Genomic DNA, 115,343 nt, shown 5'->3' on the forward strand with positions numbered 1-115,343 from the left:
GGTGCAGCGGCACGGCTTGGTTCTTGGCCAAGTCCCACACCATCATGCCGCCCAGCCGCTGGATCTGCTCGGGCTTCAAGGACTGCACCTGCCCGGAATAGCTCTTCGAGAAATCCGGGAACTGGTAGTCCTTCACGACATCCCGCGGATCCAGGTACTGCAGCGTGTCCGTGCGGACCAGGATCGGCATGTCCGTGTAAGCCTTGATGAAGTCGGTATCACCCATGTTCTCGTCGAGAAGGATCTTCGACGCGCCGAGGAAATTGGCGGCATCGGTCTCCGGCCGGATAGGAATCCAGTAATCCGCCCGAGAAGCCGTCGGGTTGTATTCCGGCGTGATCACGACGATCCGGGCGCCCCGCTCGATCGACTCGAGCTTCCAGTGGGCCTCCGGCATCTTGTTCTCGACGAAGTTCTTGCCCCAGCTCGTGTTCAACTTGCTGAAGCGCATGTCCACCAGGTCCATGTCGCAGTTCTGGGTGCCGTTCCACCACGGCTGCGACGGGTCCTGGTCGCCGTGCCAGGTGTAGTTCGTCCAGTACCGGCCGCCCTGCGCCTGCTCCGGCCCCACTTTCCGGATCCAGCTGTCCAAGAGCGGCAGCACCCCGCCGTTGAACCGCGTGTTCATCATCTTCCCGACGATGCCGAGCACCGGCATGCCCGCGCGATGCTTGAAGCAGCGCGTCCCCGCGCCCTTCATCATCTCGATCATCTCCGGCGGATACCCCTGCTCGCGCAACCGCCGCGCGCCCGCCTCGCCGCTGTACTTGGTCGCAATCAACACGACCGCCTTCGCGACGTAGGTGAACGCCGTGTCCCACGACACCCGGATCATGTCGTCCAGGTACCGGCTGTCGAATTTGTACTTCCGCTTCGCCTCCGGGGTGAGCTCGGGTGACCCCGCGTCCATCCACTCCTTCCACCCCCGGCGCATCAACGGGCCCTTCAACCGATACGGCCCGTACACCCGGCGATGGAACGTATACCCCTTCAAGCACATCCGCGGGTTGTGCCCGAACGTCCCGCGGTTCCCGTACAGGTCCTCGTACGTCTGGTGATCGTAGTTCTGCTCCACGCGCATGACGACGCCGTTGCGCACGAACGCGCGGACGCGGCAGCCGTGCGTGTCGTTCGGGGAGCAGCACCAGGTGAACGAGGAGTCGTACCGATACTGATCGTGATAGACCCGCTCCCAGGAGCGGTCCGGGTAGTCGCCGAGGGGATTGCCCACCTCGATGACCGGCTGCAGCGCCGTCAGCGCCAGCGCCTTGTCGGCGATGGCGGCCGCCGCCACGGTCCCGGCTGAGACCTTCAAAAATTGTCGCCTTGATAAGAACATTGCGTGCACCTCCTGAAAGGACCAAGGTTCCTCTCTCGTAACATCGACCATCCCACGACAGCCCTTTTCACCTCCTTTCGTTGGCGGTGAGACGGAAGACGAGAGAACGGACGGAGAAGACAAACAAGCTACGTGCCGGAATCGGCCTGATGAGGGAAATTGGCTAGGATGGCAAAAGTCTGCGAGGAGTCAATCAGTTACAGGCAATTGACTGAGGGAAGGAGCTCCAGGAGATGCCGCTACGATCATCCGTGGTCAGAGAAAGCTGATACCGAAGTCTATAATGAATCAGAACGCTATGAGAACACGCGATCTTTTGGTTGTCATCTTCTTCTAACAAGAGGATGCTCGGAGCTAAGTGGCTGTCTTTAAACGAAAAAAATCCTATTTTCTTCTTTCGATTGTCTGTCTTTCCTGACACTAGTTAGCATCCTTTAGATAACGTCTCATGATCTCGTGAAAATACGAGCGCGGAAGGCCACTCTCATTCGCGGCATGGGTGATATTGCCCTGATGATTGGCGAGCTTGGCCCGCAGATAGCGCCGATTGAAATCCTCGAGCACCTTCTCCTTCGCTTTCGCATAGGGAAGATGCAGATAGTCTTCCGCCATAGCTCCCGGGTCGGCAGGCTGAAGGAGCCCCAAAATCTCTTGGCGGCCGAGCCGGTCTCCTTTCGCCAGCATCACCGCACGCTCGATGACGTTGCGCAATTCCCGAACATTGCCCGGCCACGTATAGGCGATCAAGTCGGTGACCGCGGCCGCATGCAGATCTTCGACGTGCTTGCCGAACTCCTTCGCATACCGCTGGATGAAATGCCGCGCAAGGAGTGGAATATCTTCCTTCCGCTCGCGCAACGGAGGCACTTGGATCACCATGACGTTGAGGCGGAAAAAGAGATCCTTTCGGAACTCGTTGCGCTTGACCTTCTCCGCCAGATTCTGATTGGTCGCCGCCACGAATCGGACGTTCACCTTTTTCTGTTGGGTGCTGCCGACGGCGCGGACCTCCCCCTCCTCCAGCACCCGCAACAGCTTCGCCTGCTGGCTCAGCGGGAGATCGCCGACCTCGTCGAGGAAGACCGTGCCTCCACTCCCCACTTCGATGAGTCCTCGCTTGTCGGCCACCGCGCCGGTGAATGCGCCCCGTACGTGGCCGAACAATTCACTCTCGACCATTCCGTCCGAAAAGGTCGTGCAATCGACGACCTGGAAGGGACCGTCCCGCTCGGGACTCCGCTCGTGGATCGCCCGGGCGATCAACTCTTTGCCGGTTCCCGTTTCGCCGACGATCAACGCCGTCGCCGAAACCTGAGCAACCGCGTCGATCATCGCCAACACGGGCTGGATGGCCGGGCTCGTACCGACCAAGTCTTTGACGGGCAGCGCGAACGAGGAGCGTTCGGGAGGCCGGTATTGACGGAGGATTTCCGCCATCCGCATCGCCCGATGGATCCGCGTCGTGAGGTCGAGCGTCTGAAAGGGTTTCAGCACGTAGTCGAACGCCCCATGGCGCATCGCTTCGACGGCGACATCGACGGCATTGACCCAGCTCATCACGACGACCGGGATCCGTCGGTTCAGCTGTTGGACCCGTTGGAGGAACTCGATCCCGCTCATGCCCGGCAGGCGGACATCGGTGATGACGAGGTCGATCGCGCGCTCTTCGAGGATCTTCAGCCCGCCCTCGGCGCGAGCCGCGAACACCAGGTCGACGCTCTCGTCTTCGCTCCTCGGCAACTCGGACTCGACCGCCCGTAGGAACATTTCGACGTCCCCGGCGTTGTCTTCAATGACGAGGATTGTAAAGACCTTGTCTTTGGTCATCTTCATGGTTGCCACCGCCATCGACTGGCTCTCCTTGACGTTCCGATCCAGGGGCGACGGTCTCCCGTAAGAGTACCGGCAGCCGGACGTAGAAGGTGCTGCCTTCGTCCGGTTTCGATTCGACCGTCACACTGCCGCCGTAATGCTCGACGACGGTCTTGACGATCGACAGACCCAAGCCGGCGCCGGGCGCGTCCACCGTCCCAACCCGATGAAACGGCTCGAAGATCGCTTCGGCCATCCCTGGCTCTATGCCGATCCCGTTGTCCCGGACATAGAGCAGTCCGCCCTGCTCGCCGATCTCGATCCGCGGCGACGATTGATCCCCCATGTATTTCACGGCGTTGTCGATCAGATTGCCGAGCACCTGCTTCAGATGGATGCGGCGGCACGCGAAGTGCGGGAGGTCTTTGGCGACGGACACGACGATCCCCCTGGCCTTCAGCCGACCGGCGTGCAGCTCCAATACCTCCTGCACGACCGACCCCACATCGACGCTTTCCACCACGCGGCGCTCCCGTACTAGCCGGGCCACATCGAGCGTACGTTCGGCAAGATCGGACAAATCCTTCCCTTCCTTTTGGATCCAGTCCAGATATCGGCGCGCCCGTTCGTCGAGCCGCGCTCCATAGTCTTTCACGATCCACGAGGCGAACTCGGCGACGCGCCCGGCTGGAGCCTTCACTTCATGGGTGAGGTCCGCCACCTTGCGTTCGAGCGCCTCAAGCTTGTGCTTGAGATCATGCGACTCCGCCTCCACGGTTTCCAGCAGGCGGGCGTTCTCGATGGCGACCGCCGCATAGGAGCAAAAGTGCTCGGTGAGCTTGACATCTTGGTCGGTGAACACGCGGACCGCGCTCGTCTGCAGCAAAACGAGGACGCCGATCAACTCGCGCGGCCCCGAGACCGGCACCGCCATATAGCTCTTGGCGGCGAACTCGTCGCGAAATCGGATCTGTTTGTCGGCGTGCTCGGACAGGTCGTTGACGAAGATCGGGGCGCGGGTTTCGAACACCCGGGTCGTGAGCGGCGTCTCCTCAAACAACAAGACCTGCTTGCGAATCGCATCGAAGATCTTCCCTGACGCCGCCTCGACCACCCAGCAATCGAGGACCGGATGCCGGACCAGGAGCACGGCGAGGTCCGCCTTCAACAGGTCGGCAGCACGATCGGCGATCCGCCGGAGCACCTGCTCCAATCCCCCGGCCTCCAGCATCGTGATCTCCTGCCCCGTCAGTCGAAGGGCCTCCAAGTGATGGAGGTGTTGGTGGATCCGCCCCGCCATCCACTCGAACGTGGCGGCGAGCCGCCCCAGCTCGTCATGGGATCGCACGGGAATCGACGTGGGGAGCACGCCGACGGCCATCTGCTCGGCCCCGTGGGCCAATGCGCGCAAAGGATCTCTGACGACGCGCCGCAGCACCCACACCGCAAAGAGCCAGAGGACCCCGGCAAAGATGAGAAAAGAGAACTGCAGTCGGTAGAGAACCTGCACGCGGTCCGCGGCTCGACGATCGATCGCTTCCACCAGGTCGGACCATGAGGAGACGAACGAGGCGACCCGCACATCGTATCCCCGCCGGGCCGCTTGGAACTCCTCGGGAGTCGCCTGGAGCACACGGGTCAGCGCCGGCTTGACGTCCTGCCCCCACTGTTGCTGGACGACGTCGATTTTCGTCGTGATGTCCGGATCGCTGACGCGAAACCATCCCAACTCCCGCTGGCTCTCGCTCAGGCTCGTCAAGACGTACTCGATCTGCCGCATCTCCTCTTCGACGGACGATCGGAGATGCGGCGTGAGACTGGTCCGATCGCCGAGGAGGAAGGCCAACTTGTAGATGCGCATGCGCTGGCTGCCGCCGGCGTTGATGGCCGCGCCGGCGCCGATCAACTGTTGCGCAAGGTAGCCGTTGACGGTCAGCAAGACGATGAAGACGAGGGCGAGCAGCATGAACACCGCGCCGATCTTCATTGTCACCGAGAACGCGGGCCACCGGACGGTCATCCGTGCGCTCCTATCCTGCTCCGCAACCGACGTCGACATGGACCGGTGACGGCGGCGGGAGACCGGTCGACATCAGGCGGCCGGCTCCTGCGCCCGGACCCGCTGCAGGTCGATGACGACCTCGTCTTTTTTCCGCCCGGACACATATTCCCACCACGTCGTCGGGTGCTTGATGATCGCAGTTGGAGGGTCGAAGACGAGGTCGAACGCCTTCGGAGCCGTCGGTGAGATCGGATAACGGCGGTCATAGACCATCCCGTAAGCCGGAATGCCGTAGATCACCCGATAGTTCCCGAGCATGAAGTGGAGCCGCCCGCCTTGGACGTACGCACCGCCGGACGTGATCTCCCGCTTGATCGACGTTTCTGGATAGCTGATATAGAAGGTGGCCCGTTCGTCCGGACGAGCCGTTTCGAGCGCCTCGGCGAGACGCGGCGCGAGCCACGCGATCTCTTCGTCTCGGAAGACCGGCTCCAAGACGGCGGGGCCGAAAAACCACCGCTGGATCGCGTTGCGATGTTCGCGGGCCGAAAACCCCTTCAGCACCGTGATCATGTCCTGCACGCTGATCGCGGCCGGGTGATCATGGAGCGTCTGAGGGATTTCGTGAAAGGCCTGGGGATCCGGCTCCAACCGCACGAAATCGGTCGGCGTCTCGTACACCGTGCGGGCGGGAATGTGAGGAACGGCGCAGCCGAACAACAGCGATGAGTGCAGAATGACGAGTGATGAGTAGAGCAGCGTCGTGACGACCAACCGGGACGTGCGGTTCATGCCTCAGCACCCGCCATGCCACCTATCATTCATCGTTACTCTTGAACCGTCACCGTCATTTCGACCCGCTCGAGGGGATTGTCCCGGCCGTCCCGCTTGACGTTCACGATCTTGTCCGCCACGTCCATCCCGCTGGTCACTTCACCGAACACGGTGTACTTCCAATCGAGAAAAAACGAGTCGGCGACGCAGATAAAAAACTGCGAGCCGGCGCTGTTCGGATCGTTCGCGCGCGCCATGGACAGCGCCCCCCGCTTGTGCGGCCGACTGTTGAATTCGGCCGCCACGTGATGGCCGGGGCCACCCAGTCCATGCAGGGCTCGATCGGGCTTCTTGCTGTTGGGATCGCCGCCCTGGATCATGAAGCCGGGAATCACCCGGTGAAACGTGCATCCGTCGTAGAACTTCTCCTTGGCAAGCTTCAAAAAGTTTTCCACGTGCTTCGGGGCGACGTCCGGAAACAAACGGACGGTGATATCGCCGAGCGGTTCGCCCTTGATCTTGACGTGGATCGTGGCCTGCGGTTCCATGGCTGCCATTATCGCTCCCTTCCAAAAGGTGACTGCTGTATGCCGGCCAGTCCGTCGCTGATCCCCACCCAGCTCGTCCCGTCGTCATCGCTCCGGAAGGCCCCCGCGCTCGTCCCCGCGTAGAGGGTCCCCCCTTCTCCGATGACCAGCGACTGAACGGACAGCTCAGTGAGCCCTTTGTTCAACCCGATCCACTGACCGCCCTGGTTGACGGTCTTAAAGACCCCGCGGCCGGTCGCGACGTACAGCCCCCGTTCGCTCGCGATGATGCTCCGGATCGAATCGTTGGGGAGCGCGCGGCTGATGGGGCGCCAGCTCACCCCCCCGTCGCCGCTTTGAAAGACTCCACCGTCGAACGTCCCGGCGTACAGGTTCTTGTCGCGGTCGAACGTCAAGACACGGATGAAGTTTTCGCGCAGCCCTTCGTGATCGATCAAGCCGTGCGTCATACGTTGCCAGTCCTGAGTATTCGGCTTCCGGCGCAACAGACCTTTACCGGAGGTTCCGACGAAGATGGTCTGGTCCGGCGCCAACGCGACGGTATGCACCAGCACGTCCTCCAGGCCTTGATTCACGGCCTTCCATTCGGACTCCCCCTCCGTCAGCCGATACAGACCGTCCCCGGTGCCTGCGTACACGACCCCGGGCCGGACCAGCAGGGCCTTGACCTCCAGTCGCTTGAGCCCGGCATTGATCGTCTGCCAGGTCTTCCCGCCGTCCTTCGTCCGGTAGATGCCGCCGCGGAACGTTCCTACATAGACCGTGCCATCGGGCGCGGACGCCAGGCAAAGAATAAACGGATCGGTCAGGCCGGCATTGGCTCCCGTCCATGAGCCACCGCGGTCCTCGCTCTTGAAAACCCCCATTCCGAACGATCCTGCATAGACGGTCTGGGATCCCACTGTCGTCAATGCTTGAATGCTGGGCACCATCAAGGGGCCCGGGAGCCCATGCGGAGCGCTGTCCCCGGCCCGAGGAGCCCCGGACCATGCCGGCACGGCGAGAGCAAGCCCCAGGGCAATGAGCCATCCGGCGACACTCCATCGCCCCCCCATGAGCTGCGCGCGCCCCCCCATCAGCTGCGCGCATCGTTCGAAAGACATCATCGGCACACCTTGGTTCTGTCAGCCCTTGGCGACCAGCCTTCAGCGCACCCGATGCCCGGCGGTCCCCATGGGCGTGATCCCTTCGAGGTCCATGTCCTGCTGCCCGGCCGGGGTGCGGCGGCCGAACAGCCTGGCACCCCAAATCCCGATCTCATAGAGAACCATCAGCGGAATCGCCATTAAGAGCATCGTGAACAAGGTCGCGTCAGGAGTGACGACGGCGGAGAGGATCAAGGCCACCATCACGGCATGCTTGCGATAGCGGGCCAGCACGGACGCCGAGACCACGCCGATGCGCGACAGGAGCGTCAGGACCAACGGGAGCTCGAACGCCAGGCCGAAGATCAACAAAAACTTGACGTTGAAATCGATGTAGGTGCCGACCGCGAGTTGAGGCGTCAGCTCACGATCCATGCCGAAACCGACGAAAAACTGGATGACCAACGGGACGATGACGAGATTCCCGAACACGAGGCCGAGCACGAAGAGCCCCACCGCCAGACCGAAGAGCGGAACGGCCCAGCGCTGCTCTTTCGGGAGCAGCGCGGGCTCGATGAACTTCCAACACTGATACAGGATGACCGGGAGGCTCAGCACCACCCCGGCCAGGACCGAGACCTTGATCGAGGCGAACAAAGCCTCGGTCGGGCCGTAGAAGATCAGATCGTCCTTGAACGGCCGCTTGAGCCAAGCGACCAGATCAGGGGCGTACGCGAATGCGAGGACGATGGACGCCAGCACCGTCACGCCGATGATGATGAGCCGGCGCTTGACGGTAGAGAGGTGGCGTGCCAGAGGGGGTAGAATTCCGGGCATGACGCGATGCTGGTCAGCGCGAGGCTGAGTGCATGTGCTCTTCACCATATTGGCGGATGAGCTCCGCCATTCTGTCCTTCTTCGCCAGCTTTTCCTTTTGAATCTGCTTCTTCAAGATTTCTTCCTGGGGCGTGAGCACGTGCCGCTTTTGGAGCTCTGCCAATTCCATGTCCAATCGGTGATGGGATTCCTCGAGCTGCCGAAATTCGAGACTGGAGGCGCGCAGCAATTCGGCGATCCGATCGGCTGTCATCATAGGTCCCCTCCCAGATGAGTGACGGTCAGTGTCCGACCGCCACGATGGTGGTGCTTGTTCCCCTTCATGTCCTGTCACGCGCTCATCGGCTTTCGATGGGTGCCAGCTCCATCAGCACCGCATCTTCGACGGGGTTGCTGTAGTACCGGGGTCGCGCCCCGGTCCGGCGAAACCCGGCTTGTTCGTACAGGTTCTGCGCGGCTCGATTCGACGCCCGCACCTCGAGCAACGCCCGGTGCACGCCGGCCGTGCGGCCCATTTCCAGCGCCTCGGACAGCAGCCGGCGAGCAATCCCTTGTCTCCTGGCGGCCGGAGTGACCGCGAGATTCATCATTCGCAACTCATCGAACACGATCCAGAAACAAATGTACCCCTGAAGCTCCCCGGTCGAGCCCGCGTCTCCACCTGGCGGCTTCCGGGCGGCGAGAAACCGCGCGAACGGATTCCGCACGAGCTCAGCCTCGAACATGCGACGGGACCACGGCGCGGTGAAGGAGGCGACTTCGATCCGGAGCAGCTCGTCGAGATCCTCGATGCGCGCCGCGTCGATGACCACGGACTCCGTCGGCTCTCGGGTTATCGCCATGCTCAGGTGCCTGCTAACGCCTTCCGCCGTTCCAGGACGAGTTCCGCTTCCGCCCGTTGAACGTACCGAGGGGCGCTCACCCGCTCCAGGGGCTCGCCACTCGCCAGCTTGCGCAGAGCCGCGTACCCCACACTCACTGCGGACGCCACCCGTGCCGCAGCCCGCGGCTCCCGGATCTCTCGGCTTGAGCCGAGGAGGGCCGTGAGCTCCTCCCGGTTGGCTTCCCATCCTTCCCCGTACACGATCGCGGATTCCGGCGACTCCGGCCAAGAGGCCGCCGCCTGCTCGAGTGATCCGACCCGCTCGGGCCCGACGGATTGGAGGCGGTCCCTCTCCCAGCGAAAGAAGGCCCAGTACACTTCTCGTGCTCTCGCACGGAGCATCGGACAGAGGAGGCTGGACTCACTTCGCAGATTCCAGGCCATCGCTTCCAACGTCGGGACCCCGACGATCGGTAGGCCGGTCACCATCCTGAACCCCATCATAGTCGCCAGTCCGACGCGCAGTCCAGTGAAAGATCCGGGGCCAAGGGACGCAGCCAGCGCATCGAGGTCTGTCAGTCGCCATCCGACGCGTGCCAGGAGTCGGTCGACCCCGGATACCAGGTATCGCGCGTGCTGGCCGCCGGCATCGCGGTCGTCGGCGGCAACGACCGTCTCGCCATCAAAGAGGGCCACGCTCTGTCGGGACGTCGCCGTTTCGACCGCGAGAAGCTTCACATCAGCCTCGAGGCTCACTCCACTGCGCGATCTGGAGCTCTTCGGCGGTCACCGGCGCATTCGGGATGAGCTCGTGAAACATCAATTGAATCCGGCTTTGCCCTTGCCCGTCTCGGGCATGGATCCGAAATGGGCGGAGGGGCTGCTCATGAACCCCGGTCCGATCGGGCGCCTCTCCTTCGTGAGGGGCGAGATCGACGGCCCGGAAGTCATCGAACTGCACCGTGGCTTCGAGCTCCCCCGTCGGCGCCAGCCGATCGTCCCGCACGACTTGCAGCAACCGGCGGTCGAACCAAATCTGCCGATAGGGCCCTGACGTCAGCGACGCCCCAGGTGCATAGACGTCCAAGCGGTAACGGTCTCCTTCGTCGCTGAGGACGATCCGATCGTCCTTCGGGACGGCCGGCGTTCCAATGACTCCGGTCATTGCCAAGACGCTGAGCTGAAACGGCCGCGCCACCCGCTCGACCCGATGCAACTCGGAGAGAGATCCGGATAAGACCTGGCCGTTGACCAGCCGGACGCGATAGCGATCGGCGCCCAATGCGACTTCGAACAGCTTCATCCCCAAACGATTGAACCCCTGTAGCCGAAGGGCGTCCGGGCGCTGATAATAGACCGCTCCTTCCACTTGCTGGGTCGCCGGAATGCCGGGGCCTTGGATGTGGGCGCGAAACAGGCCCTTCAAGGATCGGATCGCGGCCGCACGTTCCTCGAGGAGCGCCAGGAGTTGATCGGCTGTAGCCTCCTGGAGCGGACGATCGAGGCGGACATCCGGCCGAGAGAGCCACCCGCTGCAACCGTCGAGGCCGGTGACGGCCAGGACGCCGACGAGGAGCACGCGACCGATGGTGCCATTAGCCCAGCATCGCATCGAGCGCCTCAGCGACTTCATGGACGCCGACGAGCTGGACGGGCTCCCGCACGTCGAGTTTGGCGAGATTGCGAGCCGGGAGGATGCACCGCTCGAACCCCATTTTCGCCGCTTCCCGTACCCGCAACTCCGCTTGATTGATGGCCCGCACTTCCCCACCCAGGCCCAGCTCGCCAAGGACGATCGTGCCGTGATCGATGGGCCGCTCACGCAAGCTCGACGTCACGGCGGTGACGATCCCTAGGTCGATCGCGGGCTCGTCGATCTGCATGCCACCCACGACGTTGACATACACGTCCTGCCCGGAGAGATGAAGCCCGAGGCGCTTCTCCATCACGGCCAGGAGCAGGGCGACACGATTGATCTCCACCCCGGTCGCCATCCGCTTCGGCATGGCATAGCCGGTCGGTGACACGAGCGCCTGAAGCTCGACGAGAATCGGACGCGTCCCTTCCAGGCTCGAGACGACCACCGACCCCGTGCTCGTCGCCGGCCGCTCGGCGAGGAACAATTCCGAGGGATTCGTGACTTCTTCGAGGCCGCCCTCCTTCATCTCGAAGACGCCGATTTCGTTCGTCGACCCGAACCGATTCTTGACCGCCCGCAGAATCCGGTAGCTATGGCCCTTGTCGCCTTCGAAGTACAGCACGGTGTCCACGATGTGCTCCAGGAGCCGCGGGCCGGCGATGGCCCCTTCTTTCGTGACATGCCCGATGATGAAAATCGGCATCCCGCTGCGCTTGGCGACGCCCATCAACTGCGCGGCCACTTCTTGAACCTGGCTGATGCTGCCGGGGGCCGAGGTGATCTGGTCGGTGTAGACGGTCTGGATCGAGTCGACGACGGCGGCGGCCGGTTGCAGATCCTGGACGGTTTTGACGATTTCCTCGAGGGATGTTTCGGCCAGAATGTACAGTCCGGGGCTGCGCACGCCGAGCCGTTCGCCCCGCATCTTGATTTGCTGCGGGGATTCCTCTCCGGACACGTAGAGGACGGGTTCGTCCGAGACGGCCAGTCGGGGAAGCGCTTGAAGGAGCAGGGTGGTCTTGCCGATCCCCGGGTCCCCACCGATCAGGATAACCGAGCCCGAGACGACGCCTCCACCCAAAACCCGATCGAATTCGCCGATGCCCGTGAGCCGGCGATGCTCGCCCACCACTTCGATGGCGCCGATGGGGGTGGCCTGCATGACCCCGAGCTTGAGGACGGACGAGCGGCCGCGGCCGGGAAGGGGCAGGCGCTCCTCTTTCATACTGTTCCAGCCCCCGCAGTCCGGGCAACGGCCAACCCAGCGCGGAGACTGATGCCCGCACGCCTGACAGAGGAAACTTGTCTTGGCCCGCATCGGCCGGAGCCTTTCGTTGGTACGGGTATCTTAAAGGAATGTGCTGGAAATTACAAAAGGAAGTGACCGGCTGGCATCGCGACGAGGCGGGTTCTCACGCGCTCAACGGCGAGTCCTTCTCCGGCCCGAACAGGAGGGGCGGGCTTAGAGCTTCTTCTTTCTGACGTCGTTCCAGCTCTCGGCGACCTGGGCTTTTCTTGGCAAGCGAACGCCCTCGGGCCTGGGTACGATCACGACCTCCATACGCTGCTCGACGAGGACCTCGGCAAAATCGAGGGTCCGTCCGATGCCGGCCTTGAGGTTGTCCCACCCTTCCTTTCGAAGGTCCTCGATCTTCTCGGCCAAGGACTCTTTGCTGGAACTCAGCACAACGGTGACGCCTGGAGGGAACTGGTGCTGCGCCAACCAATCGCGCACGGCGTGCGAGCCGGCCGGCAACAAGGCCGACCCGCGGGCCAGGTACACCGCGTTGAAATAATACGCGGTGAGGCGCTTCAGCTCTTCGGCGGCCTGGGGGATGGGCCGCGGCACCGCGACGGCCGCCGGGCCGGGCAAGGTCGGGAACGGCAGGGGGGTCCGGTCGGCCTCTTCGACCAGGGCAGCGAACTCGACCAGCAGGATCGGACGGCGCCGCTCCCAGGAAAACAACGTGGCGCGGCCTTCGGCGGGTTCGACGCGCGGGCTCTCACCAAGTCGTGCCGTGATCGACAGGTTTCCGCGCATCCGTGGGGTGAATTCCAAGACGGCCCGGCCATCCCCGCCGGTCAGGGCCGACCCCGCGGATTTCCCCCCGACAAAGAATTCGAGCCGTTCTCCACCCAAGCCGGGCTGCAGCAGAATGCCGTCACGGAGCAATCGAGCTTCCAGACGGACGGTCTGACCGGGCCACGTGAGCGCATCCTCGACGATCAGCTTCGCCGGGACCTTCGCCGCGGCCGACAGGGAACTCGTCGTCCCGATCAGGACGAGGAGGAGCGCCCAGGCTGGGAGGCACCGAGCGGGACGCGGCATGGTGCTAGGTCCGCCCACGCTCGACCCCGGTCAAGACGGACTCAAGGATGTCTACCGCCGTGTCGGCATCACGCTTCGTAATGGTCAACGGGGGAACCAAGCGGATGACATTCTGCCCACAGCCGAGCAGGAGCAATCCGCGTTGGAAACAACGCTGCACGATCTGATCGCGCTCCTCGACGGCCATCTCTTTCGTCTCGGGGTCACGGACGCATTCGAGGCCGATCATGAGACCTTGTCCGCGGACGTCGCCGATGAGCCGGTGCCGTGATTGCATCTCGCGAAGTCGCTTCAGCAGATGGTCTCCGATCGCCGCCGCATTTGCCATCAGGCGTTTTTCGAGCAGGTCAATCGTCACGAGCGCCGCTTCACATGCCACCGGATTTCCTCCGAACGTGTTGGCATGCGAGCCCGCCTGCCAATTCATCACGTCGGCCGACGCCATCGTCGCCCCCATCGGCAGACCCGAGGCGATGCCTTTCCCCACAGCCAGGATGTCCGGCGACACACCCGCGTGCTCCGCGGCGAACATCCGGCCGGTCCGTCCCATGCCCGTCTGCACCTCATCGAGGATCAGCAGGACCCCGGCCTCTTTCGAGAGCTTCGCAAGCCGGGGCAGGAACTCGGGCGGCGGCACGATGATGCCGCCCTCGCCTTGGATGGGCTCCACGATGATGGCCGCCACGTCCTCGGGTGGGACGGTGCTCTTGAAATACACGTCCCGGATGACGTCCACGCAATGGATGTCGCACGAGGGATAGCGCAGTCCGTACGGACACCGATAACAGTTCGCATACGGGACGTGCGTGACGCCCGGCACCAGCGGGGCAAAGTGTCGGCGCTGGACGGCCTTGCTCCCGGTGAGCGACAGCGCCCCCATGGTCCGGCCGTGGAAGGCGCCGTGGAACGCGATCATGAGAGGGCGACGCGTCCGATAGCGAGCGAGCTTGAACGCGGCCTCGATCGCTTCGGCACCGGAATTACTGAAGAAGGTCCGGACCGGCCGCTTGATCGGCGCAAGCTGCGCCAGGCGCTCCGCGAGGCGTACTTGCGAGGCGTAATAGAAATCCGTCCCGGACATATGAATGAAGCGTCCGACTTGCCGTCGGATGGCCCGAACGACCAAGGGGTGGGCGTGGCCCGTGGAGACGACGGCGATCCCCGCGGTGAAATCCAGGTAGCGGTTTCCATCCACATCCTGCACCATCGCACCCTGCGCCCGCTCGACCACCAACGGATAGATGCGCGTCAGCGACGTGGAGAGGCTTTGTTCGTCCCGGCGAAGCCATTGCTTGGCGCGTGGCCCGGGCGGCGGGACGATCATGGCGGGCAAGGCCGACTTCGGCCGAGTCGGACGTTTGGACCGGGGGCTACGCTTCACGCCCTGACCTCCAACAAGATGCTTCAGTGAAGAGGAATGACGAAGACGTCGCGGGAGCGGCGACGCAACGAGCCGGACGTGCGCCGGTCGAGACGAGGATCAGGACACCGCCGGCGAGGGAGCTTTCACGGCGTCCAGGACCTCTTTGACATGGCCATCCACCTTGACCTTTCGAAACGCGGCCTTGATCGTGCCGGTCTTGTCGATCACGAAGGTGCTGCGCTCGATGCCCCAGAACTTCTTCCCGTACATGTTCTTTTGCTTGTAGACGCCATAGGCCTTCGAGACGGCGGCATCCTCGTCGCTCAACAGGGTGAACGGCAAGCGGTACTTCTCGATGAACCTCTGGTGAGCTTGCGCCCCGTCCAAGCTGACGCCGAGGACCACCGCCCCGGCTCTTGTCAGGACCGCTTCAGCGTCACGAAATCCGCACGCCTCCTTGGTACAACCCGGCGTATCGTCCTTGGGGTAAAAATAGAGCACCACGGTCTGTCCCCGCAGGGACTTCAACGCGACCGGCTTGCCGTGCTGATCGGGAAGGGAAAAGTCCGGGGCCTTGTCGCCCACGTCCGGTTGCCTCGCCATCTCCGTCCTCTTTAAGCGGACTTAATAGCGGCGCATGCCGCCGAACCCCGGCCGCTGGTTCGCCGCATTGGGATCCTTCGGGGCCTTGGGAATATTCGTATCGGGGGAGCCGTATTGACGTAACGCCGGCGAATCCCAAATCACCTTGTCGCCCGGGGCCAAATTCGCCGCCTCGATGAAGTGCTGTTGCGCCTGCTCGGCGTTCCCAGTCGCATACAGCGTCAGACCGAGATTGTAGTGGGCTTCGGCGGACGACGGCGCCGCAGCCACGACCTGCTGAAACTGGGCCTTGGCTTGCTCCAGTTGGCCTTGCTGATACGCCTGGATCGCTTGCGCGTTGATGACCGCGATCTCCTGCGGGACGGTCGATCGGAGCGGCAGCGGCACTCGGGGTTTCGGTTTGGAGGCGCAGCCGAAGGCCGCGAGCGACACGATCATAACGGAGATCAGCAGGACGGTCTTCATGGCGAGTTCAGGGCTTCTTCCTCCGTTGAAGCTCCTCTTCCCAGGTCTTGCGGTACAGGACGTCCCACTCGGCGCTTCCCTCGACCACCGGCCTCGAATAGGACGCCAGCCGTGCGCGCACCACCCGGTCCAAGGCTTCCTCCTCTGCGACCTCGGCCGCCAGGATTCGCTTGACTTCACGGAGCGCCTGCGTCTCGTCGCCGATGAGCCGGGCATGCGGGCTCCGTTTCAAACAGCCCAGAATCACGTGGGACAGATGGCTGAGCTTGTCTTCGCTGAGCAGCATCGCACCACGCGCGGAACGGTGAACGTGGAGACGGATACCGACATGGCCTCTGGTTCACGTTCGGTCCGCGTTTCAGGGGTTACAGAATCAGTCCTCGCTCCCGGACGAGCTTGCTCTTGATCATCGTGAACATTTTCTGATAGTCGACCCCGCCGCGCTCGATCTGGGCGTCGTACTGCTTCATCAAGGCACGCACTTCGGCGTTCAGCCGATCCTCGACGGAGAGTTCCTCGGTAATCGCGGCCTCGAGCGCCTGGACCAAGCCGGTCCGGTCGCGAACGTCCAGGTGCCCTTTTTCCGCGAGCCCTGCAGCCAAGGACTCGCTCAATCGATGCACGCGCCCTTTTGACAGCTTCATGGCAATCCGTCAGGCCTGTTCGATCCTGATACGCGTCGCGTCCATGACGCGCTTGAGTTGCGCCGCATCCCCGAGGATCCGACCAACGACGTTGACACGGTCCGCCGGCACCGGTTCAGGCCCCGTGCTCATCGGGGTGCGGCCAAAAAAGATGGCAAGCACCTGTCCCACTCCCCAGAACGCGATATCGCCGATCTTCACCTGCGTGGTCGCCGTCTCCCGGTAGTCCTTGACACCGGGAAGCTTGAAATAGAACTCTTCTCCCCACACGTTGACGGGGGCGTCCACCGGCAGGGCGGCCAAGATCTCGTCCGCCGTTTTGTTCGACTTGAGTTCCGCTTCCAGGGTGACGCCGCCGATGGAGAGCTTGATCTTGCGAGGACCGGGTGCCGTCATGGAATAAATTCAACAATTCAACGCAATCGAGCGGAATGTATCTTGTTTCAGACTTGAAAGCAAGACTACAATCGCGCCGCTGCCGTATGATTCGATCCACATTCGTCCTCTTGAAAGGCATCGGGGACACCACCGAGCGCCGGCTTTGGGAGTCGGGCGTGTCCGACTGGCAGGCTTTCCTCGCCGCCGATACCTTGCCCGCCATCAGCCGTCCTCGGAAAATGCTTTATGACGAGGCTCTCGCGGCGGCACACCGGCATCTCGAGCAAGGGGATGCCCGGTATTTTGCCGCCTGCTTGAAGGCCAAGGACCATTGGCGGTTGTATGAGGAGTTCCGGCCGCGCGCCGTGTACCTCGATATCGAGACGACCGGGGGCCCGCATTGGGCCGGAGAGGTCACCGTGGTCGGCTTGTACGGCGAGGGCCGCTTGACCTCGCTGGTCCGAGGCGAGTCGCTGACCGCCGAGCGCTTGGCGGCCGAATTGTCCCGGTACGATCTCCTCGTGACGTTTTTCGGACGCATCTTCGATGTCCCTTATCTCCTGGCGAAGTTTCCGACACTACGGATCGACCTCCCCCACATGGACCTGTGCTTCGCGGCAAAGCGATTGGGGCTGCGCGGCGGCCTCAAGCAGATCGAGCCGCTGGCCGGCATCGAGCGCCCCAGGCACCTCCAAGGTCTCGACGGTTGGGATGCCGTACGGCTGTGGATGCGATGGCGCCACGGTGCATCCTCGGCGCTGGAACTGCTCCTGCAGTACAACGAGGCCGACGTGCGGAACCTCGAGGCGCTGGCTGACTTCCTCTATTGCCGCCTGGCCGACGCCTGCCGCCGCGGCCCCCGGGCCGATTCTTGCCACTATGGCACGCGTTGACCCTGACCTTTCCCCGCCCGCCCGGTGGCAGGGAATCGGCCTGAGCGACCCTGGTCGTGTCCGCCCCTCGAACCAAGACGCCTTTGCCGTTTGCAACGACCTCAGCGTGTGGGCGATCGCCGACGGGATGGGAGGACGACCAGGCGGCCGGGAGGCGAGTCTGATCGCGGTGAATACGGCCGTCCAGGAGCTCAGGAAGTCGGCGGTGTTGAGCGGTGACTCGGCTTACGTGGACTCCGTGCGCACACTGCTCGGTGAGGTCGCGACACGGTCCAATCAGGCGGTGCGAGACGAAGCGGTCCGATGCCCGGCATTGATGGGGATGGGGACGACGCTCGTCATCTTGGTCGTCCTGCCTAGTCCGTCCCCCACCGCTCTTGTCGCTCACGTCGGAGACAGCCGGGCATACCTGTTCCGGGATGCGACGTTGCGCCGGATCACGCGCGACCATTCGTTCGTTGAAGAGGCGATTCACAGCGGGGTACTGAGCGAGGAGGAAGCAGAAGACCACCCCTTGCGTCACGTGCTCACGCGCGCGGTGGGGACGGAACCGGAGGTCGAACCGGACATCAGCATCCTGCCGCTTGAGGACGGCGACATCCTGCTGCTCTGCACCGATGGGCTCACGAAGATGGTGACCGAGGACGTGATCGCCGCGGTGCTGAAGCGGCCAACCCTCTCGGCTCGGGCACGCTGCCGGGCGCTGATCGACGAGGCGAATCGCCGGGGCGGAGAAGACAATACGACGGTCATCCTCGTCAGCAATCAGAAAGGAATTGACAAATAGCGTCCGAGACGTTAGCTTCCCGGTCGGCTTAGCCGGAGACGATCCCGCTGCCCCACTCGAATGGCGAATGTTCATCGCAGAGCACACCCGTTCGTCCCGATTGTCTTGATCGCCGTCACCCTGCTTCTCCCTTTCACATTCACCACTGCGGACGGGCCCGAGCCGTCGGACCCGCGCACTTCTTTGCAGGGCGACTGGGATGTCCAGGAGGAAGACAAGACGTACCGAGCGACCCTCGATGCTCAGGGCAACGGCACCTACACCTGGCAGGGGGGACAGATCACCACCCTGGAGTTTCACGACCGGCACTGGCGCGGCACGTGGCGCCAGTCGGGAAACGACCGCGAAGGGGGATTCGATCTGCTGTTGTCCGAGGACGGAACCGAGGCCCGCGGCGTCTGGTGGTACACTCGGGTCGGGGACCGCAAGAATATTCCGCCGCGCCAGTGGGGAGGGAGCTACACCTGGACACGCGTACCGCCCGGAATGCCAACGCCCGCAATAGGCCCCTAGCCCTGTCGGCCTTGATCCGGTGTCGTCCTGCTGCGGATTCCTACATCCTTGTTCCGTGGTAATTGCTTGCAACCGCCGGCCTTCATTTACGACACTGAGCCCATGAGGCCAAATCTTCCAGGAGGAATCCGCATGCGACGCCTTGCGCTAGTCTTCGTTCTCGTGGCTCTCGGTGGACCGGCCTATGCCGGCGGCGCTCACGACCATCACACCGTCCCCACACTGGACGGCCAAACCACGACTCGGGTCACCATCGAGGGCAATACGGTCACGCTGACCTTCGGTCCGATCGATCTGCCGTCCTCCCACGACGGAGAGCTGGCCGCCAGCATGCCCAAGCACATCTTCGAGTTACCGAGAGACATGTACCTGGTCGGCTACCGATCGGCGGTGTTCACCAAGGACGGAAAGCCGCTCCCCAAGAACTATCTGCATCACATCCTGATGCTGAACAACGACAAGGAAAGCGTCTCCTGCCCGGGCGAACCGCTGTTCTTTGCCGGCGCCGGCCTCGAAATGACCGAAGCGCGCTTTCCCGAGGGCTATGGCGTCAAGCTAGAGAAGGGCAAGAAGCTGATGTCGGTCGTCGCCTTCTACCACAAGGCGCCCCCGACGAAGGACGTCATGGCGACGTTTACGATGGAAATGGCGCCGGAAGGGTCTCCCGTCAAAGAGATGGAAGTCTATCAAGTCGGTGTCAACATCGTCTGCTACAGCAAGTTCGGCGAACGAGGGAAAGATCAAACCGATGAGGGCATTGAGATCAAGCCCGGCGTCCATGTGCTCTCCGCACCACTCAAGTTTCGGATGGACGGGTGCGTGAAATTCGCCTACCCCCATGGGCACGATCAGCTCCTGCTCATCACTCTGGACGACAAAACGTCTCAGCGTACCCTCCTACGCACCGTTCCCGATGTCGAGCAGGATGGTCGGTTCATCGCCTTTCAGCCACATCAAGTCTACCGGGATGGGCAAGGCTTTTCCGTGCGAGCCGATCACGACTATGAAATGACCATGGTTTATCACCACCCGTTGCACGATCAGGAGGTGCAGCACGGCATGGGGAACTATTTGCTGTACATGACTCCCGGGGCTTGTCAGGCAGACCACCGAACCGCGTCAAACTGACGGCGGCCCTCCCGACGTCTGATCATCGACCTCAGCGCGACCGGGCGGCCGGGCCAGGCGACTGTTCGCCTGGTGTGACAGGTTGCTTTGCCGGGACCGTAGGCCCTAAGTCTAATTGACTGCTTGCCGACCGTATGGCAGCTTACCTCGCGACTTTGCAAGCAATGCGGACCGAACGACTCGAGGGACCCCTCTTCCGGGAGCACGCGCGTTTTCCTGACCTGATGCCACGGCTTGCTCACGACGGTCACGCCGATGTCGATACTGGAATGTCCGTACATCACTCACGCCGCCGACTACGCCCCCGTTCTTCACTCCGTCCCTCCGTCCTGCCAGCCTCCTCGTCCTAGCGGGCCCGCACTCGTTTCCCTGTACCTCCCCGCCGTCCGGGGACCGTTGCCCACCCTCCGGTCCGGACCCTCCCATGCCGCCTGACGCCGTCACCATCCTGCTGGCGAGTACGCAAGCTGAAGATATCATGCGGGTCACGAAGAGCTTGCGCGCGTTCTACCCCGGCTGCCGCGTGGAAGCCGTGTACAGCCGGGAGGAAGCCCTCGAATGGGCTTCGAAGCAGGACTGGCACCTGCTCCTGCTCGACGAAATTCTGCTCGGCGAGAGCGCCGAAAGTCTCTTGACCGAGATCCGCCGCCGAGCCCCGCGCGCCGCGATCATCGTGATGGCGGAACGGGACGCAGCCGGGGCCCTCCAGCTCATGCACATGGGCGCCGATTATTGCTTATTCAAGAGCACCCCGACCTTTTTTGCCGAACTCCCCCTGGTGGCGCGTGAAGTGCTCGAGAAACGGGATTTACGCGCCCGGCTCGATCTCTCCCAGCACCGTTATCTCCGGCTCATCGACAACTTGGGTGATGCGGTCTACGAACTCGATGCCGAGGGCCGCTTTCTCTATGTCAGCCCCCATATCGAAGCCCTCCTGCATTTTCAACCGCAGGAACTGATCGGCCGACACTATTCACTGCTCGTTCCGTCCGATCAACTCGAGACCGCGCAGTGGCGTTTCAACGAGCGGCGATCGGATCTCCGCGCGACGCGGCGATTCCGTCTGCGCTTACGTCCCAAGGAACCGACCCGCCCCCCGGTCGAGGTCGAGATCAGTGCCGGAGCGCTCTATGATCCGCAACGACGTTTCTGGGGAACGATCGGCGTGATCCGGCCGATCGGGGGAGGCCGCCAAGTCGAAGCCCTTCAACGCATGGCCAGCTTGGCCGATCCTTTGGCGCGGATTCTCGGGACCGCGGAGCAACTTCTTCAGACCGTCCGCGCGCTCCGTCAGGAGACGGCTTTGAGCGCTCAGGCCGCGCCTGAGAAGCCCTCGGCTCCGGTTCGGACCGCCAGCGCGGCAGAGCCCGCGGCGGGAGAGCTCGATCAGGAGACCGAACGCTTCACCGAGCGTCGCCAGGCCCCTCGATACGATATCGAAATGGAAGCGCGCGCCAGTGTGAACGGGACGACGTGGGAAGGTACGGCGTTGAACATGAGCCGGGGCGGCATCTATCTCGCCTTACGCGGGCGAGTCGACGCCCACCCCGGGCAACCGGTCCGTCTGGCCTTCGTCAGCGAGGTGGGCGTACTCGAAATCCCGGCCGTCGTCGTGGGCCTACGGGAACCGCACGAGGACACCCGGCGCCAGGCCCTGACCCCGCTCATGGGCCTGGCGATCCGGTTTTCCGCCATGGGCGAGGTCGAGGCAAAAATTCTCCAGTCTCTGCTCGAAGGCCTCCGTACCCGAGCCGTCGCCGTGAAGGTTTCGGCGCTGCTTGCCAAGCTGCCGTCTTCGGACGTCGGCGCGGCACCGGGACAGCCGCCGGGGCCATCGGTACTCGACGAAGGGCGCTCCATCGAACGCCGCCAGTCTCCACGCGTCGCGCTTGCCGTTCCGGTCCACGTCGAAGGACCGCAGGCCGGCGAGCGCCACGAAGGCTCGCTTCTCAACCTGAGCGCGACGGGCGCCGGGCTGCGCCTCCAGCCGTTCGGCGGATCGACGGGCCAACGCATCGCGCTTCGTTTCACCGCTCCGCCCGTGGATCCGGGTCGCGCGTCACAGGACTATCAGCTATCCGGAGAAGTCGTCTGGGTGCGTTCTCCCTCGCGTGGGGAAACCGAGCCCGCCGCGATGCCGCGCATGGTGGACGCCGGCGTACGGTTCGTTCAGAATGCGGGGAGCCGAAAGCCGCTTCATGATCTGCTTGCCCGCTATCTGACCGCCGACCGTCTCGAACCGCCGCTTGAACGGATCGGCATTCATACCGAGCAACTCGAATGCCGGAATGAGCGCGGGCAACGCCTGGCCCTCGCCTACGATCATCCCCACACCGCCTTGCCCCCGGGCGCTCCCTTGCTCATCGTCTCGCCGGGGTTCGGCGAGACCCGGCGGGACTACATCAGACTCGGCTACTACTTCGCGGGCAACGGATTTCACGTCCTTCGGTACGATCACAGCCACCACATCGGCGAAAGCGATGGCGGGATGGTGGAAACGACGCTGACCCGGATGGCGCGGGACCTCCGCTCGGTCACGGAATATGCCGCCCGGCAATGGCCCGCGAGCCCTGTGGTGGTCTTCGGCACCAACCTCTCGGCCCGGGTCGCGATGAAAGCGATCTCCGGTCTGTCGCATGTGAAGCTGCTCGCGCTCGTGGCCCCGATCGTGGATCTTCAAGACACACTGGCCACGGTCCACCAGGAGGACCTGATTTCCGGATCGCTCCAGGGAGCCAAGCGGGGAATCAGTAACATTCTCGGTTACAACATCGATGCCGATGCCTGGCTGCAGGACGCGACGAGAGAGGGCTACGGAGATCTGCCCTCGACGTTGGCCGATGCCGCCCGACTCCGGGTTCCGGTCCTGCTGGTCTCCAGCCAGCATGATCGCTGGGTTCGTCGCAGTGCGCTTGCCGAGATCAAGAAGGCGCTGGGCGACTACGGCCTGGAGTGGCACGTCGTCCCGGAACCGCTCCCTCGGCTCTCCGATCGGTCCGACACGGTCCGTCCGATTCTCAGACGGCTCGTCGCCCGGTGCCGGGCATGGTTCTATCCGCTCTCGGCGGAAACGGTCGTCGATCCCGATGAGGAGGAGGTCATACGGGAGTCTCAAATCGAACAGGAACGAACGCGACTTCAACAGCACCGGAGCCGAGCGACGCAAGAGGCCTTCTGGCGAGATTATCTGGACCGCTCGCATGAGCTCGTGAATTTTTCCGACTATTGGCATCTCTTGGATCATATGCAGCGACTGCTCGGTCCCGCCGAGCGGGAGACGCGCGTGCTGGATGCCGGCTGCGGCAACGGCGACTTTGCCATGTTCATGCTCATCACGCATGCGCTCCAAGCCGAGCCGGCTCCACCCGTCGCCATCCACTATGTCGGGCTTGATCTTGTGCCGAACGGTCTGGTGCAGGCACGGGCGAATCTCCTCCGCGTGGCGGCGGAGCTGCGAGGGAAATTCGCGGTCACCGTTCGCCCCCAGGCGGTCATGCAGGCCGGCCTGACCTGCGCCGATCTGGAGGCCCCGCTTCCGTTCCACGACGCGCGGTTCGATCGGGTCGTATGCAGCTTGGTCCTAGGCTACTTGCGTGACCCCCTCTTTACCCTGCGCGAGCTGCTGCGCGTATTGTCGCCGGGCGGAAAGCTGCTGGTCACTAATTTCAAGCCGGAGGCCGATCTCTCACAGCTCTACCGCAACTTCCTCTCGTTGGGTGGACGGCCGAGCGACCTCCAGAAGGCGAAACAGTTGCTCGAGGCCTCGGGGAAACTGACGGAATGGGCCCGTGAGGGGGCATGCCGCTTGTTCGACCGACAAGAACTGGCGATGTTGTTGCTGTCCGCCGGCGCCTCTCAACCGCGGATCTATTCCACTTTTGCCAATCAAGCGTACGTGGCTGTGGCGGAAAAGCGCTCACCCTGACCGTTCTTTCACCCGCGGTCGCTCCTTGCTCCTGTCTCACGAAGCCCTGATTTCTACAGCGGAATTCATTTCCTCGAGCAGGCTCCATTTTAGCGTTCGGCGGCTATACTTAACGGGGGCCGCGTATGACCACCTCGCGGTACTCGTTCAGATCCATGGCATCCCTCTCCATCACAGGCAGATCCTTCGTCACCAAAGGTGTGGCGTATTCGCTGCTCTTCGTCTTGATCCTCGTTCCGATCTCATTGGCGATCACGATCTCTCAACGCGCCACCTTTGCATCCACGCCGCCCTTGGTCGCGGGGATCGTCACGCTCTTCGCCGGTCTGTGGGCGTTCCAGCGGCCCCCGCACAGCCCCAAGCTCACGATATTCGCCTTGCTCTGCGGGGCGCTCGCAGTCGAATCCATCGGCGCCTTCATGACCGTCTCCTCGAGACAGACGGCGGAGGCCTCGTTCTGGGCATCGCTCTCCTTGGCCGGCATCACCGCCGTGCCGGCGCTCTTGTATCATCTCTGCGTCTTGGCCGGACCCGAGAACTCCGGAACGCGGACGGTGTGGACCCCCTATACGGTCGGTGTTGCTGTCCTGGTTCTGTTGCCGACCGGCGGCCTGATCGACGGCGCCACCCGCTTCTTCTGGGGCTACCACCCGCAGGCAGGACCGCTTCATCCATTACTCGTCGTCTATTTCTTGGTCACGATCACGCTCGGCCTCCGGCGGCTGTATATGGCATCGAGGCCGTCGGCCGACACTTCGGAGGCCCGCCGCCTCGGCTACCTCTTCTGCGCGCTCCTGTTCGTCGGCCTGTCGGGAATCGACTTCCTCGCGACCTACGGCGTCGCCGTCTACCCCTGCGGCTACCTGCTCGCCATGATCGCCGCCGTCGCCGGCTCGTACGTGTTGTCGCATCCGACCTTGCGCAACCTCACCCCCACCCTGGGAAAGCCGAATGTCCTCGCCTATGCCGAAGCCTTTTCGCTGCTCATCCTGTTCTCCCTGGCGATCCTGTCGATCGTTCGTTACTTCACCGGCATCGTCTCGTATCAGTTGGCGGGACTGCTCCTGGGAACGAGCACCTTGTTCGCCGGCTTGCTGGCCGGGATCCAACAGCACATGGAAACCGTGGTCGGTCACGCGCTCTTCAAGGAAAAGGAGAACGCCTACGACACGCTGACCGCGTTCAGCCGGGCGATGGTCTCGATTCTCGACCTGCCCACGCTGACGCAGACGATCCTGAGCACGCTCAGCCGCGTCCTCCGCCTGAAAACCGTTTCACTGTTTCTGCTGGACCATGAGAAGAACGCCTTTCTGCTCTCCGCCTTCCTCGGTCCCGGTCTGGAGGAATTGCACGCCTTGAAACTCTCCGCCGCCGATGAGCTGCCGCATTACCTTCGCTGCAGCCACGCACTCCTCGTCAAAGCGGAGCTGCGCCACCATGCACACGACACCGCCGGCCGCGCGCTCGTGCCGATCCTGGCCGCCATGCATGCAGAAGTCTGCCTCCCGCTGATCAACAAAGATCGGTTGATCGGGTTCATTAATCTCGGCGAGCGCCTGGACGCTCCGGACTATGCCTCGCATGAGCTCCACCTGCTCACCAGCCTGGCGCAACACGCAGCGGTGGCGCTGGACAACGCCATGTTGTACACGGATCTGAAACGTTCCCAGGTCTTGATGCGGCGGACTGATCGGCTGCGGTCGCTGGAAACGATCGCCGGCGGGTTTGCACATGAGATCCGCAACCCTCTCACGTCGATCAAGACGTTCATCCAGCTTGCCCCCACACGACGGGAAGACGCCGAATTCATCCTGCATTTCAGCGAGGTGGTCATCGAGGACGTCTATCGAATCGAGCGGCTGATCCACGAGATCCTCGATTACGCCCGGTATCGCGAACCGAAGTTCGTTCCGGAGGACATCAACGAGGTCGTCGCCTCCTGCTTGTACTTCATCGAAGTCAAAGCGGGCAGCAAGTTGATCACGATCGAGAAGCACCTGGAGCCGGATCTCCCGCCGGTGCTCCTCGACCGGCAACAGATCAAGCAAGTGCTGTTGAATTTGTTCTTGAACGCGATGGACGCGATGGACGACGCGGGCGGCCGACTGACGGTCAAGACCCACCGGATGAACAAACCGGATGGATCGTGGGTCCAAATCGAGGTCGCCGACACCGGTGCCGGCATCGCGCCGAGCAACCTCGAGCATATCTTTGATCCCTTCTACACGACGAAGCACGAAAGCGGGGAGCACGAGGGCACCGGTTTGGGCTTGACGATCGTGCATGAAATCGTGCAAGAGCATCATGGCTCCGTCGACGTCACCAGTACCGTCGGCCGCGGCACGACCTTCTTCGTCAATTTGAGGACCGACCCGCTCGGCTTCGCCGCGCCTCAACACGGGGAACACAACACACATGAAAAAACGAGTCTTGCTCATTGACGACGAGGTCAGCATCCGCACCTCGATCAAGATGGTGTTGGAACCGACCTACGAAGTAGTGTCCGCCGGCGACGGGGAAGAGGGGATCCGGATGTTCCGATCCCACGAGCCCGACCTGGTCCTCCTCGACATCATGCTGCCCGGCATGGACGGGCTGGGTGTCCTCAAGACGATCAGAGACCATGACGCACGGCTGCCCGTGGTCATGCTGACCGCCACGAAGACGGTGAAGACGGCCGTGGATGCGATGAAAATGGGGGCGGCGGACTACATCACCAAACCGTTCGACGTGGACGAACTCCGGCTGATCGTCGCGCGCACGCTCGAGACCGGCGAGTTGGAGCGGGAGGTCCGGGTCCTACGGGCGCAGGTCGCCCACCGGTACGGCTTCGATAACCTCATCGGAAAGAGTCCGGCGATGCGGGAGATCTATGCCAAGATCGCGCAAGTCGCCGACACGCGCACGACCGTCCTGATCACGGGGGAAAGCGGCACCGGGAAGGAACTGGTCGCGCGGGCCCTCCACTTCAACAGTGCGCGTAAGGACAAGCCGTTCATCGCGATCAATTGCGCCGCCCTACCCGAAACCCTCATCGAAAGCGAGCTCTTCGGGCATGAGAAAGGCGCGTTTACGGATGCGCAAAGCAGGCGGATGGGACAGTTCGAGTTGGCCCACGAAGGCAGTCTCTTCCTCGATGAGATCGGGGATCTCAGCCTCCCCACTCAGGCCAAACTGCTGCGTGTCCTGCAGGAACGGGAGTTCACCCGTATCGGCGGCACCCAGGCGCTCAAAGTCGACGTCCGCATCATGGCGGCGACCAACAAGAACCTGGAAGAGCTGCTGCGGCGGAAGGCGTTCCGCGAAGACCTCTACTATCGGATCAACGTCGTGTCCCTCTACCTGCCCCCGCTTCGCGAACGCCGTGAGGATATCCCTGCGCTGGCGAAGCACTTCCTCGCCCAGCGCCTGCAAGAGGAGAAACGCCCCCTTCAGGAGTTCGCCAAAGAAACGCTGGAAGTGCTGGCCAAGTACCATTGGCCGGGGAACGTCCGAGAACTGGAGAACGTCGTGGAGCAAGCGATCGTCTGGTCCGGCGGCCAGACGATCGCGCCGGAACACCTCCCCAGCACCCTACGCACCGACATTCATTCCGATATCCTCCGCAGCGAAACGCTGTCCGGACGGCTTTCGCTGGAAAAAGCCGTCATGGAGTTCGAGCGCGAGATCATTCTCGATGCCTTGCGGAAGACGGATTACGTCCAAACCCACGCCTCCGCGCTCCTCGGGATCAGCCGCCGCATGCTGAAATACCGGATGGACATGCTCGGCATCCGCCGTGATGACGGCTCACCTGCGGACGCGAGTGTTTCCGGCGAGCGGCAGGACTTGGTTCATTAGACACGTACTTTCGCCTACTTGCGTCCTCGTCCCATCGGCCGGGCCGAGCCGCAGCCCCAGCACGCCGCGCACCTAACATTTCGTTTTCTTGACAGAAATCCAGGGCGGACGTATATCTTCTCCGTACGGGATACGTAATTCCAGCCACGATGTTCGCCGACCCACACAAACCGACCATTCTGATCGTCGAGGACGAGATCGGGCCGCGCAATGCCCTTCAGGTCATCCTCCGTCCCTTTTACAATCTGCAGAGCGTGGAAAACGGCCAGGAGGCGCTCTCCGTGCTCCGGGACGAAAAAATCGATCTGATCACGCTCGACATGAAGCTCCCGGATCAGCACGGCCTCGACCTGCTCCAACGGGTCAAATCGGCTCACCAGGATGTGGAAGTAATCGTCATCACGGGATACGGAAGCTTGCAATCCGCGATGGATTCGATTCGGTACGGCGCCGCAGCCTATTTGCTCAAGCCCTTCAACGTCACGGAGCTGCTGGCGATCATCAGTCAGACGCTGAACAAGAAGCAACGGCTCGAGAGCCTTCGGCAGTTTTTGAGGAGCAATGAGGGGCTTTGGGGATCGGAAGAAGAAGCGGCGCGAAGTTGGAAGGTCCTGGCGCAGCAGTACCAAGACATTCGGTCGCGGGTGAAGGGCGATACCTCATGGACCGAATGCAGCGACCCGGCTCCGCTTCTCTCGGAGCTGCTCGAAGCCTATGATGCCGATCTCTTCAATCACTCGCATCGGACCAGCTTCTACGCCGCCCTGCTCGGCAAACAACTCAAGCTGACGGAGGGGGAGCGCAAGGCGCTTGCGCTGGGAGCCCTTCTCCACGATGTGGGCTCGCTGGCGTTCGGCAAGCCCTTGAACGAGCTGTATCAGAGCCAACGGGGACGGCAACAACTCCGTCAGCATCCGGAAATCGGCGCCCGCATGGTCCTTCCGCTCGGGCTCGCCGCCGAAGTCGGTCAGATCATCCTCTACCATCACGAGCGCTACGACGGCACCGGCTACCCTTACGGATTGCAAGGGGAAGGCATCCCCCTCCTCGCCCGGATCGTGTCGATCGCTCAGGCCTTCGATCACTTGACGGCCGACCACCCGTCACGCCAAGCGGTTCCGGTCGAGGACGCGTTGGCCCGAATCACGCGTCTGGCAGGCAGCCGATTCGACCCGAAGCTGACCGACCTCCTGAAGCGGGTCGCACACGAATGCGCGACCTCCCTTCCCGCACTAGCGGCTTCCGCGCGGCATTCCACTCATTCGGATCTCTGACCGCCGACCTTCCGACGCGCCGAACGCCGCGCTACAGCGCCAGCTCCTGCAGCCGGCTCACCACGAGCCTCGCCAGGTTTCGATACAATTTTGCAGCCACTCTCGGTGCTCCGGTCATCAGCCGATCCAGGGCTTTACTGTTCAGAACGAGCACACGGGCATCCGACCGTGCAGTGACTGAAGCGTAGCGGATGTGTTCCGTGAGAAAGCGAATTTCGCCGAAGGTGTCACCCGCTCGCAGGAGCTTCCACACACCGACGGGACCGAATGGTCCGTCAATCGTACCGCTGACTTCAAAGATCCCCGACAGGATGACGAACAGCTCTCGGCCCGGATCGTTGACGCACAACACGACATCGCCCTCGCGGCAGGACACGACATGGCCCGCGGAGATCACGAGCTTCATCTCCTCCTCGTTCAATCGGTCCAGGATATCGACGGTCCCGTCGGGCCGGTCGAGCGCGAGGAGACGGCATTTGAAGAGGTCCCAGAACTCCTCGGCATCGCACACCGCCGGCTGGACCTCCGTGGCCACGTCCTGAAAGCGCTCCAGCAGCAACTCGGTGCCTTCCGTTGAACGGGGATAGTCCTGCGCGACCACCGCAAACGGCGAGCCGATTTTCTCGAGATACTCACAGTCGTCCAGCACGAGGACCATGGGAACCACATAGGTATACTTGGGATGGTTGAAGCCAGGTCGATAGATTCGATAGCCGAGACGCGAGTAGAGCGGGAGCAGGCGAGGATGGCAATCGATGAAATCGAACCGGACCTTCCGGTCGCGCGCATGGGCAAACATGGCGCACGTGAGTTGCTTCAACACATGACTTCCGCGCAGCTTGGGGTGCAGTGCCAGGCGGGAACTCATACTGACTCGATCGGGAAAGTCCGGCATGAACCGGGGCAGCTCGAATTCCCGCTCGCACTCGAACGGCCCGTCGCGCCGGAAGGTCAGCCGCGCGCAGGCCAGCAGGGCCTCGTCCTGTTCGACGTAGAAGTGGCTGGCGCGGGCGTCCCATTCGTCGGCGAACCGCCTCCGCGCGCAGTCTGCTTCAACATGCCGTTGCTGGCCCTTCATCTCCTCGATGTAAATATCGTAGCGCAGCCGGTAGATGCGCTCCCGCTCCGCCTCGCTCGTCGCAAGCCGTACTGTCCCCCGCATAGTCCTCCGTGACGTGTGTCCCAATGGCAAGCCCCGTCCTGATCGCCTGGCATGCCGCTCTGTTTGACAGCCGAACAAGAAGAACCCGCGTCGTCGGCACTCCCGCCTGCCCTAAAGCGCTTGCATCCCAAGGGCTTCGCAAAACCGGTGCTGGGATCGCGCCTGTTTCCGCTGCCAAGCCCACCTGACACCGTGGGGGCCGGTCTCTCGTAACTCTTTGGTTATCCATCGCTTGTCGTGATGGCATAGCGCCTGCTTTTTCCCACGGTCAAGGATGCGCGCATCACCGTAGAGAATATCCCACAAGGAGGTTCAACAATGTTCACATCGTCGATCAGAGCCGGATTGACGGCGGTCGCCCTCGGGGCGATCCTCGCCGCTTCACCGGCTCTTGCCACCGTGACTTATACGGTCAACCCTGGGGCGATCGGGGCACCACAGCCCTCCTTCCAGGCAGCCGTGGTTGACTTCAGCTATGAGGCGATCGTCAATCAGGTCGCCCCGGCCGGAGTTTGTACCGTAGCCGTTCCGTGTCAATTCACGGAGACGGGACAGGGCTCCTTCAGCAATTTCAAGCTGGCGGACTTCGTGACGCCGGTCATCAACAGCGGCCTGAACCAGAGCCCAGGCTATACCCTGACGGGACAGTTCAGCGGGTCCGGTACCGCAGTCCCGTTCGGCGACGGGATCAGGGCGACGTTCAACACCTTCGATCTGAAGATGTTCGCGGACAGTGGGGCCGGCCCGCAGCTCGTCGGACAATCGACGGGGCTGATCTCCGGCCAAGCCAACGTCTTCGGTCCATCGCTGGCCAAGGGTGACTTTCACGTGGTCGTCGCGTTCGAGCCGGTCGGCGGATTCTTGAGCGGCCCGTTCATCCTGGGCCTCAATACCGCCGATTTCGCAGGGAACAATACGAACATCACGGGATTCAGCCTGGGCAGCTTTACCAACGGCCGTATTCAGGGCTCCGGCAACCTCACGTTCAACGTGATTCCCGAGCCCTCGTCCTTGCTGCTGCTCGGCTCTGGGCTTGCCGGCCTCGGGTGGTTTGGTCGGCGGCTCCGTCGCTGATTCCCCTCACCGTCTCATTGAAAGCCCTTCCTTCAGCGTCGCTGGAGGGAGGGCTTTTCTTCGTGTGGGCACGGGGTGACGAAGGCATCCACCGGTAGCCGCACCGATCGCCCCCGAACGGGGAGACCACGGCCGAGACGGAACAGCATGCCGCCCACGCCATCCGTGATCAGCCTGGACAACTCCGACCGCAGCTCGGCCAGAAGAGGGGCGTGCTCGGGGAGAAAGCGCGTGAGACCTTCGAGCCGGTACCGGTGATCGAGGTAGAGGCACACCGGCATGGGGTGCGTGTGCCACCCTGCCTCCTCCGCTGCGATCCACAGCCGCTGCACCTGCTCACCCACGCGAATCCAGTCCGCGGGCGTCTTTCCAGGGCCGGCTACCAAGACGAGCGCGCCGCACGCGCGCGCCAGCCAGTGGGACTGCTTGGCCAGCGCGGTGATCAGCCCCCAACGCGACCACCGCTTGACCCGCGGCCATGGCCTGAGCGATCGCAACAGGGGTCTCGCCAACGGCCCCAATCCCAGTCGGTCCACCTCCAAGCCGGTTCGCAGTCGGTCCGCTTCCTCAGGGGTCCACCGGATCGTGGCGAACAGCTCTTCGTGGATCACCGGATGAGAGTAGCGGATGCGGTCGGCCAATTCGATCACCCGAGCCCAGCCGGCAATGGCAGGCCGGGTCGTGATGAGCTCGACCGATGTACCAGGGACCGGGTCGCCCAGCAACGCTCTGAGCACGCCCGGCGGCACCGGACGCGGCACAAAAGGATGACGGTTGACCGTCCGACGGAACAAGGCCGACAGCCGGTTTCGCTCGGGGATGACATGCGGATCGGGACGGAAGACAAGGCGACAGGCGGCGGTGGGGTCACGCCCGTACGTGACGTCCATCTCCATGTGCTCACAGGCAGCGGCAACCCTGACGTTTTCGACGACCGTGCCGACCGAAAGATAGGTCGCCGCGTGTGCATGATCAAAGAAGCTGGCGGCGCGCTCAGGGACGATGGCCACCCGAAGCGTCTGCGCATCCTCGAAGCAGAAGGACCACGGCTGGCAGTTATCGCCCGAAGGCGCACGGACGGCCGCCTCCAGCACCCGATATTGGAACGGCGACATCCGAGTGAGCTGTGTCATGCAACTTCGAGCCGCGTGTCCCAGCTCATCCGACATGGATGGAGCAGCATGCCGGAATCGCTGTAGGACGATGCCGCTGTTAAGCGCAATGGACGCTGTTCCTGACTCCACGCAAGCGAGCACGAACAAAAAGCATTTTCACGGTCAACACCTTATCGCCTCTGCTCGGTTCCGCGCACGCTCCCGCACGACGACGGAAGAGTTGACACGACAAGCCCCGCACGACTGCTCGCTTCAAAAAACGAGCCTGGCACGGGAAGTTTCACATGGCATGGCGGCTGCATAACTCCTCTTCAGTCTCACTACACTCGAGGAGGACGTGCAATGCAGGTTTCAGGAACACTCGGTCAATCGACGCGCAAACGTGTAGGGATCGCGGTAGCGAGCCTGCTCGCGCTCTTGTTGTCGGCACCGTTGGCTCATGCCGTATCCTTCACGGTCAATCCATCCGCCGTGGGGGCGCCACAAAGTCCCTTCACGGCCAGCATCGTCGACTTCAGCTACAGTTCGACGGTCAACCAGACCGCACCGGCCGGTACCTGTACGAACGCCAATCCGTGTACCTTTACTGAAACGGGAACCGGGTCGTTCAGTAATTTCAAGACCAACTTCACGACCCCGGTCATCAACAGCGGGCTCAATCAAAGCCCGGGGTACACAATGACCGGCAACTTCAATGCGACCGGCACGGCGACCCCATTTAACAGCGGCATCAAGGTCAACTACGACACGTTCGACTTACGGTTGTTTGCCAACGGCAACCTGGTCGCCCAGTCAACGGGCTTAGTCGCCGGCGAAGCAAACGTATTCGGTCCCGACTTGGCCAAAGGCGACTTCCATGTCGTATTGAACATCGAGCCGGTCGGTGGCTTTCTGAGCGGCCCGTTCGTCACCGGGCTGAACGTGGCGGACTTCGCCGGCAACAACACGAACCTGCAGGGCTTCAGCCTCGGCTCATTCACGAATGGACGGATCCAGGGTTCAGGCAACCTGTCCTTCAACGTGATTCCGGAGCCGACGACGCTCTTGCTCATCGGGTCGGGACTCGCCATGCTGGGGTGGGCGCGGAGGAAGCAGCGCCGCCTCTGAGGCTCGTCCGGCCGCTACGGCGACTTCGCCTTTACCATCCGGTCGTCCGCCCGTTCTTCGGCAGAGAGGCGGACGACCGGTTGTTCTTTTACCAGCCGCCGCTTCAGATGCCACCGCTTGAGCCGCTGGACGAGCTGCCGGTTGCCCCGCCGCAGGCACCCTTTGACATACCGGCGCAGATACGGGTCGAACTGAAAATAATGCGGCGCGACCACGGGCCGGCTGCGCCCGAGCAGGAGGTTCAGCGTTTCCGCACCGATGATGGCGCTGCACAGGTGGCACGCGATCACCGATGACGGCCCGACTTCGCGCGCGAAATCCACCCGGCTCAGGTCGAGATACCGCAAGTGCAATCCCTTCGGGGCGAGACCGACGGCGAAGGCGACCAATTGGTCGACGCGGGACATCCCGTCGTTCAGATCGAAATACTGATCGAAGCTCATCCCGGTCGGGGAAAAGACGTGCAGTGTCGCGCCGAATCCCAGAGGCCCGGACGTGAGCGCGTAGAGACCCGCGGCCCGTGCCGATCGAAACAACAATCGGCGGGCGTCGACCGCAAAAAAGTCGATCCCGTCGAGCACGACGTCGGCGCCGTCCACGAACCACCGACTGTTCTCGGCCGTGAGGCCTTCGGGAAACAACGTGAGGGAGACATCGGGATTGATCCGCCGGACGATCTCGGCCATCACCTCGACCTTCGACCGACCGACCGTCTCGACCGTCGCCCCATATTGCCGATTGAAATTCGGACTCTCGAAGGAGTCCAGATCGGCCAAACGAAACGAACCGATGCCCAGGCGGGCGAGCGTCACGAGATGCACGCCGCCGACCCCTCCTAAGCCCGCGATGGCCACACAGGCGCGACGAAGCGCGTCTTGCTCCTCCGGGGAGACCAGACCGAGATTTCTGGAAAAGGCGAGCGCATAGTCCCAGTTCCCGATCATCTCGGTCCACCCCGCATGCCAGGGCTCAGGGAGACTGGGGCGGGGCCCAAGCGGCGGGACAGAGCCGCGCGACCACGATCCGTGCAATGTTGCGGAAGACTTTGGCGGCGACTTTCGGAGCCGTCGTCACCAGACGGTCCATCGCTTTCGCGTTCAAGACGAGCAGGGTCGAGTCTTCTTCGGCCACCACGGAGGCATAGCGGATCTCTTCGGTGAGGAACCGGATTTCGCCGAAGATGTCGCCGGCCCGAAGCAGCTTGCTCACCGGGATCGCATCGGAGCCTGAGTGGCGGATTTGCCCGGTCACGTTGAACCGTCCGTCCAGAATGAGGAACAGCTCTCGGCCCGGGTCGCCCGCACGGAGCACCGCGTCGCCGGTTCGGCAGCTCACGTAGTGCCCGAGGGAGGCGAGCAACCGGACGTCCTCGACGGTCAAGCCCGACAGCATCTCGGATTGGGCGGCCTCCCCTTGCATCAAACGCTCGAGCAGGGCATCGGGCATCGCCGGCACGTCCCCGCCCGGCCGGCACCGCGCGACCGCGGCATCCGGAAATCTCGACAGCAACAGGGCCCGCCCTTCGGTGGAAGAAGGGTATCGGCGTGCGATCGGGACGAACGGCGACCGGACCTGTTCGAGGTACTCCAGGTCGTCGATGACGAGGACCATGGGGACCACATACGTGTACTGGACGTGATTGAAGCCGGGACGGTACGGGCGAAACCCCAAGCGCGAGTAGAGCGGCAGCAAACGGGTGTGACAGTCGATGAAGTTAAACTGTTGCCCGCGCTCGCAGACGAACTCGTACATGGCGCACGTCAACTGCTTCAGCAAATGGCTGCCGCGTCGCCCCGGGTGCAGGACCAGACGGGACGTCATGCTGACGCGGTCGGGAAAGGCCGGGGCGAACCGCTCGAGGTCGAAGTGTTCCTCGCACTCGAGCGGGCCGTCGGCGCGCATGATCAGCCGCGCACAGGCGACGATCTCTCCGCGCTGCTCGACATAGAAGTGGTGCGCCCGCTCGTCCCAGGGATCGCGGAGCAGGCGCCGCTTGGGATCCGCCTCCAGATGCCGATCGGCCCCGTTCATCTCCTCGATGTAGACGTCGTAGCGAAGACGGTAGATCGCCTCCCGCTCATCGTCCGAGGTCGCGAGCCGAACCGAGAGATCCGACAGCGGGGCCTCGGACCCGGAAGCCTCGCAGGAAGGCGAGGAACGCCGGGGCAATCCCACGTCCTCCATCCCCCGTTGTCCGGAAGGGTTTTGTCTTAGATTGACGCTCTGACCGCTGCGGTGGGTTTGTGAGACGGCTTGGGCAGGAGGACCCTGCCTGGTCATGAAGCCTGCAACATGGTGCAATTCAACGGTCCTCTTCTAGCGGGGATGAAGAGGAATGTCAAGCGAGGTCGGCCGGTCCAGGGCGACGCCCGGGAGCGCGAAGCGGACAGCGCTCCGCGTCAGGCCTTTTACTGCAGCTCGGGAATGCCTTTCGTCTTGTCCAACCCGTACTTGTGCATCGATTCGTGCAGGGCTTGGCGCGAGATACCCAGCTCCTCGGCGGCCCGCGTGACGTTCCCGTTGGTGCGGGCCAAGGCTTGGCGAATCAGATTCTTCTCGAACTGGGAGCGCGCCTCGCGCAACGTCAGGTAAGGAGCCGGCGGCGGGGCGACCGCCAGTTCCAGGTCCCCGGGTTGGATCGTCGTACCGTGCGCCATCACCACGGCCCGCTTGATCCGGTTTTCCAGCTCGCGGACGTTCCCGGGCCACTCGTACGCCCGGATGGCCTCGCGCGCTTCATCGGACAAGCCGGTGACGCGGGCGTTGAGCTGATCGCGGTAGCGCAAGAGAAACGCCTGAGCGAGGAACACGGCGTCTTCGCCGCGATCCCGGAGCGGCGGCACCTGAATCTGGACCACGCTCAGCCGGTAGTAGAGATCCTTGCGGAAGCCGCCCCGCTCGAGCGCTTCCACCAGGTTCACGTTCGTCGCGGCGACGATCCGGGTGTCGACAGCGATCGATTCCCGCCCGCCGATGCGCTCCACCTGCTGCTCCTGAAGGAACCGGAGCAGCTTGACCTGGAGCGGCAGCGGCAACTCGCCGATCTCGTCCAAGAAGAGCGTGCCGCCCTGGGCCATTTCGATGCGGCCCTTGCGCTGCATGTGCGCGCCGGTAAACGCGCCCTTTTCGTGCCCGAACAACTCGCTCTCCAGCAACGTATCCGGGATCGCCCCACAGTTGATCGCAATGAACGGCTTGTCGCGCCGGGAGCTTTCCCGGTGGATCGCCCGCGCGACCAATTCCTTCCCGGTCCCGCTCTCCCCGGCGATCAGCACCGCCAAATCGGACGCGGCGACACGGCGGATCGTCTCGAACAGGTGTTGCATGGGCACGCTGCTCCCGATGATGCCTTGGAACCCCTCCTGCATCGACTGTTGCTGCAGCCGCCGGTTCTCCTGCTCCAACTGGTAGACGTAGGCCGCCCGCTCCAGGATCAGCTTCAACGTTTCAAGGTGCACGGGCTTTTGGATGAAATCATAGGCCCCGCGCTGGATCGCACTCAGGGCGTTCGCGCGCTCGCTGTTCCCGGTCAGCACGACGACCTTGGTCAGGCGGTCGATGCCCAGGATGCCGTCGAGGAGCGCCAGCCCTTCGACCGCCTCATCGGGGCGAGGCGGGAGGCCGAGGTCCAGCGTGACGAGCGGCGGCCGTTCGCGCTTCATATAGGCCAGCGCCTCCCGTGAATTACCCGCCAGGTGCACCGCATAGCGGTCTTCCAAGGCCCACCGCAACTGTTCTCTGATGTCCTGCTCGTCATCGACGATCAACAATCCCGGCTTCGTCATGTCGTTCTCCTTCGGCTGCTCGCGATCCGTTCAAGCGAACCACGAACCGAGTGCCCCGGCCCGGTTCGCTGTCCACGTCCAATGTCCCGCCGTGGGTCTCCAAGATTTTCCGGCACTGATACAACCCGATTCCCAACCCTCTGCCCTTCGTGCTCCGGAACGGCCGGAACAGGCCGCCGACCGTCGCGGCATCCATCCCGCAGCCGTTGTCCTCGACGACCAACTGCGCGGCGCCTCCGTCGGTCTCGGTCTTCAACACGATCCGCCCTTCGGTGCCGACGGCGTCCTGGGCGTTGAGGAGGAGATTCAGTACGACCTGCCGCAACTGATCCGGATCGGCTTCGACCAGCGGCACCGGGGCCGCCTGCCTGATCAGCGTCGCGCCCGCCGCCTTCTCGAAGTCCTTGAGCACGTCGTCGACCAATGCGTTCACGTCGACGACCGTCATCTTCGGCCGCACGTCGCGCGACAGGGCGGCGATCGTGCCCATCAAGGTGGTCATCCGGCGCACGGTGGATCCGATCGTCGCCATGGCGGCCCGCTGGAACTCGGGGTTGCCGCCGTGGCGCTCCGCATTCTGGATCACCAGCGACAGGGTCGCGATGAAGTTCTTCAGGTCGTGGAGGAAGAAGGTCGAGCACTCGTAGAAGCCTTCCATTTCACGGGCCATGATCAGACGGTCGGCGAGGATCAGGTGCTGGAGGCGGTCCGCGACCTGACCGGCGATGCACCGCATCAGGTCCCTGTCTTGGTGCGAATAGAGGCTGCCGTCCGCTCGCGCGCCCAAGGACACCCAACCGACGGCACGCGGCCCCGCGCGGAGCGGCACCAGGACGGCGGCCTCGGCGGCGACCAGTTCCGCCTCCAGCCCCGGCGGCAGTACGCCATCTCCGATCGAGACTCCCGACGGCTCGAGATGGGTCTCCAGCCAGGCCCGGATCTCTCCCAAGTCCTTCAACCGCCCCGGCGTCTCCCTGGCTTGATGAGCGGCGAGCCGCACCCAGCCCGGCGAGCCCCCGTCGAACGCGGCCCACACGGCGACCGTCCGCGCTCCGAAGATGCCCTTGAACAACTGCATGGCGCGCCAGCCGATCTGCTCCGGGGATCCGGGTGCGCTGATCGCGTCCGTGACTTCCAGCCACCGGGCCCGATAGTCGTAGGTGTGCGGGAAGAAGTGGCGCTCGGCAAACCGTCCGACCGTATGGCGGACATGGGCCGAGAGCAGCACGAAGACGAGCCCGGTGATCGCGAGCAGGACGAACAATGCGCTCAACAGCATGCTGCCGGGGAGACCCGAGCCCTTGATGAACCAGGCGATCGCTCCGGTTCCCGCCAGCACGCCGCCGACGAGCAAGAACGTCAACGAGCCCGAGATGACATTTTTCGAGATGTAGATTTGCACGTCGGGGATCGGCCGATGCAACAGACCATAGCCGATCAACCCGCAGGCGACGGTCGTGACCATGCCGCCCATCCAGGCCAACTCCGCGTGCCACACCGAATACAGCAGCAGATCGGAGGTCTCGTACAGAAAGAACATGCTCACGAGCCCCAGCCCGACGACCGGGAACTTGATGTACCACCGCGACTGTTCATCGGCATGCCGCAGCGTTTGCTCGAGGTTGGCCAGGATGAGGACCTGCGCCACCAGGTACAGCGATCCGAAGACGCGGCCGGCCGGGCCGAGCCCGACATACGCGCCGTCGGGCGACACGATGCGGAGCATCGCCTCCGAGCCGACGAGCGCGAGGAAGACGGCCGCGGCCGCGCTCATCCCCCCCAACACGGGACGCCAGTCGCGCAGTACTTCGTCGGCGTTGGCCCGCGCGAAGGCCAAGCTGAAGAACAGCCACCCGACGGGCAGGAGGATCTCACCGGCCAATGCGACGCGCCGCCATCCCAAGAGCCCCTCCCCCGATTGCGCGAGCAGGCTCATGCCGTTCCCCAACTGCACGACGGCCAAGGCCACCAGGGCCACTGCCAGCGCCCAATGGAGCGGCCGGCGGCGGGTGCGCGCCGCGATCAAAAACGCCAACCCCAGGCAGGCGGCCAGGCCGATGAACGAGGGCGCGATCTGGAGCATCGACTCAGGCATGGTCAATCCGGTAAGAAGGCGGGGAACAGGGGGACGACCTGCTGCAAGAATTGCACGGCCGTCCGATCGGCGGCCTCAGCGGAGCCGATGAGGGGCAGCGACACCCTGACGAGCGCGCCGTCCGTCCGGTTCCGCCGCATGGCGTCCCACACGAGATAGGCCTTCGCCCGATACTCGCTCGTCACCACCCGACCCCGATCCTGGTACCAGTAGAGCACGACCTGCCGGTCCAACCCTTTCTGGATCACCACGCGATTCACACGAAGAGGGCGGCTGCCGACCGTCACGGGCCATTCCTCGCGTGACAGAATCGCCCAGCCGCCGCCCGGCAAACAGTTCAAGGGGGAATGATACGTGGCCCCCGTCCGTTGGCTTCGGTAGTACCCGACGAACAGCGACACCTCCTCGCCGGCCGGATTGCGGTACACCCGCATCATAAAATCGTCGGCCTGCAGGACGTCGCGCACCTCCTGCGGAAGCCCCATGTCTTCCCCGGTCCAGGCGCCGATCACGGCGGGAAAGTGATCGAACGGCTGCCGAACCGGCACCGCCTCTTCCCGGTTGTACTGCCGGCTCAGCAGGAGCATGCCGAGCAAGAGACCGAGGCCGACGAAGGCGTGGGCCGAGAGCTTCATCCCGTAGCTCCCCGGCCCAGCCGGCTCACCAGCCGTGCCACGCCGAACAACATCACGCACGCGACCACGAAGACCAGCCATCCGGAGAAGTCGTGGTAGAAGCCTTGGGCCGCCTCGTCCCCGTAGTACTGAGCCAGGACCCCCGTGCCGGTGACCCGAAACGCGTTGGCGACGATCGCGACCGGCACGGCGGCCAGCACGATCACCACGCGTTTCCAGAAGACCCGCTCGGTGAAGTACGCGAAGGCGGTTCCGAGCGCGAGCAGGGTCATCAACGACCGGATGCCGCTGCAGGCTTCCGCGACTTCGAGCGTCGTGCGGGACAGGGCGATCACGTTCCCTTCCCGGAGCACGGGAATGTTCAACGCCACCAGACAGGACGCCGCGGTCTGAGCCGCAAACCCTTGGAGAGGAAACGCGACGGCGTTCAACAGGATGGCCGGGAGCGGCACCATGAACACGAGAAACGCCAACGGAAAGCTCCACAGGCGGAGCAGGTCCGTTCCGCCCAAGAGCCAGACGAATCCGGCCAGGACGATGATGAGCGAGATCCGTTGAAGGAACAGCTCCGCGCCGATGTGGCCGACCGCGAACATCGCCAGGCCGGCGACGACCACCCCGGCGCCCCACCAATTCGGCGCCGGCTCGAGCCGGGTCAACGCCGCCCGCCGCTCCCAGATGAGATAGGCGGACATGATCGGGATCAGGAACCCGTGCGAATAGTTCCCGTCCATCGACCATTGCCTCACCAGCGAGACCAGGACCGGCCAGTACAGCCACAGGAGCAGGGCGCCGATCAGCGCCGTGACACCCCACGCAGCGCCGGATCCACGCGGCCGGCGATCGTCGACCGGCAGGACCCGTATCTCGACGGCTTGATCCACGTTCACTCGATCCTCCATCACCCTACACGCCGTACCGCGCCGCCCATGCGGAGAGAACCAGCAGCGCCCAGAGGGTTTGCGCATGGTTGGCACGCCCATCGAGATGCTCGTCCACGAGCCGGCGCACCCCCACGGGATTGAACCGCCGGAACCCGGCGAGCCCGCCGTCGAGCACGCGCGTCTGGATGACGTCCAGCAACCGTCCCTTGAACCATCGCTCGATCGGGACGACGAAGCCTTGCTTCGGGCGATCCAGGAATCCCTCGGGAAATCGATTCCGCATCGCCGCTCGCAGCAGCCACTTCCCGGCGCCGTCCCCCTGCCACGCGGTGGGACCCGGGAGCTTCCACGTCGACGGAAGCGCCAGCACCCATTCGACGAGATCGCTGTCGAGCAGCGGCGAGCGGCACTCCAGCGCGTGGGCCATCGACATGCGATCGACCTTCACGAGCAGGTCTTCGGGCATATAGCTCCCCAGGTCGGCGGCCATCATCCGGTTCAACGAATCCGTGCCGGGTGCCTGGTCATAGCGCGCGGCCAGCCAGCCGAGCGCCCGGCCGTCGACACGGCCAAGGAAGTCCGGCTCGTAGAGCGTGCGCTTCACCTCCACGGCGGCCGCCTGGCGCAACGTTGCATAGCGGAGGCCCGGCGGGAGCGACGCCAGCGCCGCCGCCTTCCCCGCCCGCCGCAGAAGGCGCGGCCCCCCCGAACGGGACAACGCGGCGAGCCCGTTCAGCAGCCGCGGGGGAAGCGTCGCGGCCCGGTCGAGCCAACGGGCCGTACGATACCACTGGTACCCCGCGAACAGCTCGTCGCCGCCGTCCCCGGTCAGCGCGACCGTCACCGACTTGCGGGTCATCTCGGCCAGGTACCAGGTGGGCAGCGTCGACGGGTCGGCAAACGGCTCGCCGAAGTGTTGGACGAGGCGGTCGAGCACCGCGATCCCATCCGGCTCGAGGATGTATTCATGATGGTCGGTCCCGAAATGCCGGGCGGCCACTTGGGCGTACCGAAGCTCGCTGTACTGCTCTTCGGGAAAGCCAATGGAAAAGGTCCGCACGGGCTGAGGGCTGAGCTCGGCCATCATCGCGAGCACCGTGCTCGAATCCACCCCGCCGCTCAAGAAACAGCCGATCGGAACGTCGCTCACCATCCGCACGGCCGTCGCCTCCCGCAGCCGTCGTAGGAATTCCGCTTGCGCGTCCTCGCGTGAGCGCGGCGCTTCACGCGTCGGGCTCAGGGACCAGTAGGGCTCGGTGCGGAGACGTCCGCGCTCGATCATCATGCGATGCCCGGCTTCGAGCTTGCGGACGGCGCGATAGATCGTCAGCGGAGCCGGGATGTACCCCAGCGTGAGGTAGGCATCGAGCGCCTCCTCGTCGATCTCACGGCTGATCTCCGGCATGTGGGCCAGCGCGTCGAGCTCCGAGGCGAACAGCACGGCGCGGGGCGTGACCGCGTAGTACAAGGGCTTCTTCCCCAACCGATCCCGTGCGAGCAGCAGCCGTCCGGCCGCCTCGTCCCACAAGGCGAGCGCGAACATGCCTGTCAGCCGAGACAGGCAGCCGGGCCCCTCCTCTTCGTACAGGTGCACGATCGTCTCCGTATCCGTCGCGGTGCGGAAGCGGTGGCCGCGGGCGATCAGGCGGTCCCGCAGGGCCCGGTAGCCGTAGATCTCCCCGTTGAACACGACCGTCACCGAGCCGTCCTCGTTTCCCAACGGCTGGCGCCCGGTCTTGAGATCGATGATGCGCAAGCGGCGATGCCCGAGGCTGACCGTACGGGCCGAGTTCACGTACACGCCCTCTTCGTCCGGACCTCGGTGCACGAGCCGATCCATCAGCTCCCGCACGCGCTCCGGGTGATCGAGCGCCTGCGGCGTGACCGTCGCCATGCCTGCAATGCCGCACATCGACGCGTCCTTTCTCCCCTAGCGGGCCGTCGACAGCGCCACGAAGCCGGTTCCCATGAACTTGAGCGGCGTGCGCCTCAACGGGCTCGCCAGCTTCACGGTCATCGCCGTCAGTCCCGGCGCCAGCACGTCGAACGGCCTGGGCAGCAACGGAAAGTTATAGAACTCGACGCGGTCCAACTGGAAACCGTGCCGGCCCGTCAGCCGGCGGTATTCGCCAACCGAATAGAAGCGATGGGTCAGCAGGTACGGCGTGCGCAGCGGCACGAGCGCGGTCAATGCGCGCCGGGCCGGCAGATAGACCCACTGCTCCCAGATCCGCCAGGGCGAATACGGGTACGGGACGCTCAGGATCAACCGCCCGCCGGGGCGGAGCACCCGACGCATCTCACGGAGCGCCGCGTCCGGATCATCGAGGTATTCCAACAGGCCGATCGCGCAGACCGTGTCGATCGACCGATTCGCCACATCGATCCGGGTGACGTCGCCGACCCGGAACTGGACGTTTCGGAGATCGGTGGTCGCCGCACGGGCGGCGTCGATCATCCCCGCTGCCACGTCCATCCCGATGTACTCGGAGGCCTGGGCCGCCAACTCGCGGCTCATCACGCCCGAGCCGCATCCGATGTCGAGCAGCACGCCGGCGTTCGGCCCGACGCATTCGAGCACGCGCGCCTTCCGCTCGAGAAAGGCGCAGCCGTCGGGCGTGTCCGCCCGGTACCACGAGCTGTAGACGTTCGACTGCTGGTCGAAATACTCCTTAACAAGCCCCGCTGCTTCGCTCATGCGCGTTCCCCCTCCATCGACTGATCAGTCCTTGGACTCCACTCACATGACGGATGAACTCCCGCATCTCGTTCTTGCCCTCGTATCTCGGCAAGGCGTACGGATCGTCCTTCTCGCCCACGACGTCCGGCCGCGTCGCCAAGGCGCATCGAAACGAGAGGTCCCGCAACAGCTCGGTGTGGCGGCGGTCGTAATCCGCGTCATCCCCGTAGGGATACGCGAAGACCGGCGACGGATCGACGCCTTCTTCCCGCAGGCGGGCCAGCGACCCGGCGATCTCGCGGCGAGCGTCCGCACCGGACACGTGCCCGAGCGAGGGGTGCGACACCGTATGCGGCGCGACGGTCATCCCCGGTGTGGCCGCAAGCGCGCGCACCTGCGGCCAGGTGAGCGGTTCCAAGGCGTCGCGGGCGTCCTCGCCGTACGGCTCGTCGAGCGCGAGGTCGGCGAGCAGGGACGTGCGCCGGTCGGGCCTCATTCCCTTCAGGCGTCGCTTCAACGCTCGAGACTCCTCGACGGCATCCTCGCGGCCGCCGGTCGATCCCGTCGCCGCCGCCCGCACGGATTCCGGCAACCGTCCTCGCTCGATGCAATACCGATCCACGACGTCGGTCCACAACGAGGCCGATCCATCGACGAACCCGGTCGTCACGAAGAACGTCGCGGGGATGCCGAGCCCGCACAGGATCGGACACGCGCGCAACCAATTGTTCGCGTACCCGTCGTCGAACGTGACGACCACGGCGTTGGACGGAGGCCGGAGCCCGCGTTCCCTGGCGTCGAGGAGTGCATCGAGCGAGACCGGGCGGCAATACCGCTTCACGTACTCCATCGACTGGATGAAGACCCGCTCCTCCACGTACTTGCCAGGAAACGCCCGGGCATAGGGACTCCCGTCCCTGACGACCGAGTGGTACATCAGGATGCGCGGTCGCCGGGCGCACAACGCGAGCCCCACGCGATGCAAGCGCGCCCCCCACGCGTTCGCCATCTCTTGTCTCCACGCGAGCGGCATCCGTGCTTCGTGTCCTCCCGCCTCTACAATCCGGCCGCCCGGCGGTACGTGGCCGCGGGCGCGGTTCCGGTGACGCACACCCAGCCAGGAATCCCGTCGGTGACCCGGATGTCGATCAGCCCCGCCTCTTCGAACCAGCGACGCACCTCCGGCCGCGTATAGCGAAACTCGTACGTGGGAGACAGCCAGTCGAACGTATCCAGCTCCGACCACTCCTTCGGCTTGTCCGGATAGACGACGGCCGGCAGCAGGCCCACGAGCGTGCGCAGCAGCGGCACGTGGGCCAGCCGGTAGCCGAGCGCGCCGCAGGCGCGCGACACGGCGAGCAGGGCCGGCTTGGGAAGGCGGCCGAGCAGCGCCCGGTACCCGACGCGTTTGAGGAGCGCGATCCGTCCGACCTCGCGCGAATAGACGCAGACGGCGATCCTTCCTCCCGGCTTGAGCAACGGCACCAGGCGGCGGAAAAAGCCCGGCGGATCGGGCGTATGGTGCAGCACCCCGATGCTGTAGACGTAGTCGAACGTCCCGGGCTCGAACGGCAGCTTCCCGATGTCCGCTTGGACGAGATGCACGTTCGGGCGCGCCCCGATGTTGTCGAATGCAGCCTCGATCGCGGCGCTCAGGTCGATGCCCACCACCGTGCCGCCCCAGCGGGCGACCACATCGGCGAAGCGACCCATGCCGCAGCCGGCGTCGAGCACCAAGCGCCCGGCCACGTCCTCCAAGCGGAACCCGATCTCGCTCGCAAACCGGGATTCGGAGTTGTCCTGAGCCGCGCGATCGAGCTGTGTGCGCCGAAACAGGTTCCACTGCAGACCGAAATTCTCGGCGTAGTCCTGGTCACAGAAGCGCGGGATGTACCCGCGGATCGGCCACGTGCGGCAGCGACAGCTCAGGACACCCGAGAGGATCTCGCCCGCCACCGGGCCGACGGTCGCGTCGCTGAGCTGAAACGCCCCGCCGCAGACCGGACACGCGAGATGCTTCATGAACTCGGGCTTCATAGTCCTCCTTCAACATCGGCGGCATGGGCCGGCGCACAGGCCCTCGGCAGGCGCCCGGTTTCCGATAACACCGATCGATAAACCTCGTCGTAGCGGGTCACGGTCGCCTCGAAATCGAAGTGCTCGCGGACCAGGGCCCGGCCGTTGTCGCCGAGCCGGCGCCGGAGCGCCGGGTCGTGGAGCAGGTAGCCGATCGCCCCGGCCAGGGCGCGGGCATCCCCGGGAGGCACCAACAGGCCGTTCTCACCGTCCCGCACCACCTTGGAGATCGCCCCCACCTCGGTCGCGACCACGGCTTTCCCGGCCGCCAGCGCTTCCAACACGACCATGGGAAATCCCTCCTGCAACGAGGGCAGGACGAACACGTCGGCGGCGGCCAACAATTCAGGCACGTCCGAACGCAGTCCGAGCCACTGCACGCGCCCGCTCAACGCCAGATCGGCCGCGCGGCGCTCCAGGCCGGCCTGCTCGTCCCCTTCCCCGATGATCAGCAGGCGTGCATCCGGGTGCCGGGCCAGGACCAGGCGGAAGGCGTCGAGCAAGACGGCGTGGCCCTTTTCGGGCGACAGGCGGGCGACGCACGCGACGACGGCGTCGCGGTCCCGGATTCCCAGAAGCGCCCGGTCCGCCGGAGACGCGCGCTCGAACCGTTCGATCTCCACGCCGTTCTGGATCGTGACGAGCTTGTGTGCGGGGATGCCCACCCGGTCGCGCAGGAACTCCCTGATCGGCTCGGCCACCGCGGTGATGCGGTCCGCCAGCGGCGTGAGCAGCCGCAACAACTGCTGGGCGCGCGGCCGGGTGATCGAATAGTAATCGTGCTCGGTATGCACCAGCCGGCAGCCGGCCAGTCGGGCGGCCAGGCCGCCGTAGAGGAGCTGTCCGATGTGATGCGTGTGGACCAGACGCGTCCGGTCCGACCGGAACTGGCGCACGAGGCGCAGGAGCGGCCCCACGTCCCATTTCCCGGTCCGGCCGAATGCCCGGCACGGGATCCCGTCCTGTTTGAGCAGGTCCGCCAGCGGTCCCCGATAGTGCACCGCGTAGATCGAGCAGGCATACCGCCCGCGCCGGCGGAGCCCGAGGGCCAGCCGCCGCGCAAGCGTTTCCGACCCGCCGACGTCGAGCGCGTAGATGATCTGCGACAACGAAATCCGCTCCATCGGCATGCTATCCCATCGGCGCACAGGCGTCATGAGGGCGAAGGCTCTTCACCGGCCGCGCCGGGTTCCCCGCGACCACGGTCCATTCGGGAACGTCGCGCGTGACCACCGCGTGCGCGCCGACCACCGCTCCGCGTCCGATCCGGACGCCTTTGAGGACCGTCGCGCCCTCTCCGATCCACGCGCCGTCCTCGATCCAAATCGATTTGATCTCCTCGATCGGCGGCGGGAGGTTCTGCATGCGCGCGATCGGGTCGAGCGGATGGTTGTCCTCGGCGGCGATGAAGACGCGATTGGCGATCAGCACGTGCCGGCCGATGTAGACGCCGCGCCCCGTGACGATGCCCGTCTGGTAGCCGATGTAGGACCCGCTCCCGATCTCGAGCACGGGCCGCTCGACCATCTTCGAGCCGACGAACGTGGTCACCCCCGAGATTGTCACGTCGTCTCCGATGACGAGGTGAATCGGTGTGCCCATCAGCAATGGGATCCCGCCGATCAACCGGAGGTTCCGTCCCACCCGCGCACATCGCGTCTTGAAGAGCGGCTCGTGGTACAGGACCCGCAGCATCGTGTGCCAGACGGCCAGCCGGATCCGCCGCTCGTCGTACAGGACGTGATGCACGCCTGGAATGACCGGCATGTGGAGCTCGCGCAGTGCTTTCGCCCAGCGATACAGGCGGGCATACAGGGGCGTCTCCCTCCGGCGGATCTTGACCATGACGTCGTCGATGGCCCGCATGGCTACCGTTCGGCCTTGTGCCAGATGACCGACTGCTGCCCGAGCAGGTATCGCCACAAGCCGAGCACGGCGGCCATGTTGACGGCGCAAAAATAATAGGGGACGTACACCGGCAGCCAGGCGCGCAGCGAACGGCTCGCCCAGCCGGCGAGCGCGAGCCCGTAGAACGCGGCTTGGACCACCAGGGCCGTGGCCAAGGCGGGATGGCTTCGACCGGCCGCCGCGGCGCCGAAGGCCGCGGCGAGAAAGACCGGGACCAGCCACCGGAACACCTTGTGCGAGAGCAGCTCGAACGCGACGACCGGCGAGGCGAAGACGCGCAGCAGACGCCGGTGGCGTCGGATCGCTTGATAGCCGCCCGCGATCATCCGGACCTTGCGCCGGAACTCCGCCCGCACGTCGGGCACGACGATCTCGCTCGCCCGGGCGGCGGGCTCGAACACCACGCGCGATCCAGCCGCGACGACGGTGAGCGCGATGTCGAAGTCGTCGGCGATCGTCTCCTGCGGAAGCGGCGAAAAGAGGGCGCGCCGGACCGCGAACAAGGCGCCGTCGGCTCCGATCATCGTCGCCAGCCGACTCTCGCGCTCGAACACCCATCGCTCATAGCGCATGTAGAGACCTTCCCCGAGCGGCTCGCCGGTCCGATCCGCGACCAGCGCGACGCAGCCGGACACCCCGCCGACCGTCGGATCGGCGAAGCGGGCGACCAGCGCACGAAGCGCGCCTTTTTCCAACAGCACGTTGGCATCCGTGAAGACCAGCACGTCGCCGGAGGCGCGCTCCGCCCCCGCATTCAACGCACTGGGCTTTCCACGCCGCTCCGATCGGATCACGACGTCGACCCGTTCCCGATAGCGCTCCAGGATCGCCGCCGTCCCGTCGGTGGAGCCATCCGAGACCGCGATGATCTGCAGACGGCTCTCGGGATAATCGAGGGCCAGGGTGTTGTCCAACTTCCGCGCAACCCAGCGCTCCTCGTTGTGGAACGGGACGACGATCGAGACCGCCGGGAGAGTTGACAGCACGGGTGTCGAGGCGGCTTGACGGCCGAGCACGACCAACAGCGCCGGATAGACCACGTACGTGTAGGACAAGGCCGCTACGGCGAGGCTGAAGATGATGATCTCCATCTGCATGCAGGAGCGCGAATTCGAGACGTCTCTCGAGGTGGATCAAGGCTCGGACGGCCGTCATCTTTACAAAGAATCCCGAGACCAACTATCAGAAGGAACCCCAGTGGAGGTGTAGGTCTTTGGCACGATGGATGACGGCGTGAACCGGCGGCAAGACTCCGAGCCGGCATGGCCCGGGCGTATGGCTCGACCCCGAACACAGCGCTCCCGACCCACGACGACGCCGGGAGCGCTGTAGGTGCCCGGCTGCCCGGCGCTCCCTGCTCAACACACGACCCTGAAACGACCGCAGAGGGAGGTGGTCCAGCTTCCTGGGCTACGAAGGCATCAAACTTTGCACCTCTCCGTCCAGTTTTGTACGCAGTACGCCGTAATCCCTGCTCCCTGAACAGTTGGCGGGCGAAGCCGAACGAACGAGCCAGAAGTAGCCGGCATCCCAACGTCTTCTCCTACAACTCATCCATTTAATTATTTAGGATAATGTACGTAATCATACGCGGGTGGCTTGCTTGTTGCTGCCCGGACCACAGCCAGTCGCACACCAGGAGCGCAATGATGGCGGTTCTGCTCACAGCAGTCTGGGTCGCGTTCTTGACCGCAGCCACGTGGCCGCACCCCGTTCACGCCGATCCACCTCCGATCCCCTACCTGGCGCAGTGGGAGTCCCAGATGACCAAGTATGGGGAGCAGCACTGCAACTACCTCAAGGATCGGTCGCGCAGCGGGGCGGAGCGCCTTGGGGCAACTTACTACGACGGTGAGCGCATCTACTATCAGATCTGGGCCTACACCAAGGATCCCAAATGGCTCACCTGCGCCGAGGCGGCTGAAGACGCGTATCGCGATGGGTACGTGCTCGCCAACAACGGCAAGGTGGCCGGTTGGATGATCTTCCCCCACGGGCTGTTGAGGGATTTCCAAGAGACCGGCGACACCCACTCGCAGGACGCGCTGATCCGGATGTCCCGCAACGCCGCCTACGGCACACCGGGATTCGGCCTCGGGGCGCTTTCCGACCCGAAGTACAGCCGCGAGGTCGCGTACAACCTCATGTGCAAGATCCTGGCGGAGCGCATGGGCTCGCCGTACGACTACTCGGCCGACATCACCCGGCTCGCCGAGGAAGCGTTCCGGCACATGGACGCGTGGTTCGTGACGAAGACGGCCCCGTACGTGAGACCGTTCATGGTGGCCCTGACCTCGGAAGCGCTGATCACGTATTACGGGAAGACCCAGGACAGCCGGGTGCTCCCGATCCTGCGCACCGCCGCGGATTACCTCTGGGACCACGCGTGGCTGCCGAACGATCAGGCGTTCATGTATACGGACCGCGCCTCGAACGACAACAGCGGCGGGATGACGCCGGCCGTCGATTTGAACCTGCTGATCGCGCCGGTCTACGCCTGGCTGTACATGCAGACCGGGGACACCAAGTATCAGGAACGCGGCGATCAAGCGTTCGCGGGGGCGGTCAAGAAGGGACCGACGTTCCTGTTCTATGCGAAACAGTACGATCAGAACTACCGGTGGAGCTTCGATTACGTGACGTGGCGCAGCCAGGGCGCACGCGTCGCCGCATCCCCTACCTCGGCCCCGCCGCAGCCGTCCGAGCCGGCCGCGCCTCCAGCGCCGCCGGCACCGAGCAACGGGCCCAGCCGGGTGGAGCCGCCGTCCTCCCCGCCGTCCGGGCCGCGATCCATCGTCACGAACGACCAGGCGGAGCCCACGCCGGACCCGGACAAGCCGCGAGGGATGATCAAAAAGAAGCGGCGGTAGAGCGGCCGCGCCGTTTGAAGAAAGGAGCACGAGTGACACGCACCCGACCGATCGCGTCCGCCGCCTGGTTCCTGCTGCTCATGTTGTGGCTGCTCCACGGCGCGCTGGGGGCGCCCGGTGAATCGCGTGCGGCCATGCAACGGGCAGGAAAGGCGGCCGCCCCCGCCGTGCAGAAGAAGCCCGCCGCCGCGACGGCGACGCCGGCACCCGAGGAGCCACGGGCCGCGCCGCCTACGCGGGTCTTGCGGACCAGAACGGAGCAGGTCGCCTCCGCTCCCCCTCCGGCGCCGGCGGCGCCCTCCAGCCGCGGGATGGACTTCTCCATCGCCGGGTTTGGAGGCTGGTCGATCCCGCTCCAGCAAGACCTCACCGTCACCGATTCCGATCCCACCATCGGCGACAACTACACGGCGAAGAACTTGTCGCTGAAGCACTCGCCCTCGCTCGGGCTCAAGGCGACGGCCTGGACGTCGGCGGTGCGCGACCGGCTCGGGATCGATCTCGGCCTCGAGCTCGATTACATGCACTTTCGCCCGACCTTGAAGGAGCAGGACGCCGACGCGACGGGATCCGATGTGGATAGCCCTGTGGTCGGTGTCACCACGAGTCGGACACGGCTCAGAGCCCATCTCATCGCCCTCAACGTCATGGTCCGGTGGCCGCTTGGCGTCTCGCCGGCGTTTCCACACGGCCGTTGGTACCCGTATGTCGGGGCCGGCGGCGGGGTTCAAATCACCCGGGCCATCGCGGCCGAGAGCGGGATGAGCGATACGAGCACCGCCGCCTTATGGCAGGCGCTGGCGGGAGTCAAATTCTTCGTGACCAGGCACGTCGCGCTCTTCGGCGAGTACAAGCATACCTATGCCGACCACGCCTTCACCTTCGGGACGTCGAGACAAGAGCTGACTGTCCAGGCGAATCACCTGCTCGCGGGTCTGGCGTTCCACTTCTAGAGACGAGGACGTCCTGATAGAGCTGAACGACCCGCTCCGCCCGTGCGGCGGGCGTGAACTGAGCCCGCACGTAGGCCGCTCCGCGGGCGCCCAGCTCCTCGCATGCCGCCGGCTCTGAAAGCGCCTCCCGTATGGCGAGGGCGAGCGCACGGGCATCCCCCGGCGGCACCAGCCACTTCAGTTGTGCCGGCCGCATCACCTCCGGAATGCCGCCGACTTCGGTGGCGACCACCGCCTTCCGGTACACGAACGCTTCCAACAGCACGTTCGGCAAGCCTTCGCTCAGCGACGGGATCACGACCAGATCGAGCGCCGGGTACACGCCGGCGATGTCGCGGCAATGGCCGGCGAAGAGCAGCCGATTCCCGAGCGCCGCTTCGCCGGCCGTCCGCTGAAGCGCGTCCCGGTCAGGACCGTCTCCGACGAGCACGGCGTGGACGCCCGGGAAATCCGGGGCAAGCCGCCTGAAGGCCTCGAGGAACACCGCCTGCCCCTTCTCCCGGCTCAGCCGGCCGATGACCCCGATGAGCCGCGCCTGATCGGGCACCCCCACGCGCCGCCGGAACGCACGCCCGTCCGACGCGGGGTGATCGCCTGGATCCACGCTGTTGTGGATGACGTGAATGCGATCCGGCGCCACCCCGCTCGCGGCCAACAGGCGTTTCATCGCCTCGGACACCGCCACTACGCGATCGGCACGCCGCAGCAGCCAACGATCGAGGCGATTGTACAGCGTGATGCGACGATCCTCGCTCGTATACCCATGCGAGAACGCCACCCACGGCACGCCGGTCACCGACCGAGCGATCCACGCGATCACGGCGGGTTTATAGCCGTGCGACTGGATGATGGCCGGTCGCTCCCGTCGGATGATGCGCACGGCTTGCCGAACGAGGCCCGGATCGTACCGCCGGCGCTGCACCAACACCTCGACGCAATACCCGCGAGATCGGGCCTCCTCGATGACCGGGGTGGTCCGGTGCCCGCCGAGCAGAAACATCCCGAGCAGGAACCGGACGCCTTTGTCCCTCGTCTGCTCGACCAATTGGAACAGCCCCCGGGTGGGCCCGCTGACCTCACTGGTCGCCATCAACGCGAACACGTTCATCGCGGCCCCTGCCCGACTCCCTGCGTGAAGCGGCCCGGCCCTTCCCTCGTCATTGACATCGTCAGGCGACCGGCTGCGCGTGCCGATACCGCGGCCCGGCATCGAGGCACCGCTCGTACACGCCCTCCAAGGTCTTGACGATGTGGCCCCAGTCGTACTTGGTCGCCGCGAGTCGGCGGCCCGCCGCTCCCAGCCGCCTGCGGACGTCGCCGTCTTCCAAGACCGTGATGACGCGCGCCGCAAAGTCGTCGGGACGATCGGCGATCATCAGGTCCCGTCCCGGCACCGCCTCGATCCCTTCCGCTCCCAACGTGGTGCTGACGACGGCCTTGCCCATGGCCAGGGCCTCGAGAATCTTCAGGCGTGTCCCGCCGCCGATACGGAGCGGCACGACGACGGCGCGGGCTTTCGCCAGGTAGGGCCGGACGTCGGTGACGAAGCCGGTGACTTCGATCATACCCGGGTACGCCAAGCGCGAGATCGCGGGCACCGGATGGCCGCCGACGATCTGGAACAGGACGTTCGGGCGCCGGGCCCGGATACGGGGCAAGATCCGATGACAGAACCACCGCACGCCTTCGACGTTCGCGTGATAGTCCATGCGGCCGACGAAGACCACACGCTCGCGGTCCTCCGTCGCTCCGTCGGGCTGCGCCTCGGCGACCGAGGCCGCGTGGACGCCGTTCGGCACGACGCTGACCCGCTCGACGTTGGCGCACGTCTGCAGCAGGACCCGCTCTTCGTCCGAGCACGTCAGGCAATGTGTGAACGCCGGACAGACCTGGCGCTCGTAGGTGGCGAGCTTGCGCCAGGTGACCTCGGCATACAGGCGCTTGAACGGGTTCGGGATCTGCCTGGCGAACCGCTTCATCAGCAGCGACTCGATGTTGTGCAGGTCGAGGACGGCGGGAACCCCGTGGCCCAGGGCGTACTGGGCCGTGTGCAGGCTCTCGGCTTGGATCAGATCGATCTCGTGCCGCCGCAGCACCGCCTTCACGGCCTCCGCCATCTGCGGGTGGTGATAGTTGAGGATCGGAAACGCCGTCTTCGCGAACAGGCCCTGGGCCAGCTTCACCGGGGAATACCGCGGAGACCGGGGGATCACGTGAAGATCGACGCCATGCTCGCGCAACCGGTCGGCGGCCAGCGCCTCGTCGATCGGCCGGTAAAACGAGACGACCGACACGTCGTGCCGCTCCGCCAGCGCACGGAGGAAGGCGAAGACGCGGATCTTCCACCCGTCCGTGGGGGGATACGGGAGGGTCCCGGTGAGAAACAGCAGCTTCATCGTCAGTCCTTCCCGTCCTTCTCGGCGCCGGCGGCGTGCCCCTCGGCGACCGCCGTGGACCGCGACCGCCGCAGGCGGTAGAGGCACTGTTTCGGCCATTCGATGAAGACGCGTTCGCCATACGGCAGATGCCGCTCGATGGCTCGAAAGGCGCCATAGCGCCATCGGTCGAACACATAATCCGCATAGCCGTACCACCGGACGATCTCGGCGCCGAAACTGCGCTTGAACTGATAGACGCCGTACCCTTTGTCGGTCTCACTGGGCGGATAGTTCGTCCCCGTCCCGCCGAAGTCGTAGGTTCGGCAGCCGTGCGCGATCGCCCAGCGGATCATCTCCCACTGGATCGCCCAGCCGGCGCGCTGCATCGAGTAATCGTTGCTGAGGTACAGCAGGCTCGCGCCGGCGCCGAACCGGACTGAAATGCCGCCCGCGACGGGCGTGGCGTCCTTGCGCGCGAGAAACAGGCGGGCCATCCCCGGCTTGATCAGGGTGCGGTGCAGCACGCGGAAATAGTCGAGCCCGCGCACGGGAATCCGCTTCTTCATGCCGGTGTCCTGGAGCAGGCGGTAGAAATGCTCGAGGTCGAGCTCGCCGTCCCCCTCTTCGATCACTACCCCTCGCTTGGCCGCGTGGCGCACCTTGGTCCGGATCTTCGTCCCCAGCTTCGCGAAGACCGCCGCTTCCCCCTCCGCGATGCTCATCTGCATCTCGTACTTCGGCCGGTTCCAGTACGACCATTCCATCGGCACCGCCCGGAAGCCCGCCGACTCGAATCCGCGGGCGCGTTCGGCGTCGTCGAACAGGACCGGGGGCTCGATACGCCAGAAGAGACCGCCCGTCTCGCGGGCGATCTGCCGGGCGGCCTCCACCAGCGCCGGGAGGGCGGCCGGGTGAGAGCCGAGGATCGGGCCGCGCGGCGAATAGAGCAGCGTCCCCACCCCACCCGGCAACGACTTCGAGAGGATCAGCGCGGCGCCCGCCCACTCTTCACCGTCGGCGACCGCGACGTACCACGGTCGCCATCCTTGGGCCTCGCGCACCTCTCCCCACTCATAGGACTGAAACACGTTGCCGCCCGGCTGGAGCCCCACGAACCGATTCCACGCCTCGCGGTCCGGATTGCGTACGATCTGCAGGCTCATATCGAGTGCACCTCGCTCAACGAGCGGGCCGGCATCGCGGGACGGCCGTAAGCCACCACACCCGAGGGGATATCCCGCGTCACCAGCGACCCCGCGCCGATCACCACTTCGTCGCCGATCATCACTCCTCCCAAGATCAACGTCTGCGCCCCGATCCAGACGTGGTCGCCGATCTGAATCGGCTCCACCGTCCGCGGGTACAGCGCGGTCAGGCGGTTCCCGATGCGCGACCCCGGGTCGCTGTGGGTGATGAACATGCAGCCGGGCGCGATCGCGGTATGCGAGCCGATGCGGACCCGCCCGGTCAGGTCGATCATCGTCCCGGTCCCGATCACCGAATCATGCCCCACCGAGAGGTTGGCGAAGCCGGCGAAGGGATTGATGAGGACGACCTCGTAGATCCGCGCGCGCTTGCCGATCCGGGCGCCCAGGAGATGAAGGCAGCGCGCTCTCAGCCGCGGATGGATGCACCACCGCAGCAGCTTTTCGATCAGCATCCACCACCCGACTTTGACCGCGTCGAACACGGCCGCTCGATCCTCTCACCCCCGCCGGGTCAGCCGGCCCGGAACTTCTCGGAAAACGGCCCCCGCGGCACATGGAGGCCCGTCTGTCGCATCCCCTCGAGGGCCCCCTGCCCCGTCTGTTGCTTGACCAGCCGCACACAGACGACCGCAAGCGCCAACATGATGTAGAGCAGGCTGCTGTAGGCCTGGGACAGGAAGAAGCCTCCGACGATGAATCCCCACAAACTGATTTCGAGCGCCTCGGCCAGCAAGAACAACCGGTCGCGCTCGCCTTCGGGCCCGGCGTCCGGGGCCGGCGCCGGAACGGGATCGCCGCGCGGCCGTGCGAGCGGGCTGGCGCGCCGCCGGTCCGTGGCCGTCTCGACGGTCCGGAGCGTCCTGATGGTGCGGGCCAACAGCCGGATGAAGACGGCCAAGCCGAGGACGCCCAACTCGACCGCGAGTTGGAGGAAGGAATTGTGGGCGGCGTTCCATTTGCCGAAGCCCCCGTGCGACAAGCCCTCCGCCGTGACGAACCCGTCGATGCCCGCGCCCCACGGCCGCGTGATCAGCAGGACCAAGCCGGTCTTCCAGATATCCGTCCGTCCGCCCGCCGTCCGATCGTACTCGGTCTGCGGGTCCCACATGGTGCGGATGCGCTCCTTCCACGCCGTCCCGGCCAGCACGCCGAAGACGAGAACCGCGCAGGCGACGATCGCGTACTTGGCGGACCGTTTCATGCGGCTCCGCGACAAGGCCAGGCCGCCCACGACCATGAGCGCCAGCAGTCCGCCCCGGGACTGCGTGAGCACGACCCCGTAGAGGCAGAGCAGCGCCAAGCCCAGCAACACCAGCTTCGCACGTCGCTCGGAGGTCGAGAACAGGTAGAGAATCAGCGGCATCGCGACGACGAACAGGAGCGCGAGGTCGTTGGCGTCGTAGCTCAGGGATTCGGCGGCGTATCGTCCTTCGTCGGGCCCATGGAAGATCCCCGGGACGGCCAATGCCGCGGTGGCCAGACAGCACACCCAGATCAGGGCGCGCACCTCTCGGATCGTCCGGCACCAATAGATGACGAACAGGAACAGGAGGATCGTTTTCATGTACACGGCCAGCAGGTAACGGAGGCTGTTCCCCGGCCAGACGGCGATCGGCACGGTGACGATCGCGAGGACGAGCAAGAGCATCACGTCCTTGACCGCCGGCATCTCGAGCGGCACCTTGTCAGCGAGCCCGCCCGGGGCTTTCAGCCAGGCGAGCAGCGCCAACCCACCCGCGAGGAGCCCCGGCCGCAACGGGGCGAGCACCGGGATCAGCTCCTGGATCCGTCCCACGGCGACCGTGGCATAGAGCATGAGGAACACGTGTCCCCACGACAGCCCCGTCCGGGACCGCTCGCGCCGCAACGGCAGGACGCCGGCGTGGCTCGCTAGGCGCATCGCCGCACCTCCTCTGCGATCCGACCGGCGTCGCGCGCCGTGACCCAGGCATGGGTGGGAAGCGTGATCAGCCGCCGGCTGATCTCCTCGGCCGTCGGGCATGACGACGATCCCGCAAGCCAAGGACGGAGCGGCTCCAGTCGTTCCAGCGGGAGCGGAAACCCCTCCGTCGCTCCCAAGCCGGCCTCCCGCAGGCGGTGCAGCAGCCGGCCGCGTACGGCGGCGGTCGGCGCAAGGACCGCCAGGCGCAGAAACGCCCCTTCGTCGTCCGGCCTCGGCCAGAGCACGCGGAGGCCGCTGCCCGCCAGAGCCTCGGCCAGCAGCGCCGCACGCGCCTGGCGGGTCCTCCGCAGGCGCGCCTCGTGAGGCAGCAAGGCGGCGAACAGCTCCCGCTGAAACGCCGTCATCGGCGCCACCTCGAACCCCGGATCGAAGATCGACCGGCCGAGCCCCAACCACGGCACCGCGGCCGGCATCCAGTAGAGGGTGGGATGGAGGAAGGCCGCCATCGCCGCCGCCTGGACCATACGAGCCAGGTCGTGCCCAGCCCGTCGCCGGCCGCGCACCCGGTCTCGGCACGCCGCGGCCAATGCGGGGTCGTTCATCCCGATGATCCCGCCGCCCGCTCCGGGCAGGGTCTTTCCGCGGCTCACGCTGAACACGACCACGTGCCCGGTGGCCCCGCCCGGCTGTGCTCGGCATCGAAGGCCCATGCCCTGCGCCGCGTCCTCGACCAGCGGGACTCCCTCCAGGTCGGCGATCCGGCGCAGCGCATGGATCCGGCACGGGAGCCCGTACAGATGGTGCGCCACGATGGCGAGGGTCCGCTTCGTGATGGCCGCCTCGACGGCATCGGGGGCCAAGCCCAGCGTGTCACCTTCGATGTCGCACAGCCTCACCGTGAACCCCGCCTTCACGACCGCGGCCGGCACGGAATAGGAGGTGTACGCGGGAACGATGACTTCGTCACGGTCCGGCCGCTGCTGCGAGAGCGCCGCCAGCGCCACCGCCAGCGCCGAGCGGCCGGAGACCGTGAAAATCCAGTCGCGACATCCGACCGCGGCGGTGAGCCGGGCCGCGAGGCGGCCCCAGGCGGACGCCGACGGCGCGGCCGTGCGCGCGATCGCCACGAGGACCGCCGCGAACGGAATCGGGGCACCCACCGGCGGCAAGGCGCGGAATCGACCGTCCACCGCGCGCCGCCAGCGTTCCGCTCGGATCGCCGGCGCCGGCCGGTCGTGTCCGCGTTCGATGATCAGCGAGGCCTGAGCTCCGTCTTTCACGTCGCCGACAATGCCTCCAGGTACATGGACAGGCGCTGCGTCAACCGGCGGAAGTCGAAGTCCTGCACGGCCGGCTCTTGCCACGGGGCCGGCCGATTTTGCCCGAGGGCGGCGCGCGCCCGCCGAATGCAGGCGAGGAGACCCTTCCGGATCTCCGACCGGTTCTGATAGTGCACGGCCACGCCCCGTCCGGTCCGGGTCAGGATGTCGGCCACGGCGCCACGACTCCCGATGTTGAAGATCACCGGCCCCGCCCCCAAGGCGTCATAGAGCTTCAGCGGAACCTGCAGGGGGTGGCGTTCGTCGAGCACGAGCACGACGTGCGACTCGAGCGTCTGCTTCAGGGCTTCGTGACGCGACACGGATCCATGCAGCGAGACCAGCTCGGCCAGGCCGAGGCGGGCCACCATGCCCTGGACCGATTGCCCGTCCGCGCGGCCGACCTGCCCCACGAACCGGACCCGTACGTCTTCGGGCTTCAGGCTCCCGTCTTGGATGAGCCCGGAGAGCGCGGCCAGGAAAGGCTCCGGAGTCCGACCGTGGTAGAACGTGCCGAAGTAGGAAAAGACGAGCGGGGTCGGGTCCGGCCGCGACCAGTCGATGGACGCGAGCTCCTCGGGATCGAATCCACTCGTCAACGTGTGAAACCGCTCGACCGGTATCAGGGGATGCTCCTTCCTGGCCTCATCGGTCATCGCCGGCGTGACGGAGAGGATGAGGTCGGCGTCCCGCATGACGCGGGCGATCAACCGCGTTTCGAGCCGGTCGCTGAGCGGGCTCCTGAAGATCGGAAACTTGTGCCGCAGCGACCACGGATCGCGAAAGTCCGCGATCCAGGCGACGGGTGCGAGCCGTTTCAACGCCAGACCCACGACGTGCGCCGTGAACGGAGGACCGGTCGTGATCACGTGGCGGATCTCGTGCCGGCGGATGAGCCGGAGGCCCGCGCGCACCGCCGGCGGCACCCACGCCGCCTCACGGTCGGGCAGGGACAACAGCGCGAGCAGCGAGCGCTTCGTCCTTGCAGGCAGCCCGCGGGCCGGGGTGAAGCACTGCTCGTACGGGACCTCGATCTGCGCCGCCCGTGACGGCCCCGTCCCCCGCCGCTCGGCTTGCCGCGACCGCCACCGCTCGTACACCTTGAGCGGGTGCGGCCATTCCGCGACCTGATGGACGGACCCCGCCGCCAGCCCTGCGCGCCCTTCCTTGTCTTCGGTCGGCACCGTCAGGACGATCGGCGACCAGCCGTACCCCGGCAAGTAGCGGGCGAACGCATGCGGGCGTACCCCGCCGACAGCGGGGGCCGGCGGGTAGTGATAGGCGATGAGCAGGACGGGGGTCATCCCGGACCGCTCGCCGTCGCCATCCGCTCCGTTCATCCGTCTCGCGGCTTCCCGCATCACGTGCCTCCCACCTGTGTGGCGGCCTTCGGCACGCCGAGCGCGTGTCTCGGCCTGAAGACCCATCCGAAGATCTCGACAACCTCCGCACACATACGGCGGTCCACCATGATGCCGCCGCCGTAGCTCGCCGCACCCAGCAGAATCTCCACGGTGAGGCGAACGGCGGTCGCCCCCACCGTCGCAACCGGAAAGAAGAGCCGCACGGCGACGACGGCAAGCGTCATCAGCAGGAGCGGCCTGACCAAGGGGCTGAGCTCCCGCAGCAGGGCCGAGGCCTTCAAGCCCAGCTCCCGCATCCCTTCGCGCGCCATGCCGACCAACACCAGCGGATAGACCAAGACCCAGGCCAACGCGACCCCGATCGTGCCGTACCACCATGCGCCGACGACGAAGGGACCCGGCATCACGACGAGCAAGAGCAGGTTGCGGCGGAACAGAAATCCGGTGCGGTACCGCGCGAGCAAGACGGGCCCGAAGAGCACTTGGACCGAGTGCAGAACGGCATAGAGGCAGAAGATCCTGAACATCGGCACGACGGGCATCCAATTCGGCCCGAGCGCCACCCGGACGAAATCGTCGGCGACGAGGGCCCCGCCGATGCTCAGCGGCATCGTGACGCAGGTCACCAGGCGCAGGATCTTCACGAACGAGTCCTGCAGTCGCTCGCGGTCGTCCTGCCATCGGGACAGGATCGGGAACGAGAGCTGATTGACCACCACCGAAATTTTCGTGACGGGCAGCGTCGCGAGATGCTTGGCCATGGAATAGAGGCCGAGGCTCTGCTCATTCGTGACCTTGCCGACGATCACGCTGTCCACTTGCTGGTACAACGCCCAGCCGAGGTGCGCGCCGACGGCCGACAGGCTGTAGCGGAGCATCGCACCGAGCCGCCGCCCGCTGATGACGAAGCCGGGGAACCAGGGACGAAAGCGCACGATCAGCGCCGTTTGGGTGCAGGCCTGGGTGAGCCATCCCAGGACCAGCGCCCAGACCCCGGCCCCGTTCCAGGCGAGCCCCAACGTCACGGGAATGCTCAGCACGGCGGCCGCCATCTCGGCCTGGGCGATCTTGTCGAGCGCCACCTCCTTCCGAAGCATGGCGTCGGGGATCAGCCGGATGGACGCGAGGAGCAACGAGAGGCTCGCCACGCGGAGCGCGTCGGTCACCCGGGGAATCCCGAACCACTCCGCGATACCGGGCGCCGCCGAGAACAACAGGAGATATCCGGACACGGTCGTGACGAGCGTCAGCCAAAAGATCACATTCAGCTCTCCCTCGTCGACGTCCTTAAACTGGACCACGGCGCCGCCCAGACCCAGCTCGGCCAGCATCGCGAAGACCGCGGTCCAAATTCCCACCACCGCCATCACGCCGTAATCGCCGGGGCTCACCCACCGCGCGACGAACAGGGTGCTGAGAAAGGACAAGGCCTGGATCCCGCCCCTCGACCAGACCATCCAAAAGAGGGACCGTGCCACCCGCTCTTTCATGTCGGCCTCTGCCTGAGCAGCCTGGTGAGGCGGCGCGTGATCTTGCCCTCGATCACCGCGGCAAGCCCCTGCGGGTAGCAGGCGGCGAGCACGGCGAGGAAGCGTCCGGCGCGCCGCCACTCCCCCCGACGCGCCAGCGCGACCATCTGCCACAAGGCCAGCTCCCCGTAGCGGGTGCGGCAGCGCGCAAGGCCTTCACGATAGGCGTCCCGGTAGGCGGCCTGCGCACGGAGATGCGGACGCTGCGCGCGCAGGACGTGCATGCCCCACTTCAACATCACGTCCCATTGCCGGGAGAGCTGGTGCGCCTTCCGGCGGTACTCGGCGATCACCTCGTGATGGCAATACAAGGGCGTGCGCCGCGCGAGCCGGAGATAGAGATCATAATCCTCACAGGCTTGAAGCCGGGGATCGAAGCCGCCCGCCTCGACCAGGACCTGCCGCTTGAACATGACGGCGTGAATCGAGCCGATGAAGTTCACGCGGAGCAGGGAGCCGTAGTGGTCGGGCAAGGGATCGCAGCAGTGCACGTGACGCCACGTGCTGTCCGGCCCGAGCAAACGGAAATCCCCGCAGACCCAGCCGACCTCGGGCCGCCGTCGGAACCCATCGAGACACGTCTCGAAGTGCCCGGGTAAGACGCGGTCGTCGGCATCGAGAAAGACCACGTAGTCGCCGCGGCTCGCCGCGAGCCCTCGGTTCCGCGCGGCGGCCGGACCCCGGTTCGCCTGCCTGATGTACCGGACGCCGGAACAGCCCGCGAGGACATCCGCCGTGTGATCGGTCGATCCGTCGTCGACGACGACGATCTCGCAGCGGGAGTTGGCCTGGGCCTGAACCGAGGCGATCGCCTCCCCGATATACCGCCCGTGATTGTGCGTGGGGATCACGACGCTGACGAGCGGCTGCGGCTGCGGACGACCGATGCTCATCGTTCCTCGCTACTCGGCCTTCTCGGCCACCAAGAGCCGCCCGAGCTTGTGACGGAGGAGTCCCGCCAGGCCCTGCGGGTAGAAGCGGAGCAGCACCCAGAGCGCGCGGAACGCCCGCCCCCACCGACCCGCGCGCGCGTCCGCGACCATCTGCCAGACGAGCGGAGGGCCGCACGCGTCTTGGTATTGACGCACGCCGCTGCGGTACGCGGCCTCGTAGACGGGATTCCCTTTGACGTACGGCCACTGGTCCCGCATCACGCGCACACCGGTCGACAGCATCACGTCCCACTTCCGGGACATCTGATTCGGATGGCGCCGATACTCGGCGATCACCTGGTGATGGCACTGGATGGGATAGAGCCGCGCGAGGCGCAGCCAGCAATCACGGTCCTCGTTGGACCGCCAGTGTTCCCCGAAACCGCCCAGACGCATCAGCGCCTCACGACGGACCATCACGGTGTGCGGCGGCGTGATGAACCCGAAGCGCAGGAGCGCCGCGTACTGGTCCGGCTGATCCGAGCAGGTGTGGCGGTGCCACGTCCCCTCGGCGCCGAACCACCGGAAGTCGCCGCACACGAGCGCGAGCTCGGGACGGCGGCGAAAGACGTCCAGGCACGTCTCGAGGTGATGGGGTAGGATGCGGTCGTCGGCGTCCAGGAACACCAGGTACGGGCCGCGGCTGTGGTGCATGCCGGTGTTCCGCGCCGCCGGGAGCCCCCGGTTGCGTTCGTGGCGGACGTACCGAACGGTCGAATACCCGGCCGCGACCTGCGCCGTCTCATCCGGAGAGCCGTCGTCGACGACGATGATCTCGTAATGGGGATGGGTCTGCGCCAGGACGCTGTCGATGGCCTCGCCGAGAAACCGGGCTTGCCGATAGCACGGGATCACGACGCTCACGAGCTCCGGATGCGGAGCGAGCGCCGTGTCTTCGATCCCCCGCCGTCCCAATGTCTCCAGCTCCATGGCGCCGTCCTCGATCGTCACCGTGGGTGCCCCGCCCGCCGCCCCATTTTGTGCCGCGCCAACATCACGAGCCCTTCCGGATACCACCGGAGCAGCGCCCCCAAGAGACGCCCCGCCCGGCGCCAATCACCCGCGCGCGCGGCCGCCACCGTGCTCCAAGCCAGCGGCTCCCCGTACAGACGGCGGCGATGGTGCCATCCGATCCGCCAGGCCCGCTCGTAGTCGGGCCGTCCTTTCGCATAGCGGTGATGCCGCCTGAGCATCTCCACGGCATACCGCAACATCAGGTCCCATTTCTGAGAGGTCTGCTCCGAGTGGCGCCGGTACTCCGCGATGACCCGATGGTGGCAGTAGATCGGGTGCGCGCGGGCGATGCGCAGGTACAGGTCCTGGTCCTCACAGCTTTTCAGCTCGACGTTGAATCCGTGCTCCTTCAGCAGGATGTCGCGCCGGAACATCACCGTATGCGGCGGGCCGATGAAGTTGGTCCGCAGCAAGGTCGCGTAGTGATCCGGCGTCGGCCGGCAATCGTGGATGTGGTGCACGTCTCCTACCCCGCACCAGCGGTAGTCTCCGCAGACGAAGCCCGCGTCGGGATGCCGACGGAACAGCTCCAGGCACGACGCGAAATGCTCGGGCAGCAGCCGATCGTCCGCATCGAGAAAGACGGTGTACGGCCCGCGGCTGGCCTCGAGCCCCCGGTTTCTCGCCGCGCAGCGCTCCTGTCGGGGCTGGCGGATGTACCGCACCCCGGGATAGCGGCGGACGATCCGGGCGGGATCGTCCGGAGACTCGTCGTCCACGACGATGATGTCATGCTCGGGATGGGTCTGGGCCAGGACGCTCTCGATCGCCTCCGACAGAAAATGGGCTTGCTTGTAGCAAGGAATAACGACGCTGACGAGTTCCAATGCCGCCTCTTTCTCGTGCCCTGTATCTTCATCGTCCCCTCGATTCTCGACTAGCGGCCGGAGGCCGCACGCTGCTCGGCGTACAGGGGAGGCGCCAGTCCTTCCCCGTCCATTCCCTGCACCAGGCGGTCGGCGAGGTCCTCGATCCGGGCCCGCAGCGTGTCGCAGCACCGCCGCACGTCCTCGAACGTCCCGCGATACGGATCGTCGATCTCGAGATCGCAGCCGAGCTCCGACCGGCACGCACCGAGCAAGACGACCTTGCCTTTGGCGGACCGAAACCGGGCGAGCAGCTCCGCCTCGTTATAGTGGTCCATCACGAAGACGACGTCCGCACGCCGGACCAGGTCAGGGGTGACCGGAGTGGCGCGATGGTCCCGTAAGGAGACGCCGTATTCCGCAACCGCGGCGACGGCACGCGGGTCCGCGCCGTTGAGCGGATTGGCGTGCAGCCCCGCCGATTCGACCTCGATCGAGCGCCCGCGTTTCTCGAGCGCCTGCCGCAACAAGGCCGCCGCCATGGGGCTGCGGACGATGTTGCCGTGGCAGACGAACAGCACCGACCGGGCGTGGGCCACCCAGGCCGGCACCCGATCCCGTTGAAGGCCGACTCCGCGGCCCAGGGCCTTGGCCAGGAACACGCGTCGCGCCCGGGTGTCCAGCGCGAGACTCCGCCGCCGAATGACGAGCATGGGCGCCGGGATCGCCCGCCGCACCAGATGCGCGAGGGCCCCGCGCAGCAGGCTGCGAAGGAGCCGCTCGAGCTCCGAGAAGCCCGGGTGAGGATCTCGCCAACTCCAGAGCATGTCCTTGGTCGGCGGGAGTGCGTCCGCCACGGTATCGGCGACGGTGCGGAGGGCCGAGGGCCCGCCGGCCGGCTCCCCTCGCAGGGCGTCCCGCAGCCGCTGGAGCGAGCCGGCGGTCCACCGTGCCCGCACGCCGACCCGGTAGGTCTGAGGGATCACCGGGGTGCCGCCTTGGGCGAGCTCCCAGTCGTAACGAGGGAAGTCCATGCCCGCATGGATGGACAGCGCGAGCGACCCCCAGTAGCGGCCGTTGACCTCCATCAACACCGCCCGCCCCGATTCGGGATCCACGCGGAACTCCACCATCGCGACCCCGTCCCAGTCGAGCGCGCGCAACAGCCGGACGGCGTGCTGCGCCAACAACGGATCGACCGCTTGAGACACCGCGACGACGCTCACGCCGCCGGCGCTTGGGAACTCCTTCACGCGGCGGTGTTGGAACAGCGCGAGCGGGCGGCCCTTGTGCATCAACACTTCCACTCCAACCCCGACCCCGGGGCAAAACTCCTGAACGACATAGTCACGGTCGAATCGAGGATAGGTCTCGAATGCCGCCCGCAGCTCGGCGGCGGTCTCGAACCGCCGGACCTTGAACGCGGCGGCCGCGCCGGCACGCTTCCTCGCCGGCTTGGCGATGACCGGGAACCGGATGAGACGGGCATCCACGTCAGCGGCGCACGTGACCGGATACGTCTCGGGAACCGGGACGCCGTGGCGAGCCGCGAGGGCGAGCGTGCAGGACTTGTCGAGCACCCGGCGCACGATGCCGGGGGCCGGGCAGGCGGGCGGAGCGATCTCGGCCACCGTCTCGAAATGCTCCGCGATCACGGAGAGCGCCGTGTCGCTCGCCGGGATGACCCGGTCATACTCGAAGCCGACGACACGCTGAAGCAGGGACGCGAAAAAGAACAGGGGGTCGGCCTCGGGGGACGGTAAGCGGACGAACCGCCGAATCGCGCGAGAGGAGATCGACGGCGCGTGCGGTGACATGGCGGCGACGTCGACGGCCACGCCGCACCTCGCCAGAGAGCGGGCAACCGCGACGACGATTCGCGGCTCTTCACCGAGAATCAAGACCGCCTTCATCGTCCGACCCCCGCCCCCGCCATACCGCGCAGCAGCCGCACCCCGCGTCCCAGCCACCGCGTGACGCCGCGGCTCACGGCCCACTCCGCCGCCTCGAGCTCGATACGCCGGCCGCCGAACCCGCGCTTGAACTGCTCGAGGCCGGACCCCGCGTCGCTCACGCCGCCGAGATTGAACGTCCCGAGGCCGTCCTGCCGGAGCAGCTCGGCGATGCCGTAAACGAGAAAATGGGACGCCCCTCGCGCCATGCCGGCCTGACTCGTCCCGGCCGAGTGGTAATAGGCCCCGGCCTGCGCGCGCAGCAGCAGGATCGAGGAGAAGACCTCCTCGCCCGCCGCCGCCTGGAAGACCTCTCCGGCACCGGTCTCGACCAGGGCCGTCACCTCCTCGAGCTGGCCGGCCCCCATGCCCGGAACCCGCTCGCCGCGCGCCTCACGGCGTTCCATGGACGCAGCCATGAGCGCCAGGTGGACCCGGCACGCGTCGGCGTCGGCACGCCGGCGAATGACGAGCCCGCTCTTTCGGCCTCGCTTGACGTTGCGGGCGTGGTTCGACGACAGCCCCGCCCATGGTCTCGACGACGTGAGGTCCAGGACGTATTCCCAGCGCCGGCGGCGTACGGTCGCCGGCGGTCTGTGCGGCAGCTCGGCGGCGGGCGAAGCAAACGAGCCGGCCTCGAACGCGGTCACGCGGGTACGCCGCGCCCAGGCGAACAGGTCCTGCCAGAAGCGTTCGCCGCCGGCCGGCGGCGCCGGTGCCGAGGGCAACTCCAGGTGGCGGGTCACGAGGCCGGTTTTCAGAAAGGCCGCACACACCGGCTCCCATGCGCCCGGCTCGCCCAGCGAGATCAGGCAGGGTTCCCAGCCGAGCCGTTCGCGTGCGGCCAGATAGAAGGGCGTGTGGAACGGGTTCGCCGCATCGCGCCGCGCCAGCCGTTCCCGCATCTCACGATGCGGCTCTCTGTCCACCCGTAGCTGCGTCATGCCGCTCCCGTCAGCTCCCATTCGAGCAGGTTGGCATCGAGGGTGAACTTGCAGGCCCAGTTCAAATACAGAAACGCGTTGTAGCCGCCCTGGATCGGAAAAGACCCCTTGACGCCGCCCCGGATCTCGGGCGGTCCCTCGACCCGCACGGTGCGGCGGACGTACCGGTTGGCGGTGACGGCGGCCGTCAGATAGCTCTCGCACCCCGTCTCTTGGTACAGCAGCAACCAACACAGGGCGATTTGGGAAGTCCCGGTCAAGCATGCCCACGAGACCGCCGGTCGCCAGTCCTCCCGAAGACGTCCGGCAAGGTGCCCGTCCCGACGCATGGTCGCCTGCAGGGCATCCGCCGTCCTTCGGGCGGCTTCGAGCAACATCGCGTCCCGGGTGGCCCGATACCCTTCGATGACGCCGCGGAGGACGTAGCCGATCGTATGGGTCAACGGCTGTCCGGGATCCGTCAGGCAGCAGCGCGCGAACCAGCCGTTACTCCGCTGCAGGGAGAGCGCCCACCGGATGTTCCGGAACGCCGCGTCCAGGTATCCGCGTCCGGGCTCCACCCGAGCGGCCTCGATCAAGCCCCACGCCACGTGGGTGTCGAAGGCCTTCTCTCCGGACTCGGCGAACGGGCTCGGATGCCGGCGCCAGCAGCCGTCCGCATCCTGTGTCGCGACCAGCCAATCCGCGGCCCGGACCATGGCATCCCGGTAAGGAGACCCGAACGCCCGCGCCCCGGCGGCGAGCCCGATGAGGATCTGTCCGGTATTGAACGTGACGGGGACGACGGGGCGCTCGCCGATCATGCCGCCTTGGAAACCGCCTTCGGGCAACTGGATCGCGACGAGCCAATCGAGCATCCGCTTCACCCGGGCCCGCACGGCCGCGTCGCCCTGCCGCTCCGCATAGGCGAGCAGGGTCGGGACGATGTACCCGGTCGTTTCCGGATAGGAGGCACTCCACCCGGTGATCAGGCTGAAGTGCCGGGCCACTCCCCCGTCCTGCGACTGCGAGCGGTCCTGCGCGGTGCCGAGCCAGCCGATCCCCGCCTCGATCACCCGCCGGCTTCCCGGATCGGCATCCGGCGGTCCGGCGGCGTCATGCCGCATCGCCCGTCTCGCGGCGGCCGGCAGTTGCAGGTATCGCCGCACCGCGCGGAGCGGCTCGAGCAACCCGGCGGACCTCTGTGGCAGGATCCCCTTCACCGACGGCGCCTTTCTGCCGGCATTGTCGCGACCGGCCGGACCAACGATCGGATTGCCTCTCACCCGACCGGGATCATGGAATGTTCCGGACGATGGCGGGGCCGAGGCGGTTCGCGAGCGCGAGCGGGAGTCGTTTCCACAGACGGACGGCGAGCGCATAGCGGGGGTTGTGGGGCTGGAGATCCGGCAACACTCCATCCGCCGTCCAATACTCCCAATACAACGGCACCTCCTCCGCGCCCCATTGCTGCTTGAACTTGTACGGCCCGGACCCCGGAGTGCTGCGTCCGAAATCGAACCGTGTGTAGCCGGCTTTGATGGCGTGCTGGATCAATTCCCAGTACAGGCGCTGATTCGGGCAGCGCGAGAGGGCGTCGCGCCGGGACGCGGCCCACGGCACTTCCAAGGTTCCCCGGTGCGCGAGCGCCAAGGCCGCGGCGACGACCTGCCGGCCATGGCGGACCGTGCAGACCCGAAAGGCGTCGGGAAACGTCTGCACCACGGTCTCAAACAATCGGCGCGGATAGACCGGCGTCCCGAGGTCCCGCATGTTACGGGCAAACACCTCGTAGAACGCGCCGACCTCGCTCGCGCCGCCGATGGTCACGGACAGCCCGGCCAGCTCCGCCTTGCGGACTTGGTTCCGCAGCTTCCCGTCGAACCCTTTCCACTGCGCCTCCACGCTGGGGGCGAGGGAGAGCACCATGGTCACTTTGTGCTGCTTCCCTTGCGGCACGAACCCATGCGGCGCCAGATGCCGCGCTTCCAGGTGCCCGGCCTTGTGCCTCATCGCGAGCGCCACCCCATGCTCCCACAGCCGTCGCTCGATCTCTTCGGAGTCGCCGAGCACGCCGCCGTAGTTGACGAACGGCAGCGAGACCATGAAACGGCCGAACAGCCGGGAGTCCATGAGCACGAGCGGCAGCACCCCGACGATGTGACCGTGCGCGGTCGCCGCGACCGGGAAGACCCGATGGCCGAACACCCGGGCGATGAGCCCCAGCCACTCGAAGCGATGATAGAAGGTCGCGCGCGGATGGGCGGAGACGTAGGCGTTCCACGCCGCCAGATGCTCGACGACCGAGACGGCGGGCGTGTTGAGACCCGACGGGCGGGGCGCGGCTCGCGGGAGCGTCGACGTCGTCATGCGACCTGTTCCTGGAGGCCGGCCCACCGCGGCCGGAGCGCCTCACGGATCGCACCGAACCGAAAGTCGCCCAGGAGCCGGGCGACCCGGGCCTCCGTCTTGTCGAGATTGAGATAGTGCCGGCAGCGGGAGAGCATGGGCCCCCGCAGTCGAGGCTGATCCGGATCGATCTCCCACGGGTGCAGGTAGAGGACGAGCGGCTGTCCGGCGGATTCGATCCTCTTCAACCAGGTCCGGAGGAGCGGGTACGGCCACAGCCGCAGATAGCCGCCGCCGGCAACGGGCATGCGGGTCCGCCCGACGGCGAGCGTGCTCGGAGGCACCTCCCAGATCGGACCGGCGCCCGTCATGATCCGGTGGCACGCGGGATTCGCGCCCGGGAGACCGTAGCGGTCGTGCCAGACCGGAAAGATGCTCGAATCGTACCGGTAGCCTTCCTCGACCAGGATGCGCAAGGCCCAGACGGTGTCCTCCATGATCGTGAAGCTGGGCGCTCGATAGCCCAGCACCGGCTCACCGACGAGGTCCTCGAGAATCGCTTTCGCCCGCCGGACGTCCGCGCGAAACTGATCCGGCGTCAAGTCGGTGAGCACCTGATGGCCGTACCCGTGGCAGGCCACCTCGTGGCCCTCGGCGTGGATCCGCCGGACGAGCGCCGGATGGCGCTCGGCCACCCACCCCAACACGAAAAACGTCGCGCTGGCCTTCGCCGCCGACAACCGATCGAGCAGGCGGCCGGTCGTCGCCTCGACCCGGCTCTCGAAACGTTCCCAATCGGCGGCCTTGACCACGTCCTCGAACGCCGAGACATGGAAATACTCTTCGACGTCGATGCTCAGTACGTTCATGCCTGTCTGAGGATCAGCGCGCCCCCGACTGGAACAGGACCGTCGCGATCGTCTTGCACGCGATCAAGGCGTCCAGCCTGAGGGACATGTGTTTGATGTAATAGAGGTCGTACTGGAGTTTTTCGGCCGCATCCTGCACGGTGGCGCCGTAGCGAAACTTCACCTGGGCCCATCCGGTGATGCCCGGTTTGACCGCCAGACGGTAGGCGTAGAAGGGGACTTCCTTGGACAGACGCTCGATGAACTCCGGGCGTTCGGGCCTCGGACCGATCATGCTCATCTCGCCCCAGAGGACGTTGATGATTTGCGGCAATTCGTCCAACCGGTACTGCCGCATGATCCGCCCGATCGTCGTGACGCGCGGGTCCTGCTCCTGGGCCCAGAGGGGCCGACCCGCTTCGGCGTCCTGCCGCATCGAACGAAACTTCAGGATCGTGAAGCGGCGGCCGTCGAGCCCCACCCGTTCCTGTCGGTAGAAGACGGGCCCAGGGGACGTGAGCTTGATCAACGCGGGCAGCAGCACGAACAGCGGGGCGGTGCACAGCAGCGTGATCAGGGCCAAGAGAATGTCCGTCGCCCGCTTCACCGCGCGGGACGGCCAGTGAAAGCCGTCCCGAAAAACGAAGTAGCCCGGCGTGAGCCCGTCCAACGGAATCTTGCGGCTCAGGCGCTCGTAGAACGCGACCGCGTCCTCGACGCGCATGCCGCGGAACCGGCACGCGAGCAGTTGGTCCATGGGGAGGTCGTGGCGCCGGTCGGTCATCGCGACGACGATGTACTCGACGCCGTCTCGCAACGCGATCTCGTCGAGCCGATCGAGCGGATCGCACAGCTCGTCCGGCTGGCCCAGCAAGTCGGGCGCATCGAGCATGCACTGCCTCTGCACGTGTCCCACCAGCCGGTAGGACGGGTGCCGCTCCAGCTCGGCCGCGATGCGATCGCCGAGCACGCCGTCGCCGACGATCAATACCGGACGCCGTCGGGCGCCCCGGTGACGCTCCGCTCGCCGCTCAGAACCCATCAGCGCCTTCTCGTTCCGACTCTTCCAGATCCATCGTGCGGGCAACGGTTCGGCCTCGCCGGCTTCGTGTACCAGCGAGAAGCCCGCGAGCCACGGTTCGGCCGTCGTATGGTCGTCCTGCAGCCCGGCTCCGATGCCCGCGCAACGCGGCAGCGAATCCTCGCCTTCGGCCATATGCGCCTCTCGGACAGTTTGTTCCCGTCGAAATCCTGGACGCATCCTAGATGCTTCTCCGAGACCTCGACATCGGAGAGGCGCTGGAACCACTGTAGGAAATCCTTCGTGGAGAAATTCGTCTTGGACTTACAGGCAGTCAGTCGTGCCGTCGGTTCGACGCGAGGAGGCGCGTGTGCTCATGCCGTATCAAGGGATATGGATACCGGCAACTCTGTACGTCGCTCACAGTGACGAGGCGCGCGGCTCGCAGTTGCAGCGGGTCGCGTCGAGCGGCCGTGTTGGTGGGAAAAAGCAGGGAGGAACGCCGTCCGCATACGTCCGACGGAAACGACACGATGGCTCGCGTCTGCACGCGAGCGCGGGCGATCCGTCACGGCGGCACGGCGTGATCGCAGGCATCACGATCGGAGGGTCGCACGACGTGAGCGAGGCTTCCAGCGGCGCCCGCCGCCGCGAACCCTCGACGCACGAGAGGAACGGGGCGCTCAGTCGATGAGGCCCTCGCGGATCACGTAGTGGGTCAGCTCGGCGTTGTTCTTCATCTTCATCTTCTCGAGGATCCGCGCCCGGTAGGCACTGATCGTCTTGACGCTGAGCGAGAGCTTGTCGGCGATCTCCTTGACCGTCTTGCCCAGGGCGATCATGCACAGCACCTCGTATTCGCGGTCCGACAGCGTTTCGTGGAGCGGCTTGCCCGCGTCCGACTCCAGATCGAAGGCGAGTTTTTCGGCCAGGGTCGGGCTCACGTACTTGCCGCCCGTCATGACCTTTCGGATCGCGGCCACGAGCTGCTCCGGTGCGCTGTCTTTCGTGAGGTACCCGTAGGCGCCCGCCTTGAGCACCCGGACGGCGTACTGATCTTCGGGATGCACGCTCAGCACGAGCACCGGCAGGTTGGGCCGCTCCCGCTTGATGTGCATCAGCGTATCGAGACCGCTCCGTCCCGGCATGGCGATGTCCAGGACCACGACATCGACATGATTCGAACGGATCTTGTCGAGCACCTCCTGCCCGTTGGTCGCTTGGGCGGCGACGATGATGTCCGGTGTTTCGGACAGGATCTGTTTGAGCCCTTCCAACACGACCGCGTGATCGTCGGCGATGAGGACTTTAATCATGCTTCACCCCGTCTTCCTCTTGATTGATCGTGGTCGGCTTCCGGCTGGCCCCGCGGTCCCCTCCCCGCGAATCGCCCCCGGACGCCGGCGGCGCGGGACTCACCTCGCGAAAGGTCCAGGTGCGCCCGTCGACCCGCGCTCCATCTCGTCTCGGTTTGGACACCCGCTCGATGCGGCGGCCGTCCTGCAACTCCAAAATGTCGTAGCTTTCCGCCTCGGGCTCGCTGTTCAGCTCGCTGACCGTCCGGAGCATGACCTCGGGAACGGCCAACTGCCGCATCATCCATCCCATGAATTCATCCAGCGTGCGCGAGTCGATCACCGCTTCCGGGATCTTCCACATGCCGATCAACCGCTGATTGAAGCTCACGACCTGCCCGTCGCCGTCCACGACCAGCACGCCGTCGGCGGTCGATTCCAGCACCGCGTCGATCACGGCCAGCACCCGTTCGAGACGCTCCTCCTCCGTGGGCCGACGGAGCGCCGACTCCAGCAGCCTCGCGGCGCTCGTGAGCGCCTGGACTTCCGTCGGAGACCACCCGCGCTCGCTCAAACAGTGGTCGAACTCCAGGAATCCCCACCAGTCCCGCTCGACGAACAGCGGCACGACCAGCACGGTGCGAATGCCGCACGAGGCCAGCGCCGCGGCCTCGGCTGCGGGCAGGTCCGCCACCCGCCCGCCGATGGCACGGCCCTCGCGCAGCTCCGTCTCCCACCGGGCAAAGCCTTTCGCCCGCAGCGACCAGCTGAACCACTGGGACCACTCGCTCTTGGCCACCTCACCCAAGCCGATCCATTCATATCGGCGGCTCGCCCAGAGCGCGCCATCCTCGCCCCGGTGATTCTTGAACAGGCAGACCCGATTCACCTCGGCCAGGCGCACCCAACGCTTGAGGCCATCCCAGGACGCAGGATCGAGGGCCGCGGCCAGGTACCGGTCGGCTTCTTCGTGTCGAGGCGGAACGGGCAGGCGGTCGTCGGCACGCGGTAGCGCCGGCTGGGGTGGTCGACGCGCAACCGGTGGACGGTTCGATGGAGCCCGCGGCGCAGGGACCGGCCTCTCGGCCGGCGCGGCTGGCGTGAATCGCCGACGGGCCTGGGTGATCGCCGCCGCGAGCGCCGCGAGCAGCGCCAGGATCGCCAGCGCTCCCCACATCATCACCGTGCCGGCGACCCGCTCGAACGGGGCGAGAATCGCTCGACGATCGAGGCCGGCCAGGACCACCCACTGGGCGTCCGGCCTCCGTCCGTACTCGGTCACACCGGCGTACCCGGTCACCATGACCACTCCTCGGACACGATCCCTCTCTTCTCGATACCCCGGTTTGCCCCCCATGTCGTCGAGGCGGGGGATGGACCCCGTCGCGGCACGCTTGGCTCCCCGCGAGGCCGTGTCGTACACCACCTGTCCGTCCGGCGCGAGCAGCCGATAGTCCACGGAGCCGGCCTGCCCCGACAGCCGCACGTGCTGGGCGGCTCGGCGGGCCGCTTCCAGCACGAATTCCAAGCTCTGGAAGCCGACGTCGAGGACCACCGCGCCCACAAACTGCCCCTCGTCCCCGATGATCGGCGCCGGGAACAGCACCCGCCGGGACCCGACGTCGAAGAGCTCCGCGTGCCGGACCTCCAATTGACCCCGACCGACGAGCGACTGGAACCACGGCTGGCCGATCTCGACCCGATCGAGCACGCGTGCGTCGGTGGCCGCAATGACGCGGCCGGCCGCATCGGTCACCCGGATGTCCATGTATTCGGGCAACGTCAGCTTGAGCGACCGGAGGTAGCCGGCGGCGGTCTCCGGGCTTCCCTGCCGGAGGACCGGCGCCTGTGCGATCACCTGGACCTGGACGCTGTGCTCGAACAAGACACGATTCAGCGCCTCGGCGACCGCTCCCGCCGCCTGCGCCAGGCCGGTTCCCGCCGCCGCCACCAACGCCTCTTCGAGGTGACGGACGACCTTGAGCGTGACGACGACCGCCGCCGCCCAGATCGCGAGGAACAACGCGAGCAAGACGATCGCCGACGATCGGCCGACACGCGGGGAACAACTGGGGACGGCGGTCACCTCGGCTCCCTCCCGGCTGTCCTTCTCTTCCGTCGATATGATAAGGACTTGCGCCGGTGGAAAGCAACAGACTGCGGAGAGCGCCTACGGGCTTTCCATTAGATCGCCTAGAGCACGGGCGGCGGCTCCGCCATCGCATACCTCCCGTAGTATTGGTGCCGCGGCGTCACCAGATCGTTGAGCACGACGCCTTCGATGCTGCCCCCCGCGAGAAAACGCAAGGCTTCGCCCACTACGCCCTGGGGCGTCTGTTCGGCTCGGACCACGAGCACGATGCCGTCCACCACTTCCGAGAAGAGGTTCATGTCCGCCATGGGCAGGATCGGCGGGGCATCCAGGATGACGAAGACGCCGCGTTGCCGGAGATCGGCCAGCAACTCCTGCATCCCGAGGCGGGTCGCCGTCAGCCCGGGAGCCCCGTGCGCCACATTGCCGGCCGCGAGAATCCGCAGGTTCGGATGGGTGTGCTGGTACAAGGCCTGATCCACGGTGCATTCCCCGGCCAGGACGTTGATCAGACCCGCCTCCTCTTGGAGCCCCATCCGCATCGAGACTTCCGGGTTGCGCACGTCGCCGTCGATCAGGATCGTCTCCTCCAGATAATCGCGCGCGAGCGTGATCGCGAGGCCCAGCGCGATCGTCGTCTTTCCCTCTCCGGAGAGCGAGCTGGTCACGGCCAGAATCTTCGCGCCTTTCTTCTCACGCACCTGGACGAGCCGGCCGGCCAAGACCCGGAACTGTTCCGCTCCGAGCGCGTTCATGTGCGCTTGCAGCACCCGCTGCGACTTTCCACCGGCCGGAAGCTTCTGGATCATCGTCCCGTTCCGTTCGCCGCCGATCGGCCATTCTTTCGCCCGCGCCAGCCACGCGCGCCAGCCCGCGGCCTTGCCCGGGGGCGCCTTGCCGTTGCCGTTGGCGGCGCTGGTGATGAACATGTGGGGGATCGTCGCGAGCATCGGCAGCCCGAGCGATACCTCGACTTCTTCGGGACGCCGGAACGGGAGGTTGCGAAAGTCCAACCACCAGATCGTCGCCACGCCCAGCATGAGGCCGCCCGCGACGCCGGCCGCGAACACCTTCAACGGGTTGGGCTTGATCGGTTTGACGGGGAGATTGGCGGGATCGAGGACGCGGAACTGCTCGCCCTTCTGCCGCTTCTCCATCTGCTCGGTGATCTTCGCCGTCTCCTTGTTCGCCAGCAGCGTCTGGTACTGCTTGTTCGTGTTCTCGTAATCGCGCAGCAAGACGCTCAGTTCCTGCTCCCGGAGCGGCATCGTCTCCATCTTCCGCTCCAGCGCCTTGATCTGGGACTCGATCTCCGCCGCCCGCTGCTTCCGCACGCGGATCTCGGCTTCGACGCCGCGCAGTTGGGTGTCGACGTCGGACCCGCTCACGACCACGTCTTCTTCCAGGTCCTCGCTCGCGGGCCCGCGCGCGATCCGGGCTTCGAGGTCCTTGATCTCGCGCTTGATGCGCACGACGTCCGGATACGTCTCCTTGTACTCCGCGAGCAGTTGGGCCAGTTGCTCACGGAGTTGGCGGAGGCGGGCCTTCGGTGAGAGATGGATCACCGCCCCCGGGTTCCCCATGGAGCTCTCGAGCGCGTCCCGCATGATCTCCCGCCGCTCCACCAGCATCCGCAGCATGTCGTTCTGCGTCTGCAATTCCAGGTTCAGCCGGTCGAGCTGCCGGAGGATCGTGTCGGCCTGCTGCGGCAACTGCCCCATGTGCTTCTGCTTGTATTCGGTGATCTCCGCTTCCTGGCGGTCCAGGCGCTCCTTCACCCGGAGCAGCTCCTGCTCGAGGAACTCCGACGTCCCCTCCACCAACTGCTCGCGGACCTTGAGGTTCTCCCCGATGAACAGCGAGGCGAGCTTGTTGGTGACCTGCATGACCAGTAGCGGATCGTACCCGTCATAGGAGATCGTGAAGGCCTGAATGTTCCGGTGCATCCGGTCGTCGACGGTCGTGACCTTGATGTCTTTCCGCATCAGGTCGATCACGTCCTCCATCGGCTGGCGCTTCAGCTCGTCCTGATAGAGGTTGAACTCTTCGATGATCTTCTGCAGCAGGGTCCGGCTGAGGATCTGCTGCTGGATCGTGATCAACCGCTCCTCGATCGTGTCCACCGCCATCGGTTTGATGTAGTCGGTCGGCACCTTCTGCGACTCGACGAGGATCAGCGTGCTCGACTGGTACACCTTGGGCATGACGAGGAACGCGACGCCCGCGGCGACCAGGCCGACGACGAGCCACACGACGAGCACCCATTTCCGCTTTCGCAGGATGTCCAGATAGTCCGCAAGTTCGAGCATGGTGTTCCTTGGTTCAGTAGGAATCGGGGAAGGCCGCCATCGTGCCCTTGAAGGCGTCCGGCCATTCGATCCTCAGCGTGACGCTGATCGCATCCCGCGTGAAGCTGAACGAATTGTCCCTGAAGTCGGTGCTGAATTCATTGTGCAGGTAGCTGGCGACGAGCGACGTGTTCCGGTTGATGGAGTAAAAGACGCTGACCGTGCCGCCATACGACAGAAACTCGAGCACGCCGGCCGGGATCGATTCGTTCTTGGCGTAGTTCAGGCTCCCGCTCACCGACAATCGATCGGTGAAGCGATGGACCACCCCGGCCGAGATCACCTGGCTCAAGAGCGGGACCGCGGAGATGAAAAAGCTCGGGAAGACCCGCCGCGAGTAGCTGAGCCGGTAGTCGGTATGGCGCTCCTTGTACTCGATGAGCCCGCTCGCGACGTACTGCAAATCGCGGTTCCCGGAGAACATCGTGACCCCGCCCGTGACGTCGGCGACGAGCTTCTTCGAGAACTCATGCCGCCATTCCGCCGTCCCGCCCTGCAGCTCGAAGCTGCTGCTGAACCGGTCCCCCTGGCTGAACTGGATGTTGGAATAATTGAAATTCGCGCTCACGACGTCCGTGGGCGTCACGCGGAACTGCGGTCCGGCGCTGACGTTGGTGAAGCTCGTCGTGAAGAAGCCCTGTCCCGGCGTCGGCGCGAAGGCGGTCCCGAACCGCATGTACTGGTTCGAGATCGAGCTGACCACGCTCGTGGTGGGAGTGAACTGAAACGCCCCGGTGACCGCGGCGATGTTGATGAGCGAGTTGGCGCGAACGGCTTGGATGCCGCGGATGAAGTTCTCCGGACCGGTGAGCCCCGAGGCCTGGGCGGCCGGGGTCGGCGTGAAGAACGCCGGCGGCTGCGGCGTGTACCGGATGCTGTCGTTTACCGTGAGTGTGAATCGCTTGTCCAACATCGCGGAAATCTTGTCCAAGTTGGCGTTGAACGAGGCGTTCGTGGCGATGTAGTTGAGCCCGGGATTGATCGCGTAGATCTCGCCGACGAGCGTCACCTGCCCGCTCGCCTGGATGAGCCGGCTGTCGTGCTCGACCCGCAGGCGGGGGGCCAGGGTGGTGACGAAGTCTTCGAGATTCTTCCCCGACTGCACGAAAAAGACGTTCGTGTCGTACCGCTCGGTAATGCTCAGCGAGGGGGTCACGTGCGTCGCGCTCTGGCCGTAGACGAGAGGAGCGAGCGCCAGACCGAGCGCCGCGATCCCGCCGAGCGCGCTTAGGCGCCGCAACGCCCGCACGGAGATCTCCGGCCTTCACGGGAAGGTGCCGGGATGCCCTGCCGGCGCACACATCCGCTTTCGTCCATGATCACTCCGGGAGCCGCCGACACACGCGTGCGGACCATCACGGCACCACGAGCGTGTCGCCCGGAACGAGGATCGCATTGTGGGTCGAATCCTCGCCCGATACGATCTCGTCGTAGTCGATCGGAATCCGGATTTCGGTTTCCCTGTCCGGCAACTTCCGCAGCATGAACATCTTGCTCTTCGAAGCATACGGGGTGAAGCCGCCGGCCATCGAGACGGCCTGGAGCACGGTCGTGTAGGACTTGAGCTGATACTTGCCGGGGTGGGCGACCTCGCCGAGGACGTAGATGCCGTAGCTGTTCACCTGCTGGACCACCACCGAGACGTTCGGATTTTCCTTGTACTCCTTGAGACGGTTGACGATTTCCTTCGTCAGTTGGTCGGGGGTCAGGCCGACCGCGTAGACGTCTCCGATCAACGGGAGCGAGATCTTGCCGTCCGGCCGGACCGTCACCGTCTTCGACAGGTCCTGGTTCCGCCACACGATGATCTCGAGCACGTCTTCCGGGCCGATCTTGTAGTCGCCGCTCGCATAGGTCGCGGTGGCGATGGCGGCCGGCTCCGGCTTCGGATCGAACGGCGACAGGAGACCGCACCCGGCAAGCGCGGTCCCGACCAGGAGCCCCGCACACGCGCACCCAGCACGAAGATTCATTGGGTCAGCACCATCGTTTCGGCCGGCACGACAATGGTGTCGCCGGGCTTCAAGATGACGTTCTGCGCATGACCTTCACGAAGCACGATGTCGTCGTAACTGGCCTTGAGCTTCACCTCGTTGTTCTTGCCCTCCCATCGGAAGATCACGATCTTGTTGCGCGCAGCGATCGGCGTGAAGCCGCCGGCGATGGTGATCGCCTGGAGCAGCGTGGTCTTGCTCTTCAAGTAGTAGCGCCCGGGCTTGGCCACTTCCCCGAGGACGTAGATCCCGTAGCTGTTCACCTGCTGCAGGATGACCGACACCGTCGGCGTCTCCTTGAACTGCTTGAGCCGGTTCACGATGTTGGTCGTCAACTCCGACGGCGTCAGCCCCGTGGCCTCGATGTCCCCGAGCAGCGGCAGCGAAATCCGCCCGTCCGGACGGACGGTGACCACCTTCGACAGGTCTTGGTTCCGCCAGACGATGATCTCGAGGACGTCCTCGGGCCCGATGTAGTACTCGTTCGTGACGACCAGCGAATCCTTTTCCGCTTTTTCGGCCGCTTGCCCGTCGGCGCTCGGCCGCTTGAGAGACGGCGGCGGAGGCGTCTTCTGCTCGACGGGCCCGAGCTGAGCCGCGCCGATCGCGGCGCTGAAATGAAGCAAAGACAGTAAGCCTACCGTGAGGACGATGGACTTCTTGGGCACGTGCACGACTCCCCCCCTTTCGACGCGGAGCATGGTGAAGTGACGACCGGTTTGAGTTGCTGGGCCGCAACGGCCTTCGATTGTGGACGCTCAAGACCTAGGGAGCTTAAGGCCCAGGGAGAAAGAGTATTCAGAGACGCCCGAGCGGGGCGCGCGGACCCGCTCACTCCCTACCTTGTCTGACGGGTGTATGGCCCGCTTCCCGGCTCGCCCGGAGCACAAATCCGTTCAAACCGTCGGGCGAATGATACGCACCGCCGACGGAAATGCCATATCGGCCTCGTGCCATTTCTCCTGTAGGGGTAAAAACGCGGACGGCGTCAGGCTCATCTGACAGTCAGACGTGAAACCCGGGGACCCCTGAGCGAGAGCCGGCTCAGCGGGGCTTGGATCGGCCGAGGAGCTCGGTGGCCGTTTGCAGAACGGCCGGTGTCAGGGCGCGGCCGCTCAGCATCCGCGCGACTTCCCGCCGCCGTTCGTCGCCATCCAGCCGTTTGACGCGCGTGGCCGTGCGGTGGTGCTCCACCGTCTTTTCGACGAGGACGTGCACGTCCGCCTGAGAGGCGAGTTGCGGCAGGTGGGTGATGCACAGGACTTGATGGTACCGGCCCAGCTCGCGCAGCCGTTCTCCCATGGCGGCCGCGACCGCGCCCCCGACCCCGGCGTCGATCTCGTCGAAGATCAGGACGGGGACGGTGTCGGCGTCCGCCAGCACGGACTTGAGGGCCAGCATGATGCGGGACAGCTCGCCGCCGGAGGCGATCTTCGACAAGGGCATCAGCGGCTCACCGGGGTTGGCGGACAGCAAGAACTCGGCGCGCTCGCAGCCCGCGGGCCCGAGCCCGTCCCCGTCGAGCGGGCGCAGCTCGATCGTGAACGCCGTCCGATCCATCTGCAGCGAACACAGCTCCTTTTTCACACGCTTCTCCAGTTGAGAGGCGGCGCGCCGTCTGGCCGACGAGAGGCGGCCCGCCGCCTCGACGACCGCCTTGGCGTCGCGCTCGACGGCTTCCGTCAGCTCGGCCAGACGGTCATCGGCCGACTCCACGGCCTGGAGCTGGGCTCTCAGGTCGCGCGCCTTTGCGATCAGCCCGTCCACCGTTTCCCCGTACTTCTTCTTCAGACGCTGGATCCGCTCCAGCCGCTCCTCGACGTCCGCCAGACGAGCGGGATCCATCTCCAAGCGGTCCCGATACTGGCGGACGCGCCGGGCCAGCTCTCCGAGCTGCACGGCCGCGGCCTCGCACAACGGCGGCAGCTCATCCGCGGTGGCATCGATTCGGCTCAACGCCTGGAGGCGGTCGCCGACCGCGCCCAGCAGTGGGAGCACGGCCGTCTCGTCTTCGTACAACGTCCCATATGCGGCTTGGCTCAACTCCGCGAGCCGCCCCGCATGCGCCAACCGCCGGTGTTCCGCCTCGAGCGCGTCGTCTTCTCCGGGCCGTAGCGCGGCAGCGTCCAGCTCGTCGCACTGGAAACGAAGCAGCTCCTCCCGCCCCCGCTGCTCCTCGACCGCACGCTGCGCCTCCTCGAGCGCGCGCCGGCGCGCCTGCCACTGATCATAGTGACGGCGAAAGTCCCGGCGAAGCGTGACCAGCTTGCCGAACGCATCCACCGCCTCCAGTTGGAGCCCGGCAGAGAGCAGCGACTGCTGCTCGTGCTGGCCGTGAATGTCGAGCAAGGTGCCGGCGAAGGCCTGGAGCGTGTGAAGGGGGGTGAGACTGCCGTTGAGATAGATGCGATGGCGGCCGCTTCGCGAGAGCACCCGCCGGATGATGAGCTCCGTGTCGCTCCCGCCGAGAACGCCTTGTTCCCGCAAACCCGGGAGCAGAGGACTGTCGGGCGCCAAGACGAAGGCGCCCTCGATCACCGCCTCTTCCGCGTCGGTCCGGATCTGGTCGGTAGAGGCGCGCCCGCCCACGAGCAAGGCGATGGCGTCGACGAGGATGGACTTCCCGGCGCCGGTTTCACCGGTCAGGACGTGGAAGCCGGAGGAAAATTCGAGGCTCACCCGATCGATCAGCGCGAAGTTCGTGATGCGCAGTTCGGTGAGCATCGAAACAAGTGACGAGTGATGAGCGCAGAGTGATGAATCGAAGCGTTATGCTAGGCGGTTCTCGCTTCTCCCCAAGTCATCACTCATCACTCATCACTCATCGTTCATCACTTATGATTAGGTCGCCGCGGATTGGGCGAGGAGGCCGTCGATCACCTCCTTGAATTGCCGCTTCGGCCGCGCGCCGATCAACTTTTCGACCGGCTGTCCGTTCTTGAAAAACAGGATCGTCGGGATGCTCATGATCTGATACCGGCCGGCGACTTCCGGGTTCTCGTCGGTATTCAGCTTCATCACCTTCAATTTGCCTTCGTATTCCTTCGCCAGCTCGTCGACGATCGGGGCCACCATTTGACACGGCCCGCACCATACCGCCCAAAAATCGACCATCACCAGCCCCGGCGACTTCACGACCTCGGTGTCCCAGCTTCGGTCATCCACCTTCAATGCATGTCCCACAACCGCCTCCTTCATCGATCAGTATTGGGCACGAGCCGGCATCGTATCGTACGGTTCTTCGGACTGTCAACGCACGTCGGGGACGCCGGCTGAGGGCCGCGCCGCAACCGCGAGCTCAGCGACGCGGCCTCACCAGTTCCATTCCTCCGGCACGCCCGCCCACCATCGATCCGGCTTCGCGGCGCGCCAGGCCGTTTGCTGCTTCCACAGCCGCGCCGTGACCTCTTGGTCCAGCCGAGCGGCCATCGCGGCGGTCACATCGGACTGGCGGCGGATCGCGTCCTGGATGATCTCCTTGGCGATCCGGGCGAGCACCTCCGGAGGGTCGACGAGGTCCTGAGGCCCTTGGAACGTCAGGTTGGCGTAGAGCTGCTCGACCCCGACCCAGCGATCGGTCTTGGCCAAGTGCTCGAGGTACCCGTCGATCGCCTGTAGGACGTAGGTCACGTAGAGGTAATGTTCCGCCGAGGGCGCTTCGGTGACCTGTTGGAGGCACGCATCGAGCGCGCGACGATAGTCTCCCGCGGCAAGAAAGACCTTCGCGCGCTTCAAGTGATCCCCCGTCCGCTCGGACGAGCCCGCCGCGGCGGGAACGGCCCCTAGGAGGAGCCACCACGATGCCAGCAGCACCAAGCTCAATCGCAGCGCCATGGCGCCTCCCTCAGATGGGTGCAGCCGCGCCGCCCCTGGAGGGCAGCATCGCCGCCCCGAGTTTTTCGATGACCACTTGCCCTTCCATGCGCGCCACCCGGACGCTCACGTCCTGGGGGTGCCGTTGAAGGACGAGATCGACGACGGCGTTGCCCACCCGCAGGTTCTCGATCCGCACCTGTTGAAGGAATTCCGGCAGCGCCGGATTGGACAGCCGAATCCGCTCCTCGGCCCCGTGGATGGACAGGCCCAGACAGGCCTGGAGCAGGAGGAAGACGGCCCCCGACGCCCACGCTTGGGGAGCGCACGCCACCGGATAGAGCGTAGGCCCCTCGCCGGGTCGGCGGATGAAACCGCAGAACAACTCCGGCAACCGGTGCAGATCGACGAAGAGCGACGCGTCGAACAGGCCGGTGAGGATCTTCATGACCGGCTCCTTGAAGCCGTAGCGCGCCATGCCCCAGGCGATGAGCGCATTGTCGTGCGGCCACACCGAGCCGTTGTGGTAGGACATGGGGTTGTAACGCGCTTCGGTGGAAGCCAGGGTGCGAATCCCCCACCCTGAAAACGACTCTTCGCGGAGGAGCGTCTGCGCGACGGCCCACGCGTGGTCGGGCTGGGCGATGCCGGTCAGAAGGCAATGGCCGGCATTCGACGTCCGCACCCGGCACGGCCGCTTCCGGCCGTCGAGGGCCAGAACGTACGTCCCGAGGTCCTCGGCCCAGAACGCCCGCTCGAAGCTCTGCTGGAGGGCGTCGGCCTTGCGCCACAGCTCGCCTGCATATTCGGGTTTTCCGAGCGCGAGCGCGATTTGCGCGGCCATCCGTCGGGCGGCGAACACGTAGCCCTGCACCTCGCACAGCGCGATCGGCGCCTCGGCCATCGTGCCGTCCGCATGGAACACCGAATCGGAGGAATCCTTCCACCCCTGCTGCACCAAGCCGTTCGGCGAGTGCCTCGCATACTCGACGAACCCGTCGTCGTCTGGGTCCCCGTAGGTGTCGATCCATCGCAAGCCCCGCTCGATGTTGGGCCAAATCGACCGCAGGAAGGCCAGATCCCCGGTGCGTTCGAAATACGCCCCGGCCAAGACGACGAACAGCGGCGTCGAATCGACGCTCCCGTAATACCGGCCGAAGGGGATCTCCCCCAGGGACGCCATCTCCCCGCTTCGCGCCTCGTGCAGAATCTTGCCGGGCTCGGCGTCCTGTTCGGGAATCATCTCGGTGGCTTGTGTGGCCGCCAGGTACGAAAGCACGCCCTTCGCCATGTCCGGATTCGTCCACAAGCACTCCAGGGCCGTGATCAGGCCGTCGCGCCCGAACGGAGTGCTGAACCACGGCACGCCCGCGTAGGGATAGGGCCCGCTGGACGTCGCGGTCACCATCATCTGCAGGTCCGCGACGGACCGGTTGAGCCAGTCGTTGAAGCCCTCGTTCGACGTGTAGATATGGCACGCCCGCGTCTTGGAGTCGTAGAGCACCTGGCTGACCTCGGAGAACGCATGCTGGTAGGACAGCCGTCGGGGCGCCGCGCCGGAGGCCTCGCAGGAGACGGTGAGGAAGACGGTCAAATCGCCTTTCGGCTGCAGCGTGGCTTCGAAGTATGCCTCGGATCCGAACACTCGGCTGGGCGCCGGCGAGCACTCCAGCTTGGTGCGCCGCAGGATGCCGTCGAGTCCCTCATAGGACATGATGATCGTCCCGCCCTCGATCGTATCTTGGAGCCGCCGTCCGCGGCGAGCCCGCTTCATGCCCCGGACCTCGAAGATGTCGGCGAAGTCGGCGTCGAACTTCAGTGAGAAGGCCAGATCGACGGGGACGAGCCCGTAATTCAGCAAGCGCAGCCGCTCGTAACACCGCCCTCGCCACAGGAACATCATCCGGGAGATATGGAGCGTGCCCCGGGCGATCGCAACCTCGCCCTTCACGTAGGTGTCCGGGTTGGTCAAGTCGACGGCCAGCAGCGCGTTGTCGTCCTTGACCGTGGAGCTGAGCAGCAGCGGACGGTGCTTCCCCAAACGGAACTCCAGTCGCGAGAGGTGCCGAGTCCCTTCGTGATAGACCCCCTGCACGCCCTGCCCGACCGTCCGGATGTCTCCGTAGCGGTCGAACACCGCGAACGTATCGTCCTGCTTGAGCACGCGGGTCCGGTCGTCGGCCAGCGAGGACGTCGCGAGGATGTAAAACTGGTCGTTGACCCGGATGACCTCGTCGATCGCGGGCTCATGTTCCTGTCGTGGCATCATGCGGGCAACCGTGAAGCTGGAGGTGGATCGTGACGCACGCAGGCGGTACGCCGAATGGACGCCCGCAGATTAGGCAGGCGGCTGCCGCTTGTCAAGGTTGCGCCGGAAACACCGCCGCCGGACGCGGCGTCGTCCGCTTGCCGTAGGGCGAGGGCCACGGAAGCGCCCGCTCCCCCACGAGCAGCGGCTGCAGCAGATACTTGATGATCTGCGTGCCGAAGTTTTCCGTCGTTCCGATCCCCGTCAGCGTGATCATGAAATTATACTGCACGCGGTCGGGAAACTGGATGTAGTAGAGCCCGAGGGACCAGCACTGACACGGGTTGCGATAGAGGGCCACCACGTCGGTTTCCGGGCTCGTGCCGGTTTCGACGTCGTAATACGTGCGCGCCCCGAGCGTGAGCCCGAACGGCCCGCGGAACGCCGCCGAGGCGGTGACGAAGTTGATCTCCCGCGTGGGGGCGAAGAGCTCATTGAAGGAGATGGGGTTCCAGATGTCGCCGCGGCGCGGGAGCAGCCCGCCGCGCGCGTGCCGCTGGCCCACCTCCACGTACCAGTCGCGCTCGTACTGGAACCGCAAGTCGGTGTTGAGCTGACTGAACGAACCGCGATACGGATCGTAGAAGGCATCGATCGTGAGCGTGTGATCGATCGCCCGAATCGGCCCCACGGGATTGCCGAAGACCGCACGGGTCCAGATGTGCGAGAACTTCGGCGTGTGAATGGGGACGGTCGGCGGCTGGAGGGGTTGGCTGATCGAGCCGAACAGCGGCGTCCCCGTGAAGAAGAAATCCCGTGCGCGGTCGGGCGTCCCGCCGACGTGATAGCTCTGGGCGATCATGAGATCGATCCAGCTCAGGCCGCCCTTGGCGCTCGTCTCCAGCAGGCGGCTGTTGAGCGAATAGGTCACGAGGTTCTTCTTCGGGAGGTCGTCGACGGCGTCGATCTGCACGATGTCGCTCTGGTCGGTCGCCGGGACGAATTCATAGACGACCTTCGGCTCGATGGTGTGCGTGAGCGTGCTGCCATCCTCCCTGCGGTACCGCCGCGCCAGACGCGACGCCCCTTCCAACGCGGCCCAGAACGTTCCCCGGCTCGCCGAGCCCGTATCGCTGACGTTTCGCGTGTAGTAGACCTCCCGCGCTCGGAACTGCGGGGTGAACCCGACGACGTGCCCCACATCGAGGACCTCGGTCGAGATCGACGGCATCACGTCCACCCGATTCACGGTGAACCCGACGTCGCGGTAGAAATTGACCGCGGCCGCATCGAAGCCCAAGAGCACGGGGCCGTTGAAGGGAGCGACGTTCAGCACCTGATAGCCGATCTCCGGCAGGCGCTGGAACGTATCCTTTCCCCCCGCGGCCAACGGCTGTAAGTACTGCCCGAGCACGTACGCGTTCCCGTAGGGAACCCGGTGGGTGATGAAGAGGTTCGAGTCGCCGCTGGGGAGCGCCCGCTGCACGCCCGAATTGCTGAGATCGCTCAAATAGTTGGGATCCGTGAGCAGAAAGGCCTGTGCGCTGATCCGCAGATCGGGGTTCACCTCATGGTAATGGAGGCCGCTGAACAAGGCCCGGGCCTTGCCGACCTTCGTGTCCTGGATGAAACTCGTCAGCCACTGACCGCGTGAGAGGCGGTTCAGGGCATAGCGATACTCGAGATCTCCTCCGTAGCCGCGGTTGCTGAGGAAGTCGGGCGTCACGATCATGTCCTGGCTCGGGTTGATCGCCCAAAAGAACCCCTGACGATAATGAAACCCGAAGCGGTTGTCATAGCCGACGGTCGGGATCAGGAATCCCGTCTTTCGCGTCGTATTGATCGGGTAGAACATGGTGGGAAACCGGATGAGGCGCCGGTCGTTCACGCAGAACCAGGCGGATCGGGCGTAGATCCCCTCCCCCACGTTCAGGTCCAAATCCTCGAACGTGAACCGCCATGCGGGGGTCTGCCCGAACTGGGCGTCGCAATTGGTGAACGAGCCGTCCTTGGCCCGATAGTGGCTCTCGGAAAAACGCTGGAGGAGCCGCCCGGTGATGAGGGTGTCGGAATCTCGAATGAAGACGAGGCCGTTCGTCAGGACGCCCGCCTCCGTGTTGACGTCCAATTCGAGCCGGTCCGCGTGGACGTCGGACTTCGGGTCGGTCAGATGCACCCGCCCCTCCGCCACGGCCGTCCCGGTCAACATCATGAGCGTCAGGCGGTCGGCGGTCAGCCGGACCGGGCCTTGAATGAGGACGACCGATCCTTCGGCTTCGTAGACCTCGAGGTTCTGCAGGTACTCGATCCGTTCGGCGGTGATGTCGATGGGGGCGCCTGACGACGGCTTGACCGCGACGCTAGGAGAGGTCTGCTCCGGCGCGGCGGAGACGACCGCATCGAGGAGCAGGAGAGCCAGGAAGCACGCGCACGGAAGGAACGGGCCGATCGACCGCCGGAATCGAGCCCCCATCATCCACGAAGGAGCGACACTTCACATCCCCGGAGGAGGGCTTTGACTTCCCCCACGAGCATCAAGGATCCCGTGACGCAAATCATGTCCCGCGGCGTGGCCAGCCGCCGGGCCTCGCTGAGCGCGTGCGCGGCGGTCTCCGCCCGATGAACCGGCCCCGGCCAGCCGCCGAGCGCATCGGAGAGCTCGGCGACGGTCGCCGCCCTCGGCATGGCCACCGCGGTCAGGATCACTTCGTCGACGACGGGCAGGACGGCGCCGAAGAATCCCGCGCGGTCCTTGTCGCGCATCATCGCGGTGACGAGAATGATCCGGGCCTCCGACGCGCTGCGTCGATGCTCCGCGAGATAGTCGGCCACGACGGCGGCGGCGCCGGGATTGTGGGCGCCGTCCAACACGAGCAAGGGAGCGCGTTCCACCACCTCCAGCCGGCCGCCCCATCGCACGGACCGCAGACCGTGGCGAACCGCTTCTTCGCGCACGACCAGGCCCCGCTCGCCGGCCGCCTCCAGGAGCGCAAGCGCACAGCCGGCATTTTCCAATTGATGCCGGCCGGGAAGGGGGCAGGACAGATCGGGATACGCGCGGGTGCGACCCCGATAGGTGAAGCCCCGGATCGGATCGCCGGCGGCGTGAAAATCGCGGGCCCATCGCAGGACCGGCGCCTCGCGCCGCTGCGCGACGTCGGCGACGACCGCCCACGCCTCTTCCGTCAGACGACCGGCGACGACCGGAACCCCGTGTTTGACGATGCCGGCCTTCTCGCCGGCGATCGCGGCGATCGTTCGTCCCAGATACGCCTCATGATCCAACGTGACGTTGGTGATGGCCGTCGCCAGAGGCGTCACGACGTTCGTCGCGTCGAACCGGCCGCCCATGCCGACCTCGACGACGGCGACGTCGATCTTGCTCTCGGCGAAATACTCGAAGGCCAGGACGGTCGTGAACTCGAAGAAGGTCGGCTCCAAGTCGTCGGGGAGCGCCACGCGAAGGCGCTCGGTGAGATCGACGAGCGCGGCCTCGGGGATCGGCTGCTCATCGATCCGGATGCGCTCGCGGAAGTCTACGAGATGCGGCGAGGTATACAGGCCCACCCGAAACCCGGCCGCCTGCAGGATGGAGGCCGCCATGGCGGCCGTGGACCCCTTCCCGTTCGTGCCGCCGATGTGCAGGCTGGGGTATTGTCGGTGAGGACCGCCCAGGCGGGTGAGCAGGCGCTCCACCGTGTCCAACCCGAGCTTGATTCCATGCTTTTGAAGTCCGTAGAGGAACTTCAACGACGCGGAGTAGGAGAGGGTCATGGCGGCATTAGGATCTCGACGCGGGTGCGGGCATCGGCCTGAAGATCCGGCGTCACAGGTGGCTCAGCAGCGTGCTCAGGGCCTCTTTGAGGTGCTTGCGTTCGACGATCATGTCGACCATGCCGTGCTCGCGCAGGAACTCGGCACGTTGGAACTCGTCGGGGAGCTGCTGCTTGATCGTCTGCTCGATCACCCGCGGCCCCGCAAACCCGATCAAGGCCTTGGGCTCCGCGATGATGACGTCCCCGAGCATCGCAATGCTCGCCGTGACCCCTCCAAACGTGGGATCGGCGAGGATGGTGATGAACGGGACACGCGCTTCTCCCAGCTTGGCCACGGCCGCGGATGTCTTGGCCATCTGCATCAGCGAGAGAATACCTTCCTGCATGCGCGCGCCGCCGGACGTGGTCACGAGCACCAAGGGCAACCGGGCGGCCTGCGCCCGGGCGGCCGCCCGGCAAAACTTCTCTCCCACCACGGACCCCATGCTGCCGCCCATGAACCCGAAGTCGAAGACCGCGAGCACGATCCGCCGCCCATTGACCTGTCCTTCGCCGATGACCAGCGCATCCTTTCGTCCGGTCTTCTCCTGCTGGGCCTTCAGCCGGTCCTTGTAGGACCGCGTGTCGGTGAACTGCAAGGGGTCGAGCGGCTCCAGATCCGTCTCCCATTCCTTGAACGAGCCCAGATCGGTCAAGAGCGCGACCCGTTCGGACACCGTGATCGGGAAGTGATAGTCGCACTTGGGGCACACCTTGTTGTTGCGCTCGACTTCTTTGCGATACACGATCTCGCGGCAGTGGTTGCACTTCAGCCACATGCCTTCCACGGATTTGGACCGAGAAGGGACCGGCTGCGCCGCCGATTTTTGCTTCTTAAACCAAGCCATGGTCTTGACCAGTGATGAGTGATGAGCGATGAGCGATGAATGAGGGGATTCCTGCCGGCCGATCCATATTCATGACTCTATTCATCACTCTGCACTCATCATTCCGAATTAGGATATGGTGATCTCCTGCCCCTCTTCGAGAAGATGCAGGTGGCGGATCCCGAGCCGCCGGAGCTGGCGCTCGATGACCGGCCTTTCGCGCGGCTTCATGTGGTACGCGTAGACGGGCAGATCGGGCCGCCGTATTTTGGCAAACTCCTGTCCGAACATCGACGGGGTGAGATGCCGGCTGGCATAGGCCAAGTCGGCCATCTCGTCGGAGAAGGAGACCTCGATGAAGGCGGCTTGTAAGGACTCGTCCTGTGCGGCCTGCCGCCAAATCTCTTCCGTCGTATACGTGTCGCCGCTGTACAGGATCGAGCCGCCTCCGTCTCGAATCAGAAAGCCGACCGACGGGACGAGGTGATTGACCGGAACGGCGACGACGCGGAGGCCTCCCACGTCCGCCGCCTGGCCGGCATGGAGCTCTCGCTCGACGAACACCGGCCGATCGGACGCCGGCAGCTTGAAGAAATTGGGATAGACGGCATCGTTGAAAATGTGGGCGTGCAGGCCGTCCAGCACGTCACGAATGCCGAGCAGCTCCGCGGGTCGTGCGGCGGCGTCGGCACGATTGTCGGCGAATGTCGGCAGGCCTTGAATATGATCGAAATGGAGATGACTGATGAGCACATGACGAATGCGTTGCTGCTCCTCGAGCGTCAGCGCCGCTCCGATCGTCCCCGCATCGAGCATGACCTCGTCGTTGATCAAAAACCCGCACGTCCGGCATTGATGGCCCCGGTCCGGCTCCGAGAAGAGCTGCTCGGACCCATGGCATCCCAGCACGCGGATCTTCACTCGGCCACTCTCGTCCGGGATCGCATCGGTGCGCCGCCGGCCCGTTGGATGGGGCGTGACGGGCCCAAGGATAGCACAGCCTGCCGTCTTTTCCCATTCCCGACGGCCGCACGCCTTTCGGCGACGAGGGAACGAGCGTCACGGCGACACGCCCTCCCCGAGCCCGATTCGGATCATGATCGCAACCCCGAGCGCCGCGCTCGCCAGACCGGCCGTCGTCTGGATGTACCGATGGGCGCGGGCGCCGAACGAGGCGGACCAGACGAGCGGGACGCTGATCAGCACGCCGATCACGACCATTCCGACCACCGACCCGAGCCCGAACACCGCGATGTACGCCACTCCCTGCCACACGGAATGGATGCTCGACAGGATCATCAACATCAGGGCCGCCGATCCCGCGAGGCCGTGGCACATTCCTACCAGCACCGGCCGCATCGACGCCCGCATCCAATGCCGGTGACCATGATCCTCGTGCTCGTGGCGGTGCAGGTGGACGTGCGGGGTCCCGTCGTGTTCGTGCCGGTGAAGATGCCAGCGATCGGAGTAGACCGACCAGGCCAACGACCCGCCGAGCAGCACGAGCATGGTGCCGACGCCGAACTCGAAGCCTTGGGCCACGGCGTCGGGGATCGTGACGTTCAGGACGATCACGGTCACGCCGACCAGCAGCAACATCAGCGTATGCCCGAACCCCCAACAGAAGCCAACGAACCCCGACGCGCGCAGCGTCGGGCGGCGCGCCAGGATCGTGGAGACGGCGGCGATGTGATCGGCGTCGAAGGCGTGCCGGGCGCCGAGCAGGAATCCGAGACCGAGGATGCCGAGGAATTCGAGATCAGCCACGGGCGCCTCGTGTCACGCGGACGTGACGGAGTGGAAAGACGGCGGCCATGCCGCGGCGCGGCGCTCGGCGGGGCGCTCACCCACCTCGAGCGTGCATCTCCAGGTGTGGGTCTTCGCGAAGCTTGTCAATGTCGATGAGGCGCCCGCGCGCGCCGATCTGCTCCAACTCCTTGCGCTCCTCCGCTCCGCGATCCGTCCGCCGAGTCCAAACCCGAGCAATCAGATCCTGGAGCGCCGCGGCGCTCGCGCCGGCCCGCAACGGCCCCCGCAGATCCGTGCCCTCTTTGGCGTAGAGGCACAGGTACCACAGCCCATCAGCCGTCAACCGACTGCGGTCGCAGGAGGCGCAGAAGGGCGTCGTCGTCGAGGGAATGATTCCGAAGGTGGTGCCGTCGGGCAACAGGAAGCGCTGAGCGGGCGCCGATGTCTCCTCGAAGATCGGGTCGACGGAGCCATAGCGTTGCGCCAGCATGCGGATGATCGCCGCCCGGGAGAGCACCTTCTCCATGGACCAGTCCGTCGCGCCACCGACGTCCATATACTCAATGAACCGGACCTCGGCCCCCACCCGCTTGCCGTACTCGATCAGGTCGGCCAGCTCGTCATCGTTGAAGCCCCGGATGACGACGGTGTCGAGCTTCAGATGGGGCAGGCCGAGCCGCACCACCGACTGAATCCCGTCGAGCACCCTCTCGAAGCTGTCCCGGCGCGTCAGCGCCCGGAACCGTTCCGGACGCAGCGTGTCCAAGCTCACCGTGATCCGATGCAGCCCCGCCTCGTACAGCGCCTGGATCTGCTCCGCGAGCAGGATGCCGTTGGTCGTGAGCGCGATGTCCTTCAGCCGCCGATTCTTCCCGAGCAGGCGAATCAACCGAGGAAGATCGCGCCGCAACAGCGGCTCGCCGCCGGTGATACGGACCTTGTCCACGCCCAACCCGGTAAAGACCTCCGTCAGGGTTTCGATCTCCTCGAACGAAAGGAGCGTTTCGCGAGGCAGCCAGGTGTACTCTTCTTCGGGCATACAGTACTGGCAGCGGAGATTGCAGCGATCGGTCACTGAGATGCGCAGGCTGCGGAGAGGGCGGCCGAGGGCGTCGCGCAGGAGAGGAGGCGTCTCGGAGGGAAGCGTCATGGATGTTCCTCGACCCAGACCTGCCCTTCCGGCGTCTGTTCGAGTTTCCAGATCGGCGTGATCTGTTTGAGCTCGTCGATGCACCATTTGCAGGCCTTGAAGGCGTCCGCTCGATGCTCGGCCCCCACGACGATGAGGACGATGTTTTCGCCGATCTCGATGGGCCCGTACCGGTGGAGGATCAACACTTCGATGATGTCGAACTGCGCAAGAGCCCGTTCCCGGATCTCGCGCAGCTTCTTCTGCGCCATCCCTTCGTAATGCTCGAACGTGATCCCGCTGACCGCATGACCCTTCGACCAGTCGCGGGCGGTCCCCAAGAAGGTCACGATACCGCCGATGCGGGTCGAGCGGGCTCGCACGCGCTGGATTTCCGCATCCACGGAAAAGTTTTCCCGTTGGACCCGGACGAGCAGGGCCTCGTCGGAGAGCGTCGCCGGTTCGCGGGCCTCGCCTCCGGCGAACGGCGGCAACACGGCGACCTCATCGCCCTCGCCGAGGGTCGTCGACTCGTGCGCGATCTCTTGGTTGACCGAGATCAAGACCTTCTTCTGATGGATCAGCTCCCCGACCCGGGGGTACAGACGGTCCAATACCGAGACCAGGTCCTTCACCTGGTGCGCGCCGTTCAAGGTGACGTGCAACTCAGATTGATTGCCGGCAAGCGTCTTGATCAGCCCGAACAGTTTGACGTTGACGGTGGTCGACATGAGGTCCTCGTATAGAGCCCGGATTTACCGCCGGATTTCGAGAGGAGATAGACGTCCGTCACGCTGATGGCTTTGTCGACGGCCTTGCACATGTCGTAGATCGTGAGGGCGGCGACCGAGACGGCGGTCATGGCTTCCATTTCGACGCCCGTCGGTCCGGTGGTTTTCACGGTGGCGGTGATCGTGATGGAACAGAGGCCGTCGGCATCCGGCTGGGGTTCTTCCTTGAAGCCGATGTCGACGCTCGTGAGGAGGATCGGGTGGCACATCGGAATGAGGTCCGGGGTGCGTTTGGCCGCCATGATACCGGCGACCTGTGCCACTGCGAGAACGTCCCCCTTGGCGATCGCCCGTTGTTGGATCCGGGCGAGGGTCGCAGGCGCCAGCAGGACTCTCGCCTGCGCGACCGCGACCCGTTCGGTCGAGGCCTTCGCCGACACATCGACCATCCGGGCGCGCCCCGATTCGTTGAAGTGCGTCAGCTCGGCCATTTTCTTTGCATTATTGACGCCTTCGGCACGAGGCCACAGTCGCGCCGATTATAGGAGCGGCGAGAAAATCAAGTCAAGGAAAATGACCTTACTTCCGCTTCGATGGCTGGGATGCACGCAGGCGTTTGGCGCGGTTGAGCGCGCGCTTCAACTGCATCAACTGCCGTCGCGTATAGGCGCTCTGTTCCTCCAAATCGGCCAGTTGCCGTTTCGCCTGTGCGATCTCCTGCTTGTGCAAGCGCGCCCATTCAGCACGGGTGAGGTTCTCCCCTTCGCCGGATTTCTGCCCACGTTTGATGCGATGTTCGAGCGTTTCGCGGAGACGTTTCTGGCGCATCTGCAGCAGCGACTTCAACGCCTTTTGGCGGAGCAAAATCTCAAGTTCTTCTTGCGAGCCTTCGCGATAATTCTTCGGAAACATGGTGCTCCTCGCTGAAATGTCTCGGAAATCTCGGAGGAAAGGATTGTACCCCAGATGGAGGACCAGGTGCTAGGGGGGGGGCCCGGCCGCATTTGCTTGACTGGAGCCGGCGCCATCATCCAGAATGGCCTCATGGTGGACATAGTTTTGCAAGGCATTGAATTCACTGGAAGTATCGGCGTGACCGCTGAAGAGCGCCTGACACCGCAGCCGCTCGCCGTCGATCTCAAGCTGGTCTATCCGGCCGGTCATGAGCGGGCGCCGGGCTCCACCGACGATCTCCGGGATGCCATCGACTATGCCCAAATCGTTCAACGAGTTACCGAGATCGGAAGCCGATGCGAGTGCCGCTTGCTGGAGCGGCTGGCTGAAATCTTGTTGGAACACTTGTTCTCGGAGTTCCCGATCGCCCGCATCAGCCTCTGGGTCAGAAAACTTCGCCCGCCGCTCCCAGACGTACGCGGCTCGGTCGGGATCAAGCTGACCAGGACACGCGAGGAATTGCTCCCACCGCCGAAGCCGGCCCCCTTTCTCGTCGAACAGCTCCCCTTGCTCATCTCCTCGAAGGTGCTCGGTGGCACGGCGCTCGACGTCGCGGCCGGGCGAGGACGACATTCCCTGTACTTGGCTCGGCTCGGGATGCGGGTCGACGCGATCGACCGAGACGTCGAGGCGCTCGAACACCTCACCTCGATCGCGGAGAGGCAGAAGTTGCCGGGTCTGTCCATGAAGGTCGTTGACCTGGAAGATCCTGCTCACCCTCCCGACTGGCCGAAAGAGCACTACGAGCTGATCATCGTGTTCTTCTATCTCTACCGCCCCGTGTTCCCGCAGTTGCTTGCGGCGCTGAAGCCCGGAGGGGTCCTGCTCTACGAGACGTTCTTGATCGATAACCATCTGCATCACCATCACCCGCGCCGTCGAGAGTTTTGTTTGGCGCACAATGAGCTGCTCACCTTGGTGCCCGGTCTCCGCATCCTGTTCTACCAGGAAGGGGAACACCCCGGCGCGCACGGTGAAGGCTCGGCCTTCACCGCCAGGTTGGCGGCCCGGAAAGAAGATTGACGTGGGCCGACTCGACTTGCATTTGCATACCACGTGCTCCGACGGCAGCCTCCCACCGGCGGACGTCGTCCGGCTCGCCGAGAAAGCCAAGGTCACCGCGCTGGCGATTACCGATCACGATACGGTGGACGGGATCCCGGAGGCGCTCGACGCCGGTCGCCGGTTGGGGATCGAAGTCATCCCCGGGATCGAGATCAGCGCCCGGTGGCAAGGGAGCGAGTTGCACATCCTCGGCTACTTCATCGACTGGAAGGACCCCGCGCTCCTCGAGCGCCTGGCCCGGTACCGCGACAGCCGGCATGCCAGAAACCCACAGATCGTGGCGAAGCTCAACGAGCTGGGGCTCGATCTCTCCTACGATGAGGTCGTACGGCTGGCGGGCACTGAGTCGGTCGGGCGGCCGCACATTGCGCGCGTGTTGATGGAGAAGGGCTATGTGTCATCGGCCAAGGAAGCGTTCGACCGGTATCTGAAGGACGGCGGAGCGGCCTACGTTCCGCGGGACCTTCCCGATCCCGGCGAGGCGATCGCGTTGATCCGTGGGGCCCGAGGAGTCGCCGTCCTTGCCCACCCGTCGTGGGTCGATCGCAGCGAAGGGATCTACAAACTCTGCGACCAACTGAAAGCGCTCGGCTTGGGAGGGGTCGAGGTTCACTACAGCACGCATCGGCCCGAGCAGACCGCGGAATACCTCGACGTGGCGAAGCGGCTGAACCTCCTGGTCACGGGCGGAAGCGATTTCCACGGGGTGACGAAACCGGACATCGAGGTGGGGATCGGCCGGGGCCATCTGTCCGTACCCGAGAAACTTCTCGATCCCTTGAAGAAGTCCGCCGCACAAGGAATCTGATCGGCACGCCCGTGGCAGTGCTCCGTGCGACTCTCTCTTGTGTCCTGGCGCAAGAATCGAGTAGCTTGAAACCAGCCTCTCACCGTGTCGGAAGGAGGACCCCATGAAGAGCCTCGGCCTCGTCCTGCTCGGCCTCGTCCTGATGGTGTTCACGACGCTTGGACTCATGCTCCCCACCACCGCCGCTCACGCGGAGGCAGGTGCCGGCTGCACGGCGCAGGACCGCGTGCATTTGGCCAAAGCCGGCTATGCCAAGGTGGACATCGAAGCCCTGTGCGAGCAAGCTCACACGGTGCCCCCGGCCGGACAGCCGTGGGAGATCATGTACGGCGAGGGGCAGGCCCGCTGGGTCCAATGGTGCGTGACGGCCCAAGGCCGCTGCCCGCTCAACCCGATGCTCGGAGCCTATCCGCCCGGTATGCCTTGCAATTGCTACATGCCATGGGGATTCTACTCGGGCGTCGCCGAGTAGGACGACCAGCATGGCGACTTGACGGCGGCTTATGGGGAGTCGCCGGACGATCTGCCTGGCGGCTGCGGCTTCCCGCGCGTGTCCAGGTCCTCGCCTCCATAGATGCACCCGGAGGTACAGGTTTCCTGGACGACGATCTGCGTGAGCGCCGGCAGGGTGGGTTTCAGACGGACCCAAATCCAGCGGGCGAGGATTTCGCTCGTCGGATTCTCGAGCCCTTGGACGTCGTTCAAGTAGCGGTGGTCGAGCTGGTCGTAGAGCGGCTGGAACGCCTTCTTGATCTCGTCGAAGTCCATGATCCATCCGCTCGGGATTCCGACCGGTCCTTCGACGTGCACCTGGACGCGAAAGGAATGCCCATGAAGCCGGGCGCACTTGTGTCCGGGGGGGACATGGGGCAGTCGATGGGCGGCTTCAAACGAAAATTCCTTGAAGATTCTCATCGGCGGGCCTAAGCGTACCAGCTCTGCACGGGGAAAAGCTACGCGGAGACTTCTCGAGGCGATCGTTGGAGGGCGCCGATTGAGAGCCGTGATGAGCGTCGTGCTGGCCCTTCTGCTGGCGTCCGCCGCCACCCGCGGCGCTTCTCATTCGGGCAGCCCGCAAGGTGTTCCAACTCCGCCTTCGCCCATCTATCACTTCGGCTCGTCCGCCTCGAAGGCGACCGTTCCAGCCGTCCCCGCGCCGCCTCCTCCGGCCGTCAGCCCTTTTCCGGCACCGGCCATTCCACGGCCGACGCCGCGACCACCGGCGTTGACGCCGCTCGGCGAGGACCGCAGCCGCGCCACCACCCAGCCATAAGAGCGCGCACGAGCGACACGTCCGGCCCGCACCCGTCCGGGCGAGGGATGTCGGACGGCTGAACCGAGCGGGTCAGTTTTCGGGCGCTTCGACGATGTGGTTCTCGAACCGGGTGCAGCCTTCGGCGAGCAAGCGATTGGTGAGCATTTCACCGGGCCATTCGATGGGAAGATCCGCGGTGAAGACCCACACGTCGGGGGACGTCCAGACCGGACCGTGGTCCTCGGGGAGCTCGGGATCGAACAGATCGGTCCAGATCGGCATGTAGACGCCGTTCCCGCATTGCGTGTGCAAGTGCACGATCGTCCGGCTTCGCACGGCGGGATCGAGGTCCCGCCACACCGCCACCGTCTCGTCGGCCAACCGGTGCAGCCGCACGGCATTCTGAGCGTCGAACATCGCGTAGGCGGCGTACACCGGCGCTTCCAGCATGTGGGGCGCCGCGGCCAATTCCGGGCATTGCGCGACGAGCCCCTTGAGCAGCGCCTCCCGATCGTCTTCTTCGATCGAATCCGGCAGCCCGGAATCCGGCGACCCGATCAGCTCGAACATGAGATAGGCGGTGGACTCGACCGGCGGGTGCAGCCGTGCGGCGATCGGCTGCCGGCGCTGAGAATCCGCGATCGAGGACACGTGGGCGTTGAGCTCGTGCAACGTGAGCAGATCGAGCGTCGCATCGGTGAGCAAGCGCGGCTCGACGGTCACGATGGTTCCCGGCGAGAGATGCAGATGCCGGTGCAGCAAGTCGGCCGTCGCCACCGGATCGATCTTCAACCGCAGCGGATGGCTCAAATTGACCTGGAGCGGCAACTCGAGCGCCGCCACGATGGCGTAATTGGGACGGTCTTCGGATCCCGAATCTCCGTGGTCGATCGCGACGGAGCACGCGGCCTCGGCGAGGAGATCGAACATCCACTCCGCCATCTCTTCGTCGAGGGCCGCGAGCACGGTGAGGATGTCGTGCTCGCGGTCCTGCTCCAGGAACGCCTGGAGCGTCTCCACGGCCGCATCCGCATCTCCATGATCATGACGCCGGGCGTTGATGAGGTGGATGAGGTCGCGCGTCAAGGGATCAGGCCGGCACCAGTTGGACATGGTCACTTCCTCCGGGGTTCGCGCGGTGACGCGGAGTGATCACCGATGATTTCCATGTTGCCAAACTTATCTCGGCGAATGCAAGAGCGCAGCGTCTCACTCGCCGATGATCTTGATCAGCACACGCTTGCGGCGACGTCCATCGAACTCGGCGTAGAAGATCTGCTCCCACGGACCGAAGTCCAACCGGCCGTTGGTGATCGCCACGACGACTTCACGTCCCATGATCTGCCGTTTCACGTGGGCGTCTCCGTTGTCCTCACCGGTCTCGTTGTGGCGATAGCGGGCGTCGTGCGGCGCCACGCGTTCGAGAAACTCGTCGTAGTCCTTCAGCAGACCGGGCTCATCGTCGTTGATGTAGACGCTGGCGGTGATGTGCATGGCGTTGACCAGCACGAACCCTTCCCGCACACCGCTGTTCCGGACCGCTGTTTCGACTTGGGGAGTGATGTTGAGATACGCGCGTCTCGTGGCCGTTTCGAACCAGAGTTCCTCGCGGTAGGACTTCATGGCAGGCTCACAACCGCGCGCATTCTGCGCCACACCGCCCGGCCAAAGCAAGACCGCCGGGAAGGAGCGCCGCCGTCTCGTGGCCCTCGCGACGCGTATACCATATAATATAGCTCGATCATATCGCTCGTCGAAGACGAAACAGGAGACACGGAAGCATGGCCTCGACGCCCGTCCGCTATTCGCCCAATGCGCTGACCGTCCTCCGTCGCCGTTACCTCAAGAAGGACGACGACGGCCGCGTCGTCGAGACGCCCGCGCAGATGTTCCGGCGCGTGGCGGACAACGTCGCCCAGGCGGAGGCGCTCTACGGCGCGGACGTCCGGACGCGCCGGGCCTGGGCGCGCCGCTTCTGCGAGATCATGAGTCGTTTGGATTTTCTGCCGAACTCCCCCACGCTCATGAACGCCGGGCACGAATTGCAACAGCTCTCCGCCTGTTTCGTCCTGCCCGTGGAGGACTCGCTCGAGTCGATTTTCGAAGCGGTGAAAGACCAAGCGATGATCCATCAGTCGGGCGGCGGCACCGGGTTTTCGTTCAGCCATCTGCGTCCCAAGAACGACCGCGTGCGGTCCACCAACGGCATCGCCTCCGGCCCCGTCTCGTTCATGCGCGTCTTCAACATGGCGACCGAGGTCGTGAAACAAGGCGGCGCACGCCGCGGCGCCAACATGGGGATCCTGCGGATCGACCATCCGGACATCCTCGAGTTCATCGACATCAAGAACGCGCCGCACGAATTGACCAACTTCAATCTGTCGGTCGCGGTGACCGATGCCTTCATGCGCGCCCTGGACCAGGGGACCACCTATCCGCTGATCCACCCGGGAACGCGGCGGCCGGTCGCCCGCCTGAGCGCGCCGGCCGTATTCGACCGCTTGATCGAATCCGCATGGAGAACCGGGGAGCCCGGCGTCGTGTTCCTGGATACGATCAATCTCGCCAACCCGACTCCCCACTTGGGTCCGATGGAGAGCACGAACCCGTGCGGCGAGCAACCGCTGCTCCCGTACGAGTCGTGCAACCTGGGCTCGCTCAATCTGTCCCGCTTCATCACGGGGGGACGGCGCCCGCGCCTCGACGAGGACCGCCTGGCCGAGGCCGTTCGGACGGCCGTTCGCTTCCTCGACGACGTCATCGACATGAGCCGGTTCCCGCTGCCGCAGATCGCCGCCGTCACCAGGGGCAACCGCAAGATCGGCTTGGGCGTGATGGGGTTCGCCGACCTCCTCATCGCACTCGGCATCCCGTACGATTCCCAAGAGGCGTTGACGGTCGGCGACCGTGTGATGAGCTTGCTCTGGCAGGTCGCCCGGGAGGCCTCCGCCGATCTCGCCGCGGAGCGCGGCGTGTATCCGAACTTCAAGGGCAGCCGGCACGAGACGGCCGGCCAGCGGCTCCGGAACGCCACCGTGACGACCGTCGCCCCGACGGGGACGATCAGCATCATCGCGAACTGCTCGCCGGGCATCGAGCCGCTCTACGGGGTCAGCTTCGTGCGCACCGTGATGGACGATACGCACTTGATCTCGCTGCATCCCGCCTTCGTCAGCCTCGCCAAACGAGCCGGGATCTATTCGAAGGCGCTGGTCACGCGCATCGCCGCGAACGAATCGATTCAACGTCTCGAGGAGATCCCGGACTCGATCCGCAGGCTCTTCGTCACCGCGCACGACGTGCCGCCGGAGCACCACGTGCGGATGCAGGCCGTGTTTCAAAAGTACAGCGACAGCGGCGTGTCCAAGACGATCAACCTGCCGTCCACGGCGACGAAAGCCGACGTCGCGGCCGCCTTTCGTCTGGCCTATCGCCTGGGGTGTAAAGGCATCACCGTATTCCGCAGCGGCAGCCGCCCGAATCAGGTCCTGTCCTGCACGAACGTCCAATACTGCTGAGGCCGCCCCACGCCCGCGTGCAGCGATCAGCCTCCGACCATCCGTCGTTTGACAGCCACCATCGATAGTGTTATCTACTGAGCCTCATCCCACTTTTCGGAAGGAGATGCCATGATGGGATCGTCGGCTCACGCCGCTGCCGGAGCTCCGGACTGGACGCTCCTGTTCGCCCGGGAACCCGAACCCGATCTCGAGCTGGAGGACGTCGAACCCGAGCCCCGGCAGGCGACGCCCCCTCGCCGACCGGACAAACCTCCGACCTCCCGGGCCCTCGTGCTCGCACTCCTGCTCGTCATCGTCGCCGGCGGCGCCTACGTGGCGATGGACCCCGACGTCATGATGAAGATCCTCGGTCAAGAACCCGAACCGGCGCCGGCCGCGCCGCCGGCCCGGACCGCTCCCCGTCCGCCCGCCCGCGCCTCCGTCCACGGCGGCGCCGTCCGACTCGGCGACCGTCGCCCCTTCCCCCACGATCAAGGTTCCGGCTTTTGCCGAAGGGCAAAAGGTGACGCCGACCGTCGATCCGTTCACGCCCAACGCGCCGATCGTGCTGAGCGCCAATTCGACGGGCACGCAGCCGGGACCGACGGTGCCCGCATCGAGCACGCTGACCGTCCTCGATGCCGAGCTGCAGAACGACGGCTGGATCTATCTCGTCAGGACGGAGACCGGCGAGAAAGGCTGGATCGGCGAGACGCACTTGTCCGCCAAGCGGTAGTGCCCTTCGGAACTCGTCTGGTATAATGCCGCTCCGTTCGGCCCGGTCCCGGTCATCCCCCACGTCCGTTCCTGACGGCGAGGCATCTGACGACCGCCCGCCGGCGGTCGTGTCCGTTCGGAGACCCTGTGCGCGCGATTATCTTTGATTTCGACGGCGTGATCGCCGACAGCGAGCCCATTCACTTTGCGGTGTTTCAACGCGTCCTCGGCGAGCAAGGCCTGTTCCTCAGCAAGGAGGAGTACTACGCCGACTATCTGGGCTACGACGACAAGGGGTGCTTCGAAGCCTTTCTCCGTACCCGCGGTCAGCCCGCGACCCCATCCATCATCGACGAATTGGTCCGCCGGAAGGCCGCCGCGTACATGGACTACATCACGCAGCACCTGGTCATCTTTCCGGGCGTCCGCGAGTTCGTCCGCGGTGCCGCGGCGCGCTACCCCCTGGCCATCTGCTCCGGTGCGCTGCGCCACGAAATCGAGTACATCCTCGACGCGGCGGACATCAGGAAGGCCTTCGCACACATCACGAGCGCGGAGGACGTCCGCCGCGGGAAGCCGGATCCGGAGGGATTCCTGCATGCGCTGGCCTCCCTGAACCGCCTGCGGCACGGCGCCCCGTTGGCTGCAGCGGATTGTCTGGTGATCGAAGATTCTCTGCCGGGCATCAGAGGCGCCCATGCGGCGGGGATGAAAGTGGCCGCGGTGGCCAATACCCACCCGCTCGAGGAGCTGCGCGAAGCGGACGTCACACTCCGATCGTTGGAGGACACGACGGCGCTCGCGCTGGAGCGGCGGTTGTGGGCGTAGCCGGCGAGGGGACCATGCGGATTTGCTCACTGTTACCGGGAGCCACCGAAGTCGTCGCCGCGCTGGGCGCCGCCGACCAGTTGGTCGGCATCAGCCACGAGTGCGACTTCCCCCCGGAGGTGATCGGGAAGCCGGTCCTCGTCCGCGCCGTGATCGACGCCGAACGAACCGCGAGCGCCGACATCGACCGCCAGGTCCGAGAGACGTTGAACGGAGGGCATTCGCTGTATCGGCTCGATGAATCGCGTTTTCATGCGACCCGTCCCGACGTCGTGCTCACGCAGGATCTCTGCGCCGTCTGCGCGGTCACTCCGGATCAGCTCCGCCAGGCGATCGCCGATCTCACCCCGTCGCCGCGCGTGGTGAGCCTCAATCCCACGCGGCTGGACGACGTCATCGCGGACGTCGAGCGGATCGGGGCCGCCATCGGCAAGACGGAGGCGGCGGAGCACCTCGCCGCGGCCTTGCGGGGCCGCTTGACGTCGATCCGCGATCAGGTCTCCGGCGTCCCCGGACGGCCCCGCGTCGCCTGCCTCGAGTGGCTCGACCCGCTTTACGTGGGCGGTCATTGGGTGCCCGAGATGGTGACGTGGGCCGGCGGACAGGACGTGCTCGGCACGCCGGGCGCGCCGTCTCGACGGATCGCGTGGACGGACCTCATTGCGGCCGCTCCCGAGATCGTGGTCCTGATGCCCTGCGGATTTACCGTCGACCGGACGCTGCACGAGCTGCACGCGCTGACCGCCCACCCCGACTGGGTCCGCCTCCCCGCCGTGTCCGCGGGGCGGGTGTACGCCGTCGAGGCCGGGGCGTTCTTCAGCCGGCCCGGCCCCCGCCTGATCGACGGCGTCCGCATCCTGGCCGCCCTGTTTCACCCGGAACGATTCGACCGTGCGCTGCCGCCCGGAGCGCGACGGCTGGAAGGCGCCCCCCGATGATGAAGCTCGCCGCGCGACCGGATGTCCGCGGGGAACCGCTGACCGTGGAGGAGGCCCAGCGGTACTGCGAGGCCGTCACGAAGCGCAGCGGCAGCAACTTCGCCTACTCCTTCCTCTTCCTTCCCCCGGCCCGCCGGGCCGCGATGTACACGATCTATGCGTTCTGCAAGGAAGTCGACAGCGCCGTGGACGACCCGCCGGCCGGCAGCGACCCTCGGCGCGAGCTGGATTCATGGCGGCGTGAGCTCGCCGCGGCGTACCGCGGCGCTCCGTCCTTTCCGGTGACGATCAGCCTCGCCGTCCATGCCCGGGAGTTAGGCATCCCGCAGTCGTATTTCGAGGACCTCATCGCGGGCGTCGAGATGGATCTGACGATCCGGCGCTACCGCTCGTTCGACGAGCTCTCGCTGTACTGTTATCGCGTGGCCTCGGTGGTGGGGCTGATCTGCCTGCATGTCTTCGGCACGCGGTCTCCCGAGGCGCGGGAGTATGCCGTCAACCTGGGGCACGCCTTTCAGCTCACGAACATCCTGCGGGATCTCGGCGCCGACGCGGCCCAGGGCCGTATCTACCTCCCGCAGGACGAGCTGGCCCGCTTCCGTTATTCTGAAGAGGATCTCCTGGCGCACCGCTACTCGCCGGGCTTTCGTGAGCTGATGCGATTTCAGTGCGCCCGCGCGCACGACTACTATCGCAAGGCCCGCGACGTCGCCGATCGCTTGCCGCCCGAGGACCGGCGGGCGCTCACCGTGGCCGAGATCATGCGAGGGGTGTACGGGCGGATCTTGGAGCGGATCGAGCGGTCGGACTACCGCGTCTTCGAGTCCCGAATCGGGCTCGCCCCGCCCTACCGCTTGGCGATCGCGGCCGGCGTCTGGCTCCGCTCACTGCTTCCCGGATGAAACGCCAGGTTCTCGTGATCGGCAGCACGGTGGCCGGGCTCACCGCGGCCCTCCGACTCCAGGCCTTCGGATTCGAGGTGACGGTGCTGGAGCAGGAGGACGAGGTCTCTCCATGGCGGGCCCTCCCGCTCGCCGTGTTCCGGCATCAGCGGGCGCTGCTCGCATTGCTCGGGACGCTCGGAACCGCCCACGCCGCACGGTTCTCCCGCCGGGTCGCGCTCGAGCTTGCGCTCCCGGGTCCACGGCTCTCGCGCTGGCTCCACGTCCCCGCCCCGGCGCCCCTGCACCTGATCCTCTCCCTCGCGGCGTTCCGCGGACTGCCGGGCCGTGATCGATGGCGTCTCCTGATGTGGATGGAACGAACCTGGGAGCGGGACCCGGCCCTGCCGCTCGACCTGGATATGCATACCGCGGAAGCCTGGCTGCGGGGCATCGGGCAATCGGAAGCGGCCCGCAATACGGTCTGGTCCCCGCTCTGCCGGTTCCTGCTCGGGGAGGACGTGAAGACGGCGTCGGCGTCGGTCTTTCTCGCGATGCTGATCCGCTGTTTCTTGGCCGGCTGGCGTCGGGCCCACGTGACCCTGCCGCAGGACGACCTCGACCGGCTGCTCCTCGATCCCGCACGGCGGCGATTGCTCGCCCTCGGAGGGACCATCCGCCCACGCGCCGACGTGAGCCATGTCTGCCTGGAGGGCCAACGGGTCGGCGGCCTCCGATTGGAAGCCGGGGACAAGGTCACCGCGGACTGGTACGTCGCGGCCGTGTCGTCACGCCGGCTCAGCCCTCTGCTGCCGGAGCGTGCCGTCACGCGCTTTTCCTACTTCCAACACATCGGACGGCTTTCCGCCAGTCCCGCCGTCGCCGTCCATCTGTCCTTCACTCAGCCGATTCGAGCGCCGCGCCTGATCCTGTTGGGAACCGGCGCGTTCCATTGGCTGACCGCGAGGGCCGATCCCCCGGGCAGCCGGGTCTCCCTGGTCATGACGGGACGGCCGGAATGGATGGAGCGGAACGATACGGAACTCGCCGCGCAGGCGATCAAGGATCTGCAAGCCCTCGGTCCGTCGGTCCTGCCCGGTCCTCCGATCAAGCAGGAGATCCTCAGGGAGGCTCACGCCTTTCTCTCCGTCAAGCCGGGCGCCACGACACAGCGCCCGCTTCCCGCCAGCCCGTTTCCCAATCTGTTCCTCGCCGGCGAATGGACGGACACCGGCCTGCCCTCCGACCTGGAGAGCGCGGCGCTCAGCGGCGAGCTGTGCGCGAACGCGATCATCGCGAAGGCGGGCTGACGGTCGCTTCGGACCCACCCAGGGAGGCCAGCAGCGCCGCGGCTTCCGCTTGATAGCGGGTGCGGCCCGAGGCGGACGGCAGGTCGAGCAGGATGCGAAGCTCCCGTCGGGCCGCCTCGATCTGCTTCCGCTTGACATAGACTTTCGCAAGATCCAGCCGAGCGTGCTGGTAGTCGGGCGCCGCGGCCACCGCCTGTTCGAGATAACGGACCGCGGCCTTGCGGTCGCCCCCCAAGACCCACGGCAACTCCTCGTACATCATGCCCATCATGTGGAGCGACGGGGCATGGCGGCCGTTCAGCTCCAGCGCGCGGCCGACGTGGGCCTTCAGCTCGCGGATCGTCATCGCCGAGGCCATCACGCCGTCGAGCTGGGCGCGGCTCCCGAGATTCGCCGCATAGAGGTAATGCGCTTCGGCCCTGCGGTCATCGGCGGCCAGCGCCCGCTTGGCGGCCTGAGCCCCCGCCTCGTAGGCGGCCCGCCTGGCGGTGATCTCACCGGAGCCGTCCCCCAGATCCAGGTAGAGCGAGGCAAGCTTCTCCCAGACGGCCGGATCAGTCGATTCCTCGGCACCGGCTTTGAGGAGCGCGCTCAGCTCGCGCTCGATCGCTGCGACCGGCCCGCGAGCCTCCTCCGCCGGAGCGGGGGCCGAACCCAGCGACAGCATCGCCAAGACGATCCACAGAACCCGCACCATCGTCCTCACACACCTGGCTGCTCGACGCAGCGGCGGGATGCCCGCTCTGCGGGAGACCCACTCTAAGGAAGCCGGCAAGGGGATGCAACGGGAAGGGAGCCCGGCGCCCGGACGGGCGCCGGGTCAGTGGCGCAACTTCTCTCGGAGCTGTTCGAGCTCCTTTTCCAGCTCGATCATGCGCAGCTCGCGGCCGACGACCACTTCTTCGAACTTCTCCAAGTCGTGGATCTTCTCTTGCAGCTCGGCCTTCGACTGCTGGAGGTCGCGGAGCATCCGTTCGTACTCGGTCATGTCGCGCAGGATCCCGATGGCGCCGATGATCCGCCCCTCCGCATCGCGCCAGGCCGCGGCGTTCAAGGTCGTCGGCGTCACCTTGCCGGCGGCGCTCCTCGGATGGAGGCGGACGTTGCGGGTGATGCCCTTCTTCACGACCTCCCGCAAGGCGGCGGTCAACTGCCCGACGTCCTCGGGCGAGAGGAAGCGGGACAAGGCTTCATGGCCGAGCTCATCGGGGCGGATCCCGAGCAGGTCGGACGCCGCGTTGTTGGCGAGCAGGATGTTCGCCTCGAGGTCGGAGACGAACAGCGGATCCGGGGCGTGCTTGATCAGGCTCTCCGCCGCCTTGGTCCGCACCAGCTCCGATTGCGCCCGTTCCAATTCTTCGTTCTTGAGCTTGAGGTCCCGGCTCCGCTTGGCCAACTCCAAAAAGACGCTGACCTTCGACTGAAGAATCTCGGGGACGAGCGGCTTGACGATGTAGTCGACGGCGCCGTGGGCATACCCCTTGATGACGTCCGAGTCTTCCTTGTTGTAGCTGGTGAGAAAGATGATGGGGACGTCCCGGGTGCGCTCCCGGGCGCGGATCAAAGAGGCCGTCTCGTACCCGTCCAGCCCGGTCATCTTGACGTCGAGCAGGATGACCGCGAAGTCGTCCTCCAGCAAGCGCTTGAGCGCTTCCTCCCCGGACATCGCCTTCACGATGACGCGGTCGGGGGCCGTAAGGACCGCTTCGATCGCCACGAGGCTCTCCGCATTGTCGTCGACGAGAAGGATTTTCAGCTTCGACGAATCGTCGCGATCCTCATCGATCGGCACCCTGAAGTACGGGACGCGTCCGACCGGGGTTTCCACTCCGTCCAACATGGTCTCTCCTTTCGGGCGTCAGCGCTCCAGACGACCTGACTTCCGGTACACCGTCCGTCCTTCATCCAGCGGCTCATAGTCGCACGACTCATCGGCTTCGAGGCCCGGGATCGGCCCTCCGGCAAGCAGCCCGAACCGGCCGAGGCTGTCTCGAACGAGCCGGAGCACCCGCGCTTGCAACGCCGGTCCCAGCACGGGCCAGAGATGAGGAGCGACCACCGTCTCGAACTCATGGAAGACGCCGTCGGTGGACAATTGGTGCTCGAGGAACACGACCGCGCGGCGCAACGGTGCCGCCACCAACACCTCCTCGTCCTTCTTCAACAGATACTCGCTCAGCACCCCCCGGCCGCCCGCCTTCCGATAGTCCGCCTCGGCCCGGACGAAATCCTCGGCCGAGACCGGAACCCGGCCGTCCTTCGCGGCCCGGTAGACCGCCTCGCTCACATCGGTGGCATAGATCTGGGCCCGCCCCAACAGTCCGGCCTCGTGCAACAGGATGGCGACGGCGTAGGCATCGTGTCCCGCTCCGCACGCCGGAACCCAGACGGCGATCGAGGGATACGTGCGGAGCACCGGCACGGCGTGGGTCAGGAACGCCTTGAAGACCCGTGGCTCCGAGAAGAAACGCGGCGGAGCGACCACGAGGCCTTGCAAGAGCGCGTCCACGCTGCCCGCATGGTGCAGCACCCGATCCTGTAGGCCCGACAGCGTCTCGACCCCTTCCGCGAGGACCCGCGCCCAGACGCGCCGCTCCAGCCAGGCGCGATCGTAGCCTTCGAAATCGAACCCATAGCACTGCCGCAGCCCCTCGAGCAAGAGCCGAAACTCCGAGTCCTCCACCCGAGCCTGTTGTACCGTAGAATGCATGACAACCAGTGATGAGCGCTGAATGATGAACGATGAATGAACAGATTTCAAAAGATTTCTCCGGAAACCCTTCCATTCATCATTCGTCACTCATCACTCATCATTCTCCTCCTCACTGATACAGCCAGACCCGGAGCAGCGAGAGCAGTTGATCGGGCTCGACCGGCTTCGAGATGTAGTCCGAGGCGCCCGCCTCGATGCACTTGGCCCGGTCCACCTTCATGGCCTTCGCCGTCACCGCGATGATCGGCAGCGACGCATACTCAGGGATCTTCCGGATCACCCGCATCGTCTCATAGCCGTCCATCTCGGGCATCATCACGTCCAGCAGCACGACGTCCACGTCCGGATGCTCCTTCAACCGCTCGATCCCGGCATGGCCGTTCTCGGCATAGATCACCTTCATGTCCTGTAGCTCCAGGATGCTCGTCAGCGCGAAGATGTTGCGGATGTCGTCGTCGACGATCAGCACCTTCTTGCCGGCCAACGCCGGATCCTTCTGCGTGACGCTCTCGAGGATCTGCCGCTGCGGAGTGTCCAGGTTGGCCGCGGAGCGATGGAGGAACAGGGCGGTTTCCGCCACCAGCCGCTCGGGCGATTTCACGTCCTTCAAGATGATCGCATCGGTCAGCTTCTTGAGTTGGTTCTCCTCCTGGGCGCTCAAATCCTTCCCGGTGTAGACGATGATCGGCAGGTTGCGGTAGCCCAACTCCCCGTGAATGCGCTCGAGCAGATCCAAGCCGGGCATGTCGGGAAGCCGGAGGTCCAAGACCATGCAGTCGAAATGGTCGCTGCCGAGGGCCCGGATCGCCTCCTCCCCGCTTCCCACGGCGGTCGTGTGGACGTCACCCCCGCCCAACAACTCGACGATGCTCTGGCGCTGGATGGGGTCGTCCTCGACGACGAGCAGGTTCTTGGTCGGCCGCGTGATGAAGGCCACCATGTCGTCGAACGCTTTTTCCAGCCATTCCCGGCTCACCGGCTTGTTCAACCAGCCGAGGGCCCCCTGCTTGAGCCCCCGCTGCCGCGCCTCCTCCACCGAGATGATGTGCACCGGGATGTGCCGGGTGGCGGGGTCGTGTTTCAACCGGTCCAGGATCGTCCACCCGTCGTTGTCCGGCAGCCGGAGGTCGAGCGTGATCGCCGACGGCTTGAACCGCCGCGCCAGCCCCAGCCCCGCTTCCCCGCGCGTCGCGACCAGGACTTTGAAGCCTTTCTCCCGCGCCAGATCCACGAGGATCTGCACGAACGGGATGTCGTCCTCCACGATGAGCAGGACGCGGTCCTCCGCGGTGATGGTTTCTCGATCATCGGGAACCTCGATCGCGATCCCGCTCGTTGTTCCGACCGATTCCACGAGCATCTCCTCCCTCTGCGGCGGCCGGCTGGACAGCGCCGGGACGGACGGCCGCGTGAGCGTCGCCGTGGAGCTGTAGACCCTGGGCAGATAGAACGTGAACGTGCTCCCCTTGCCCGGCACGCTCCGGACCTGGATCTCTCCCCCGAGCAGCCGCGCGATCTCCCGGCTGATCGACAGGCCGAGCCCGGTGCCGCCGTACTTGCGGCTGGTGGTGCCGTCCGCCTGCTGGAACGCCTCGAAAATGATCTTTTGTTTTTCGGGGGCGATGCCGATGCCGGTGTCCGTGACGGAGAAGGCCACCACCGCGTCGGCCTGGTTCAACGTCGCATGCTCGCGGTCCCACCCGGAGGTGACCTTTTCGATCCGCAGGGACACGCTGCCGTGGTCGGTGAACTTGATCGCGTTCGACAGCAGGTTCTTGAGCACCTGCTGGAGCCGCAGCGAGTCGGTCTGGATCGCGGAGGGCAGGCCCGGGACCCGTTCGATGATGAACTCGAGCCCCTTGTTCTGCGCCAGTTGCCGGAAGCTGCGATCCACGTACTCGGTCAGCTCGGCGAACCCCACGGGCCCGATCGCCACCCCCATCGTCCCGGACTCGATCTTCGCCAGGTCGAGGATGTCGTTGATCAGCGCGAGGAGGTCGCTGCCCGACGCGTGGATCGTCTGCGCGAACTCCACCTGTTTCGACGTCAAGGTGCCCTCGCGGTTGTCGGCCAGGAGCTTCGACAGGATCAGCAGGCTGTTCAGCGGCGTCCGAAGCTCGTGCGACATGTTGGCCAGGAACTCCGACTTGTAGCGCGACGACAGGGCGAGCTGCTCGGCCTTTTCCTCGAGCGCCGCCCGCGCGACCTCGACCTCCCGGTTCTTCATCTCGACCTGAGCCTTCTGCTCCGACAGCAGGTTCGCCTTCTCCTCCAACTGCTCGTTGGTGCGCCGCAGCTCTTCCTGCTGCTGCCGCAGCAGCTCTTCGGACTTCCTGAGCGTCTCGGCCTGGCGCTCCAGCCGCTCGTTGGTGGACTTCAGCTCGTGCTGCTGGGCCTGCAATTCCGCGGTCAGCGCCTGGGACTGCTTCAACAGGTCCTCGGTCCGCATGTTGGCCGCGATCGTGTTGAGCACGATGCCGATGTTCTCCTTGAGCTGATCGAGGAACGTGAGGTGGATGTCGCTGTAGCGGTTGAACGAGGCCAGCTCGATCACCGCCTTCACCTCGCCTTCGAACAGCACCGGCAGCACCACGATGTTGTACGGCGGCGCCTCGCCGAGGCCGGAGCTGATCTGGATGTAGTCGGCCGGCACGTTGGTGACGAGGATGCGTTCCTTTTCCAACGCGCACTGGCCGACCAGGCCTTCCCCGATGCGGAAGACGTTGGAGAAGCCCTTGCGCTCCTTGTAGGCGTAGCTCCCGAGCAGCTTCATGACCCGCTCGCCTTCCATGCTGTCGCTGATGTAGAAGACCCCGTGCTGGGCGTTCACGAGCGGCGTCAACTCGGACAGGATGAGGTTGGCGACCGTGGTCAGGTTCCGCTGCCCCTGCAGCATGCCGGTGAACCGGGCCAGGTTGGTCTTCAGCCAGTCCTGCTCCGTGTTCTTCTGCGTCGTCTCGCGCAGGTTGCGGATCATCTCGTTGATGTTGTCCTTGAGGGCCGCCACCTCGCCCTGCGCGTCCACGGCGATCGACCGGGTCAGGTCGCCCTTCGTCACGGCCGTGGCGACTTCCGCGATCGCACGGACCTGGTTCGTGAGGTTCGCGGCCAACTGGTTCACGTTGTCCGTCAAGTCGCGCCAGACGCCCGCGGCCCCCGGCACCTTCGCCTGACCGCCGAGCTTGCCCTCGGTGCCGACCTCGCGCGCCACCGTCGTCACCTGATCGGCGAACGTGGCCAAGGTGTCGATCATCTCGTTGATCGTATCCGCGAGCGCCGCAATCTCCCCCTTGGTCTCCACCGTCAGCTTCCGCTTGAGGTCCCCGTTCGCCACCGCGGTGACCACGCCGGCGATGCCGCGCACCTGGTTCGTCAAATTGCTCGCCATCAGGTTGACGTTGTCGGTCAAGTCCTTCCAGACGCCGGCGACGCCCTTCACCTCGGACTGCCCGCCCAACTTGCCCTCGGTCCCGACCTCGCGGGCCACCCGGGTGACCTCCGACGCGAACGAGTTGAGCTGGTCCACCATCGTGTTGATCGTGTTCTTCAGCTCCAGGATCTCGCCCCGCACGTCCACCGTGATCTTCTTCGACAGATCGCCGTTCGCCACCGCCGTCGTCACCTGGGCGATGTTCCGCACCTGGTTCGTCAGGTTGTTCGCCATCCAGTTCACGTTGTCCGTGAGGTCCTTCCAGACGCCGGCCACGCCTTTGACGTCGGCCTGGGCGCCCAGCTTCCCTTCGGTGCCCACCTCGCGGGCCACCCGGGTCACCTCCGAGGCGAAGGAGTTGAGCTGGTCCACCATCGTGTTGATCGTGTTCTTCAGCTCCAGGATCTCGCCCCGCACGTCCACCGTGATCTTCTTCGACAGGTCGCCGTTCGCCACCGCCGTCGTGACGTGCGAAATGTTGCGGACCTGGCTCGTGAGGTTGCTCGCCATGAGATTCACGTTATCGGTCAAGTCCTTCCACGTCCCGCCGACCCCCTTGACGTCGGCCTGGCCGCCCAGCTTCCCCTCGGTACCCACCTCGCGGGCCACCCGGGTGACCTCCGAGGCGAACGAGTTGAGCTGGTCCACCATGACGTTGATCGTGTCCTTGAGCTCGAGGATTTCCCCGCGCGCATCGACGGTGATCTTCCTCGATAGGTCGCCGTTGGCCACGGCGGTCGCGACCTGGGCGATGTTCCGGACCTGGTTCGTGAGGTTGTTGGCCATCATGTTGACGTTGTCGGTGAGGTCCTTCCAGGTCCCCCCGACGCCCTTCACGTACGCCTGGGCCCCCAGCTTGCCCTCGGTGCCCACCTCGCGCGCCACCCGGGTCACCTCCGACGCGAACGCATTGAGCTGGTCCACCATCGTGTTGATGGTATTTTTCAGCTCCAGGATCTCGCCGCGGACATCCACCGTGATCTTCTTCGAGAGGTCCCCGCTGGCGACCGCGGTCGCCACCTGCGCAATGTTCCGCACCTGGTTCGTCAAGTTGCTGGCCATCGAGTTGACGTTGTCGGTCAGGTCCTTCCAGGTCCCCCCGACGCCCTTCACGTAGGCCTGGGCCCCCAGCTTGCCTTCAGTGCCCACCTCGCGGGCCACCCGGGTCACCTCCGAGGCGAACGAGTTGAGCTGATCCACCATCGTGTTGATGGTATTTTTCAACTCCAAGATCTCGCCGCGGACATCGACCGTGATCTTCTTCGAGAGGTCCCCGTTGGCGACCGCGGTCGCCACCTGGGCGATGTTGCGGACCTGGTTCGTCAGGTTGTGCGCCATCAAGTTGACGTTGTCGGTCAGATCCTTCCAGGTCCCCCCGACGCCCTTCACGTAGGCCTGGGCGCCCAGCTTCCCTTCGGTGCCCACCTCGCGGGCCACCCGGGTCACCTCCGAGGCGAACGAGTTGAGCTGATCCACCATAGTATTGATCGTATTCTTGAGCTCCAGAATCTCGCCGCGCACCTCGACCGTGATCTTCTTGGAGAGGTCGCCGTTCGCCACCGCCGTCGTCACCTGGGCGATGTTCCGCACCTGGCTGGTCAAGTTGCTGGCCATGAGGTTGACGCTGTCGGTCAGGTCCTTCCAGGTCCCTCCGATGCCCTTCACGATCGCCTGGCCGCCGAGCTTCCCTTCAGTGCCCACCTCGCGGGCCACCCGGGTCACCTCCGACGCGAACGAGTTGAGCTGGTCCACCATGACGTTGATCGTGTTCTTCAATTCGAGGATTTCACCGCGGGCATCGACCGTGATTTTCTTGGACAGGTCGCCGTTCGCCACCGCCGTCGTCACCTGGGCGATGTTGCGGACTTGATTGGTGAGATTGCTCGCCATCATGTTGACGTTGTCGGTGAGGTCCTTCCAGGTCCCCGCCACCCCCTTGACCTGCGCCTGGCCGCCGAGCTTCCCTTCGGTGCCCACCTCGCGGGCCACCCGGGTCACCTCCGAGGCGAACGAGTTGAGCTGATCCACCATGACGTTGACGATCTTCGACGCCCGGAGGAACTCCCCTTTGATCGGCACTCCCCCGCTCTCCAAGGGCATCGATTGGGTGAGGTCGCCCTTGGCGACCGACCCGATGACCCGCGTGACTTCCGTGATCGGCTGGACGAGGTCGCCGATCAGCTCGTTGACGGACTCGATGCAGGTCGCCCAGGAGCCGGACACGCTGCCGATCGAGGCCCGTTGCGCCGTCTTGCCCTCTTTCCCGACCACCCGGCGCAGCCGGACCAGTTCCTTGGTCAGCCGTTCGTTCTGCTCGATGATTTCGTTGAGCGTACTCGCCACTTCCGCGCTGAGTCCCCCTCGCTTGTGGCTGCGCATCCGTACGCTGAAGTCGCCTTTCCGAAACGCTCGCAGAGTTCCGAGCAGCAGCTCAGCGTCCAACGATTCCTGTGTCGGCATGTGGCCTCCTCACGGTGGTAAGAACAGGGCGGGTCGAGCCCGGTCGGGTCGTGGTACCATAGGCTACCTCACGGAGAAATGCAGTCAGCCTCCATCCTATCGATCTTGTAGGTTGATTGCCTACAGCAGACGCACCCGGGAACCGCTTGAACTCGCCGAGCTGCCGCGCGTCCTTCCGACACGCCCGGGGTGCCGCCTCCTACAGACCGGGTGCGGGCGGTGTGCCATGCTTCTCGCGTTTCCTACGCTGTTCCCTGCGGGCAACGGCGCGTCTTGCCGATGAAGACACATCTGGTTCTCCACACCCCCGCTCAGCGCTATGCCTTCGCCGCCGGCGTCTCGGCGGTGGCCCTGTCGGTCATGTTTGCCATGGACCGGATCGCCGGCTACGGCATGTTCCAGGTCGGCGTCGTCGGGGTCGTCCTGACTGCCTGGTATGGCGGGCTCGGGCCGGGGCTGCTGTCGGCCCTGCTCACCGGGTTCGGCATCATCTATTTCTTCCTCGATCCGCGCTATACCCTCGACGTGCCGCCTTGGGAGCAAGGGCTCCAACTGCTCGTCTTTACGTTCGTCGCCGTGCTCATGAGCAGCTTGAGCGAGGCGCGCTATCGCGCGGAAAGCCGCCTGCGCACCCGTTCGGAGCAGCTCGAAGCCGCCAACCAGGAGCTGGAGGCCTTTTCCTATTCGGTCTCGCACGACCTCCGGTGGCCGCTCCGCGCGATCGACGGGTACTCCCGAATCCTGCTGGACGACTACGCGGCGCACCTGGACGGCAAGGCGCGGCGCTATCTCGAGCACATCCGCGAGAGCACGCAGCAGATGGATCACTTGGTGGAAGACCTGTTGGCCTTCTCCCGCCTGGGGCGCCAGCCCCTCCACCGGCAGCCGGTCTTTCCCGCCGAGGTCGTGCGGCAGGTGCTGGACGAACTGAGGCCCGAGCGCACGGGGCGTGAGATCGAGATCGTGGTCGGTGAGCTGCCCCCCTGCGAGGCCGACCCCCGCCTGCTCAAGCAGGTGTTCATGAACCTGCTACAGAACGCGCACAAGTTCACCCGCCGGCGGGAGCAGGCGCGGATCGAGGTCGGGGCCCAGGTATCGGACAACGGCTGCGTCTACTCTGTCAAGGACAACGGCGTCGGGTTCGACATGAAGTACGCCGAAAAAGTCTTCGGGGTGTTCCAACGGCTCCATGCCCCGGAGGAATACGAAGGCACCGGCGTCGGGCTCGCGATCGTCCAGCGGATCATCCAGCGGCACGCGGGACGCATCTGGGTCGAGTCGGATCTCGACAAGGGGACCACCTTCTTCTTCACGATTGGAAAGGAAGAGCGATGACGCTGGGACCGATCGACATCCTGCTCATCGAGGACAACCCTCACGACGTGGAGCTGACGCTCCACGCCTTTCAAAAACACACGCTTGCCAAGCGCATCCACGTGATCCGGAACGGGGTGGAGGCCTTGGACTTCCTCCACTCGACGGGGGCCTACGCCGGGCGCACCGCCGAGCACAACCCGAAGCTGATCCTGCTCGACCTCAAGCTGCCGCTCGT

101 protein-coding genes (2 of these 101 running past the window's edge) are annotated in these 115,343 nt (G+C 65.4%); 23 read left to right on the top strand and 78 right to left on the bottom strand.

Annotation, left to right across the window (positions count from 1 at the left end; all coding sequences use genetic code 11):
• The 19 genes from ACWHYV_RS14055 to ACWHYV_RS14145 all read right to left on the bottom strand — a co-directional run.
• Window positions 1–1,339 carry the 5' portion of a molybdopterin-dependent oxidoreductase gene (locus ACWHYV_RS14055; RefSeq protein ID WP_447977120.1) on the bottom strand. The gene continues 2,099 nt to the left of window position 1, outside the view, so only the first 1,339 of its 3,438 coding nucleotides appear in the window; it begins with the start codon at window positions 1,337–1,339; its stop codon lies beyond the left edge, outside the window.
• Between the two features lie 420 nt (window positions 1,340–1,759).
• Window positions 1,760–3,172, bottom strand: a complete 1,413-nt coding sequence (locus tag ACWHYV_RS14060) for a sigma-54-dependent transcriptional regulator (protein ID WP_447977121.1) — start codon at window positions 3,170–3,172, stop codon at window positions 1,760–1,762.
• The gene (locus tag ACWHYV_RS14065; RefSeq protein WP_447977122.1) at window positions 3,129–5,171 is read right to left on the bottom strand and encodes an ATP-binding protein; all 2,043 of its coding nucleotides are present in this window, start codon (window positions 5,169–5,171) and stop codon (window positions 3,129–3,131) included. Before ACWHYV_RS14065 ends, ACWHYV_RS14060 begins: the two co-directional genes overlap by 44 nt.
• Before the next feature lie 72 nt (window positions 5,172–5,243).
• Window positions 5,244–5,945 carry a hypothetical protein gene (locus ACWHYV_RS14070; protein ID WP_447977123.1) on the bottom strand — a complete coding sequence of 234 codons (702 nt, stop codon included), beginning with the start codon at window positions 5,943–5,945 and terminating at the stop codon, window positions 5,244–5,246.
• 35 nt (window positions 5,946–5,980) lie between these two features.
• Window positions 5,981–6,484, bottom strand: coding sequence for a peptidylprolyl isomerase (locus ACWHYV_RS14075; protein WP_447977124.1), 504 nt, complete (start codon window positions 6,482–6,484; stop codon window positions 5,981–5,983).
• Entirely contained in the window at window positions 6,484–7,581 is a 1,098-nt protein-coding gene (locus ACWHYV_RS14080) for a ligand-binding sensor domain-containing protein (RefSeq protein WP_447977125.1), read from the bottom strand. The genes ACWHYV_RS14075 and ACWHYV_RS14080 overlap by 1 nt, the downstream gene beginning before the upstream one ends.
• A gap of 39 nt (window positions 7,582–7,620) precedes the next feature.
• Window positions 7,621–8,397 (bottom strand): twin-arginine translocase subunit TatC, encoded by a 777-nt coding sequence (gene tatC / locus ACWHYV_RS14085; RefSeq protein WP_447977126.1) that lies wholly within the window; start codon window positions 8,395–8,397, stop codon window positions 7,621–7,623.
• A 13-nt stretch (window positions 8,398–8,410) separates the two neighbouring features.
• Entirely contained in the window at window positions 8,411–8,653 is a 243-nt protein-coding gene (locus tag ACWHYV_RS14090) for a DUF465 domain-containing protein (RefSeq protein WP_447977127.1), read from the bottom strand.
• 82 nt (window positions 8,654–8,735) lie between these two features.
• Window positions 8,736–9,239, bottom strand: coding sequence for a ribosomal protein S18-alanine N-acetyltransferase (gene rimI / locus ACWHYV_RS14095; RefSeq protein ID WP_447977128.1), 504 nt, complete (start codon window positions 9,237–9,239; stop codon window positions 8,736–8,738).
• A gap of 2 nt (window positions 9,240–9,241) precedes the next feature.
• On the bottom strand, window positions 9,242–9,958 hold the full coding sequence (gene tsaB / locus ACWHYV_RS14100) for a tRNA (adenosine(37)-N6)-threonylcarbamoyltransferase complex dimerization subunit type 1 TsaB (protein WP_447977129.1): 717 nt from the start codon (window positions 9,956–9,958) through the stop codon (window positions 9,242–9,244).
• 1 nt (window position 9,959) lies between these two features.
• Complete coding sequence (locus tag ACWHYV_RS14105) at window positions 9,960–10,832, bottom strand: LolA family protein (RefSeq protein ID WP_447977130.1); 873 nt, start codon at window positions 10,830–10,832, stop codon at window positions 9,960–9,962.
• The gene (gene radA, locus ACWHYV_RS14110; RefSeq protein ID WP_447977131.1) at window positions 10,816–12,177 is read right to left on the bottom strand and encodes a DNA repair protein RadA; all 1,362 of its coding nucleotides are present in this window, start codon (window positions 12,175–12,177) and stop codon (window positions 10,816–10,818) included. Before radA ends, ACWHYV_RS14105 begins: the two co-directional genes overlap by 17 nt.
• A gap of 144 nt (window positions 12,178–12,321) precedes the next feature.
• Window positions 12,322–13,188 (bottom strand): hypothetical protein, encoded by an 867-nt coding sequence (locus ACWHYV_RS14115; protein ID WP_447977132.1) that lies wholly within the window; start codon window positions 13,186–13,188, stop codon window positions 12,322–12,324.
• 4 nt (window positions 13,189–13,192) lie between these two features.
• Window positions 13,193–14,569 (bottom strand): acetyl ornithine aminotransferase family protein, encoded by a 1,377-nt coding sequence (locus ACWHYV_RS14120; RefSeq protein WP_447977133.1) that lies wholly within the window; start codon window positions 14,567–14,569, stop codon window positions 13,193–13,195.
• A 99-nt stretch (window positions 14,570–14,668) separates the two neighbouring features.
• A complete protein-coding gene (gene bcp, locus ACWHYV_RS14125; RefSeq protein WP_447977134.1) occupies window positions 14,669–15,154 on the bottom strand; it encodes a thioredoxin-dependent thiol peroxidase in 486 nt (161 codons plus the stop codon).
• Between the two features lie 21 nt (window positions 15,155–15,175).
• On the bottom strand, window positions 15,176–15,619 hold the full coding sequence (locus ACWHYV_RS14130) for a tetratricopeptide repeat protein (protein WP_447977135.1): 444 nt from the start codon (window positions 15,617–15,619) through the stop codon (window positions 15,176–15,178).
• Window positions 15,620–15,626: 7 nt separating this feature from the next.
• Window positions 15,627–15,905 carry a DUF507 family protein gene (locus ACWHYV_RS14135; RefSeq protein WP_447977136.1) on the bottom strand — a complete coding sequence of 93 codons (279 nt, stop codon included), beginning with the start codon at window positions 15,903–15,905 and terminating at the stop codon, window positions 15,627–15,629.
• Between the two features lie 79 nt (window positions 15,906–15,984).
• A complete protein-coding gene (locus ACWHYV_RS14140; protein ID WP_447977137.1) occupies window positions 15,985–16,263 on the bottom strand; it encodes a DUF507 family protein in 279 nt (92 codons plus the stop codon).
• 9 nt (window positions 16,264–16,272) lie between these two features.
• Window positions 16,273–16,659: a cyclophilin-like fold protein gene (locus tag ACWHYV_RS14145; RefSeq protein WP_447977138.1), complete on the bottom strand. Its 387-nt coding sequence runs from the start codon at window positions 16,657–16,659 to the stop codon at window positions 16,273–16,275.
• Window positions 16,660–16,745: 86 nt separating this feature from the next.
• Here ACWHYV_RS14145 and ACWHYV_RS14150 point away from each other — a divergent pair, with 86 nt between their 5' ends.
• The 8 genes from ACWHYV_RS14150 (at window position 16,746) to ACWHYV_RS14185 (ending at window position 29,001) form a co-directional block, all read left to right on the top strand.
• Complete coding sequence (locus tag ACWHYV_RS14150) at window positions 16,746–17,534, top strand: ribonuclease H-like domain-containing protein (protein WP_447977139.1); 789 nt, start codon at window positions 16,746–16,748, stop codon at window positions 17,532–17,534.
• Window positions 17,521–18,321 (top strand): Stp1/IreP family PP2C-type Ser/Thr phosphatase, encoded by an 801-nt coding sequence (locus tag ACWHYV_RS14155; RefSeq protein WP_447977140.1) that lies wholly within the window; start codon window positions 17,521–17,523, stop codon window positions 18,319–18,321. Before ACWHYV_RS14150 ends, ACWHYV_RS14155 begins: the two co-directional genes overlap by 14 nt.
• Before the next feature lie 60 nt (window positions 18,322–18,381).
• Window positions 18,382–18,834 carry a hypothetical protein gene (locus ACWHYV_RS14160; protein ID WP_447977141.1) on the top strand — a complete coding sequence of 151 codons (453 nt, stop codon included), beginning with the start codon at window positions 18,382–18,384 and terminating at the stop codon, window positions 18,832–18,834.
• Between the two features lie 132 nt (window positions 18,835–18,966).
• Window positions 18,967–19,962 (top strand): hypothetical protein, encoded by a 996-nt coding sequence (locus tag ACWHYV_RS14165; RefSeq protein ID WP_447977142.1) that lies wholly within the window; start codon window positions 18,967–18,969, stop codon window positions 19,960–19,962.
• A gap of 424 nt (window positions 19,963–20,386) precedes the next feature.
• Window positions 20,387–23,887 (top strand): PilZ domain-containing protein, encoded by a 3,501-nt coding sequence (locus ACWHYV_RS14170; RefSeq protein WP_447977143.1) that lies wholly within the window; start codon window positions 20,387–20,389, stop codon window positions 23,885–23,887.
• 125 nt (window positions 23,888–24,012) lie between these two features.
• Window positions 24,013–26,328 (top strand): ATP-binding protein, encoded by a 2,316-nt coding sequence (locus ACWHYV_RS14175; protein ID WP_447977144.1) that lies wholly within the window; start codon window positions 24,013–24,015, stop codon window positions 26,326–26,328.
• Complete coding sequence (locus tag ACWHYV_RS14180; RefSeq protein WP_447977145.1) at window positions 26,303–27,727, top strand: sigma-54-dependent transcriptional regulator; 1,425 nt, start codon at window positions 26,303–26,305, stop codon at window positions 27,725–27,727. Before ACWHYV_RS14175 ends, ACWHYV_RS14180 begins: the two co-directional genes overlap by 26 nt.
• Before the next feature lie 149 nt (window positions 27,728–27,876).
• On the top strand, window positions 27,877–29,001 hold the full coding sequence (locus tag ACWHYV_RS14185; protein ID WP_447977146.1) for an HD domain-containing phosphohydrolase: 1,125 nt from the start codon (window positions 27,877–27,879) through the stop codon (window positions 28,999–29,001).
• A gap of 31 nt (window positions 29,002–29,032) precedes the next feature.
• Here ACWHYV_RS14185 and ACWHYV_RS14190 read toward each other — a convergent pair whose 3' ends face one another.
• On the bottom strand, window positions 29,033–30,163 hold the full coding sequence (locus ACWHYV_RS14190; RefSeq protein WP_447977147.1) for a cyclic nucleotide-binding domain-containing protein: 1,131 nt from the start codon (window positions 30,161–30,163) through the stop codon (window positions 29,033–29,035).
• A gap of 318 nt (window positions 30,164–30,481) precedes the next feature.
• Between ACWHYV_RS14190 and pepA (ACWHYV_RS14195) the strand changes: the two genes are divergently transcribed.
• Window positions 30,482–31,237, top strand: coding sequence for a flocculation-associated PEP-CTERM protein PepA (pepA, locus tag ACWHYV_RS14195; protein ID WP_447977148.1), 756 nt, complete (start codon window positions 30,482–30,484; stop codon window positions 31,235–31,237).
• A gap of 32 nt (window positions 31,238–31,269) precedes the next feature.
• On the opposite strand, the gene ACWHYV_RS14200 is transcribed toward pepA (ACWHYV_RS14195), so the two are convergent.
• Complete coding sequence (locus ACWHYV_RS14200; protein WP_447977149.1) at window positions 31,270–32,370, bottom strand: hypothetical protein; 1,101 nt, start codon at window positions 32,368–32,370, stop codon at window positions 31,270–31,272.
• Window positions 32,371–32,694: 324 nt separating this feature from the next.
• Here ACWHYV_RS14200 and pepA (ACWHYV_RS14205) point away from each other — a divergent pair, with 324 nt between their 5' ends.
• Window positions 32,695–33,459 carry a flocculation-associated PEP-CTERM protein PepA gene (gene pepA, locus ACWHYV_RS14205; RefSeq protein WP_447977150.1) on the top strand — a complete coding sequence of 255 codons (765 nt, stop codon included), beginning with the start codon at window positions 32,695–32,697 and terminating at the stop codon, window positions 33,457–33,459.
• 14 nt (window positions 33,460–33,473) lie between these two features.
• On the opposite strand, the gene ACWHYV_RS14210 is transcribed toward pepA (ACWHYV_RS14205), so the two are convergent.
• The 13 genes from ACWHYV_RS14210 to ACWHYV_RS14270 all read right to left on the bottom strand — a co-directional run bounded on the left by ACWHYV_RS14210 (window position 33,474) and on the right by ACWHYV_RS14270 (window position 48,619).
• Window positions 33,474–34,403, bottom strand: coding sequence for a ThiF family adenylyltransferase (locus ACWHYV_RS14210; protein ID WP_447977151.1), 930 nt, complete (start codon window positions 34,401–34,403; stop codon window positions 33,474–33,476).
• A gap of 25 nt (window positions 34,404–34,428) precedes the next feature.
• Complete coding sequence (locus tag ACWHYV_RS14215) at window positions 34,429–35,634, bottom strand: cyclic nucleotide-binding domain-containing protein (RefSeq protein ID WP_447977152.1); 1,206 nt, start codon at window positions 35,632–35,634, stop codon at window positions 34,429–34,431.
• Window positions 35,635–35,867: 233 nt separating this feature from the next.
• Window positions 35,868–37,244: a PEP-CTERM-box response regulator transcription factor gene (gene prsR / locus ACWHYV_RS14220; protein ID WP_447977153.1), complete on the bottom strand. Its 1,377-nt coding sequence runs from the start codon at window positions 37,242–37,244 to the stop codon at window positions 35,868–35,870.
• On the bottom strand, window positions 37,213–39,339 hold the full coding sequence (gene prsK, locus ACWHYV_RS14225; RefSeq protein ID WP_447977154.1) for an XrtA/PEP-CTERM system histidine kinase PrsK: 2,127 nt from the start codon (window positions 39,337–39,339) through the stop codon (window positions 37,213–37,215). The genes prsR and prsK overlap by 32 nt, the downstream gene beginning before the upstream one ends.
• Before the next feature lie 2 nt (window positions 39,340–39,341).
• A complete protein-coding gene (locus ACWHYV_RS14230; RefSeq protein ID WP_447977155.1) occupies window positions 39,342–39,974 on the bottom strand; it encodes an exosortase C-terminal domain/associated protein EpsI in 633 nt (210 codons plus the stop codon).
• Window positions 39,971–40,864: an exosortase A gene (gene xrtA / locus ACWHYV_RS14235; protein ID WP_447977156.1), complete on the bottom strand. Its 894-nt coding sequence runs from the start codon at window positions 40,862–40,864 to the stop codon at window positions 39,971–39,973. The genes ACWHYV_RS14230 and xrtA overlap by 4 nt, the downstream gene beginning before the upstream one ends.
• 16 nt (window positions 40,865–40,880) lie before the next feature.
• Window positions 40,881–42,770, bottom strand: coding sequence for an asparagine synthase (glutamine-hydrolyzing) (asnB, locus tag ACWHYV_RS14240; RefSeq protein ID WP_447977157.1), 1,890 nt, complete (start codon window positions 42,768–42,770; stop codon window positions 40,881–40,883).
• An 18-nt stretch (window positions 42,771–42,788) separates the two neighbouring features.
• Window positions 42,789–43,556: a class I SAM-dependent methyltransferase gene (locus ACWHYV_RS14245; protein WP_447977158.1), complete on the bottom strand. Its 768-nt coding sequence runs from the start codon at window positions 43,554–43,556 to the stop codon at window positions 42,789–42,791.
• Complete coding sequence (locus ACWHYV_RS14250; RefSeq protein ID WP_447977159.1) at window positions 43,531–44,547, bottom strand: polysaccharide deacetylase family protein; 1,017 nt, start codon at window positions 44,545–44,547, stop codon at window positions 43,531–43,533. Before ACWHYV_RS14250 ends, ACWHYV_RS14245 begins: the two co-directional genes overlap by 26 nt.
• A 47-nt stretch (window positions 44,548–44,594) precedes the next feature.
• Window positions 44,595–45,575, bottom strand: a complete 981-nt coding sequence (locus ACWHYV_RS14255; protein ID WP_447977160.1) for a methyltransferase domain-containing protein — start codon at window positions 45,573–45,575, stop codon at window positions 44,595–44,597.
• Window positions 45,572–46,744, bottom strand: coding sequence for a glycosyltransferase (locus ACWHYV_RS14260; protein ID WP_447977161.1), 1,173 nt, complete (start codon window positions 46,742–46,744; stop codon window positions 45,572–45,574). Before ACWHYV_RS14260 ends, ACWHYV_RS14255 begins: the two co-directional genes overlap by 4 nt.
• A 1-nt stretch (window position 46,745) precedes the next feature.
• Complete coding sequence (locus ACWHYV_RS14265) at window positions 46,746–47,480, bottom strand: acyltransferase (RefSeq protein ID WP_447977162.1); 735 nt, start codon at window positions 47,478–47,480, stop codon at window positions 46,746–46,748.
• 2 nt (window positions 47,481–47,482) lie between these two features.
• Window positions 47,483–48,619 carry a glycosyltransferase family 2 protein gene (locus ACWHYV_RS14270; protein WP_447977163.1) on the bottom strand — a complete coding sequence of 379 codons (1,137 nt, stop codon included), beginning with the start codon at window positions 48,617–48,619 and terminating at the stop codon, window positions 47,483–47,485.
• Between the two features lie 549 nt (window positions 48,620–49,168).
• Between ACWHYV_RS14270 and ACWHYV_RS14275 the strand changes: the two genes are divergently transcribed.
• A complete protein-coding gene (locus ACWHYV_RS14275; protein ID WP_447977164.1) occupies window positions 49,169–50,392 on the top strand; it encodes a hypothetical protein in 1,224 nt (407 codons plus the stop codon).
• A gap of 32 nt (window positions 50,393–50,424) precedes the next feature.
• On the top strand, window positions 50,425–51,345 hold the full coding sequence (locus ACWHYV_RS14280) for an outer membrane protein (protein ID WP_447977165.1): 921 nt from the start codon (window positions 50,425–50,427) through the stop codon (window positions 51,343–51,345).
• Here ACWHYV_RS14280 and ACWHYV_RS14285 read toward each other — a convergent pair.
• The 36 genes from ACWHYV_RS14285 to ACWHYV_RS14460 all read right to left on the bottom strand — a co-directional run bounded on the left by ACWHYV_RS14285 (window position 51,269) and on the right by ACWHYV_RS14460 (window position 93,844).
• Entirely contained in the window at window positions 51,269–52,453 is a 1,185-nt protein-coding gene (locus tag ACWHYV_RS14285; RefSeq protein ID WP_447977166.1) for a glycosyltransferase, read from the bottom strand. The genes ACWHYV_RS14280 and ACWHYV_RS14285 overlap by 77 nt on opposite strands.
• A 61-nt stretch (window positions 52,454–52,514) precedes the next feature.
• Window positions 52,515–53,741 carry a glycosyltransferase gene (locus ACWHYV_RS14290; RefSeq protein ID WP_447977167.1) on the bottom strand — a complete coding sequence of 409 codons (1,227 nt, stop codon included), beginning with the start codon at window positions 53,739–53,741 and terminating at the stop codon, window positions 52,515–52,517.
• Window positions 53,742–53,743: 2 nt separating this feature from the next.
• Window positions 53,744–54,886 (bottom strand): lipid II:glycine glycyltransferase FemX, encoded by a 1,143-nt coding sequence (locus ACWHYV_RS14295; RefSeq protein ID WP_447977168.1) that lies wholly within the window; start codon window positions 54,884–54,886, stop codon window positions 53,744–53,746.
• Window positions 54,883–55,413 (bottom strand): acyltransferase, encoded by a 531-nt coding sequence (locus ACWHYV_RS14300; protein WP_447977169.1) that lies wholly within the window; start codon window positions 55,411–55,413, stop codon window positions 54,883–54,885. The genes ACWHYV_RS14295 and ACWHYV_RS14300 overlap by 4 nt, the downstream gene beginning before the upstream one ends.
• Before the next feature lie 29 nt (window positions 55,414–55,442).
• Window positions 55,443–56,831 (bottom strand): O-antigen ligase family protein, encoded by a 1,389-nt coding sequence (locus tag ACWHYV_RS14305; RefSeq protein WP_447977170.1) that lies wholly within the window; start codon window positions 56,829–56,831, stop codon window positions 55,443–55,445.
• On the bottom strand, window positions 56,822–58,114 hold the full coding sequence (locus ACWHYV_RS14310) for a DegT/DnrJ/EryC1/StrS family aminotransferase (protein WP_447977171.1): 1,293 nt from the start codon (window positions 58,112–58,114) through the stop codon (window positions 56,822–56,824). Before ACWHYV_RS14310 ends, ACWHYV_RS14305 begins: the two co-directional genes overlap by 10 nt.
• Window positions 58,111–59,514, bottom strand: a complete 1,404-nt coding sequence (locus tag ACWHYV_RS14315; protein WP_447977172.1) for a hypothetical protein — start codon at window positions 59,512–59,514, stop codon at window positions 58,111–58,113. The genes ACWHYV_RS14310 and ACWHYV_RS14315 overlap by 4 nt, the downstream gene beginning before the upstream one ends.
• Window positions 59,514–61,007: a lipopolysaccharide biosynthesis protein gene (locus ACWHYV_RS14320; RefSeq protein ID WP_447977173.1), complete on the bottom strand. Its 1,494-nt coding sequence runs from the start codon at window positions 61,005–61,007 to the stop codon at window positions 59,514–59,516. Before ACWHYV_RS14320 ends, ACWHYV_RS14315 begins: the two co-directional genes overlap by 1 nt.
• A complete protein-coding gene (locus ACWHYV_RS14325) occupies window positions 61,004–61,939 on the bottom strand; it encodes a glycosyltransferase family 2 protein (RefSeq protein ID WP_447977174.1) in 936 nt (311 codons plus the stop codon). The genes ACWHYV_RS14320 and ACWHYV_RS14325 overlap by 4 nt, the downstream gene beginning before the upstream one ends.
• A gap of 9 nt (window positions 61,940–61,948) precedes the next feature.
• Window positions 61,949–62,908, bottom strand: a complete 960-nt coding sequence (locus tag ACWHYV_RS14330) for a glycosyltransferase family 2 protein (RefSeq protein WP_447977175.1) — start codon at window positions 62,906–62,908, stop codon at window positions 61,949–61,951.
• Window positions 62,909–62,925: 17 nt separating this feature from the next.
• A complete protein-coding gene (locus ACWHYV_RS14335) occupies window positions 62,926–63,819 on the bottom strand; it encodes a glycosyltransferase (protein WP_447977176.1) in 894 nt (297 codons plus the stop codon).
• 50 nt (window positions 63,820–63,869) lie between these two features.
• Entirely contained in the window at window positions 63,870–65,711 is a 1,842-nt protein-coding gene (locus ACWHYV_RS14340) for an arsenate reductase/protein-tyrosine-phosphatase family protein (protein ID WP_447977177.1), read from the bottom strand.
• Entirely contained in the window at window positions 65,708–66,694 is a 987-nt protein-coding gene (locus ACWHYV_RS14345) for a GNAT family N-acetyltransferase (RefSeq protein WP_447977178.1), read from the bottom strand. The genes ACWHYV_RS14340 and ACWHYV_RS14345 overlap by 4 nt, the downstream gene beginning before the upstream one ends.
• Window positions 66,691–67,896 carry a hypothetical protein gene (locus tag ACWHYV_RS14350; RefSeq protein WP_447977179.1) on the bottom strand — a complete coding sequence of 402 codons (1,206 nt, stop codon included), beginning with the start codon at window positions 67,894–67,896 and terminating at the stop codon, window positions 66,691–66,693. The genes ACWHYV_RS14345 and ACWHYV_RS14350 overlap by 4 nt, the downstream gene beginning before the upstream one ends.
• 73 nt (window positions 67,897–67,969) lie before the next feature.
• Window positions 67,970–69,043, bottom strand: a complete 1,074-nt coding sequence (locus ACWHYV_RS14355; RefSeq protein WP_447977180.1) for a FemAB family XrtA/PEP-CTERM system-associated protein — start codon at window positions 69,041–69,043, stop codon at window positions 67,970–67,972.
• Entirely contained in the window at window positions 69,040–69,891 is an 852-nt protein-coding gene (locus ACWHYV_RS14360; protein WP_447977181.1) for an XrtA system polysaccharide deacetylase, read from the bottom strand. The genes ACWHYV_RS14355 and ACWHYV_RS14360 overlap by 4 nt, the downstream gene beginning before the upstream one ends.
• Window positions 69,892–69,904: 13 nt before the next feature.
• Entirely contained in the window at window positions 69,905–71,086 is a 1,182-nt protein-coding gene (locus tag ACWHYV_RS14365) for a TIGR03013 family XrtA/PEP-CTERM system glycosyltransferase (protein WP_447977182.1), read from the bottom strand.
• 488 nt (window positions 71,087–71,574) lie between these two features.
• Window positions 71,575–72,207 carry a response regulator gene (locus ACWHYV_RS14370; RefSeq protein ID WP_447977183.1) on the bottom strand — a complete coding sequence of 211 codons (633 nt, stop codon included), beginning with the start codon at window positions 72,205–72,207 and terminating at the stop codon, window positions 71,575–71,577.
• Window positions 72,200–74,272: a GAF domain-containing protein gene (locus tag ACWHYV_RS14375; RefSeq protein WP_447977184.1), complete on the bottom strand. Its 2,073-nt coding sequence runs from the start codon at window positions 74,270–74,272 to the stop codon at window positions 72,200–72,202. Before ACWHYV_RS14375 ends, ACWHYV_RS14370 begins: the two co-directional genes overlap by 8 nt.
• Window positions 74,273–74,379: 107 nt before the next feature.
• The gene (locus ACWHYV_RS14380; RefSeq protein WP_447977185.1) at window positions 74,380–76,587 is read right to left on the bottom strand and encodes a GumC family protein; all 2,208 of its coding nucleotides are present in this window, start codon (window positions 76,585–76,587) and stop codon (window positions 74,380–74,382) included.
• A 13-nt stretch (window positions 76,588–76,600) separates the two neighbouring features.
• Window positions 76,601–77,875: a hypothetical protein gene (locus tag ACWHYV_RS14385; protein ID WP_447977186.1), complete on the bottom strand. Its 1,275-nt coding sequence runs from the start codon at window positions 77,873–77,875 to the stop codon at window positions 76,601–76,603.
• Between the two features lie 106 nt (window positions 77,876–77,981).
• A complete protein-coding gene (locus tag ACWHYV_RS14390) occupies window positions 77,982–78,599 on the bottom strand; it encodes a polysaccharide biosynthesis/export family protein (protein WP_447977187.1) in 618 nt (205 codons plus the stop codon).
• Window positions 78,596–79,288: a polysaccharide biosynthesis/export family protein gene (locus tag ACWHYV_RS14395; protein WP_447977188.1), complete on the bottom strand. Its 693-nt coding sequence runs from the start codon at window positions 79,286–79,288 to the stop codon at window positions 78,596–78,598. The genes ACWHYV_RS14390 and ACWHYV_RS14395 overlap by 4 nt, the downstream gene beginning before the upstream one ends.
• Before the next feature lie 376 nt (window positions 79,289–79,664).
• On the bottom strand, window positions 79,665–81,344 hold the full coding sequence (gene recN / locus ACWHYV_RS14400) for a DNA repair protein RecN (RefSeq protein WP_447977189.1): 1,680 nt from the start codon (window positions 81,342–81,344) through the stop codon (window positions 79,665–79,667).
• 117 nt (window positions 81,345–81,461) lie between these two features.
• Window positions 81,462–81,818 (bottom strand): thioredoxin, encoded by a 357-nt coding sequence (gene trxA / locus ACWHYV_RS14405; RefSeq protein ID WP_447977190.1) that lies wholly within the window; start codon window positions 81,816–81,818, stop codon window positions 81,462–81,464.
• Between the two features lie 114 nt (window positions 81,819–81,932).
• Window positions 81,933–82,454: a hypothetical protein gene (locus ACWHYV_RS14410; RefSeq protein ID WP_447977191.1), complete on the bottom strand. Its 522-nt coding sequence runs from the start codon at window positions 82,452–82,454 to the stop codon at window positions 81,933–81,935.
• Between the two features lie 10 nt (window positions 82,455–82,464).
• On the bottom strand, window positions 82,465–84,702 hold the full coding sequence (locus ACWHYV_RS14415; protein ID WP_447977192.1) for an amylo-alpha-1,6-glucosidase: 2,238 nt from the start codon (window positions 84,700–84,702) through the stop codon (window positions 82,465–82,467).
• Window positions 84,703–84,793: 91 nt separating this feature from the next.
• On the bottom strand, window positions 84,794–87,154 hold the full coding sequence (locus ACWHYV_RS14420; protein ID WP_447977193.1) for an LPS-assembly protein LptD: 2,361 nt from the start codon (window positions 87,152–87,154) through the stop codon (window positions 84,794–84,796).
• Entirely contained in the window at window positions 87,154–88,455 is a 1,302-nt protein-coding gene (locus ACWHYV_RS14425; RefSeq protein WP_447977194.1) for a bifunctional folylpolyglutamate synthase/dihydrofolate synthase, read from the bottom strand. The genes ACWHYV_RS14420 and ACWHYV_RS14425 overlap by 1 nt, the downstream gene beginning before the upstream one ends.
• A 52-nt stretch (window positions 88,456–88,507) precedes the next feature.
• Window positions 88,508–89,344: an acetyl-CoA carboxylase, carboxyltransferase subunit beta gene (accD, locus tag ACWHYV_RS14430; RefSeq protein WP_447977195.1), complete on the bottom strand. Its 837-nt coding sequence runs from the start codon at window positions 89,342–89,344 to the stop codon at window positions 88,508–88,510.
• A gap of 108 nt (window positions 89,345–89,452) precedes the next feature.
• Window positions 89,453–90,244, bottom strand: a complete 792-nt coding sequence (locus tag ACWHYV_RS14435) for an MBL fold metallo-hydrolase (protein ID WP_447977196.1) — start codon at window positions 90,242–90,244, stop codon at window positions 89,453–89,455.
• Window positions 90,245–90,382: 138 nt separating this feature from the next.
• A complete protein-coding gene (locus ACWHYV_RS14440; RefSeq protein ID WP_447977197.1) occupies window positions 90,383–91,090 on the bottom strand; it encodes a HoxN/HupN/NixA family nickel/cobalt transporter in 708 nt (235 codons plus the stop codon).
• A gap of 76 nt (window positions 91,091–91,166) precedes the next feature.
• Entirely contained in the window at window positions 91,167–92,222 is a 1,056-nt protein-coding gene (moaA, locus tag ACWHYV_RS14445) for a GTP 3',8-cyclase MoaA (protein ID WP_447977198.1), read from the bottom strand.
• Window positions 92,219–92,932, bottom strand: coding sequence for a molybdenum cofactor biosynthesis protein (locus tag ACWHYV_RS14450; protein WP_447977199.1), 714 nt, complete (start codon window positions 92,930–92,932; stop codon window positions 92,219–92,221). Before ACWHYV_RS14450 ends, moaA begins: the two co-directional genes overlap by 4 nt.
• Window positions 92,896–93,423: a cyclic pyranopterin monophosphate synthase MoaC gene (gene moaC, locus ACWHYV_RS14455; protein ID WP_447977200.1), complete on the bottom strand. Its 528-nt coding sequence runs from the start codon at window positions 93,421–93,423 to the stop codon at window positions 92,896–92,898. The genes ACWHYV_RS14450 and moaC overlap by 37 nt, the downstream gene beginning before the upstream one ends.
• A gap of 88 nt (window positions 93,424–93,511) precedes the next feature.
• A complete protein-coding gene (locus ACWHYV_RS14460) occupies window positions 93,512–93,844 on the bottom strand; it encodes a hypothetical protein (RefSeq protein WP_447977201.1) in 333 nt (110 codons plus the stop codon).
• A gap of 132 nt (window positions 93,845–93,976) precedes the next feature.
• Between ACWHYV_RS14460 and folB the strand changes: the two genes are divergently transcribed.
• The 3 genes from folB to ACWHYV_RS14475 all read left to right on the top strand — a co-directional run bounded on the left by folB (window position 93,977) and on the right by ACWHYV_RS14475 (window position 96,231).
• Window positions 93,977–94,909 (top strand): dihydroneopterin aldolase, encoded by a 933-nt coding sequence (folB, locus tag ACWHYV_RS14465; RefSeq protein WP_447977202.1) that lies wholly within the window; start codon window positions 93,977–93,979, stop codon window positions 94,907–94,909.
• 1 nt (window position 94,910) lies between these two features.
• Window positions 94,911–95,759: a PHP domain-containing protein gene (locus ACWHYV_RS14470; RefSeq protein WP_447977203.1), complete on the top strand. Its 849-nt coding sequence runs from the start codon at window positions 94,911–94,913 to the stop codon at window positions 95,757–95,759.
• A 103-nt stretch (window positions 95,760–95,862) separates the two neighbouring features.
• Complete coding sequence (locus ACWHYV_RS14475; RefSeq protein ID WP_447977204.1) at window positions 95,863–96,231, top strand: hypothetical protein; 369 nt, start codon at window positions 95,863–95,865, stop codon at window positions 96,229–96,231.
• A gap of 29 nt (window positions 96,232–96,260) precedes the next feature.
• Here ACWHYV_RS14475 and queD read toward each other — a convergent pair whose 3' ends face one another.
• The 3 genes from queD to ACWHYV_RS14490 form a co-directional block, all read right to left on the bottom strand.
• Window positions 96,261–96,674 carry a 6-carboxytetrahydropterin synthase QueD gene (gene queD, locus ACWHYV_RS14480; protein WP_447977205.1) on the bottom strand — a complete coding sequence of 138 codons (414 nt, stop codon included), beginning with the start codon at window positions 96,672–96,674 and terminating at the stop codon, window positions 96,261–96,263.
• A 430-nt stretch (window positions 96,675–97,104) separates the two neighbouring features.
• Window positions 97,105–98,127, bottom strand: coding sequence for a hypothetical protein (locus ACWHYV_RS14485; protein ID WP_447977206.1), 1,023 nt, complete (start codon window positions 98,125–98,127; stop codon window positions 97,105–97,107).
• Window positions 98,128–98,223: 96 nt separating this feature from the next.
• On the bottom strand, window positions 98,224–98,637 hold the full coding sequence (locus tag ACWHYV_RS14490) for a secondary thiamine-phosphate synthase enzyme YjbQ (protein WP_447977207.1): 414 nt from the start codon (window positions 98,635–98,637) through the stop codon (window positions 98,224–98,226).
• Between the two features lie 158 nt (window positions 98,638–98,795).
• On the opposite strand from ACWHYV_RS14490, the gene ACWHYV_RS14495 reads away from it, so the two are divergent.
• The gene (locus ACWHYV_RS14495) at window positions 98,796–100,532 is read left to right on the top strand and encodes an adenosylcobalamin-dependent ribonucleoside-diphosphate reductase (protein ID WP_447977208.1); all 1,737 of its coding nucleotides are present in this window, start codon (window positions 98,796–98,798) and stop codon (window positions 100,530–100,532) included.
• A gap of 84 nt (window positions 100,533–100,616) precedes the next feature.
• Here the strand turns inward: ACWHYV_RS14495 and ACWHYV_RS14500 are convergent, their stop codons facing one another.
• Window positions 100,617–101,138 carry a hypothetical protein gene (locus ACWHYV_RS14500; RefSeq protein WP_447977209.1) on the bottom strand — a complete coding sequence of 174 codons (522 nt, stop codon included), beginning with the start codon at window positions 101,136–101,138 and terminating at the stop codon, window positions 100,617–100,619.
• Between ACWHYV_RS14500 and ACWHYV_RS14505 the strand changes: the two genes are divergently transcribed.
• The 5 genes from ACWHYV_RS14505 (at window position 101,122) to ACWHYV_RS14525 (ending at window position 105,188) form a co-directional block, all read left to right on the top strand.
• Window positions 101,122–101,250 (top strand): hypothetical protein, encoded by a 129-nt coding sequence (locus ACWHYV_RS14505; protein ID WP_447977210.1) that lies wholly within the window; start codon window positions 101,122–101,124, stop codon window positions 101,248–101,250. The two genes, ACWHYV_RS14500 and ACWHYV_RS14505, sit on opposite strands and share 17 nt — an antisense overlap.
• A gap of 128 nt (window positions 101,251–101,378) precedes the next feature.
• Entirely contained in the window at window positions 101,379–102,059 is a 681-nt protein-coding gene (locus tag ACWHYV_RS14510) for an HAD family hydrolase (RefSeq protein WP_447977211.1), read from the top strand.
• Between the two features lie 14 nt (window positions 102,060–102,073).
• Window positions 102,074–102,997, top strand: coding sequence for a cobalamin-binding protein (locus tag ACWHYV_RS14515; protein WP_447977212.1), 924 nt, complete (start codon window positions 102,074–102,076; stop codon window positions 102,995–102,997).
• A complete protein-coding gene (gene hpnD, locus ACWHYV_RS14520) occupies window positions 102,994–103,899 on the top strand; it encodes a presqualene diphosphate synthase HpnD (RefSeq protein ID WP_447977213.1) in 906 nt (301 codons plus the stop codon). Before ACWHYV_RS14515 ends, hpnD begins: the two co-directional genes overlap by 4 nt.
• The gene (locus ACWHYV_RS14525) at window positions 103,896–105,188 is read left to right on the top strand and encodes a hydroxysqualene dehydroxylase (RefSeq protein ID WP_447977214.1); all 1,293 of its coding nucleotides are present in this window, start codon (window positions 103,896–103,898) and stop codon (window positions 105,186–105,188) included. The genes hpnD and ACWHYV_RS14525 overlap by 4 nt, the downstream gene beginning before the upstream one ends.
• On the opposite strand, the gene ACWHYV_RS14530 is transcribed toward ACWHYV_RS14525, so the two are convergent.
• From ACWHYV_RS14530 to ACWHYV_RS14545, 4 genes are all read right to left on the bottom strand, one after another.
• Window positions 105,169–105,885 carry a tetratricopeptide repeat protein gene (locus ACWHYV_RS14530; protein ID WP_447977215.1) on the bottom strand — a complete coding sequence of 239 codons (717 nt, stop codon included), beginning with the start codon at window positions 105,883–105,885 and terminating at the stop codon, window positions 105,169–105,171. The genes ACWHYV_RS14525 and ACWHYV_RS14530 overlap by 20 nt on opposite strands.
• A 123-nt stretch (window positions 105,886–106,008) precedes the next feature.
• The gene (locus ACWHYV_RS14535; protein WP_447977216.1) at window positions 106,009–107,028 is read right to left on the bottom strand and encodes a response regulator; all 1,020 of its coding nucleotides are present in this window, start codon (window positions 107,026–107,028) and stop codon (window positions 106,009–106,011) included.
• Between the two features lie 18 nt (window positions 107,029–107,046).
• Window positions 107,047–107,898, bottom strand: coding sequence for a CheR family methyltransferase (locus tag ACWHYV_RS14540; RefSeq protein WP_447977217.1), 852 nt, complete (start codon window positions 107,896–107,898; stop codon window positions 107,047–107,049).
• A gap of 112 nt (window positions 107,899–108,010) precedes the next feature.
• Entirely contained in the window at window positions 108,011–113,791 is a 5,781-nt protein-coding gene (locus ACWHYV_RS14545) for a HAMP domain-containing protein (RefSeq protein WP_447977218.1), read from the bottom strand.
• 279 nt (window positions 113,792–114,070) lie between these two features.
• Here ACWHYV_RS14545 and ACWHYV_RS14550 point away from each other — a divergent pair, with 279 nt between their 5' ends.
• Window positions 114,071–115,126 (top strand): ATP-binding protein, encoded by a 1,056-nt coding sequence (locus ACWHYV_RS14550; RefSeq protein WP_447977219.1) that lies wholly within the window; start codon window positions 114,071–114,073, stop codon window positions 115,124–115,126.
• Window positions 115,123–115,343, top strand: partial view of a response regulator gene (locus ACWHYV_RS14555; protein WP_447977220.1) — the beginning only. Its footprint extends 223 nt past the window's final position; the window shows 221 of its 444 coding nt (coding positions 1–221); the start codon lies at window positions 115,123–115,125; its stop codon lies beyond the right edge, outside the window. The genes ACWHYV_RS14550 and ACWHYV_RS14555 overlap by 4 nt, the downstream gene beginning before the upstream one ends.

This window comes from Candidatus Nitrospira bockiana (assembly GCF_965152565.1).

What these genes read in the sequence shown, in the direction of transcription:
- folB (WP_447977202.1), top strand. Translation starts at nt 93,977, where the DNA reads ATGGTGGACATAGTTTTGCAAGGCATTGAATTCACTGGAAGTATCGGC.
- pepA (WP_447977150.1), top strand. Translation starts at nt 32,695, where the DNA reads ATGCAGGTTTCAGGAACACTCGGTCAATCGACGCGCAAACGTGTAGGG.
- hpnD (WP_447977213.1), top strand. Translation starts at nt 102,994, where the DNA reads ATGATGAAGCTCGCCGCGCGACCGGATGTCCGCGGGGAACCGCTGACC.
- ACWHYV_RS14200 (WP_447977149.1), bottom strand. Translation starts at nt 32,370, where the DNA reads ATGACACAGCTCACTCGGATGTCGCCGTTCCAATATCGGGTGCTGGAG.
- ACWHYV_RS14330 (WP_447977175.1), bottom strand. Translation starts at nt 62,908, where the DNA reads ATGGAGCTGGAGACATTGGGACGGCGGGGGATCGAAGACACGGCGCTC.
- ACWHYV_RS14325 (WP_447977174.1), bottom strand. Translation starts at nt 61,939, where the DNA reads ATGAGCATCGGTCGTCCGCAGCCGCAGCCGCTCGTCAGCGTCGTGATC.
- ACWHYV_RS14340 (WP_447977177.1), bottom strand. Translation starts at nt 65,711, where the DNA reads ATGAAGGCGGTCTTGATTCTCGGTGAAGAGCCGCGAATCGTCGTCGCG.
- ACWHYV_RS14105 (WP_447977130.1), bottom strand. Translation starts at nt 10,832, where the DNA reads ATGCGATGCTGGGCTAATGGCACCATCGGTCGCGTGCTCCTCGTCGGC.
- ACWHYV_RS14060 (WP_447977121.1), bottom strand. Translation starts at nt 3,172, where the DNA reads ATGAAGATGACCAAAGACAAGGTCTTTACAATCCTCGTCATTGAAGAC.
- ACWHYV_RS14490 (WP_447977207.1), bottom strand. Translation starts at nt 98,637, where the DNA reads ATGAAGTCCTACCGCGAGGAACTCTGGTTCGAAACGGCCACGAGACGC.
- ACWHYV_RS14065 (WP_447977122.1), bottom strand. Translation starts at nt 5,171, where the DNA reads ATGACCGTCCGGTGGCCCGCGTTCTCGGTGACAATGAAGATCGGCGCG.
- asnB (WP_447977157.1), bottom strand. Translation starts at nt 42,770, where the DNA reads ATGTGCGGCATTGCAGGCATGGCGACGGTCACGCCGCAGGCGCTCGAT.
- ACWHYV_RS14135 (WP_447977136.1), bottom strand. Translation starts at nt 15,905, where the DNA reads ATGCTGCTCAGCGAAGACAAGCTCAGCCATCTGTCCCACGTGATTCTG.
- recN (WP_447977189.1), bottom strand. Translation starts at nt 81,344, where the DNA reads ATGCTCACCGAACTGCGCATCACGAACTTCGCGCTGATCGATCGGGTG.
- ACWHYV_RS14515 (WP_447977212.1), top strand. Translation starts at nt 102,074, where the DNA reads ATGCGGATTTGCTCACTGTTACCGGGAGCCACCGAAGTCGTCGCCGCG.
- radA (WP_447977131.1), bottom strand. Translation starts at nt 12,177, where the DNA reads ATGCGGGCCAAGACAAGTTTCCTCTGTCAGGCGTGCGGGCATCAGTCT.
- rimI (WP_447977128.1), bottom strand. Translation starts at nt 9,239, where the DNA reads ATGGCGATAACCCGAGAGCCGACGGAGTCCGTGGTCATCGACGCGGCG.
- ACWHYV_RS14070 (WP_447977123.1), bottom strand. Translation starts at nt 5,945, where the DNA reads ATGAACCGCACGTCCCGGTTGGTCGTCACGACGCTGCTCTACTCATCA.
- ACWHYV_RS14365 (WP_447977182.1), bottom strand. Translation starts at nt 71,086, where the DNA reads ATGGCCGAAGGCGAGGATTCGCTGCCGCGTTGCGCGGGCATCGGAGCC.
- ACWHYV_RS14530 (WP_447977215.1), bottom strand. Translation starts at nt 105,885, where the DNA reads ATGGTGCGGGTTCTGTGGATCGTCTTGGCGATGCTGTCGCTGGGTTCG.
- pepA (WP_447977148.1), top strand. Translation starts at nt 30,482, where the DNA reads ATGTTCACATCGTCGATCAGAGCCGGATTGACGGCGGTCGCCCTCGGG.
- ACWHYV_RS14410 (WP_447977191.1), bottom strand. Translation starts at nt 82,454, where the DNA reads ATGGCGCTGCGATTGAGCTTGGTGCTGCTGGCATCGTGGTGGCTCCTC.
- ACWHYV_RS14380 (WP_447977185.1), bottom strand. Translation starts at nt 76,587, where the DNA reads ATGCTCGAACTTGCGGACTATCTGGACATCCTGCGAAAGCGGAAATGG.
- ACWHYV_RS14320 (WP_447977173.1), bottom strand. Translation starts at nt 61,007, where the DNA reads ATGAAAGAGCGGGTGGCACGGTCCCTCTTTTGGATGGTCTGGTCGAGG.
- ACWHYV_RS14295 (WP_447977168.1), bottom strand. Translation starts at nt 54,886, where the DNA reads ATGAGCCTGCAGATCGTACGCAATCCGGACCGCGAGGCGTGGAATCGG.
- ACWHYV_RS14450 (WP_447977199.1), bottom strand. Translation starts at nt 92,932, where the DNA reads ATGTCGACCACCGTCAACGTCAAACTGTTCGGGCTGATCAAGACGCTT.
- ACWHYV_RS14075 (WP_447977124.1), bottom strand. Translation starts at nt 6,484, where the DNA reads ATGGCAGCCATGGAACCGCAGGCCACGATCCACGTCAAGATCAAGGGC.
- trxA (WP_447977190.1), bottom strand. Translation starts at nt 81,818, where the DNA reads ATGAAGGAGGCGGTTGTGGGACATGCATTGAAGGTGGATGACCGAAGC.
- ACWHYV_RS14460 (WP_447977201.1), bottom strand. Translation starts at nt 93,844, where the DNA reads ATGTTTCCGAAGAATTATCGCGAAGGCTCGCAAGAAGAACTTGAGATT.
- ACWHYV_RS14485 (WP_447977206.1), bottom strand. Translation starts at nt 98,127, where the DNA reads ATGTCCAACTGGTGCCGGCCTGATCCCTTGACGCGCGACCTCATCCAC.
- ACWHYV_RS14370 (WP_447977183.1), bottom strand. Translation starts at nt 72,207, where the DNA reads ATGATTAAAGTCCTCATCGCCGACGATCACGCGGTCGTGTTGGAAGGG.
- ACWHYV_RS14495 (WP_447977208.1), top strand. Translation starts at nt 98,796, where the DNA reads ATGGCCTCGACGCCCGTCCGCTATTCGCCCAATGCGCTGACCGTCCTC.
- bcp (WP_447977134.1), bottom strand. Translation starts at nt 15,154, where the DNA reads ATGGCGAGGCAACCGGACGTGGGCGACAAGGCCCCGGACTTTTCCCTT.
- ACWHYV_RS14425 (WP_447977194.1), bottom strand. Translation starts at nt 88,455, where the DNA reads ATGACCCTCTCCTACTCCGCGTCGTTGAAGTTCCTCTACGGACTTCAA.
- ACWHYV_RS14170 (WP_447977143.1), top strand. Translation starts at nt 20,387, where the DNA reads ATGCCGCCTGACGCCGTCACCATCCTGCTGGCGAGTACGCAAGCTGAA.
- ACWHYV_RS14180 (WP_447977145.1), top strand. Translation starts at nt 26,303, where the DNA reads ATGAAAAAACGAGTCTTGCTCATTGACGACGAGGTCAGCATCCGCACC.
- ACWHYV_RS14250 (WP_447977159.1), bottom strand. Translation starts at nt 44,547, where the DNA reads ATGGCGAACGCGTGGGGGGCGCGCTTGCATCGCGTGGGGCTCGCGTTG.
- ACWHYV_RS14525 (WP_447977214.1), top strand. Translation starts at nt 103,896, where the DNA reads ATGAAACGCCAGGTTCTCGTGATCGGCAGCACGGTGGCCGGGCTCACC.
- ACWHYV_RS14545 (WP_447977218.1), bottom strand. Translation starts at nt 113,791, where the DNA reads ATGCCGACACAGGAATCGTTGGACGCTGAGCTGCTGCTCGGAACTCTG.
- ACWHYV_RS14550 (WP_447977219.1), top strand. Translation starts at nt 114,071, where the DNA reads ATGAAGACACATCTGGTTCTCCACACCCCCGCTCAGCGCTATGCCTTC.
- ACWHYV_RS14265 (WP_447977162.1), bottom strand. Translation starts at nt 47,480, where the DNA reads ATGCGGGCCATCGACGACGTCATGGTCAAGATCCGCCGGAGGGAGACG.
- ACWHYV_RS14115 (WP_447977132.1), bottom strand. Translation starts at nt 13,188, where the DNA reads ATGCCGCGTCCCGCTCGGTGCCTCCCAGCCTGGGCGCTCCTCCTCGTC.
- ACWHYV_RS14190 (WP_447977147.1), bottom strand. Translation starts at nt 30,163, where the DNA reads ATGCGGGGGACAGTACGGCTTGCGACGAGCGAGGCGGAGCGGGAGCGC.
- ACWHYV_RS14255 (WP_447977160.1), bottom strand. Translation starts at nt 45,575, where the DNA reads ATGAAGCCCGAGTTCATGAAGCATCTCGCGTGTCCGGTCTGCGGCGGG.
- ACWHYV_RS14245 (WP_447977158.1), bottom strand. Translation starts at nt 43,556, where the DNA reads ATGAGCGAAGCAGCGGGGCTTGTTAAGGAGTATTTCGACCAGCAGTCG.
- ACWHYV_RS14360 (WP_447977181.1), bottom strand. Translation starts at nt 69,891, where the DNA reads ATGAACGTACTGAGCATCGACGTCGAAGAGTATTTCCATGTCTCGGCG.
- queD (WP_447977205.1), bottom strand. Translation starts at nt 96,674, where the DNA reads ATGAGAATCTTCAAGGAATTTTCGTTTGAAGCCGCCCATCGACTGCCC.
- ACWHYV_RS14475 (WP_447977204.1), top strand. Translation starts at nt 95,863, where the DNA reads ATGAAGAGCCTCGGCCTCGTCCTGCTCGGCCTCGTCCTGATGGTGTTC.
- ACWHYV_RS14420 (WP_447977193.1), bottom strand. Translation starts at nt 87,154, where the DNA reads ATGGGGGCTCGATTCCGGCGGTCGATCGGCCCGTTCCTTCCGTGCGCG.
- prsR (WP_447977153.1), bottom strand. Translation starts at nt 37,244, where the DNA reads ATGACGAAGCCGGGATTGTTGATCGTCGATGACGAGCAGGACATCAGA.
- ACWHYV_RS14390 (WP_447977187.1), bottom strand. Translation starts at nt 78,599, where the DNA reads ATGAATCTTCGTGCTGGGTGCGCGTGTGCGGGGCTCCTGGTCGGGACC.
- ACWHYV_RS14540 (WP_447977217.1), bottom strand. Translation starts at nt 107,898, where the DNA reads ATGCATTCTACGGTACAACAGGCTCGGGTGGAGGACTCGGAGTTTCGG.
- ACWHYV_RS14290 (WP_447977167.1), bottom strand. Translation starts at nt 53,741, where the DNA reads ATGAAGCTGCTGTTTCTCACCGGGACCCTCCCGTATCCCCCCACGGAC.
- ACWHYV_RS14535 (WP_447977216.1), bottom strand. Translation starts at nt 107,028, where the DNA reads ATGTTGGACGGAGTGGAAACCCCGGTCGGACGCGTCCCGTACTTCAGG.
- ACWHYV_RS14305 (WP_447977170.1), bottom strand. Translation starts at nt 56,831, where the DNA reads ATGCGCCTAGCGAGCCACGCCGGCGTCCTGCCGTTGCGGCGCGAGCGG.
- ACWHYV_RS14230 (WP_447977155.1), bottom strand. Translation starts at nt 39,974, where the DNA reads ATGAAGCTCTCGGCCCACGCCTTCGTCGGCCTCGGTCTCTTGCTCGGC.
- ACWHYV_RS14140 (WP_447977137.1), bottom strand. Translation starts at nt 16,263, where the DNA reads ATGAAGCTGTCAAAAGGGCGCGTGCATCGATTGAGCGAGTCCTTGGCT.
- ACWHYV_RS14080 (WP_447977125.1), bottom strand. Translation starts at nt 7,581, where the DNA reads ATGATGTCTTTCGAACGATGCGCGCAGCTGATGGGGGGGCGCGCGCAG.
- ACWHYV_RS14275 (WP_447977164.1), top strand. Translation starts at nt 49,169, where the DNA reads ATGATGGCGGTTCTGCTCACAGCAGTCTGGGTCGCGTTCTTGACCGCA.
- ACWHYV_RS14090 (WP_447977127.1), bottom strand. Translation starts at nt 8,653, where the DNA reads ATGATGACAGCCGATCGGATCGCCGAATTGCTGCGCGCCTCCAGTCTC.
- ACWHYV_RS14210 (WP_447977151.1), bottom strand. Translation starts at nt 34,403, where the DNA reads ATGATCGGGAACTGGGACTATGCGCTCGCCTTTTCCAGAAATCTCGGT.
- ACWHYV_RS14415 (WP_447977192.1), bottom strand. Translation starts at nt 84,702, where the DNA reads ATGATGCCACGACAGGAACATGAGCCCGCGATCGACGAGGTCATCCGG.
- ACWHYV_RS14160 (WP_447977141.1), top strand. Translation starts at nt 18,382, where the DNA reads ATGGCGAATGTTCATCGCAGAGCACACCCGTTCGTCCCGATTGTCTTG.
- tatC (WP_447977126.1), bottom strand. Translation starts at nt 8,397, where the DNA reads ATGCCCGGAATTCTACCCCCTCTGGCACGCCACCTCTCTACCGTCAAG.
- ACWHYV_RS14130 (WP_447977135.1), bottom strand. Translation starts at nt 15,619, where the DNA reads ATGAAGACCGTCCTGCTGATCTCCGTTATGATCGTGTCGCTCGCGGCC.
- moaC (WP_447977200.1), bottom strand. Translation starts at nt 93,423, where the DNA reads ATGGCCGAGCTGACGCACTTCAACGAATCGGGGCGCGCCCGGATGGTC.
- ACWHYV_RS14345 (WP_447977178.1), bottom strand. Translation starts at nt 66,694, where the DNA reads ATGACGCAGCTACGGGTGGACAGAGAGCCGCATCGTGAGATGCGGGAA.
- ACWHYV_RS14145 (WP_447977138.1), bottom strand. Translation starts at nt 16,659, where the DNA reads ATGACGGCACCCGGTCCTCGCAAGATCAAGCTCTCCATCGGCGGCGTC.
- ACWHYV_RS14155 (WP_447977140.1), top strand. Translation starts at nt 17,521, where the DNA reads ATGGCACGCGTTGACCCTGACCTTTCCCCGCCCGCCCGGTGGCAGGGA.
- ACWHYV_RS14315 (WP_447977172.1), bottom strand. Translation starts at nt 59,514, where the DNA reads ATGCGGGAAGCCGCGAGACGGATGAACGGAGCGGATGGCGACGGCGAG.
- ACWHYV_RS14185 (WP_447977146.1), top strand. Translation starts at nt 27,877, where the DNA reads ATGTTCGCCGACCCACACAAACCGACCATTCTGATCGTCGAGGACGAG.
- moaA (WP_447977198.1), bottom strand. Translation starts at nt 92,222, where the DNA reads ATGACGCTTCCCTCCGAGACGCCTCCTCTCCTGCGCGACGCCCTCGGC.
- prsK (WP_447977154.1), bottom strand. Translation starts at nt 39,339, where the DNA reads ATGCCTGAGTCGATGCTCCAGATCGCGCCCTCGTTCATCGGCCTGGCC.
- ACWHYV_RS14175 (WP_447977144.1), top strand. Translation starts at nt 24,013, where the DNA reads ATGACCACCTCGCGGTACTCGTTCAGATCCATGGCATCCCTCTCCATC.
- ACWHYV_RS14150 (WP_447977139.1), top strand. Translation starts at nt 16,746, where the DNA reads ATGATTCGATCCACATTCGTCCTCTTGAAAGGCATCGGGGACACCACC.
- ACWHYV_RS14270 (WP_447977163.1), bottom strand. Translation starts at nt 48,619, where the DNA reads ATGCAGATGGAGATCATCATCTTCAGCCTCGCCGTAGCGGCCTTGTCC.
- ACWHYV_RS14355 (WP_447977180.1), bottom strand. Translation starts at nt 69,043, where the DNA reads ATGACGACGTCGACGCTCCCGCGAGCCGCGCCCCGCCCGTCGGGTCTC.
- ACWHYV_RS14260 (WP_447977161.1), bottom strand. Translation starts at nt 46,744, where the DNA reads ATGCCGATGGAGCGGATTTCGTTGTCGCAGATCATCTACGCGCTCGAC.
- ACWHYV_RS14165 (WP_447977142.1), top strand. Translation starts at nt 18,967, where the DNA reads ATGCGACGCCTTGCGCTAGTCTTCGTTCTCGTGGCTCTCGGTGGACCG.
- ACWHYV_RS14285 (WP_447977166.1), bottom strand. Translation starts at nt 52,453, where the DNA reads ATGAACGTGTTCGCGTTGATGGCGACCAGTGAGGTCAGCGGGCCCACC.
- accD (WP_447977195.1), bottom strand. Translation starts at nt 89,344, where the DNA reads ATGGCTTGGTTTAAGAAGCAAAAATCGGCGGCGCAGCCGGTCCCTTCT.